A 115,343-nucleotide genomic window follows, 5' to 3' on the forward strand; every position below is an offset into this window, starting at 1 on the left:
CCCGGTCTTCCGCCAATTGCATCGAACAGGCGGGCAAAGCGGCCGTCGCTGTCGATCGCCAGGAAATCGGGCGCCTCGATCAGGCCTTCCAGCCCGGCATGCCTTTGCCCGAGCCGATCTGCCAGAGCCGCCCAGCGGGCGCGTCCTGCCTTGGGTGCCGGGCCGATCGCCTGAACCAGATATTCGGGAATGCTGCGCGCGATCGAGATGTAGCGGCTGAGGTCGCCCTTGTCGGTCGACAAGGCCGCCATGATCGTCGCGCGGTCATATCCATTGTCTTCGAGACGGCGGGCGAATTGCGCTTTCTCGATATAGGAAAGATCCTGCCGATCGAGATTTTCCTTGCCCTGCGCGATCACCAGCTCATTGTCCGTCAGCGACTGGACAATGGCCCGCACCGTTCTTCCAAGCAGCACAGCCGCCCGCAGTCGTCTGCGGCCATAGGCGACCTGGAACCGGCCGGGCAGAACTGCCTGCGGGCGCACCAGGATCGGCACCTGCTGGCCGTTGTCGCGCATGCTTGCAACCAGCGCATCAAAGCCCGGATCGACCGCGATGGAAATCCGGTCGCTGACCGAGGACTGGTCGATCAGCGACGGATCGAGATCGACGACGGTCGAGCCGCTTGCCAGTTGCTCCTGCAGCCTTGCCGCGCTGCGCGCGCCTTCGGTCATTTCCTGAAGGGATGCGCCCATCGCGGAAATGGCACCGGTGCGTACGCGCTCGCTGCTTTTCTCGATACCAGCAGCCGGCGCCGAGCCTTCCGGCTTGCGCATGAACAGCGTGTTGACGGTTTCCTTCCGGCTCATGGCTGGTCACCTCGCCCGGAAGAGCAGGTCGCAATCCGGCCGTCAGCAGGAGCGACATCGCGCCGGCTTTCTGCCGGGGCCCGCGGGCCGGAACGGAATGTTGGGAGCTCCCAACGCTGCGGGATGGCGTGGACGATCATCGCGGAGCCCGCCCCCATGCCTGCCGAACGAGGGATTCGATCTCGCCATTGACCGCATCGAGCGCTTCCATCGCCCTGTCATAGGTAGAGCGCGTCAGGTTTTCGCGACCGATTTCATAGAGCGTCTGCTTGGTCAGGCCCGCATCCGAAACGGCAGCCGACTTGACCATCGGATTGGTCAGGACGTGATCGTCGAAAAGGTTGCGCAGAAGAGCGGCGACCTTGGTCTGCGGCGCATCCTGCGGCTCGTAGCGCGTCAGCAGATAGCGCACGAAATCATATTTCAGCTCGCCACCGGCCTCGCGCACCACAGCCAGAAGATCGTGGGTCATCAGCAGGAACTGGCTCATCGACGCCACATCGAGCATCTGCGGATGCACGGTCACGACCATCGACGTCGCCGCGCAAAGGCCGCTTAGGGTGAGATAGCCGAGCTGCGGCGGGCAGTCGATGACGACGACGTCATAATCGTCGGCGACCTCGTCGAGCGCGCGCGCCACCCGGGTGAAAAATATCCCATCCGCGTCCCGCGCACCGCTCGTCAGGGCGCGCGGCGTCGTGTGCTCGAATTCCATCAGTTCGAGATTGCCGGGAACGAGATCCAGGCCCTCGAAATAGCTTTTACGGATGACCTCACTCAGCGGGCGCCTCTCCTCGTCGTAGCGGATGGCGGCGTAGAGGGTCTCGTTCGATTTGACGTCGGTTTCCGGCAGCACGCCGAGCAGCGCCGAGAGGCTCGCCTGCGGATCGAGATCGACGGCGAGAACACGATAGCCCTGCAATGCGAGATACTGGGCGAGATGGACGGACGTGGTCGTCTTGCCCGAGCCACCCTTGAAATTGGTGACGGCAATGACCTGGAGATGATCCTCCGCGCCACGGCGCGGAACGAAATCATGAATCTCGCGGCCTCGTGCCGTCTGGGCCAGCTTTTCGCGCAATTCGTTGATCTGGCCGAGCGTGTAGAGACGTCGGCCGTTCGTGCCCACATCCGGCTGCGGCCCCTCGCCGGCAAGGGTCATTTTCCGCAAGGTCGAATCCGAAACGCCGATCAGACGCGCCGCTTCACCGGATGTGAAGCGGCGAAGCGTCTTGTTGGCGGCTGGCGGGAAGACGGCTTCGCTGATGGCGTGGAGCTGCGCGCTGATGATCGCAGCGTGATCTCCAATCGTCTCGTCGACCGTCTTGCGGTCAAACTTGTGCGCCCGAACAGCGTTGTTCACGTTCAAAAACTTTCGTCACGGTAAAATAGCCAGAACGGCAATATATCCGTGACGATTGCCCAACGCTACGATTCGCGCAAGACGTTATTGTTAAACAGGCACTTGCTCGCGACCCTTGAGAAAATGAGTCTGCAACTGCAGCCTTGCCATTTCCATTGTGAATCCAAATCCTTCCCATCATGCAAATCTTCAGGCGAGGCGATACCCGCCTTGAAAGGATTCATGCATACCACACGGCTGGCCGCCGGGCACCGCGACCGAAAAGCATCTTTGGCAGTGTTTTGGCTGCGAATCGGATATTAAATGAACAAGGCTGCCCTGCCTCGAGATTATGACAAGCGCCGTCGCCGGAACAAATAGGGCTTCCGCCAGTTGAGGCGTCTGGTCGATTCTGCCGGCACCAACCACCGTCTTCCAACGATGCGAGGATCTACAGATGAGCAACCCCCTTCCTGAACTCTACGAGGGACATGCGCCAATCACGCTGCATCAGCTGTTTCGCGAGGCACTGGAAGCCTACGACGACTGGATCGACGGGACGGACGTCCCCAGAGCCTATCATCAAGGCAACCCGGTTTCGATCAACGCGGTTTTCGAGCATATGCGCGGCTGCACCGACATCCTGCCGCACAATATGGTCAGCGCCATCACCGAGCGCCTGAACAAACCCTGGTCCAGCGACAATCCGCTGGACGAAATGAGCTTCTCGACCGCCGCCCGTATCATGTGCCTGTTGGTGCGCAAGCGGCAGGCTCGCCGGGCAGATGACATCGGCGTTTTCATGCATCGTCTCGAGAGGCTGCGCCCCGGGCACACGGAGCGCTGAGAACTCACTCAACGAACGCATAACAAGATCGCGCTTGATGCTTTCGTTCTTCCGGATTAAGATCACAAATTACATAGACTATACCGCATATTGAGAACTGGCATTTGCGTGACAGTGGTTCAACGATCCGGCCGCGTGACGCGGGGAGGAAAGATATGACGGTTCACGGTTTTTCATCACCGCGGTCGAGGGCGGACCCGCTCCTGCAGATCGCCGTCGTCGGACGCGGCTTTTCCGGCCTCATGATGGCTATCGCCCTTTTGAAATCGGTGCGTCGGCCCTTTCGGTTGCGCCTGTTCGACCCGCAACCGATCGTCAATGGTGGGCAAGCGCTGGCCACGCTCCGCTCCACCGAAATCCTCAACAGCCGCGCCCGCGATCTCTCCGTTTCCCTGGGGGAACCGAAGGATTTCTCCCGCTGGCTGCAGGCCAATGCCTCCTTCCGCGCCGCCGTTAGCGCTGCAATCCCGGGCTTCGGGCAGATTTTCGTGCCGAAATCCACCTTCAGCGATTATATCTATCAGCGATTTTCCGAAGCCTTGGCGCATCGTACCGATACCAGCGTGCAGATGTCGAGCGATGCAATCCTCACCGTCCGCCGCGCGGATGATGCAGGCTTTACCCTTAGAATGGCCGGCGGCGGCGAAGTGACCGCCGACATCGTCATTCTCGCGACCGGCTATGGGTTGAAGCCGCCGCTGGAAACGACGGAAATCCGGCCTGCGGCAAGTTTGGACGAAGAGACGAGAACACCCGGCCATATCGTGGTCATGGGCAGTGGCCTACGGGCTGTCGACCAGGTCCTGCAATTGCGGGATGGCGGCTTTTCAGGACCGATTACCCTCCTGTCGCGGCGCGGTTTCCTGCCGCAGCCGCATACGCGCATGCCGGCGGATGCCGTTTTTCCGACGCAACCCATGCCATCGCAACTGCGCGAGATCGTGCGCTTCGTGCGCAAGGCCTGCGAGCAGGCCGAGGAGAATGGCTGGAGCTGGCAGGCGGCGATCAACGGCTTGCGCAAACGGGCGCGCACGCTGTGGTCCTCGCTTCCGGCCGCCGAAAAACGCCGGTTCAACCGGCATCTGCGCTCGCTCTATGACAGCCATCGCAATCGGTTGCCGGCCGATGTCCATGCGCGACTGGAGCGCGAACTGGCAAGTGGCGCCACGGTGTTGAAGCGCGGCACCGCCGTCAAGAGAACGCCGACGGGCCTTCTTGTCCGCTGGACCGGAACGACGGAACTCACGCATCTGGCAGCTGACAAAGTGTTTGATTGCCGTTGCCTTTCGCCCGACCTGAAAAACCCCGTCGTCGCCGACCTTCTTCATACGGGCCTCGTCGCCACCGACGAACTCGACCTGGGACTGGCGGTCAATTCGGCAGGCGAACTTGTGACGCCGGCGGGGCGGACGGCCGGGCTCTTCGCCATCGGTCCGCTCGGGCTCGGCTCGCTGCCTGATATCGATCTCGTTCCCGAAATCGTCGCCCAGGCCTATGATGCCGCAGCCCTCATCGAGGCGCGGGCGCGGCCACAACGGCAGGCAAGCTGAACCGGACCATCTTCATGCGCGGCGGCCCGGTCTTTCCCGATCATCAGCCAAGCAGCGTGCGCGTCAGCGCATGATCGGCATCGGCAAGCCCGTCAATGACGCTGAAATGATGGCGGTCGGACTCGACCACCGCATTGGTGGTAGCGCCAAGGCCGGTCCAGATATTGGCGAGAAGCGCGTTCTGGCGCAAGAATTCGCCGCGCTCGCCGCCACCGACCCAGCAGGTGATGCGGGCATTAGCCATCGGCCGCAGCAGCGCCGGGCTCTCGCTCAGCGCCTCTGCCTCATCAAGCTTGAGCGTGCCGTTCATATCGGTCGCCATCAGCGGACGCAGATCGTGGATGCCGGAGATCGACACGACATTGCGGATACGCGCCTGCAGCGACGGCGCAAGCGGCGTGGTCGTCGAAACCATCCGGCTTGCCAGATGGCCGCCGGCCGAATGCCCGGTCAGCATCACCGGTCCCTCCACAAGTTCCGAAGCCCTGGTGACGGCGGCACCGATCTCGCCGACGATCTCGGCGATGCGGACCTCGGGGCAGAGCGAATAGGACGGCATGGCAACCGCATAGCCATTATCGACCGCACCTGCGGCCAGATGCGACCAGAAACTCTTGTCGAGCGCCATCCAGTAGCCACCGTGGATGAAGACGACGAGCCCCTTCGGCGTTGTGGCCGGCAAAAAGAGATCGAGGCCGTTGCGCGGTTTCGCGCCATAGGCGATGTCGAGCCGCGCCCGGCCGATCGAGGAAAGCCTCTCGCGATAGGAAAGCGCCGGCTTTACCCAGGCACCGGGAAAGCGATCGCCGCCGGCGATATTGGCGCCATTGGTATAGGCATCGTTCCAATCTGTGATGTGACGTTCGAGCACCGCGCCCTCCCCGGCATTGGATTTCAGGTCGTTGTTTCCGCATGCCGGCATCGCAAAACGCCTATGCGGCTTTTGCGCGACATGCTCTAGCAATGGCCAGAACGCCCGATTTCGTCAATGGTCGCGCATAAAAACTTTATGCTTGAAATAATTTTGATCCGGTGCAATTCTGATTGCATCAGTCGAGAAGGTGGGAGGTCTCGCTGTGCCGGGTACGGATTGCTCCGCCGGCCTTGACGCCAGCGCACACCTCCCCACACGCAACGCACAAAAGACATGTTGGCCATCGTTCGTGACGATGAGCAGGTAGGGGACAGCCGCAGAATGCTTGGACCGTCAGCGCATACCGACACTTTCACGCGCGACAATCTTCCGCCGCAGGACCAGTGGCCGGACTTCCTGCTCGACGGCTTTGACTATCCAGATCATGTCAATGCCGGCGTGGAACTGACCGACAGGCTGGTCGAAAAGGGTTTTGGCGACCATACCGCGCTGATCGGCAACGGGCGGCGCCGCACCTACAAGGAATTGTCCGACTGGACCAACCGGCTCGCCCATGCACTGGTCGAGAATTACGGCGTCAAGCCGGGCAACCGGATACTGATCCGCTCCGCCAACAATCCGGCCATGGTCGCCTGCTGGCTCGCGGCCACCAAGGCGGGTGCCGTGGTCATCAACACCATGCCGATGCTGCGCGCCGGCGAACTTGCCAAGATCGTCGACAAGGCGGAGATTTCGCTGGCGCTTTGCGATACAAGGCTGATGGACGAAATGGTCGCCTGCGCCAAGGACAGTCCCTTCCTGAAAAAGGTGGTCGGCTTCGACGGCACCGCCAATCACGACGCCGAGCTTGACCGGATCGCACTCGACAAACCGGTCCTCTTCAATGCCGTTCAGACCGGCCGCGACGATGTCGCCCTGCTCGGCTTTACCTCGGGCACGACGGGCGTACCGAAGGCGACGATGCACTTTCACCGCGACCTGCTGCTGATCGCCGATACCTATGCAAAAGAGGTTTTGGCGGTCACGCCCGACGATGTCTTCGTCGGTTCGCCGCCGCTCGCCTTCACCTTCGGGCTTGGCGGGCTTGCCATCTTCCCCTTGCGGTTCGGCGCTGCCGCCACCTTGCTGGAACAGGCGACGCCGCCGAACATGATCAAGATCATCGAGACCTACAAGGCGACGATCTCGTTTACCGCGCCCACCGCCTATCGCGCCATGATGAAGGCCGTGGACGAGGGCGCCGACCTGTCGTCGCTGCGCATCGCCGTCTCGGCCGGCGAAACCCTGCCCGGCCCGGTCTTCGAGGAATGGATCGAAAAGACCGGCAAGCCGATCCTCGACGGCATCGGCGCCACCGAGATGCTGCACATCTTCATTTCGAACCGCTTGACGGACATGAAGCCGGCATCGACCGGCAAGCCCGTCGGCGGTTACGAGGCACGCATCGTCGATCAGGAGATGAACGAGGCGCCGCGCGGAACGGTCGGCCGGCTGGCGGTGCGCGGCCCGACGGGCTGCCGCTACATGGCCGACGACCGGCAGCGCGAATATGTCCGCGACGGCTGGAACCTGACCGGCGATTCCTTCTACCAGGACGAGGACGGCTTCTTCCATTTCGCCGCCCGCTCGGACGACATGATCGTCAGCGCCGGCTACAATATTGCCGGCCCCGAAGTGGAAGCCGCCCTTCTTTCCCATTGCGAGGTTGCCGAATGCGCGGTGATCGGCGCCGATGACCGGGAGCGCGGGCAGATCGTCGAGGCGCATATCGTCCTTGTCGAGGGTATTGCGGCGGACGCTGCGACCGCCAAGCGCCTGCAGGATCATGTCAAGGCGGTGATCGCGCCCTATAAATATCCGCGTTCGGTGAAATTCACCGATGCCCTGCCCAAGACCCAGACCGGCAAGATCCAGCGGTTCCGGCTGCGCGCGGAGATCGTGAAGTGAGCAAGCCCTACGATCCCTCGGCGGAAGGCGCGCAGATGTCGTTTCAGGACCGCATGTCCTACAGCGATTACCTGCATCTCGAAAAAGTGCTTGAGGCGCAATCTCCGCTGTCGAGCGCGCATGACGAAATGCTGTTCATCATCCAGCACCAGACCTCGGAACTGTGGATGAAGCTGGCGCTGCACGAGATCGGCGCCGCGATCGCCTCGATCCGCGCCGACCGGCTGGAGCCGAGCTTCAAGATGCTGACGCGAGTGGCCCGCATCTTCGAGCAGCTCAACAATGCCTGGGACGTGCTGAGGACGATGACACCAAGCGAATATACCGAATTCCGGGGGTCGCTCGGCCAGTCCTCGGGCTTCCAGTCCTGGCAATATCGCGCCATCGAATTCACGGCCGGCAACCGCAATCTCGCCATGCTGCGTCCGCATGCGCATCAGCCGGAACTGTCCGGCAGGCTCGAAGCCATTCTCTCGCAACCCTCGCTCTATGACGAAGCCATCCTCCTTCTGTCACGCAACGGCTTCGATGTCGGCCCGGATGCGCTTCGGACCGACTGGCGCGAGACGCGCGTCGAGAGCGAGGAGGTGCTTGCCGCCTGGCAGGCGATCTATCTTGATCCGCAGCGCTACTGGATGTTCTACGAACTGGCGGAGAAGCTGGTCGATTTCGAGGATTACTTCCGCCGCTGGCGCTTCAACCATGTCACCACCGTCGAGCGCATCATCGGCATGAAGCGCGGCACCGGCGGCACGTCCGGGGCGTCCTATCTCAGGAAGATGCTGGAGGTTGAACTTTTCCCGGAACTCTGGAAAGTTCGCACCCGACTCTAAAAATACCAATTGATAAAAACGGGAACACAAAGGGAGAACAGCATGAAGAAGACGATCGCGGCCGGCATTTTCGGCCTGACGCTGGCGACGGCCGGACTGGCCAATGCCGAACCGGTGAAGATCGGCGTCATCACTACGCTTTCCGGCGGCGGCGCCGGGCTGGGCACCGACATGCGCGACGCATTCGTGCTGGCCATGAAGCAGTCCGGCAACAAGGATGTCGAACTCGTCATCGAGGATGATGCGCAAAAGCCCGAAATCGCCGTTCAGATCGCCGAAAAGATGATCCAGAGCGACAAGGTCGACCTGATGACCGGCATCATCTGGTCGAACCTTGCGATGGCCGTCGTTCCGAATGCCGTCTCGCAGGACATCATCTACCTGTCGCCGAATGCCGGCCCCTCGGCGCTTGCCGGCGCCAAGTGCAGCCCGAACTATTTCAACGTCGCCTACCAGAACGACAATTTCCACGAGGCGATGGGGCAATACGCCAACAAGGACTACAAGAAGACCTTCATTCTCGCCCCCAACTATCCGGCCGGCAAGGATTCGCTGACCGGCTTCAAGCGCTATTACAAGGGCGAACTGGCGGGCGAAATCTATACCCAGGTCGGACAGACCGACTATGCGGCGGAAATCGCCCAGATCCGTGATTCCGGCGCCGATTCCGTGTTCTTCTTCCTGCCCGGCGGCATGGGCATCGCCTTCATGAAGCAATATGCCCAGTCGGGCGTCAATATTCCGGTGATGGGACCAAGCTTCTCCTTCAGCCAGGACATCCTGCCGGCAGTGGGCGACGCGGCCCTTGGCGTCAAGAACTCGGCAAGCTGGGCAAAGGACCTCGACAACGAGGCCAACAAGGCATTCGTCGAGGCTTTCCAGGCCGAATATAACCGCCTGCCCTCCGTCTATGCAGCCCAGAGCTGGGACACGGCGAACCTGATCCTGTCGGCGATGGCCAAGGCCAGCGTCAAGGACAAGGACGCCTTCCGTGCAGCCCTCAAGGCCGCCGATTTCAAGTCGGTGCGCGGCGACTTTTCCTTCAATACCAATAATCACCCGATCCAGAACATCTATGTTCGCGAGGTGATCAAGGAAGGCGACGTGCTGACCAACAAGATCATCGGCACCGCCTTCGAAAAGCACGGTGATGCCTACGCCGAACAGTGCAAGATGTAGGCTCCGGCCATTGCTCCATCGACGCGCCGCCGACTTCGGCCGGCGCGTCGATGGCCTCTACTCTTGCGTCCATGCCGTGCCGTTCGGTGCAGCCTGTGAAGTATTTCTGGAACCGAGCCTCGGATCGCCCCTTTGTCCATTGCATTGCTCATCGAACAACTCCTCAACGGGCTGCAGCTCGGGGTGATGCTGTTCCTCATGGCCGCCGGCCTGACGTTGATCTTCGGCGTCATGGGATTGATCAACCTTGCCCATGGGTCGCTCTACATGGTCGGCGCCTTTGCCTGCGCCGCCGTGGCGGCGGCAACCGGCTCCTTCTGGATCGGGCTGGTGGCGAGCCTGATCGCCTCGGCGGCGGCAGGTGCGATCACAGAGATCGTCGTCATCCGCAGGCTCTATGACCGCGACCATCTCGACCAGGTTCTGGCAACCTTCGCGCTCATCCTGATGTTCTCGGAAGGCATGCGCTGGCTGTTCGGCTCCTTTCCGCTCTATCTCGACATTCCGCCGCTCTTGCAGGGCGCCGTGCCCCTGCCCGGTGTCGGCCAGTACCAGCTCTATCGCCTCGCCATCATCGGCGTCGGCATCGTGGTCGCCATAGGCCTCTACTTCCTGATCGCGCGCACCCGACTCGGCATGCGTATCCGCGCCGGCGAATCCGATCGCGAGATGATCGGCGCGCTCGGCGTCGATATCAGGACGCTCTATACGGTGGTCTTTGCGCTGGGCGCAGCACTCGCGGGGCTCGCCGGTGCCATGGTCGGCGCGCTGCAATCGGTGCAGGTCGGCATGGGCGAGCCGGTGCTGATCCTTGCCTTCGTCGTCATCGTCATCGGCGGCATCGGCTCGATCAAGGGCGCGCTGTTCGGCGCCATACTGGTCGGCGTGGTCGATACGATGGGCCGCTTCCTCTTGCCCAAAATCTTTGCCCTGGTGCTGCCCGCCGCCCAGGCCGGCCTCATAGGCGCGGCCCTTGCCTCCATGCTGATCTATATCGTCATGGCCTTCATTCTCGCTTTCAGGCCAAGCGGCCTGTTTGCGGCGCAGTCGTGAGGCCGGCCATGCCCCCCAAGCCCCGCCTCTCCCGCGAAACCGTCGTCAATATCCTCCTGGCGCTGATGCTTCTCGCCTTCCCTCTTGGCGCTTCGGCGATGGGCGAGACCTTCTACATCACCCTTGCCACCCGCATCGTCGTCCTGGCACTGGCTGCCGTCGGGCTCAATATCGCGCTTGGCCTCGGCGGCCTCGTCTCCTTCGGGCACGCCGCCTTTTTCGGCCTCGGTGGCTATGTCGCCGGCATTCTCTCCACCCATGCCTTCAACGCCGAGCCATTGCTGTTCGGCATCGAAGGTACGACGTCCATGCCGGTGATCTGGCTGGTGGCAGTGATGATCTGCGGCATCATCGCCCTGCCGATCGGCGCGATCAGCCTGCGCACCACCGGCGTCTATTTCATCATGATAACGCTCGCCTTTGCACAGATGATCTATTTCTTCGCCGTTTCCTGGCCGGCCTATGGTGGCGAGGATGGTCTGTCCATCTATGTCCGCAACGAATTTCCGGGCGTCAATACTGCCCAGCCGCTCTCCTTCTTCCTCATCTGCTACGTGCTGTTGATGCTGGCGCTCGGCCTGTTCTGGCTCCTGCGTGGCGCCCGCTTCGGCGCGGCGCTTGAGGCGGGACGGCAGAATGCGACGCGGCTTGCCGCCGTCGGCATCGCACCCTTCAATATTCGGCTGGTCGCCTTTGTCGTCTCGGCGATGATGACCGGCATTGCCGGCGCGCTCTTTGCCGATCTCAACAAATTCGTCAGCCCTTCCATGCTGTCATGGCACATGTCGGGAGAGTTGATCGTGCTGATCATCCTCGGCGGCAAGGCCCGGCTGTTCGGACCGGTGGCCGGCGCCATGCTCTATGTGCTGATCGAATATGCGCTCGGCGGCATCACCGAACATTGGCAGTTCTTCCTCGGTTTGATCCTGCTCTGCGTCGTGCTTTTCGCGCGCGGCGGGCTGCTCGGTCTTCTTGCCGGAAAGGCGCGTCATGGCTGAACCGGTCCTTGAAATCCGCGAGTTGCGCAAGAATTTCGGCGCGTTGGCAGCAACGGATGGCGTCAGCCTTGACCTGCGGCCCGGAGAAATCCATGCGTTGATCGGCCCCAACGGCGCCGGAAAGAGCACGCTCATCCACCAGATTTCAGGGTCCATTCGCTCCGACAGCGGCACGATCCGCTTTCTAGGCCAGGATATGGCCGGCCTCGACATGGCTGCCCGCGCAAGGCTGGGGCTCGGACGCAGCTTTCAGATCTCGTCGCTCGCACCGGAATTTTCGTCACTTCGCAATGTCATGCTCGCCGTCCAGGCAAAGCAGGGATCGAGCCTGCGCTTCTTCCGCCCGGTGATGGGCGACCGCAGCCTGACCGATCCGGCCATGGCGATGCTGGAGCGCGTCGGCCTTGCCGAGCGGGCGCATCTGCCAGCGGCGGAGCTTTCGCATGGCGAGCGGCGTCAGCTGGAAATCGCCATCGCGCTCGCGCTCGGCTCGAAAGCCTTCCTGTTCGACGAACCGATGGCCGGCATGGGGCCGGAAGGCTCGAAATCGCTGACCACTTTTCTCGACGGGCTGCGCCACGAAGCGCCGATCCTGCTTGTCGAACACGACATGGACGCGGTCTTTGCGCTCGCCGATCGGATTTCGGTACTGGTTTACGGCCGCGTCATCGCCACCGGCACGGTCGATGAAATCCGCAACGACCCCGAAGTCCGGCGCGCCTATCTGGGGGAAACCGCGTGAGCCTGCTCGACATCAAGAGCCTTGAAACCTTCTACGGCGCATCGCAGGCGCTGTTCGGCGTTTCGCTGGATGTGGGCGAGGGCGAGGTCGTGGCGCTGATGGGCCGCAACGGCATGGGCAAGACGACGACGATCAACTCGATCCTCGGCCTGGTGCGGCCGCGCTCGGGCGCTATCGATTTCGCCGGCCGCAAGGTCGCGGGTCTGCGGCCATACCGCATCGCCCGCCTCGGCGTCGGGCTTGTGCCGGAGGGACGGCGCTGCTTTCCCAATCTTACCGTGCACGAAAACCTCATCGCCGCTGCCCGCGGCGGCGAATGGACGCTGTCGCGGGTCATCGACCTGTTTCCGCGGCTCGGCGAACGGCGCGACCAATATGCCAACACGCTGTCCGGCGGTGAGCAACAGATGCTGGCCATCGGACGAGCGTTGATGACCAATCCGCGCCTGCTGATCCTCGACGAGGCGACGGAAGGCCTGGCACCGGTCATCCGGCAGGACATCTGGGCGGCGATCCGCACGCTCAAGGCCGCCGGCCAGTCGATCCTCGTCGTCGACAAGACGCTGTCGGAACTCCTGCCCGTCGCCGATCGTTGTTTCGTTCTGGAAAAAGGCGCAACCGTGTTTCAGGGTGCGCCGGGCGAGCTGACGGCGGAGCTTCAGGACCGCTATCTCGGCGTGTGAGGTCCCGCCGGACCTACGCGGGCGATGAAGGATCCGGCACATCCGCAGCTTCGCGGCCCCCTCATCCGGCCCTTCGGGCCACCTTCTCCCCGAGGGGAGAAGAGAAGAGCGCTTTCGTCAGCCGCTCAGGTCACCGCGGACTTGACCGCGAAGCGCGCGTCTTTCCAGGCGCCGGTGCGCAGGATGTCTTCGAGAATCTCGACGGCCTGCCAGACATCCCGGAAACGCGTATAAAGCGGCGTGAAGCCGAAGCGGATGGTGGCCGGGGCGCGAAAATCGCCGATGACGCCGCGCTCGATCAGGGCCTGCATGACGGCATAGGCATTTTCATGCTCGAACGAGACCTGACTACCGCGCCTGCTGCTGTCACGGGGGCTCTCAAGCGTCAGGCCGTGGCCGCCGCAGCGGCTCTCGACCAGGAGGATGAACAGGTCGGTGAGCGCGATGCTCTTTTGGCGCAGAACCGCCATTTCGACCTGGTCCCAGATATCGAGCGCGCCCTTCAGCGCCCGCATCGACAGGATCCCCTGGGTGCCGCACTGGAAGCGCCGGATGCCGGCGTCGGCCGCAAAACCCTGCTCGAAGGCGAAGGGGCGGGCATGGGCCCACCAGCCGCTGAGCGGCTGCTGCGCGTCGGCAAGGTGACGCTTCGCGACATAGATGAAGGCCGGCGCACCGGGGCCACCATTCAGATATTTATAGCTGCAGCCAACGGCGAAATCGACATTCGATCCGTCCAGATCGACCGGCAGCGCGCCTGCCGTATGGCAGAGATCCCAGACGACGAGCGCCCCGGCGGCCTGCGCCTTTTCGGTCAGCACCGCCATGTCGCGCAGTTCGCCCGACTTGTAGTTGACATGATTGACGAGCACGACCGCGACTTCCTCGTCTATCAGGTCCTCGATAGTGGGAGCATCGACGCCTTCCAGCCGCAGGACAGTCCCCGGCCGGGTCGAGGCCACGCCTTCGGCCATGTAGAGGTCGGTCGGAAAGCTGCCGCCCTCGGCGACGATGACATTGCGCCCCGGCCTCAGGCCCATGGCGGCGTGCAGTGCCTTGTAGATATTGATCGAGGTCGTGTCCGCCACCACGGTCTGGCCGGGTGCCGCGCCGATCAGGCGGCCAATCCGGTCGCCGAGTTCCACCGGCATGTCGAACCAGCCGGCGGTGTTCCAGCTGCGGATGAGGCCTTGACCCCATTCCTCGCGCGCCGCCTTCTCGATCTCGCCATAGGCCGCCTTCGAGGCCACCCCCAGCGAATTGCCGTCGAGATAGATGAGATCGTCCGGCAGGTCGAAACGGTCACGCATCGTGCGCAGGGGATCGGCGGCGTCCATCGCCTCGATCGCGGCGAGATCGGGAATTCCGGTCATGTCAGGCAATCCTCATTATTCGCGGATGGTTTCGCGCGCCTGTGCGGGCCCGCGGCTGCGGCGCAGGCTCGGAAGAGCGAGCATGGCGAGAACGAACAGGCCGGTCGCAAGCTTCAGGTCCGGCGGCGGCATGCCGGCGGCCAGGCAGAACGAGACGAGCTGGTAGTAGATCACGGCACCGACGAAGGGCGCCGCAAGCTGGCGCACCACGGTCTGCTTGCCGACGATCGCCTCGCCGATCATCAGGGCCGCCAGGCCGTTGATCAGGATGCCGAGACCCATATTGACGTCGGCAAAGCCTTGTGACTGCACCATCAGCGCGCCGCCGGTTGCCGAAAACGCACTGGCGAGGCCGACGCCGCCGATCGTGGCGACCCAGACATTGATCCCTTGCGCCTCGGCCATGTCCGGATTGGCGCCGACGGCGCGGATCGCGGTGCCCTTCTCGGTCTTGAAGAACAGGTCGAGCAGGAGAAAGACGACGAGGCCGATGATCCCTGCGACGACGATCTTGCTGGCCGGGAAGCCCGGCTGCGTGAAGGGCGCCCAATCGAACACCGTTGGCGCACCGAACACCGACAGGTTGGATTTGCCCATGATGCGCAGATTGATGCTGTAGAGCATCGTCATCATCAGGATACCGGCCAGCAGCGTATGGATGCGGAAGCGCAGATGGATGAAGGCGGTGCAGCAGCCGGCAAGGAAGCCGGCGACAAGTGCCACACCGATCGCCGTCAACGGCGAGGCCCCGCCGGCCAGGAGAACACCGCAGACGCAGCCGCCGAGCGGAAACGCGCCCTCGCTGGTGAGGTCGGGAAAGTTCAGGGTGCGGAACGGTATCATGATGCCGAGCACGACGAAGGCCAAGATCAGGCTCTGCGCCAGCGTGACCGGGATAAGCGAGACGAAGCTCGAGGAAATCGTCTGGATAAGGTCCATCATATCAGCTCGCCAGCATCATGCGGTCGGTCTTCACGGCGAAATGGCCGATCAGGTCGGGAACGGTGATCGTAGTTTTCTCCTCGCCGGAGATTTCCAGCCTGAGTTTGCCGGCGTCGAGCATGATGACGCTGTGGCCGAAATCGACGGCATGCTGCATGTTGTGGGTCACCATCAGCGTGGTCAGCTTCAGCGCATCCACCGCGCGCACCGTCGCCTGCATGACGATATCGGCGGTGCGCGGATCGAGCGCGGCGGTATGTTCGTCGAGCAGCAGCAGTTCAGGATCGCCACCGACCGCCATGATCAGCGACAGGGACTGGCGCTGGCCGCCGGACAGCAGTTCCACCCGCGTATCCAGGCGGTTTTCAAGCCCGAGGCCGAGCAGCGAAAGCCGCTCCCTGTATTGCTCCAGGCGCTTGGCGTTCAGCCCGCGACGGAGCCTGCGCCTCGTGCTGCGCAGATCGGCAAGCAGCATGTTCTCGGCAACCGTCATCGAGGCAGCGGTGCCCTTCATCGGATCCTGGAACACCCGCGCGAGGCGGGCGGCGCGCTTGTGCACCGGCATGTCGGTGACATCGTCGCCATTGATGAGAACCTTGCCGACATCGAGCGGCAGGGCGCCAGAGATGGCGTTCAGCATGCTGCTCTTGCCGGCGCCGTTGGAGCCGATGACCACCGCGAATTCGCCGGTGGCAAGCTTGAGACTGAGACCGTCGAGGGCAATCTTCTCGTCGGCCTGGCCCTTGTAGAAAACCTTGCGTGCAGACTGGATTTCAAGCATCCGTCTCTCCCGAAAAAGGCAATGGCGCAAGGCGCCATCACCTGCTCTAGATGAAGTCGAAATCAGTCGACGATGCAGCCGCAATCGGCCAGCGACGCCGGGATCTCGATGCCGAAGGCGGCCATGGCCTTCTTGGAGATCGTCGGGGCATGATCCTCATAGGCCGGACGCGACGGAGCGATCGTCTTTGGGTCCTTGCCCTTGAGGATTTCGGCGGCGATCTTGCCGGCGTTCATGCCGACCTGGGTATAGTTCACCGCAAAGCTTGCCGGCACGACACCGTCACGCACGGCGCCGTCGTCGGAATTGACGATCGGGATGCCAGCCTGGCGGGCGGCGGCCGAGACGGCGGCGATCGCCGGCTGCAGGAGGTTGGAAGCCGGCGTGTAGATCACGTCCGCCTTGCCGGCGAGCGAGGCCACGCGCTGCTGGATATCGTTGATATTGTCGACACCGACCTCGACCACTTCGAAACCGGCGGCCGGGGCCACTTCCTTGATCTTTTCGAGCAGCGCCACGTCATTGGCCTCGCCCGGATTATAGGGCACGCCGAACCGCTTGGCGTCCGGCAGCAGCTTCTTGGTGAAGGCCATCACGGCGGCCATGTCCTGCAGGTCGGTGGCGCCGGTCATGCCCTCGTCTCCGGCCTCCCAGGAGGGAACCAGCTTGGCCGCCACCGGATCCGTCACTGCCGAAAAGACGACATTGATGCCGGTACCGGCCAGCGCCTTCTTGGCAATCTGCGAAACGGGCGTGGTGATCGTATAGATCAGCTTCGGCTGCTCGGCCTGGAGCTTGGCGATCATCTGCGGAACCAGCGAAGCATCAAAATTCGTGTGGCTTTCGCTGTAGACCACATCCTTGCCCTCGACATAGCCGTTTTCGCCAAGCGCCGTCTTGAAGCCGGCGATGGCGGCATTCAACTGCGGGTGCTCGCCGAAATTGGCAATGCCGATCTTGATCGGATCGGCATGGGCGACACCAAGCCCGGCGGCCAGCGCACCGGCGACGACGAGACCCGACAGAAAGCGCGATTTCACATTCTTCATTATCTTCTCCTCCCAGATCGATAAGGCTGCCATGTAAGACAGCTTGACGAGGATCATGACGAGCGCGCCCATCACTGTCAATATTATATATAATTCTTGCCACGGCCGCCGATGATATATAATTTTGCATTGCACCTGACGGATGAATGATGAGCACCGACGAAACATTCACGAAGACCGAAGCCGCCTATCGACTACTGCGGCGTGATATCCTGACGACGCGGCTCATGCCCGGCGCGCCGCTCAAGCTCAGTGCATTGCGCACCAACTATGGTGTCGGCTGGACACCGCTGCGCGAGGCACTGTCGCGGCTCGAGGCTGAGCGGCTGGTCACGGCCATCAGCAATCGCGGCTTTGCGGTTGCCCCCGTCTCGCGTGATGAGCTCGAGGATCTGGCGCGCAGCCGCATGGTCGTCGAGCTTCCGCTTCTGCGGGAATCGATGGAAAAGGGCGGCAGCGACTGGGAGGCCGCCGTCGTCACCGCGCATTATCGCCTGTCGCGCTGCAAGATCGCTGCCGACGACCCGTCCGACGAGGCGGTCGATGCCTGGGACGAGATGCACGAGGCCTTTCATGACGCGCTTCTCAGCGCCTCGACCTCGCGCTGGCTTCTGCGCTTTCGTTCGACGATCTCGGACCAGCTTCGCCGCCATCACCGCTTCCTCGGTCTCGCGCCGACATTGCGCGCCGCAGCCGGTATGACGGATGGCTATGAGGAGGCCGTGGCGGCGCTGCGCGAGGCCATGGCGCTGGAGCATCATACGGCACTGATGGAAGCCGCGCTCGATCGCGACATGGAACGGGCAGAAGCACTGATGACCGCCCATATCGGCTATACGCTGCATGTCTATGTCCACAGCAAGGATTATGGTGAAAAGCGCCGGACCGCCCGTACCGGCAGTCTCAAGGCAAGGCCTGCCGCCGAATGATCCTGCCGTTTCGCCCATCGCTGGAAGAGATCGAGGCCGCGGGCGAACGATTGTCAGGATATATGGGCCGCACACCGCTCATCCGCCTCGATCTTGGCCTTCCCGACCGGCAGATATTCCTAAAACTGGAAACCCTGTCGCCGATCGGTGCCTTCAAGCTCCGGCCGGCCTTGAACGCGCTGCTTTCGCGAAACCCAGAAGCACTGGAAAACGGCGTCGCCACGATCAGTTCCGGCAACATGGCCTATGGCATGGCCTGGGCGGCCAACAGGCTCGGCATTCCGATGGCGGCCTATATGTACGAGGGCGCGCCGCAGACCAAGATCGACGGTGTCCGCCGTCTCGGCGGCGAGGTGCGGTTCATCTCGATGGAAACCTGGTGGCAGTACATTATCGGCGCCGCCCGGCCGCAGGCACCCGAACTGCTGATCAACCCGGTCACCGACCAGGCCGTGCTTTGCGGAAATGGCACTATCGGCCTGGAGATCGTCGAGGATTTGCCCGAGATCGATGTTCTCTTCACCCCCTATGGCGGCGGCGGCATGACCTGCGGGGTGGCCAGCGCCGTCAAATCCTTGCGACCCAATGCAAAAGTCTTCGCGGTCGAGGACGAGAATGCCGCCCCGGTCACGGCCGCGCTGGCAGCCGGCCGCATCGTCGAAATCGAGACGCGCCCGTCCTTCATCAAGAGCATCGGCGGCCCGTCGCTGGTGCCGCAATTATGGCCTGTGGTGCGCGAACTGATCGATGGAGCCGTCACCCTCAGCCTGGAACAGGTGACCGAGGCGATGCGGCTTCTGTTTGCCAAGGGGAAGATCGTCGCCGAAGGAGCCGGGGCGGCCTCGTTTGCCGCCGCTCTTGCCAGCGAGCATGCCACCGGCAATGTGGTCTGCGTCATATCCGGTGGCAATATCGACGCTGCAGCCTATGCCCAGGTGCTGGCCGGGCAGATTCCGAAACCCTGAACGGCCGCCCGCGGGGTCTTGTCCAAGCCGGCGGAAGGGCACTACAACACGCGGGGCGACCCGGCGCGTGTCCGGGCCTGCCGCCAGCGAGGAAGAGTGACAGATGACGGGCGACGAGGACGACAGGAAGGGCATTGCGGCCGAATGGGTGGACGGCGAGACCAAGGTGCTCGAAGCCCCCGGCGATCACGGCGCCGAACTGCGCCTATGGCTGCGCCTGTTGACCTGCACGACGCTGGTGGAAACCGAAGTGCGGCGCCGGCTGCGCGAGGAGTTCGACAGCACCCTGCCCCGCTTCGACCTGATGGCCCAGTTGGAGCGTGCCAGGGACGGCATGGTTCTCGGCGAAGTTTCCAAGCGCATGATGGTTTCTCCCGGAAATATCAGCGTTCTCGTCGAGCGCCTTGCCGAAAGCGGCCATATAAGCCGCACCACTTCGCCGACCGACCGGCGCGTGCAGATCATCGCACTGACGCCCTTCGGCCGCGCCGAGTTCGAAAAGATGGCCGCCGCGCATGCCGACTGGATCGCCGATCTGTTCGGTCGCCTCGAGGCTGCCGATAGCACCGTCCTGATGGACGAGCTTGCCAGACTCAAGGGCTCGATCGTGGCCTCGCTTGCCCGGGGCGGCTGACATCGTCAATTTCTCGCTTCATTGCTGAAATTCTCCTCCGTAGGGGAGTTCCACGAGCGGAAGGGCCTGCGCATCCCAAAATAACTTTAAGCTTGAAGTTTTTTGGAAACGGGTTCATGTTGCCCTCCAGCTCAGGATCGGGCGCTACCGATCTCACGCAATTGCGGAGGAAACGGCATGCGGATTGTCTGTATCGGTGGCGGGCCGGCCGGTCTCTATTTTGCGCTCTTGATGAAGAAGCAGCATCCCGGGCATCACGTCACCGTGGTCGAGCGCAACCGCCCCTTCGATACATTCGGCTGGGGTGTGGTCTTTTCCGACGCCACCATGCAGGCGATGCGCCAATGGGATCCGGCCACGGCCGCGACGATCGAAGACGCCTTCAACCATTGGGACGATATCGAACTTGTTTTCAAGGGCCGCAAGATCCGCACCTCAGGACATGGTTTCGTCGGTATCGGCCGCAAGAAGATGCTCAATATCCTGCAGGACCGCTGTATCGAGCTTGGCGTCGAGATGGTCTTCGAGCGCGAGGTCACCGGCGACGAGGAATTTCCGGACGCCGATCTCATCATCTCCGCCGATGGCGTCAATTCGCGCATCCGCCAGAAATATGCCGATGTGTTCAAACCCGACATGGTGATGCGGCCGAACCGCTTCATCTGGCTCGGCACAGACAAGCGTTTCGACGCCTTCACCTTCGATTTCCAGAAGACCGAGCATGGCTGGTTCCAGGCCCATATCTACCGCTTCGACGACAATACCTCGACCTTCATCGTCGAGACCACCGACGACGTCTTCAAGGCGCACGGCATCGGCGAGATGGACCAGGACCAGTCCATCGCCTTCTGCGAAAAACTGTTTGCCGGGACGCTTGATGGCCATAGGCTGATGACCAATGCTCGCCATCTGCGCGGCTCCGCTTGGTTGAATTTCGGCCGGCTGATCTGCGAAAAATGGAGCCATTTCAACGGCCGCAGCCATGTCGTCCTGATGGGCGACAGCGCCCATACCGCCCATTTCGCCATCGGCTCCGGCACCAAGCTCGCCATCGACGACGCGATCGAGCTGACCCGCCAGTTCGATCTGATCGGCCACGACAAGGAAAACATCCCGGCCGTGCTCGATGCCTATGAAGAGGTGCGCCGCGTCGATGTCGCCCGCATCCAGAATGCGGCGCGCAACGCCATGGAATGGTTCGAGGTTGTCGGTACGCGCTATGCCGATACGCTGGAACCCGAACAGTTTATGTATTCGATGCTGACCCGCTCGCAGCGCATCAGCCACGAGAATCTGCGCCTGCGCGACAAGACCTGGCTGGAAGGTTACGAGCGCTGGTTCGCCGAGCGCGCCGGCGTCGATCCGTCGCCGAACGGCTCGGTGCCGCCACCCATGTTCACGCCGTTCACGATCCGCAGCCTGACCCTGAAGAATCGCATGGTCGTTTCGCCGATGGCGATGTATTCGGCCACCGACGGCGTGCCCGACGATTTCCACCTCGTCCATCTCGGCGCCCGCGCCATGGGTGGCGCAGCCCTTGTCTTCCCGGAAATGACCTGCGTCTCGCCCGATGCCCGCATCACGCTCGGATGCCTTGGACTGTGGAACGACGAGCAGGCTTCCGCCTTCAAGCGCATCGTCGATTTCGTGCATCGGCAGACCCCGGCGAAAATCGGCATCCAGCTCGGCCATGCCGGCCGCAAGGGCGCCACGAAACTGGCCTGGGAGGGCATAGACCAGCCTTTGACCGAAGGTGCCTGGCCACTGATTTCGGCCTCCGCCCTGCCCTATCTCAAGCATTCCGACACGCCGCGCGCCATGACACGCGAGGACATGGACGGGGTGCTTGCCGATTTCGTCAGCGCCACCAAACGCGCCCGTGACCTCGGCTTCGATATTCTGGAACTGCACGCCGCTCACGGCTATCTTCTGTCGAGCTTCCTGTCGCCGCTGACCAACCGGCGCGACGACGAGTATGGCGGCAGCCATGAGAACCGCGCCCGCTATCCGCTCGAAGTGTTCCGCGCCATCCGCGCCGTCTGGCCCGAAGACAAGCCGATCTCGGTGCGCCTGTCGACCCATGACTGGCATGAGGGCGGCAATACGCCGGAAGATGCGGCGATCTTCGCCAGGATGTTCAAGGAGGCCGGGGCAGATCTGATCGATTGCTCGTCGGGCCAGGTGGTGAAGGAAGAGCAGCCGGTCTATGGCCGCCTGTTCCAGACGCCCTTCTCCGACAAGATCCGCAACGAGATCCAGGTGCCCACAATCGCCGTCGGCGCGATTTCGGAGGCCGACCACGCCAATTCTATCATCGCCGCCGGCCGCGCCGATCTCTGCGCCGTTGCCCGTCCGCATCTGGCCGACCCCTCCTTCGTCATGCATGAGGCGGCAAGGATCGGCTACGACGAGCAGGAATGGCCGAAACAGTACCACTCGGCCAGGGCGCAATATGTGAACAATCTCGTACGCGCCGCGGCGGCCGGCAACCCGACGAGCAAGCCATGACGATGCGCCACGCCCTCGTGACTGGCGCCGGCAGCGGTATCGGCAGGGCCATTGCCCTTGCGCTGGCATCGTCCGGCCTGTCCGTCAGCCTCTGCGGCCGGCGCGCCGCTCCGCTCGACGCGGTCAAGGCCGAGATCGTGGCCGCGGGCGGCACGGCATTCGTGCTGTCGGGATTCGACGTCACCGATGTGCAATCGATCGAGACCGGTATCGCCAAGGCCGTGTCCGAGGCTGGCGATATCACCGTGCTGGTCAATTGCGCCGGCGAGGCACCGTCAGCGACGTTCGAGAAAACCGATCTTGCCCTGTGGAACCGGGTGATCGGCATCAACCTCACCGGCACATTCCTCGTCACCCAGGCTGCCCTTCCATCGGTCAGGCGCGCCGGCAAGGGCCGGATCGTCAATATCGCCAGCACGGCGGGCCTCACCGGCTATCCCTATGTGTCGGCCTATTGCGCCTCCAAGCACGGCGTGATCGGCCTGACCCGGGCGCTGGCGCTGGAACTTGCCCGCAGCGACGTGACCGTGAACGCCGTCTGCCCGGGCTTCACAGACACGCCGCTGATCGACGGCGCGGTCGAGACCATCAGCGGCAAGACCGGCCGTTCGCCGGAGGAGGCGCGCGCTAGTCTCGCCCGCGCCAATCCGCAAGGGCGGCTGGTCACCCCGCAGGAAGTGGCCGACACCGTGCTCTGGCTCGCGTCGAAAAAGGCAACGGCGATCACCGGCCAGGCGATCCCGGTCGCCGGCGGCGAAGTTTTGGGAGGATGACGATGACCAACCCGATGCAGGACAAGAAGCGTCCGTTCAAGGATCACCGGCCGAAACATTTCCTGTTCGAAACCGATGCCGTCGGCCGCGTCGCCACGATCACGCTGAACCGGCCTGAGAAGAAGAATCCGCTGACCTTCGAAAGCTATGAAGAGCTCACCGATCTCTTCCGTTCGCTTCACCGCGCCAGCGATGTCCGCGCCGTGGTGCTCACCGGCGCGGAGCATAATTTCTCTTCCGGTGGCGACGTGTTCGAGATCATCGAGCCGCTGACGCGGATGGCGATGCCCGACCTCATCGACTTCACCCGCATGACCGGCGACCTGGTGCGCCAGATACGGGCCTGCCCGCAGCCGATCATCGCCGCCGTCGATGGTATCTGCGCCGGCGCCGGCGCCATCCTTGCCATGTCGGCGGATTATCGCATCGCGACGCCCGAGGCCCGTACGGCGTTCCTGTTCAATCGCGTCGGCCTTGCCGGCGCCGACATGGGCGCCTGCGGCATTCTTCCGCGCATCATCGGTCAGGGCCGCGCCGCCGAGCTTCTCTTTACCGGCCGCGTCATGACTGCACATGAAGGCCATGCCTGGGGCTTCTACAATGCCCTGCACGAGCGTCCGGCGCTGCTCGAAGCTGCCCAAAAATTCGCTGGCGATATCGCCGACGGCCCATGGTTCGCCCATGCGATGACCAAGAAGATGCTCGACCAGGAATGGGCGATGGGCATCGACCAGTTGATCGAATCGGAAGCGCAGGCCCAGGCGATCTGCATGGCGACCGGCGATTTCCGTCGAGCCTTCGAAGCCTTTGCCGCCAAGACCAGGCCGGTCTTCAAGGGGGATTGAGCCATGGCTTCCCATTCGACGCCGGCGGGCACTCCAAGCCGCGACCATCTCGACTGGCCGTTCTTCGCCGACAGCCACCGGGCGCTCGCCGTCGAGCTCGACGCTTTTGTCGCCGCTGGCAGTCTTGACGGGATCGATCATGCCGATACCGACGCGGCCTGCCGGGCACTGGTGCGAATGCTCGGCACTGCCGGCATCCTGCGCCATTGCGTTCCGGCGGAATTCGGCGGCGCGGCTGAGGACATCGACAGCCGCTCGCTCTGTCTCATCCGCGAAACACTGGCCTATGCGGACGGCCTCGCGGACTTTGCCTTCGCCATGCAGGGCCTCGGCACCGGCGCCGTCAGCCTTTCGGGCTCGGCCGACCTCAAGCACCGCATCCTGCCGGCAGTTGCCAGGGGCGAGCTGATTTCCGCCTTCGCGCTCACCGAACCGGAGGCCGGATCGGATGTCGCTGCCATGGCATGCTCGGCCCGCCGCGACGGCGACGACTATGTGCTCGACGGCGAAAAGACCTTCATTTCCAATGGCGGCATTGCCGATGTCTACACGCTCTTTGCCCGCACCGGCGAGGCCCCCGGCACGCGCGGCATCTCCGCCTTCGTCGTCTTTGCCGATACGCCCGGCTTCTCGGTCGTCGAGCGCATCGAGACCATCGCGCCGCATCCGCTCGCCCGCATCCGCTTCGATGCCTGCCGCATTCCGGCGTCGCAGCTCCTTGGTTCGCCGGGCGAAGGTTTTAAGATCGCCATGCGCACGCTCGACATCTTCCGCCCTTCCGTGGCAGCCGCGGCACTCGGCTTCGCGCGCCGGGCGCTGGACGAGGCCGTCGCTCACGCCAGATCGCGAAACATGTTCGGCGCAACGCTTGCCGACCTGCCGACCGCGCAAGGCACGCTCGGCGAGATGGCGACGGCAATCGATGCCGCAGCACTTTTGACAGCCCGGACGGCCTGGCGGCGCGACGTGCAGAAACTGCCGACCACGCGCGAAGCCGCGATGGCGAAGATGACGGCGACGGAAAATGCCCAATGGGTGATTGACCAGGCGCTGCAGCTTTTTGGCGGTCGCGGCGTGCGCGTCGGCGAAATCACCGAGCGGCTCTATCGCGAGATCCGGGCGCTGCGCATCTATGAGGGCGCCACCGAGGTGCAGAAGCTCATCATCGGCCGCGAACTGATGAAAGCCGCCAAAGAAAGGGCGTCGTCATGAGTTTCCGCACCAGCCGGCCGCTGCGCTTTGGGGATTGCGATCCCTCCGGCATCGCCTATTTCCCGTCCTATGTGAACACCCTCGTCGGCGTGCTGGAGGAATTTTTTGCCGAGATCGGCGCGCCTTGGAAGATGTTGAATACCGACCGACGGATCGGCACCCCGACGGTGCGGCTCGACCTGACCTTCGTCCGTCCCGGCTTTCATGGCGACCAGTTGGACTTTGCGCTCAGCGTGCGCGGCGTCGGCCGGTCTTCGCTCGATCTCGAACACGAGGTCTCGGCCGCCGGACAATTGCTGTGGACTGCCCGCCACCGGGTCGTTGCGACCTCGCTTGAAACCCATACATCGCTCGCCTGGCCGGACGATCTCCGCGCCGCGCTCGAAACCCGTCTGGAGACTGCCAATGCATGAAATCCTGCAACCCGAGGGCTGGGTAAAGCCGCTCGGCTATGCCAACGGTGTTGCGGCGAGCGGCCGCACGATCTTTATCGGCGGGCAGATCGGCTGGAACGGCAACTGCCAGTTCGAAACCGACGACTTCGTCGCCCAGGTGCGCCAGACGCTGGAAAACGTGGTTGCGGTTTTGAGGAGCGGCGGCGGCGAGCCTCAGCACATCACCTCGATGACCTGGTATTTCACCGACAGGAAGGAATATACCGAAAACCTGCGCGGCATCGGCCAGGCCTATCGCGACATTATCGGCCGGCACTTTCCGGCCATGGCCGCCATGCAGGTCGTGGCCCTGGTCGAGGAGCGCGCCAAGATCGAGATCCAGGCCACAGCGGTCATCCCGGAACAAGCCTAGATGGATGCGCTGGCATTTTCCACGAGCGTATCGGGCAAGATTGAAGACGACGTTCTCCTCGTCAGCATCGACAATCCGCCGGTCAACGCCCTCTCGGCCCATGTCCGACAGGGCCTGACTGAAGCGCTCGACCATGCCGCCACGCTTGAGGCCATAACCGGCGTCGTCATCACCGGAGCAGGACGCATCTTCATCGGCGGCGCCGATATCACCGAATTCGGCAAGCCGCCGGTGGAACCCTCGCTGCCCGAAATTATCGAGCGCATCGAGAATTTCGCAAAGCCCGTGGTCGCCGCTGTGAATGGCGCCGCCTTGGGAGGCGGGTGCGAGATCGCGCTTGCCTGCCATGGCCGGATCGCCGGCGAAAAAGCGGGCTTCGGCCTGCCGGAGGTCAAGCTCGGCATCGTTCCAGGCGCCGGCGGCACTCAGCGCCTGCCGCGCCTGATAGGCCTGCCCCAAGCGATCGACCTGATCGGCAGCGGCCGCACTGTCAAACCCGCCGAAGCGCTTGAACTCGGCTTGGCCGACGACATGGCTGCCGATCCCCTCGACGCTGCCTTGCCCCTCGTCCGCACCATGGCCGGACAGCCGCTGCGCCGCACCGGCATGCTCCCGGTCCCGGTAGCGGAACAGGCGGCGGTCGATACCGCAACCAGGAAAATCCTGTCGAAAGCGCGGGGCCAGGCAGCGCCGGCCGAGGCCGTTCGCCTTATCACTGCTGCCGCGCATAACAATCTGGAAACGGGGTTAACCGACGAGCGCGCCACCTTCCTGCGTCTTCGAGATTCGGAAGAATCGGCGGCGCTTCGCCACGTCTTCTTCGCGGAACGCTCAGCCGGCAAGGTCGAAAAGCTGGACGGCGTCACGCCGCGCAAAATCGAGACCGTGGGGATCGTCGGCACCGGCCTCATGGGCGCTGGCATTGCCGTTGCCGCGCTGACCACCGGCTACCGCGTCATCGGCGTCGAACAGACGAACGAAGCTGCCGAGCAGGGCCGTGAACGGATTGCCGGCATCCTCGAAAAATCGGTGCAATCGAAGCGCCTGGCACCCGCGATGCGCGACGATTGCCTGGCGCGACTGACCGTGACCGCCGATACCAGCGAACTTGCAGCCGCCGATCTCGTCATCGAAGCCGTATTCGACGATCTCGACGTCAAGACCGGCCTGTTTCAAAAGCTGGACGGCATTGTCCGCAAGGACGCAATCCTCGCCACCAATACCAGCTATCTCGATCCCGATCTGATCGCCGCCCGGACGGCCCGTCCCGAACGCGTCGTCGGCCTGCATTTCTTCTCGCCCGCCCATATCATGCGGCTGGTCGAGGTGGTCGATTGCAAGGCGACGGAACCACAGGTTCTTGCAGGCGCGCTCGCCTTCGCCAAGCGCCTCGGCAAGCTGCCGATCGTCTGCGGCGTTACCGAAGGTTTTATCGGCAACCGCATCTTTTCGGCCTATCGCCGCGAGGCGGAGTTCATGGTCGAGGATGGCGCCGCGCCGGAACAGGTGGACGCCGCCCTTGAGGCCTATGGCTTCCCGATGGGCATTTTCGCCGTCAACGACATGGCGGGACTGGAAATCGCCTGGGCAAGGCGCAAGCGGCAGGCAGCGTCCCGCGATCCCGATGCGCGCTATATCGAGACCGCCGACCGTTTGTGCGAGGCCGGGCGCCTGGGACGCAAGGCGGGACGTGGCTGGTACGATTATTCCAGCGGCGAGCGCGCCGTCGATCCGCAGGTCACGGCGCTGATCGAGGCGGCGCGAGCTGCCAAGAATATTGTACCGCGCGCTTTTACCGACGAAGAGATCGTCACCCGCCTGCTAAAGGCAATGGCGGACGAAGGCGCCGCGCTTCTCGCCGAGGGCATCGCTATTCGCTCCAGCGATATCGACCTGGTGATGATCAACGGCTACGGCTTTCCGGCCCACAAGGGCGGTCCGATGTTTTCGGCCAGCCGGTAATCCACGGAGCTCAGGCGCGCTCCAGCGCGATAGCGATGCCCTGGCCGACGCCGATGCACATGGTGGCGAGCGCGCGCTTCTTGCCGGTGAGCTTCAGTTCGAGCGCCGCCGAACCGGTGATGCGGGCGCCGGACATGCCGAGCGGATGGCCGAGCGCGATGGCGCCGCCATTGACGTTGACATGGGCCGCATCGTCGGCGATGCCGAGATCGCGCAGCGTCGCCAAGGCCTGCGATGCAAAGGCCTCGTTGAGCTCGATGACATCGAAATCCGACGGCGTCAGGCCGAGGCGAGTACAGAGCTTCTTCGTCGCCGGTGCCGGGCCGAAGCCCATGATGCGCGGCGCGATGCCGGTCGCAGCACCGCCGAGAATGCGGGCGATCGGCGTCAGCCCGTATTTCTTCACCGCCGCTTCGGAAGCGACGATCAGCGCCGCGGCCCCATCATTGACGCCGGAGGCATTGCCGGCGGTCACCGTGCCGCCTTCCTTCCTGAAGGGCGTGCCGAGCTTGGCAAGCGCTTCCAGCGTCGTTGCGCGCGGATGCTCGTCCTTCTCGACGATCACCGGCTCGCCCTTGCGCTGGGGGATGAACACTGGCACGATCTCCTGCGCCAGCCTCCCATTCTCCTGCGCTGCCGCTGCCCTTGCCTGGCTTCGGACAGCAAAGCGGTCCTGGTCCTCGCGGGATATGTCGAAGTCTGCCGCAACGTTTTCGCCGGTCTCCGGCATGGAATCCACGCCATATTGCTTTTTCATCACCGGGTTGACGAAGCGCCAGCCGATGGTGCTGTCGTAGATCTCGGCATTTCGCGAAAAGGCGGTCTCGGCCTTGGGCATGACGAAGGGGGCGCGGCTCATGCTCTCGACGCCACCGGCCATCATCAATTCCGCTTCGCCCGCCTTGATAGCGCGGGCAGCCATGATGACCGCGTCCATGCCGGAGCCGCAGAGGCGGTTGACAGTCGTGCCGGAGACCGACACGGGCAGGCCGGACAGCAGCGACGACATGCGCGCCACGTTGCGATTGTCCTCGCCCGCCTGGTTGGCGCAGCCGAAGATCACGTCATCCACGGCTTCCCAGTCGATGGAGCCATTGCGCGCCATCAGCGCTTTCAACGGCACCGCGCCAAGATCATCGGTGCGCACCAGAGAAAGAGCGCCGCCGAACCGGCCGATCGGAGTGCGGATATAATCGCAGATAAACGCTTCGGTCATGTCAGGCAGCCTCTTTGCCGTCGCCCGAATGGGCTTTCCTGGTGCGGGCGTTGATGTCGCGCAGCACCGTCAGTTCGCTTTCGGTGGGAACCGGGGTTCCCACGATTTCCGCGGCGAAGCGGATCGGCCAGCCGCAATTCTCGACGATCTGGTCGCGGGTGACGCCGCTGTGGATCGAGGTGACCGTCAGTTCCTTCGTCTCCGGGTCCGGCTCCAGGATGCACAGGTCGGTGACGACCCGCGTGGGGCCGGCCGTCTTCATGCCCAACCGTTCGCGGTGATTGCCGCCTTCGCCATGGCCCATTGACGTGATGAAGGGCAGCTTGTCAACGAATCCGCGCTTCGAAAGCGCCATGGTGATGAAGATGCGGCCGCAGCTGGAGGCGATCTCCGGCGCGCCGCCGCCCCCCGGAAGCCGCACTTTCGGATTGTCATAGGGGCCGACGACGGTGGTGTTGAGATTGGCGAACCTGTCGATCTGGGCGCCGCCAAGGAAGCCGGTGGTGATGCGGCCGCCCTGCAGCCAGTAGCGGAACATTTCCGGCACCGGGACGGTAAACAGCGCGGTGTCGCAGAGTTCGCCGTCGCCGATCGACAGCGGCAGCACGTCGGGCCGCGTGCCGATCGTGCCGCTTTCGTAGATCAGGGTGATATCCGGTGCATGCGTCAGCCGCGCGACATTGCAGGCGGCCGATGGTGCGCCGATGCCCACGAAGCAGACATCGTCATTGATCAGCGCCCGCGCGGCGGCGATGATCATCATTTCGGTCGGCGTGAAATCCTGGCTCATGCTCATCTCCTCACGCAATCTTCGCCGGCGTCTTCGCATATTTGGCGAAGTCCTCCGGCGTCGCGTTCATCACATTGTCCCTGATCCAGTCGTTGAAACGATCGCGGTCGCGGGCGATCTCGTCCCAGGCGATATAGAAGGCATTGGAACGCGGATAATAGCCGTGCGCGTAGGACGGAAAGGCGCCACCCGGGACATGGCAGACGGCGCTGATGGCCCAGCCCGGCAGGACGACGGAATTCGGCGAGGGCGGATTGAGCTCGTCGACGATCTCCTCGACGGTGACGATCGATCGCTTGGCCGCAAGCACCGCCTCCTTCTGCACGCCGACGATCCCTTCCAGCAGCACATTGCCCTTGCGGTCGGCACGCAACGCGTGGATCACCGAGACATCGGGCCGGATCGCGGGCACGGCTGCCAACACTTCGCCAGTAAAGGGACAAGTGACCGATCTGATATTCGGGTTCACCTTCGGCAGGTCGGCGCCGATATAGCCGCGCAGCATGGCGAAAGGCAGATTGGCGGCGCCCGCCTCATAGGCATTGGCCATGGCGGCATGGGAATGCTCCTCGATGTCCAGCGGTCGCGGCCACTGGTTCTCGACGGCATCGCGGAACCGGTGTAGCGAGCCGACGCCGGGATTGCCGCCCCAGGAAAACTTCATGCCACGCGCCGCGCCGACACCGATGAGCTGATCATAGATGAGGTCCGGCGTCATGCGGATGAGGAAAAGATCCTTCCGCCCCTGCCGGATGATCTCGTGCGCGGCGGCATAGGGAATGAGATGGGTGAACCCCTCCATGGCGAGCGTATCGCCGTCCCTCAGATTGTCTGCGATGGCCTCCGCAAGCGAAATGATCCTGGCTGCCATGACGGCCCTCCTGTCGTGGTGCTGTTCATATAAGGCAAGTCAGCCGCACCTTGATGCGAGTAAGCGGCAGGCGCGCAGGTTCGTCAAACAATTTGTGCGATAATTGACATTTGTTCAATTATCGCACAAAATCTCTCCAGCATCAGGATGGAGAAATGCGGGAAACGGATTTCATCGGCGGATTCGCCAAGGGGCTGAAGGTGATAGAAGCCTTCGGGGAAGCACATCCGCGACTGACGATCACCGATATTGCCGCGATCACCGGGCTCGACCGCGCCACCGCGCGGCGCTGCCTGCTGACGCTCCATGAACTCGACTATGCGGACTATGACGGAAAATTCTTCCAATTGACGCCGCGTATCCTGCGGCTTGGCCATGCCTATCTCTCGGCGACACCGCTGCCGCGCCTCATCCAACCCAGTCTCGACGCCCTGTCGGAGAAAGTCGGGCAGAGCGCTTCGGCGTCCGTGCTCGATGGCGCCGAGATCGTCTATGTCGCCCGCGCCGCGCAACGCCGCGTCATGTCGATCAACCTCATGGCCGGCTCGCGCCTGCCGGCCTACTGCGCCTCGATGGGCAGGGTCCTTTTAGCGGCCTTGCCGGATGCCGAGGCGCGTGACCTCATCGACGCCTCGGAACTGAAGGCCAATACCATCAACACCATCACCGATCCGGACAGACTGATGGCCGTGCTCGCCCGCGTGCGAACGGATGGTTATGCCGTGATCGACCAAGAACTGGAGATCGGCCTCTGCTCGATCGCCGTACCGCTGGAAAATGCCCGCGGCCGCGTCGTGGCGGCGCTCAATATCGGCGCGCCGGCTGCGCTGGTGCCCGCCGCGGATATGCCCGAACGCTATCTGCCGGCGTTGCGCGAGGTACAGGCGGCACTGCGCAAAGTGCTGGTGTGATCCATCCGATTTCTTGACAGCACAGGCAGCGGGGGCGTCTAATCCGCTGCAATGCAGCAAGGAACAGGGCAGCAAGGAGACAGAGATGAGCAGCGCCGACGAGACACCGGAAACCAAGCTGACCCTGTCGAAGCGCCGCTGGGCGGAACAGGGCAAGTTCCTGACCGGCAAGACGGCGCGCCCCGAAGCCGACCGTCTTCCGCCCGGCCAGCATCTGGTGAAGAACTGGCCGGTGCTCGACCTTGGCCAGCAACCCGTCATTTCGCTGGACGCCTGGCGGCTCGATATCCGCGCCGGCGTCGAAAACCCGGTGACGCTCACCTGGAAAACCTTCAACGACCTGCCACAGGCCGAAAAACTGTCGGATATCCACTGCGTAACCACCTGGTCGCGCTACGACAACAGATGGCAGGGCGTTTCGACCCGGGACCTGCTCGACCATGTCATGCCGAGGCAGGAGGCGCGGTTCGTCATGCTGACGAGTTCCGACGGCTATACGACCAACCTGCCGCTGTCCGATTTCGCCGCCGAGGATGCGCTTCTTGCAACTCACTGGGATGGTGCGCCGATTACAACCGAACATGGCGGCCCGGTCCGCCTCGTCGTGCCGCATCTCTATTTCTGGAAAAGTGCCAAATGGATCAGCCGCATCGAATTCATGCCGGGTGATGCCGCCGGCTTCTGGGAGCGCAACGGCTACCATATGCGCGGCGATCCCTGGACCGAAGAGCGCTATTCGGACGACTGAGCCTGGCGGACAGTCTTTTCCCGCTCGGCCGCCCGCCAGGCCTTCGGTGTCATGCCGGTCCGGCGGGCGAAGACACGGGTGAAATAGGCCGCATCGGAAAATCCGAGACGGTATGCGATGTCCTTTATGGTCGCCGTCGTCAGCGCGAGTTCACGCCGCGCCTCCTCCATCAGCTTGCGGGCGATGAAGTCATGGGCGCCCTGTCCGGTGACGGCGCGAACAATCCGGTTCAGATGCGTCGGTGACAGGCCAAGTTCGGCGGCATAGAAGGCGGCCGGCCTGTGCGAGCGGAAATGCTGGTGGACCAACGCATTCAACCGCTCGACGCGCCGCTCGTTTGCGCCACCGATCCGCTCCTCATCCCCGTAGCCACCCCAAAGCCGTGCCGTCAGCGTCAGCGCGGTCGTGAGATAGGCCTCCATCAGATCGGTGCGACCGCTCTGGCGCGACAGCCATTCGGCACCGAGCCGTTTCAGGGTTTCGTCGACATGGCGCGCATCGGCGTCGTCGGGATCAAGAACCGTCACGCGCGGTGCGGCAAGAAAGATGCCGAGACGGCTGCGCCCGCCGGGCACGACGCGCAGATGCGATGAAAGGAGGGTGATGACGAAGCCATCAATATCCTGCGAAAAGCGAAAGCCGTGGCCAAAGCCAGGCGGCACCGTGACCACCGAGCCGGGACGGATCGCAAGGATCTCCCTGCCGAAGACGGCATCTCCGGAGCCGTCCGAAATGTACAAAAGTTGAAAGAAGCTTTCGTGCCGGTGTAGGCCGATTTCCCAATGATGCAGGCTGCTGCGCGAGGGAATGGTTTCGCAATGCAGCCAGAAATTCGGGCTGCTGGCACTTCTCTCGCCATAGAGATCATAGGTCGGGACGTCGTTCTGCACCATCCGCTCCGGAATGCTGATGTTCGATTTGTGCAATTTTTTGGCCGATCTGTCCATTGCCGCAGCTCGCGCCGCCGCACAGAATTGCCGAAACGCAATTGTCCGGAGTGTTCATGCGCACCCAAATCGCCATCATCGGATCTGGCCCCTCCGGCCTGCTGCTTGGACAATTACTCAGCAATGCCGGGATCGACAATGTCATCCTCGACCGGTCGAGCAAGGATCATATTCTTGGCCGCGTCCGCGCCGGCGTGCTGGAGGAAGGCACCGTCGGCTTGATGGATCGGGCCGGGGTCGGCGCGCGCATGCACGCCGAGGGCCTGCCGCATGACGGATTTTCACTGGCTTTCGACGGCCGCGATCATCGCATCGATCTAACCGATCTCACAGGCGGCAAGCGCGTCATGGTCTATGGCCAGACCGAGCTGACGCGCGACCTGATGGAACGGCGCGCCGCGGATGGCACACCGGCGGTCTACGAGGCGGCAAATGTCATGCCGCAGGGATTTGATGGCGCGACACCCTTCATCACCTTTGAAAAGGATGGCGCGACACACCACCTGGATTGCGACTTCATCGCCGGCTGCGACGGATTTCACGGGGCCAGCCGCAAGGCAGTTCCAACGGGCGCTATCCGGACTTTCGAGCGCATCTATCCCTTCGGCTGGCTCGGTATTCTGGCCGAGGTGCCGCCGGTGAGCGACGAACTGGTCTATGCCAATCATCCGCGCGGTTTTGCGCTCTGTTCCATGCGCTCGAAAACCCGCAGCCGCTATTATGTCCAATGTGCGCTCGACGAAAAAATCGAGGCATGGTCCGACGAGCGATTCTGGGACGAGTTGCGCCGCCGGCTTCCCGCCCACCATGCCGAGGCCATGGTGACCGGGCCGTCCTTCGAAAAATCCATCGCGCCGCTTCGCTCCTTCGTTGCCGAGCCGATGCGGTTCGGCCGGCTTTTCCTTGTCGGTGACGCAGCCCATATCGTGCCGCCCACCGGCGCCAAGGGCCTGAATCTCGCGGCAAGCGACGTCCACTACCTGTATTCGGGCCTTGCCGAATATTATCACGATCGCTCGAATGCCGGTATCGACGCCTATTCGGAGCGGGCGCTGTCTCGCGTCTGGAAAGCCGTCCGCTTCTCGTGGTGGATGACCACGATGCTGCACCGCTTTCCCGATAGCGGCGATTTCGACCAGAAGATCCAGGAAGCGGAGCTGGACTACCTCACCCATTCCCGCGCGGCGGAAACGGTACTCGCGGAAAACTATGTCGGCCTGCCCTATTAACCCCCCGGGCCAAGCAACATCATTGTGAAATCGTCTATAGTCCGACGAATTGCTGGCAGATGGAGGGTCGCATGGTTGCTGTCTCGGTCGAATTGCGCAATGTCGAAGGAACGGAAGCGGCGATGGGTTGGGCTGGCGGCCACACCATCGTCATCGATCGGCCCGAGGGCAAAGCCGGGGGCGCCGGCCTCGGCTTCAATGGCGCCCAACTTCTCGGACTGGCGCTCGGCGGCTGCTTCTGCAACGATCTTCGCTATGTATCGCACGAAATCGGCGTACCGCTCGGACGCATCGCGATTACCGTGACCGTTGAGCTCGGCGGCACCCCGCTTGTCGCGACCGCAGCTTCGATGCGCGTGGAATGTGACACGCTCGACGGCTCGGATCCGCGGCATGTGATCGAGAAAGCGCAGGCGGTCTGCACGGTCGCGAACTCGTTGCGCGCGGGTCTGGCCGTTTCCATCCACTGCTGATCAGGTATGCTGCGGCACCTTTCCGGCCGCTTCACGGATCGTTTGCATCAGGATCGACAGCGGCATCGAAGGCACGGCGTCGGTTCGCATGGTGAGACCGACCGGTCCGCTCGTCCCGCTGGTGTCGATCGGCAGCGTCACGAGCATGCCATCGGCAATGTCGCTTGCCACAACGCCGGCCGAAATGATCCAGATCGCATCGCTTGCGCGCACGAAGGCGCGGCCGAAGGCATCCGAAACCGTCTCGATCTGGATGGGCAGGCGGGCAATCCCGTTGGCGATGAGGAAGCTTTCGACGAAAGGACGGATGATCGAGGCGCGGGTCGGCATCAGCACCGGATAGGCACCAAGATTGGAGAAATCCGCCGCCTTGCCGGCGAGCAGTGGATGGCCTGCGCGCACGCAGAAGACCACCTGCTCGGAATAGAGATGCTCGAAGGAGAAACCGGTCATCTTCTCGGGCGCGGCCAGCCGGCCGACGACCAGGTCGAGATCGCCGACGCGCAACTGTTCCAGCAGAACGGCATTCTCGCCGGTGACGATCTTGATGCGCGCGCCGGTATCCTCCTTGAGGAACAGGCTCATCGCATGGGGCATGATGCGGGTGGACACCGTCGGCAGCGCCCCGATGCGGATCGGCAAGCCGTCGCCATGGCGCTCCTGCGAGACCGAATCGAAACCCTGCCGGAGTGCCGTCAGCGCCGCGCCCGCATGTTTCAGAAACACGTCTCCATAGCGGGTGATCCTGATGCCGCGTCCGTCACGCTCGAAGACGGCGACGCCCAGCACCTCCTCCAGTTCGCGGATCGTCTTGGTGACGGCCGGCTGGCTGACATGCAGCAGCTCGGCCGCCTTCATCACGCTCTTCTGGCGCGCGACCTCGACAAAGGTCTGTAGATGACGAAACTTGATGCGATTGTCGATCACGAAACACATAACCCCGAAGTTAAGGAAATGGCATGAAATATCATTTTACCTAACCGGATCAAAGTATAATCTGCCGCTTCAACAGGAGGGCTCCCGTGCAGTTTGCCCGCGTCAACGACATCGCATTGCATCACCAGGTCATCGGCGGGCCGGCAGACAGGCCGGTGCTGGTCTTTTCCAATTCGCTCGGAACGGATTTCCGCATCTGGCGCGACGTCATCGTTCGCCTTGCCGGAGATTTTCCGATCCTGGCCTATGACAAGCGCGGCCACGGTCTTTCGGATGTCGGCCACATGCCCCACACGATCGACGACCATGTGAGCGATCTCGCCGCGCTGATGGACAGCTATGCGATCAAACAGGCCGTTATCGTCGGCCTTTCCGTGGGTGGATTGATCGCGCAGGGGCTTTATGCAGCGCGACCGGATCTGGTGCGGGCTCTTGCGCTCTGTGACACCGCCCACAGGATCGGCACAGTTGAATCATGGAATGCGCGCATCGCGGCCGTCGAAGAGGACGGGCTCGAGACCATGGCCGACACGGTGATGGAACGCTGGTTCACGCCGGCCTTCCGCCGGCCGGAGAACACCGCCTACCAGGGCTATCGCAATATGTTGGTGCGCCAGCCGGCCGCAGGCTATGCCGCGACCTGCGCCGCCATCCGCGATGCGGATTTTACCGAGGCTGCCAAGAGGATCGCGGTGCCGGCGCTCTGCATCGTCGGCGACCAGGACGGCTCGACGCCGCCCGATCTGGTGCTGTCCATGGCAAGGCTCATTCCCGGCGCCGGCTACGAGATCATCCGCGATGCGGGACATATTCCCTGCATCGAGCAGCCGGAGGCGTTGGCCGAACTGCTGCGGGCTTTCATCCAACCGCTCTTGCATGAGGAACGACAGATTGGCTGATACAGACGATTTTTCCGCTCTTTATGAGCGCGGCATGGCAACGCGCCGCACCGTGCTCGGCGACAGCCATGTGGACAGGGTACAATCCGCCATCACCGATTTCGATTTTCCGTTTCAGGAGTTGATCACCGAGGCTGCCTGGGGCACGGTCTGGTCGCGCCCTGGCTGGTCGAAGCGCGAGCGCTCGATGGTGACGATCGCGCTTCTGGCGGCACTCGGCCATGACGAGGAAGTGGCGATGCATGTCCGGGCGACCGCAAACACCGGCGCGAGCCGCGAGGATATCGCCGAAGCGCTCCTGCATGTGGCGATCTATGCCGGCGTACCGGCAGCCAACCGGGCGATCAAGATCGCCAAGCAGGTTTTTGACGAGACGGGCGCAGGGAAGATGGGTTGAGACGGGAATGAGCGATATGTCCAACAGGAAGCCCGAGACGGGCGCCTTCTTTCCCCGCGACCGCAGTTGGCATCCGCCGGCCTATACGCCGGGCTACAAGACCTCGGTCCTGCGCTCGCCGCAAAAAGCGCTGCTGTCGCTCGACGGCACGCTCTCGGAAATCACCGGCCCGGTCTTCGGCCATTCGATCCTCGGCGAGCTCGACAACGATCTCATCCACAATTTCGCCCGCGCCGGCGAAAGCGCGATCGGCGAGCGGATCATCGTGCATGGCCGGGTGCTGGACGAGCGCGCACGCCCCGTTCCAGGCGCATTGCTGGAATTCTGGCAGGCCAATGCCGGCGGGCGTTACCGCCACAAGAAGGAAAGCTATCTGGCGCCGCTTGACCCTAATTTCGGCGGTTGCGGCCGTGCGATCACCGGCGAGGACGGCACTTATGCGTTCCGCACGGTCAAGCCCGGCCCCTATCCCTGGCCGAACGGGGTCAATGACTGGCGCCCGGCCCATATCCACTTCTCCGTCTTCGGCCATGGCTTTGCCCAGCGCCTGATCACCCAGATGTATTTCGAGGGCGACCCGATGATCTGGAAATGCCCGATCATCGCCACCATTCCCGACCGCGCGGCAATCGAGCAGTTGATCGCGCCGCTCGACTGGGGCAATACGATCCCGATGGATGCGCGCGCCTACAAGTTCGACATTGTGCTGCGCGGTCGCCGCTCGACGCTGTTTGAAAACCGGCTGGAGGGCAATTGATGGTGCAATCACTCGACACCCTCAAGGAAACGCCGTCGCAGACCGCCGGCCCCTATGTGCATATCGGCCTGACCCCGAATTTCTGCGATATCGCCGGCGTTTATCAGAACGACCTTGGCACGGCGATGGTCAACGATAATACGCTCGGGCAGCGCATCACCGTCACCGGGCAGGTCTTTGATGGCACCGGCACGCCGATGAAGGATGTGCTGATCGAAATCTGGCAGGCGGATGCTGCGGGGCTCTACAATAGCCCGTCCGAAATGCGCGGCTCGGCCGATCCGAATTTCACGGGCTGGGGGCGCTCGGCCGCCGATGGCACGACGGGAGACTATCGTTTCGAGACGATCAAGCCCGGCCGCGTCCCCTTCAGGGACGGTCGCAAAATGGCGCCGCATATCTCGTTCTGGATCGTCGCGCGCGGAATCAATCTTGGCCTCAATACCCGGATGTATTTCGCAGACGAGACGGCCGCCAATGCGGAGGATCCGGTGCTGGCGCGCATCGAACATCGTATCCGCGTGCCGACACTGATTGCCGAGGGCGACGGAAAGACCTACCGTTTCGACATCCATCTTCAGGGCGAGAAGGAAACGGTGTTCTTCGATATTTGAGGTCGTCGATTCCGCCTTGTCTTGGCCTTTGAAGATGCGGCATGAGTGCTGGCATCCGATACCCGGATTGAAATGAGGACCCGTGACCGTATCTCCCTTCGATCATCCCTATCTCGTCGGTCTTCTCGGCGATGAGGAAACCGCAGCGCAATTTTCCGCCGCGGCCGAGATCGAAGCCATGCTGCGTTTCGAGGTCGCCCTGGCACGGGCCGAGTGCGATGAAGGGGTTGTTCCTGTTGCGGCGGCCGAGCGGATCGCCTGGGCAGTCCTGCATTTCGCGCCCGACATGGCGGCGCTCCGGCAGGCGGTCGGCCGGGACGGCGTCGTCGTGCCGGAACTGGTGCGGCAATTGCGCGAAGCCGTGGGACCGGAGCACGGACAATATGTGCATTTCGCAGCCACCAGCCAGGATGTGATCGATACCGGCCTGATGCTGCGGCTGAAAACAGTGGCGGCAGGTTTCGATCGCCGGATCGAGGCGCTTGAAGAGGGCTTGAACGAACTTTCCCGAACATTCGGCGCAAACCCGCTTACGGGGCGCACCCGCATGCAGGCGGCGATCGGGATCACGGTTTCGGACCGCATCTCTTCCTGGGCCACCCCCTTGAAACGCAACCGTGCCCGCCTTCAATCCTTTATCGGAGACGGTCTTGCGGTCCAGTTCGGCGGAGCCGCCGGAACCCTGGACAAGCTTGGTGAAAAAGGCCCGGCGGTGCGCGCACGGCTTGCGGCGGAGCTCAGCCTTGCCGACCGCCCGCAATGGCACAGCCAGCGCGACGGGATCGCGGAGTTTGCAGGCCTGCTCTCGCTCATCACCGGCAATCTCGGCAAACTTGGCCAGGACGTCGCGCTGATGGCGCAGGAGGGCACCGAGATTGCTCTGGTCGGTGGCGGCACGTCATCGGCGATGGCACACAAGCAAAACCCCGTCGCGGCCGAAACGCTGGTGACGCTGGCGCGCTTCAACGCGGTGCAACTCTCCGCCATGCACCACGCCCTGGTCCACGAACAGGAGCGCTCCGGCAGCGCCTGGACGCTCGAATGGATGGTATTGCCGCAAATGACGGTGGCGACGGGAGCGGCATTGCGGCTGGCCGGGCAGTTGCTCGCTTCCATCCGCTCGCTCGGCACGTCATAGGGAAAGCGATACATAAGCAGAGAGTTATGCAATATGGCACATATTTCATTTTACATCACCGTTTCATCTGGCACTCTGACAAAGGCCAGGCTGGCCTGAGACCGGCCGACAAGGGAGGGAAACTATGAGGAAATTTGCGGTTGCGGCCTTTGCCGCCATGCTGATGGGCGGCGTCGCGCATGCCGATACGATCAAGGTGGGCGTCGTTGGTCCCTTTTCGGGTCCGTTCGCCCTGCAGGGCAAGAATTTCAAGGCCGGCATCGATGCCTATATGGCGCTGAACGGTTCGACGGTCGGCGACGATACGATCGAGATCATCTACCGCGACGTGCCGACGGCCGACCCGGCCCAGTCCAAAGCACTCTCCCAGGAACTCGTCGTCAAGGAAGGCGTGCAATATCTCGCCGGATTCTATTTTACCCCGGATGCCATGGCCGCGACACCGCTGCTCGAGCAGGCGAATGTGCCGATGGTGATCATGAACGCCGCCACCTCGGCGATCGTCACCAAGAGCCCCTATGTGGTGCGCACATCCTTCACCACCTGGCAGACCTCGACACCGATCGCCAAAGTCGCCTTCGACGAGGGCGTCAAGAAGGTGATTTCGGTGGTCAGCGATTACGGTCCGGGCGTCGATGCCGAAAATGCCTTCAAGGCCGGCTTCACGGCTGCGGGCGGCGAAGTGGTGGAGACCATCCGCATGCCGCTCCAGACCAATGATTTCTCGCCGATCATGCAGCGGATCAAGGATTCCGGCGCGGAAGGCGTTTTTGCCTTCCTGCCCTCCGGCCCGACGACGCTCGGCTTCGTCAAGTCGTTCAACGAGAACGGATTGAAGGATGCGGGCGTCAAATTCTTCGCGCCCGGCGATCTGACCCAGGAATCCGACCTGCCGGCGCTGGGCGAAGCGGCACTCGGCCTCAAGACCACCTTCCACTACGCCGTCTCGCATGACTCCGCGGAAAACAAGACATTCGTCGAAGCCGCTTCCAAGGCGATCGGCAATCCGGCCGAGCTTTCCTTCCCGGCTGTCGGCGCCTATGACGGCATGCATGTCATCTACAAGATGATCGAGGCTACCGGCGGCGAGCAGGATGCGGCCAAGGCGGTCGAGGCCGTCAAGGGTCTCTCCTGGGAAAGCCCGCGCGGCCCGGTGACGATCGATGCCGAAAGCCGCCACATCACGCAGAATATCTATCTGCGCGAAGTCGCCAAGGCGGAAGACGGCACCTATTACAACAAGGAAATCCAGACTTTCGAGAAGCAGGGCGACCCGGGGCTGGAAGCGGCGAAGTAAGGGCACCGTGAAGGCGGGCGAATATGGGAGGGGATCCTCGGGTCAAGCCCGAGGATGACGACGGCGGGTGTGTGACGGGATGTTCGACACGCTGTGACAGGAGGAACCTTCGCGGCAGGCAGTCCCTTGTCGTCCTGCACTCCCCATACTCTCCGACGTCGTCTATTCTCCGCCATCCTTTATTCGCCGTCATCCTTTACCCTCCGTCATCCTCGGGCTTGACCCGAGGATTCAGGACCGGGCACCGTAAGGCAGTCACCGCAAAGGGGCTGCGGGCAAAACCCTCGCGGCGCAACAGCAGGACAGTTCATGCAGACGATCCTCAGCATAGCCATCGACGCGCTCGCCTATGGCATGGTGCTGTTCGTCATCTCCATCGGCCTTTCGGTGACCATGGGGCTGATGCGGGTCGTCAACCTGGCGCATGGCGCATTTGCGATGATCGGCGGCTATATCGCCTCCTATGCGGCGCGTGACCTCGGCCTTGCCTATGGCTTCGCGGTCATCATCGCTGTTGTCGGAACCATCCTGATCGCGATCCCGATCGAGCGCCTGCTCTACCGCCGCATCTATGGCGCGCCCGAATTGACGCAGGTGCTGATGACCATCGGCATCACCTTTTGCGTCATCGGCATTGCCAATTATGTTTTCGGCCCGACCTTGAAGACGATCCCGGTGCCCGCCGAGTTGCAGCAATCGGTCAGCCTCGGCTTTCGCACGATCGCCGCCCACCGTCTTTTCGCGATCGCCTGCGGCCTGGCGGTCGCCCTTGGCCTCTGGTTCCTGATCGAGCGCACCGCCTTCGGCGTGAAATTGCGCGCGACCGTCGACAATGCGGCGATGGCGGCGGCGCTCGGGGTCAAGACGAAGATCGTCTATGCCGCAAGCTTTGCCGTGGCGGTCGGGCTCGCGGCCTTCGGTGGCGTGGTCGGCGCGGAATTGCTGCCGGTCGAGCCCTATTATGCGCTGCGCTACATGGTCACCTTCCTCGTCGTCGTCTCGGTTGGTGGCGCGGGCTCCATTCCGGGCGCTCTCGCCGCCTGCCTGCTGCTCGGTGGCATCGACACGACCGGGCGTTACCTCATGCCGGAATTCGGTGAATTCTTCTTCTATCTGGCCGTCATCGCCATCGTCTGCCTGTTTCCGCGCGGCCTTGCCGGCAGGGCCAAGTAGATGACGGTTCCCACAAGCAAGGACAGCGCAAGCAGCGCCACTTCCGATCGCCGTGTCCGACTGCGGCCCGACGTCATCGGCGTCCTCGTCATCGCCGCCGCCGCCATTGCCGGCTATCTGCTGTTTCCGAACAATCTCGCGCTGCTGACCCGCATCACGGCGATCGCGCTGCTCGTCCTGTCGCTCGATCTGGTGACCGGCTATTGCGGCGTGGCGACGCTTGGCCATGCGGCATTGTTCGGCGCAGGTGCCTATGGCGCTGGCATTGTCGCGGTGCATTTCGGTATGACCGATCCCTTTGCCATGCTCGGCTTCGGCATCATCGCCGGCGCCCTTGCCGGCCTTGTTTCCGGCGTCGTCGTCCTTCGGGCCCATGGTCTGCCGCAGCTCGTCCTGTCGATCGCCATTGTCCACCTCGCGCATGAAGTCGCCAACAAGGCCTCCGGCTGGACCGGCGGCAGCGACGGGCTTGCCGGCATCACCCCGGATGCCGTCTTCGGCCTTTATCAGTTCGATCTCTGGGGCCGCACGGCCTATGTCTTCGGCATCGTGCTGCTCATTCTCGTCTTCGTCGTTCTGCGCCAGATCGTCCGCTCGCCGTTCGGCATGCTGTGCCGGGGTATCCGGCAGGATCCGCTGCGCGTGCAGGCGCTCGGCGCCTCGGTCAACGGCACGCTGGTCAAGATGTATGTGATTTCCGGTGCTGTCGCAGGCGCCGGCGGCGCGCTGAACGCAATCTCCACCCAGGTGGTCGGTCTCGACAGCCTGAGTTTCACCCTTTCGGCCGAAGCGCTGGTGATGCTGGTGCTCGGCGGAACGGGATCGCTCTATGGCGCGCTGATCGGCACCCTCACCTTCATGTGGTTCGAGGATGTGGTTTCCGCCGCCAATCCGTTCCACTGGCTCACCATCGTCGGCGCGCTGCTGATTGCCGTCGTGCTCTTTGCGCCCAAGGGGCTTTACGGAACGATTGCCGCTTGGTTTGCCGGCCGCAAGAGGAGATCGGCATGAGCGCGGTGTTCGAGGTCCGCAACCTGAAGCGCAGTTTCGGCGGTCTTGCGGTGACCAATGACGTTTCGATTTCCATGGCGCCGGGCGACCGCGTGGCGCTGATCGGCCCGAACGGCGCCGGCAAGACGACCTTCGTCAACCTGGTGACCGGCAATCTCAAGCCGAGCGCCGGCCAGGTCCTGCTCGGCGGCGAGGATGTGACCGGACTGAATTCCACGCAACGGGTCCGCCGCGGCCTCGTCCGGTCTTTCCAGGTCACCCGCCTGTTTCCCGAAATGACGCCGGAAGAACACGTGGCGCTTGCCATCCTGCAGCGGGAAGGGCGCAGCGGCCGCATGTTCGGCAGCCATCGCGCCATGGCCGATGTCGGCGAGGAAACCGCCGCCATCCTTTCGACACTGGGCCTGTCATCCCTGGCGGACAACAGGGTCCGCGAGATCGCCTATGGCCAGCAGCGCCTCCTTGAACTGGCCTTGGCACTGGCGCTGAAACCGAAGGTCCTGTTGCTGGACGAACCCGCAGCCGGCGTTCCGCAGAGCGATACGGGCCTCATCGAGAAGGCCCTGGCCGACTTGCCCGCCGATCTCGCCGTCCTGATGATCGAGCACGACATGGATCTCGTCTTTCGCTTTGCCCGGCGCGTCATCGTGCTTGCCGCCGGCGAGATCATCTTCGACGGACTGCCATCCGACGCCACGCGGGACACGCGCGTCCGCCAAGCCTATCTCGGGAGCTATGCCGATGCCCGCAGCCTCGCTTGACATCGTCAATCTATCGGCCGGCTACGGCCCGACCCGTGTGCTGGAGGAGATTTCCTTCTCCGCGCCCGCCGGGTCGCGCCTGGCGGTTCTCGGCCGCAACGGCATGGGCAAGTCCACACTGCTTGCGACACTGGCCGGCCAGACCCGGCGCTATGGCGGAGAAATCCGCCTCGGAGGAGAGCCAGTCGAGACAATCGACAGTTCCTCCCGGGCGCTGAAGGGCCTCGGCTACGTGCCGCAGTCGCGCGATGTCTTTCCGACGCTGACCGTAGAGGAAAACCTTTTCGTCGGCCTCAAGGCGCGTCCGAAAGCAGCGATCGAGGAGGCCTATGAGATGTTTCCGCGCCTGAAGGAACGCCGGCGCAATCTCGGCTCCCAGCTTTCCGGCGGCGAGCAGCAGATGCTGACGACCGCGCGCACCATTCTTGGCCAGCCGTCCGTTCTCCTGCTGGACGAGCCGCTGGAAGGGCTGGCGCCGGTAATCTGCGAGGAGTTGATGGCGGCGTTCGGCAAGCTGGCCGCCTCCGGCGAAATGACGATCCTGCTGGTCGAGCAACGCATTCAGAGCGCACTCGATTTTGCCGAGCAGGTCATCATTCTCGAACGCGGACGGATCGCCTGGAAGGGCGCGCCGGAAGCGCTTTCGGCTGATCCTGACACGGTCGAAACCCTTCTCGGGGTCGGTGGACTGCATTGACCTGCAAGGATGGGTGAGAAGGAGATTTATCTTTTCTCAACAGCCGATTTTAATCAATCCGCGCTGATCGGTCCTAAGGCGCAGCCACCATGAGAGGCGGCATGTGCAGGTAGCGCGCGACCTTGCGCTTGGCGGCGATATCGCTCCAGACCGCTTCTACCTGGCTGGCCGAAAGGCCGACTGCGGGCCCGACATCTACGGCAGCGACACCGTTTCCCAGCCCGTAGAGGCAGAGGTCCATCTTGGCGTAGGGGAGCGCGAAGTAGAATTCCTCCTGCGTTTGCGCCAGCGAATAGGTGTCGGTGGTCGGCGGCCTCGCCCTTATCTCCGCGGGTACGCCGAGATATTCGGCAAGCCGGTAGACCTGCGACTTGTAGAGATGGGCGATCGGCTTGATATCGGCGGCTCCGTCGCCGTTCTTGACGAAGAAGCCCTGGTCGTATTCCAGCCGGTTCGGCGTCCCGATCACCGCGAAGTTCAGCCGGTCGGCGTGATAATATTCCAGTTGCTTGCGGGTCCGCTGCTTCATGTTGGTTGCGGCGACGATGCCGAGATAGGCAGGCGCCGGCAGCCGCACCTTGCTGGTCTCGCCCGATGGCGCGCGGACCACCAGCGAGGAAATATTGTAGCCGCCGGTCGTCAGCGCATTGTCGAAGACGATCTTGGAGGCCCAGCCCGGGCCGTAATCCGGCACCACCTGACGGATGAAGCCGTCGCGCCGCTCGTAGCACCCCATGGCGGCGAGCGAAGGGCCGATATCCTCGGTGACGCTCTCCATGCCAAAGGTCGTGGCCACGCTCTGCCCGAGCCTCAGGCTTTGCGGATCGGAATCGTTTTCCGGCATGAACAGCCCAAAGACGTTCTTCGCACCAATCGCCCGCACAGCAAGAGCCGCGCAGACGCTCGAATCGATCCCTCCGGAAATGCCGAGCACAAGACCGCGCTTGCGCAGGTCGTCGCGCAACGCCGCGCGGATCATCGCAGTGATGCGGTCGGTCTCGGCTGCCGGATCGATATCGAGTGCGGCGGCGGAAAAGGCACGGGATTCAGGCTTTGTCATCACGATCGTCCTGTCTGATCTGGAATTGCCGCCGCAAGCCGGCGGCTCACCTTGCCGGTATCGGTCACGGGGAGAAAGGTACGGAATTCGACGGATTTGGGAACCATGTAATCCTCGAGATGCCGCGCGCAGTGGCGGATCACGTCGCGCTCGCAAAGCTGCGGATCGGAGGCGACGACCAGGGCGCGGATTGCCTGGCCGAGAACCGGATCGGCAACGCCGATGACCAGCGCCTGCGACACGCCACCCAGCGCATGCAGCACTGCCTCGACTTCCTTTGGGGCGACTTTCTCCCCGCGCGACTTGATGATGTCGTCCTTGCGGGCGACGAAGGTCAGGAAGCCCTGCGCATCAATGGTGAAGAGATCGCCGGTGTGGAGGCGCAGGTCACCGCCTGCCGGGTCCGGCCTCAAGGCTCGTTGTGTCGCTTGCGGATTTTCCCAATAGCCGCGCATCAGATGCGGCCCGGAGACGACGAGTTCGCCGACCGTGCCGGCCGCCACCTCATGCCCCGCCTCATCGACGACCGTGGCCTGCGTTCCCGGAATGGCGAGGCCAACTGAGCCGGGCCGCCTGTCGAGCTCGGCCGGCGGCAGCCATGCGGCGCGGGTACATTCCGTCTGGCCGTACATGGAGAAGAGCCGCACATGCGGGAAAAATGCGCGCAGGCGTTCAATATGGGCGATCGGCAGCGGCGCGGCGGCGCTGGTCATATAACGCAGGCTTGCGAACAGGCCGGGATCGAGACCTTCCATCTGCGCTATCATCGCCGCCATGGTCGGTACCAGCGGAAAGCCGGTGACGCGCTCCTCGCGGATCCGCTCGAAAATGGCGTAAGGGAAGGCAAAGGACTTTTCGAGGATCAGGGTCGCGCCGAGCCGCACGCTCATCAGCAATTGGTAGAGGCCATAGCCGAACGCCATCGGCAGGACATTGAGAATGATGTCGTCAGCGGTTTTTTCGAGATAGGAAATGATCGAGCCCGCCGCTGCGTCCATGGCCGCATGCCCCATCATCACGCCCTTCGGCTCGCCGGTCGAGCCGGATGTATAGATGATCATGGCCAGGTCATCGTCGGAAAGCCCGGCCAGGGCCGGCAGGGGCGCAACCACAAGACAGGCCGCAAAATCACGGGCCTTCTCGAGTGCAGCGGACGGCGAGGTCAGAATGATCTCCGCCACAGGTACAGCGGCCGTGGCCTCGACGACGATGCCAGCCAGCTTTCCCTGCGCGATGATCGCCGCCGGTTTGCAGTTTCCGATGATGAAGGCAAGCCGCCCGGCCTTGGTCGAAGGATTGATCGGGCAGAGAACAGCGCCGGCCTTCCAGACCGCGAAGATCGAGACGGCCGCTTCCCATCTGTTTTCCATGAAGACGAGAACGCGGTCTCCCTTCGTCACGCCCCCGGCAAGAAGCGATACTGCAAGACCATCGGAAAGGCTGGACAGTTCGGCATAGCTCAGGCGGCGCCCGCCAACCACCAGTGCCGTCTTGCCGGCAACCCGCTCCGTGCTCCTTCGAAGATAGTCCTCGATGCGCATCGCGCTCGGTCCTCCTGCGGTCAGTGGACCCGCTTGCGGTCGATGAAGGCGACGATCTTGCCGATCGTGTCTAGATTGGCCGGCACAATATCGGCGTCCTCGATCTTCACCTCGAAATGCTCCTCGATAAAGCTGACCAGTTCGAGAATACCGGTGGAATCGACCAGGTCGTTGTCGATCAGCGACAGGTCGTCCGGCAGCGGCTGGCTTTCGTCGCCGAACAGGAAATTGTCGATGATGAAGGTGCGAATATCGGTCCTGGTCGCCTCGGACATGCTGTCAATCCTCTTTGGTTTTTTGGCTTTCGGCGCCCTTCGGCGGGAAAGCCGCCTGTAATAATTGCGTCGAGAGAATACCTATGAAAGCCGCATTATCGCGGAAGCTCGTTGCCTGTTGGTGAAGGACCTTGCTTTTTAGCTTCTCAACGGCGGGCGCATTGAAAAGCCCGCCTTTTGCCAAGGCCTGCGACGACAGCATCTCATCGAGATAGCCGGGGTTTTCGGTGAAAGCGGCGCTTTCCGGCGCCCTGTAGGGCTGTTTGGGCCGGTCGATGATCGCGTCCGGCACCAGCCCCCTGGCGGCTTCCTTCAGGACATGCTTCTCGCAGAGCCCGCGCAGCTTCACGTCGGGTGAGAGCCTTGACGCGAAGGCGACGACGCGGTGATCGAGAAAGGGAAACCGCCCCTCGACGCCATTCGCCATCATCACCCTGTCACCCTGGCTGGAGAGAATATAGCCCGGCAGCAGAAAGGCCGTTTCCAGATATTGGGCCTGGTGGAGCGGGTGCCAGCGGGCGAAATCCGCGGGCAATTGCGCGGCGAGATCGGCAGCCGCGTCATAACCGGCCAGCCGATCCTTCAATTCCGGGGAAAAGAACAGTTTTGCCGCCGCCGTCGAGCGGAAGCGCGGCCGGTGCGAAAACAGCGGATCATCGACCGCATCGGCGCCGGCACCGAAGAAGCGGGCAAGATATTCCGGCGACTGTTGCTGGAGGCCGGGCAGATAGGGATAAAGCCGCCGGAAGAGCAGCGGACGCCGTGTGGAGTTCGGTTGCCGGCCACAGAAGCGGCGGATCTTTGCCTCGCGAAAGAGATCGTAGCCTGCAAAAATTTCGTCGGCGCCCTCCCCCGTCAGCACGACCTTCATGCCGTCCTCGCGCACCAACTGCGACAGCATATGCAGCGGCGCCGGCGCCGTGCGCAGCACCGGGCGCTCCATATGGTGGACGATCTTGGGAAAGATCGCGGCAATATCGCCGGCGCCGCACCGGACGGTGGCATGGGTAACGCCGAGCGCCTCCGCCATCAAAGCCTGCCAGGCGCTTTCATCATGCTCCTTGCTGTCGAAGGCGACGGAGAATGTGTGAAGGCGCCCCGGCACAGCACGGGCGGCCAGCGCCGAGATCAGCGACGAATCCAGACCTCCCGACAGATAGGCGCCGACCGGTACATCGGCACGCAGGCGAATGCGGGTGGCGTCGTCGAGAAGTGCGGCCAGTTCCTCCGCCGGCACATCGGCGGCGCCGGCCTCGGTCCGATCCGGAAATTCCAGTTTCCACCATTGGTTCACACTGCGGTGGTCCGCATCGATGAGCATCATATGGCCGGGCGGTAGTTCGAAAATATTGGAAAAGGCCGTCCTTGGCGGGATCGGCGCCCAAAGGGTGAAGATCTGGTCGAGCGCCACAGGGTCCATGGCGGCATCGATCCCGGGCACCGCCAGAAGCGCCTTGATCTCGGAGGCGAAGAACAATGTTCCTTCATGCTCGGCATAGAACAGCGGCCGCACGCCCATGCGATCGCGGGCGAGCATCAGTCTTTGCTGCCGCTCATCCCACAGGGCAAAGGCAAAGTCGCCGTTGAGGTCCTCGAGAAACTGCGGCCCTTTCTCCTCATAAAGATGGAGAATGACTTCGGTATCGGAATGGGTCCTGAAACGATGGCCACGGGCGGTCAGTTCGTCGCGCAGTTCGACATAGTTGAAGATTTCGCCATTGTAGCAGAGGACGCTCGCACCATCCGCGCTGCGCATCGGCTGCTGGCCATCGGCAAGCCCGACGATCGAAAGCCGGGTATGTGCAAGGCCGACGGGGCCATCCGCATGGATGCCGTCCGCGTCGGGACCGCGATGCGACAGGGCCGCGCCCATTTGCCGAAGCAGGGCATTCGCGCCGTCCGGCGGCACACCCCGACCGAAATATCCGGCTATCCCGCACATTGCGCCACCTCCGCCATCAATCGAACCGATCGCCGATAAGGCGTGTCCAGCCCTCACCTGCCAGACCGTTGAAAAAGCCATGGCCGGCGGCGACCGTCTTCAAAAGCTCCGGGCGCCGTGAGTGGAGGACGGTTGAGGACGCATGCACGAAAGCGAATTTCCGGCCGAGCATGGCATCGAGAAGCGCGGGCTGCACCCGTCCGCGCAAGGCCGCCATGTCGCGTTCGTAGGCATTCTTCAGCAAGCGGTCGATGACGATTCCTTCAAGGCCCGGAAGCGCCATGATCTGCACCACGCGCCCGACCCGCCCCCTGTCGCCATAATAGAGGAAGGCGCCGACCGCCTTGCCGGTCCGGGCCCGGACGATGCGCAGCACGCGTTCGCCATGGAGCGCCTTGCGGCGCGAATGGACCAGCATCTCCTCGAGCTGCACCGACGACCAGCGCGGCCGCAACTCAAACGGGGCGAGGAGCTCCGGCACGAGGGCGATAAACTCCGCCTCGCTGGCATCCGTATCGGAAAAGCCGTCGGCCTTGTCGGCAGTCGGGCGGTAGCGCGACCAGGACTGCCCCTCGCCGCGCCGGCCCGACAGAGCATCCACGGAAATAGCCAAAGGTCGCAGCACTCTCAGCGCCCCGAGACGGCCGGCTGCCATTTCAAGGCCGAATGCCGCCGGGCGGAGGACGCGCAGCCATTCAAGACAATAGGATGGCGGCGCGATGGCGCGCATCTTGCGCCACATCCCGGTGGAGATATCGTTGGAGGTCTCGCTGAAAGACAGGTCCTGCGGGCCTGACAGCACGTCGCGCAGCAGGCGCGCGCCGGCAAAGGGATCGTCATCATGGCCATCGACCATGAATGTGCCGCAGACCGCGGCGCGCAGCGGCTCCCCGTTGAATTCCATCGGCATAGGCAGGACGCCGAGAAAGCCGGAGACGCGCCCGTCGGCACGCACATGGACCTTGGAGGCGATCGGGTCATCCGCCTCGCGCCGATCGAGGAAGATGGTCTTCAGGTAGGCCTGCAGCGACGGGCTGGCGGGCGCCTTCTGCTTGCGCAGGCGACGCTGGAACAGGCCGGCCACTGCCGGGAGATCGCCTTCGTCAAACAGCCGGATTTCAGACATGGTGAAGCTATTCGTTGCCCTATAGATAAGTGCCGAACGCTGCCCCTCAGCAGGCGGCCGCACCTTCTCTACCAGACAGAGCTAAAGAAAACGTCACGATGCAGAAATGCGGTTTCGACCCCGCGCGGTCATCACCAAACGGCGGACTATACTCTGCCTATGAAAGGGGATTGGGGAATGAGCGTCGCGCATAGAGGAGACGGGGCCGCGTGACCAAAGGGAGATGGATCGGCAAAGTTCCGTTCGGCAGCAAGCCTCGGCGGGCGACGCGACAATACGTGCCCGCCTGAAGGTGTTCGGTTAAGCGCCGGCTATCAGATTTTCGCTGTCTCGCCAGCTTCCTTCAGGGAGGCAAACTTCATCGTCACGCTCCTCAAATTCTCGTCCAGCCACTTGGCCATCGCCTTTTCCTCTTCGAGATTGGCCTTGAGGGCGGAGGTGGCATTGGCAAATCCGCCGAGTTCGGCGATCGTCAGCAGCGACTTATAGGCAGCGATCTCGAAATTCTCGAAGGCGAAATTGGCAAAGGAGTTCTTGAGAATCTCGTCGCCGGCCATCGTGTGGCCCATGGCGGCCATGGCACCGGTGAAGGAGAGCGCCATGTCCTTCAGGGAGGAGGAATCCTCGTTCAGATCGGCCAACAGACCATCGATGCGGGTGATCTGGCCTTCCGTTTCGCGAATATGCTGGTCGAGCTTTGCCGCGACTTCGGGATAGTTTTCGATGCGGCTGAGTTGCGGCTTCATGATCGACAGAGCCTGGTTTTCCATGGCATGGGCGTTTTTCAGCCCCGTGACGAAGATGGAACGTGTTTCGGTTTCATAGGTCATTGGTTTCTCCCGTTTGATGACTGGCAGCATCCCGAACCATCGGGCGCGCAGATCTGAAACTCGGCCTTGAACGACCGGCGTCCTGCGGCGGGCGATACTCGCCCACCGCAATGCACCGGCTAACAGCCAGTCCAGCCAAAAGTTCCATCTGCGACGTGGGGACGGGATTACATTTGAGGGTGCGAGAACAGCCTATCTGCGATCGGCAATATCCGGGTTTGCCATCACAGCCAGATGAATCGGCGGCTCAGCCGGCCAGGTTTCGCCAGGCCATATAGAGTGCCACCAGCAGGATCAGGGCGGCGAAGACCGTGTTCAGCGTGGATTTTCGAGCGGCCAATGATTGCGCTGCGCGGGTTCCGGCAAAACCGCCGATAGATCCCGCCGCCACGAAGACCAGTGCAAGCGGCCAGTCTACCAGACCGGAAACGGAGTAGCTGAGAGCGGTGACCAGCCCGAAGGCGGTTACCGAGACGAGCGACGAGCCGATCGCGTTCAGCGTCGGCATGCCGGTGGAAAGGACAAGACCCGGCACGATCAGAAACCCGCCACCGATCCCGAAGAAGCCGGCGCAAAGGCCCGTTCCTGCGCCGATACCCAGAACCTTCGGCGCATTGTTGCGGTTGCATTGCGCGAGCGGATCGCCTTCGCTCGAGCGGCGACGGAACATCAGGATGCCGACGACCATCATCAGGAAGGAAAACAGGAGCAGCAGTCGCTGGCCGTCCATCGCCTTGCCAAGGCTGGCACCGATAAAGGCACCCACCGAGCCCGTCGCCATGAAGATCGTCGCGCACCGCCATTTCACCGTTCCGCAACGGGCATGGCTGACAAGCCCGGTGGCGGCATTGAAGGCGACGGAAAAGGCACTGGTCCCGATTGCCATATGCGCATTGGGAACACCAACGAAATAGACCATCAACGGCACCGCCAGGATGGAGCCACCGCCACCGAACATGCCAAGGCTGAAGCCGACCAGACCGCCGGACAGGGCACCCGCCACATATTGGTATATGTCCAGCGACATCTCGGCTCCGTTCGTTCGCCCGGTGTGCAAATCGCAATGTTAAAAACGGTCAATTCGGCGGATGATCCACCGCCATTCTCCCGTTCCGGAAATCGAAGTCCTGCCTCACGGCCCGGACGGATCGCCGTCGAAAAGGCCAAGCGGAATTTTCAGGTAGCGCCGGCCATTGGCTTCGGGTTCCGGCAGGCGGCCGCCATTGATATTGACCTGCAGCGCATGCAGGATCAGTTTCGGCATGCTGAGCGTCCTGTCGCGCGCCTGGCGCGCCGCGACGAAGTCTGTCTGGTTGCGATAGCGCGCCATGTGGATATTGTCGGCCTTCTGCTCGGCCACCGTGCTTTCCCAACGGGGTTCCCGGCCGTTCGGCTGATAGTCGTGACCGGTGAAGAGACGCGTATCCTGCGGCAGCGCCAGGATGGCCTCTATCGAATTCCACAGGTCGGGGCCGCTGCCACCCGGGAAATCCACTCGCGCCGTGCCGCCGTCCGGCATGAACAAAGTGTCATGGACAAAGGCCGCATCGCCGATGACATAGGTGACCGAAGCCAGGGTATGGCCCGGCGAAAACAGAACCCTGCACGGGATGTTGCCGATTTCAAATATCTCCCCTTCGGCGAAAAGCCTGTCCCATTGGGAGCCGTCGGTCGGAAAGTCGGGAAAATTGTAGAAGGCTTTCCAGAGCTTCTGCACGCCGACGATCTTCTCTCCGATCGCAGTCGGTGCACCGGTCCGCTCCTTCAGGTGACGGGCGGCGGACAGATGATCGGCGTGGGGATGGGTGTCCAGTATCCAGTCGATCGCATATCCGCGGTCCTTGATGAAGGCCAGGATGCGCTCCGCATTGAACGAGGCGATCGTGCCGGATTTCTCGTCGAAATCCAGCACCGGATCGATGATCACGCAGCGGGCCGTTTCGGGATCGGCAACGACATACTGGATGGAAAAGGTGTTCGGATCATAGAAGCCGGTGACTTCGGGCTTGCTCCCCAGGCCTTCGCTCATGTCAGGCTTGTCCCCATTCGGCGGACGAGGCCGGCTGGAAAAGCGTGGGCGCCTCTCTCGAGCCTTTCGGAACCGGCTTGAAACGTGCCGTCGAAGGATCGACCGTATAGGCGTCGGCGGCCGGATAGGGTTCGCGCGCCAGACGGTCCACCGCGTCTATGATCCTGTCGACCTTTGCGTCATCGAGCAGATAGCTGAAATTCAGGCGTACCCAGCCAGGCTTCTGCAATTCGTCGCCTGCCTGGAGGGCAGCCCGCAGATTATCGGAAGCGGCGCGGTCGATACCGAGCAGGCTGTGCGCATAGGGGCCGGCGCAGGCGCAGCCACCGCGTGCCTGGATGCCGTGATAGTCGCTGAGCATCCGCGTGAACAACTGATGGTGCAGGAGCCCGCCCCTGGGATCGCGCACCCGAAACGAGAAGATCGGCAGGCGCTGCTTCTTGTCCGTCCCGAGAAGCACAAGGTTTGGATTGGCGCTCCAGACCGCCAGGGCGCGCCGGTTCAGTTCCTCGTGCCGGCGATCGATGAAGGCCTGGCCGACGGCATCCTTGACGAGAAAGGCGAGCGCGACGCGGATATCGCCGATGACGTTCGGCGTCCCCGCTTCCTCGCGCGCGGCGAGATCATCGACATAATCGTGCCCCCAGGGCGAAACGAAGGTAACGGTGCCGCCGCCCGGCTGGGTCGGGCAGGTGCGGGCGACGGCCGCCTTGCGTACGACAAGCAGGCCGGATGCGCCGGGGCCACCGGGAAATTTGTGCGTCGAAACGACGATGGCATCCTTCTCCAGCCCTTTGGCCGGCGCCATGTCCATCGGCAGGTATGGGCCACCGCCGGCATAATCCCAAACGGACAACGCACCGTATTTCTTGAGGAGGGCCGTGACCCTGTCGATATCCGTGACGATGCCGGTGACATTGGACGCGGCGGAAAAGGCGCCGATGCGAAGCGGGCGATCCGCCGTCTCCTGCAGGGCCTTCTCAAGCACCGCCAGATCCGGGCCGCCACCGTCGCATTCGTCGATCTGGATGATCTCGGCGCCGCTTTCGCGCCAGGGCAGGATATTGGAGTGATGCTCATAGGGGCCGATGAAGACGACGGGCCTTTCGCCGCGCCTCACCGCCTCCGTCACGCCCAGGGCCTGGACCAGCTTGTTCAGGCCGGCGGTCGCGCCGGCGCCGGCAAAGATCACCGCATAGTCCGGCCCCGCGTTGATGCAGCGCGCAACGACGGCCCGTGCCTCGCGGCGCATCCACGTCACATAGGAACCACAGAAGGACGCTTCCGTATGGCTATTGGCATAGAAGGGGAGCACCGCATTCATGACGAAGTCCTCGACGATCCGCAAGGCGCGGCCGGAGGCGACATAATCGGCATAGAGCAGGGGCACATCGCCGAACGGCCCCGGGATGGATACACCCTCGCCGATCACGTCGGCGCGCAACCTTTCCACCACATCCGGCCGCGCCAGACTTTGGCGGAAAGCGGCAAGCGCCCAACCGGTCTCCGGCACTTGTGCAATCGAAGAATCTGCCATCGGAAACTGCTCCTCACCCATCGGCTACACACGCAAGGCCGATATCCCTGTATCAGCAGTCAGTTTCTCTCAATATTTACGCTATTTCTATCCTCCCCAGTTCTCGATTTACGTCGAATTTCCTAATATCACTTCATCATTTCGCATAACGACGATATATTTTCTCAATCCTAGTCTCTTTAAGGAAATCTCGATATGGACAGCCTCGACCGCAAAATTCTCGATCTGCTACAGGCCGACGCCACTTTGCCGGTGTCCGAACTGGCGGAGCGGATCGGCCTCAGCAACGGCCCGTGCTGGCGCCGCGTCAAGAAACTGGAGGACGAGGGCTATATTTCGCGCCGTGTCGCTCTTCTCGATCGCACCAAGGCCAATGTCTCCACAACCGTCTTCGTGATGATACGAACCTCGCGCCATACGGTCGAATGGCTGGAACTGTTTCGCGGGGCGATCGAGAAAATCCCGGAGATCATCGGCGCCTGGCGGCTGACCGGCCAGGACGACTATCTTCTTCACATCGTGGTGCCGGACGTGGCCATGTATGACAGCGTCTACAAGCGGATGATCACCCAGCTCGAATTTTCCAATATCAGCGCCTCGATCTCGATGGAGGAAATCAAGTCCACCACCGCCGTGCCGACAAATTATATCAAATAGGGCAAGGTCTTGCAGCGCGCCGGCGATGCTCAGACGGCGGTGGAATGGCCGGAACCGGCCCCGTCGCGGGTGCAAAGCGGCAGGCGAACGACAAATTCCGCTCCGCCGGCCTTGCTGTCGAAGATGCAAAGCTCGCCGCCGAAGCGTTCGGCGATCTGCCGGCTGATCGCCAAACCCAGCCCCACGCCGCCCTGCTGCGCCTTTGCGCCGCGGACAAACTTCCTGAAGATGCTTTCCCGGTCCATCGGCGCCACGCCCGGGCCATTGTCCGCCACTTTCGCCTCATAGGTCACGTTTGCCCGGATGCTGCTGGAAACGACCACTTCCGGATTGGCGTTGGGATTGTGCTTGATGGCATTCGAGATCAGGTTGATGAACACCTGGGCCAGGCGATCCTGGCTCCCCAACACCAGCGCGTGACGGGCGCGCCGGCCGCGCCTGATCCTGACACCGGCGGCGCGCGCCAGGGGCTCGCAAGTCGCGATGGCATGCTCGACCGCGACTTCGGGATCGAACACCGTCATGTCCCAGGCCTGCTCTCCCGGCTCTGTGACGTTCAGGTCGAGAATACCGTCGAGAAGGCGGGTCAGGCGAAAGCTCTCGGACTGGATGATGCCGAGGAAATGTAGTTTTCGGGCCTCATCGAGATCCCGGTTCGTCAGAAGGATTTCGCTGAAGGAACGGATCGCGGTCATCGGGGTGCGAACCTCATGGCTGACCTGGCTGAGGAATTCGTCCTTTTGAACGTCGATCTCCCGCAGCCTTTCATTCGCTGCCGCGAGTTCCGCCGCCGTCGCCTCGACCTGGCGCGATTTGCGTTCCAGTTCCGCCGAATAGGCGCGGATCTGCTCAGCCTCGCCTGCAAGGCGCTTCAGTTCCTCGACGCTGATCGTCTCGCTGGTGACGACCTGCGACACCAGCGTACGCGCCGTCGCGGCGCCGACATGGGCCGCCAGCCGCGTTTCAACAAGCGAAAGAAGTTCGTCGCTGGCAATGACGGCCCGCTCGCCGACCCCATCCAGGTAGAACAGGCGGACCGTCTCTTCCGGTCCCAGGATACGGCCGGCAATCTGGCGCAGGTCCGCCACCCGCGCGGTGCGGCGGATCACGCCCCGTTCGCGCTCGGTCTGCCGCCGGAAGACGTCGATGAACAATGTCGCCTGAAATCGCGTGAGGGGCGTCGGCTCGCGCCACAGCGAAACCGCGACCAGAAGAACGATGTTCACGGTCATGCTCCACAGCAGCGCATGAACCAGCGGATCGTAGGCATCCTGCCCGAACAGGGCATAGGGCTTGAGCCAAGTCAGTCCGAAAGGTCCGTTCTCGATGACATCCGCCGACATCAGGAAGGCGCCCTCGAAGCTCGGCAGGAATAGCGTATAGCCCCAAACCAGAAAGCCGGCGGCAAGTCCCGCCAGCGCGCCGCGGTGGGTCGCGCGTTGCCAGTAGAGCCCGGCGACCAGGCTCGGCAGCGGCTGGATCAGCCCGCAAAAGGAGATCAATCCGATCGATGCGAGCGCGTCGGACGTGCCGCTGACCCAGAAATAGATGAAGCCAAGGAAGATGATGAAGACGATGCTCATGCGTCGCGCGGTCAGGATGAAGTTGCGCGCGCTCTGCCCGCTGCCGGTCGGAACCAGCGAAAACCGCATGGCCACCGGCATGACGATGTGATTGGAGATCATCGTCGAGAGGGCGATCGACGAGACGATCACCATCGAGGTTGCCGACGAAAAGCCGCCGATAAAGGCAAGCAGGCCGATCGTCTCCTGCCCGTTGGTCATCGGCAGGGTCAGCACGAAGAGGTCAGGATCGGACCCTGCGGGAAGGTAGTTCAGGCCGGCCATCGCGATCGGGATCACGAACAGGTTCATCAGGAAGAGATAGAACGGAAACATCCACGAGGCGGTACGGATCTGCTCGTCGCTGGAATTCTCCACGACGGTGACCTGGAACTGCCGCGGCAGGCAGATGACGGCCGCCCCGGCAAGGAAGCAAAGCGCGACCCAGCGCGACCCGAAGCCCTGCTCCGGATTGAGCAGGCTTACCGGCGCGTTGCGGAACATGACATCGGGCGCATTCGAAAGCGTGGCAAAGACCCAGATGCCGACAGCCAGGAAAGCGACAAGCTTGACCAGGGCCTCGACGGCGATCGCCGCGATGACGCCGTGATGGCGCTCGTTGACATCGATATTGCGCACGCCGAACATGATGGAGAAGAGGCAGAGACCCGCCGCCAGCCAGAATGCGACGACGAAATCGGGTTCGAGCCTCTGCGAGGCGGCCACAAGGGCGCCGGCCGGATAGGTCGTCACTTGGAAACTCGCGGTAATCGCCTTCAATTGAAGCGCGATATAGGGCGTGATCGCGACCAGGGTCAGGATAGTGATCAGCGCACCGAGCGCCGGGCTCTTGCCGAACCGCGCCGAGATGAAGTCGGCAATGGACGTGGTGTGGTGGATGCGCCCGATCGTGACCAGTTTGCGCAGAAAAATCCACCAGCCGACGAAGACGATGGTCGGACCGAGATAAATGGTGAGGAATTCCAGTCCGTTCTTCGCAGCCGAGCCGACCGAGCCGAAAAAGGTCCAGGAACTGCAGTAGATCGAGATCGACAGCGTGTAGACGAGCGGTGAAGACAGCCAGCCTGTGGGATCCTTGCGCGCCCGCCTGTCGCCTGCGAAGGCGACGCCAAACAGGATGGCGACATAGGCGAGACAGACGAGGACGACGAGGTTTACGGGAAGCATGGCGCTAGGTGCCGCCGGGTCCGGGCGTATCCTCCGGATCGTCGGTGGCGTCGCCGACACGGCGGGCGACGAACAGCGCGACAAGGATGATGGCGGCCCAGACGGCAAATATATAGAGAACGATCGGCGGAACCGCGCCGGGGATCGAGGGGGTTGCGAATATCCGGACTAGCGGTGGCATCAGCAGCAGGGCGGCGGCAAAGGGTAGGATCGCCGCGGCATCGCGAAAGCCCTGACGGTTGGATCGCCGGGCCATCCGGTCAGTTCCCCGTCAACTGGCGCACCTGCGCGACCACATCCGCGTTCGAGAAGGGCTTGGTGATGAAGGCCGTGGCGCCGATGTCCTCCGCAGCCTTGCGGTCGGCCGCCTGCCCCTTGGCGGTCAATACGATCACCGGCAGGGTTTCCAGCGCCTTCTCGGCCCGCACGGTGCGCAGCACATCGAAACCGCTGATCCCCGGCAGCATGAGATCGAGAATGAGGGCCGAATAGACCTGCCTGCGCAACCGCTGCAGCGCTTCCGTTCCATCGACCGCGATCTCGGTGTCGAAACCGGCTTGCCGCAGGATGAAGCTCAGTGATTCCACTATGCTCGGCTCGTCCTCCACGATGAGCACTCGCGTTTTCGTCAATACCTGGCGACCTCCCCTTCGTCAGCGATTTTCATGCACCCTATACGGGTCGCGCCCGGTCGGGAATACGCCTTTATGATGATAGCGCATCGGGGAAGAGCGCGGCCTCCTGGCGATGATTGCAATGCGCGCGTGGACAAAGGCGGCAGGTCGTGCCGACAGGCACCATGGTCCTTGGGTCGCTCCGGTCGATCCCGTCGCCATAGACGACACGCCCGGCCTCGGAAGCCGGACAGGCGAGCATGATGGACAGAAGGTGACGGGGGAAAGTAACCGATGGCGGGCTCTTTTCGATCGCCCGGGCAAAGAACAGAAAGGAATCGCCCGCCGGCAGAGCCCCGAAGGACCGGACGGTCGCGCCCGGGCGCTGGAAGGCCGCGTAGATCACCCACAAGGGACAGGCATTACTGTAGCGCGGCAGCGGCAGGCGTGGCAGCGGCAGGCGTTTTGTCACATAGCCGGAGGGATCGGACCGCATAAAGGCGAAGCGCACCCCTTCGGCGCCCGGCCGGCGCAGGGTCGCGAGGCGATGGGCCGCCTGCTCGTAGGAAACATCGAACAGCCGCGAGAGACGATCGAGATCATAGCGCGACCTTTCGGCAGCAGCGAGGAAGGGCTCGTAGGGCATCAGGATCGCCGCTGCGGTGTAGGAATGGAGCGCCGAGGCAGCAAAAAGGCGTGCCTCGTCGGAGGCGAGCACCGGTCGGTCGGCGATCAACGCCGACACGGCACCGCGTGCCATCGGCGCCGAAAGTTCCCTCACCCGGCGGAAGCGGCGCGATTGTGCGCTCCCGGTAACCACATCCGTTCCGGCCGGGCTATCGCCATTTTGCCAAACCGGCCCTGCCCCGTCGTGTAGCGTCTCGGCGTGTTCGCGCAGGACGCCTGCCGCGACCTCCTCCAGTTCCGGGAAATAATTGCCGGACTCGAACATGAAGGCATCGACCTGCTCCATGGAAGAACCCGATGCCGCCCGCATGTCCGGATTGTCGAAGAACTGAGCCAGAGACCGTGCGGCATCGGACAATTTCTCGCTGTCGGTCGCGATAATGTTCAGGAACCGCCCCCGATCCGCTGCGCCGAGCCCTTCATAATTCCCGAGAATCTCCGAAGCGGCGCGGATCGCTGTCACGCCAGTCAGAATCCGGTGGACGTTCTCGCCAAGGAACGGATCGCGGTTGAGCCTGTCGGCCAGCGCCATCACCGCCTCGTTGCGATCGATGAAGGCGCGATAGACCTTCAGCAAAAGATGCGCCCAGTCCGGATGCCGGCTGACGAATTCGGCCGCGGCACGGGGATGGTCGGCACTGCCGGCAAAGGCGGGATCGACGGAGAGTTCGTCCAGGCTGTCGATGGCCCGTCGTTCCGGCGTGTCGTCGAATTCGGCGCGGTCGACGCCGAGTCCCGCCGCGATCCGGTCGATGAGCGCACCGGCGATGGTACGTTTGTTCAGTTCGATGAGATTGAGATAGGAGGCGGAAATCCCGGCCCGGCGCGCCAGTTCGCCCTGGGTCAGGCCGGCGCGCTTGCGCTGCGTCCTTATCTTCAGTCCGGCCAGGTTTCGGGTCATGGGCACCTCGCAATTTCGGTGGTTTGTAAATTACTGACAAATGCTGCGATGCGCAAACGTGAAATTTTACAAAAATCGCATATTAAACCAAAGACTTATTGTCCCGATGACAAAAGGCGCGGACAATAATGACAGGGCGACAACGCTCAGTGGCGACGGCCGGGAGCCGACGCGACATCCATGGGAGGGATCAATGAAATTCGAGAACGTGAACCGCCGTTTCATTCTCAAGACCGGCGCGGCGCTGGGCGTGAGCCTTGCCGCGCCGATGCATTTCATCCGCGGCGCTTATGCCGAAGACATGTCCTGCAACATGCCGAAGGGCGATACCATCACCTTCGGCTGGAACGTGCCGCTGACGGGCGCCTACGCCGATGAAGGCGCCGACGAGCTCAAGGCGTTCCAGCTCGCCGTCAAGCACCTCAATGGCGAGGGCGATGGCGGCATGATCAATACGATGAAGCCGACCGTGCTCAAGGGCAACGGCATCCTCGGCAAGAAGGTCGCCTATGTGCAAAGCGATTCGCAGACCAAGTCGGATGCGGCCCGCGACGGTGCAAAGCGCATGATCGAACGCGACGGCGCCATCATGATTTCCGGCGGCTCTTCGTCGGGCGTTGCCGTTGCCGTGCAGGGCCTTTGCCAGGAACTCGGCATCATCTTCATGGCCGGCCTTACCCACTCCAATGACACGACGGGCAAGGACAAGAAGCGCTACGGTTTCCGCCACTTCTTCAACGCCTACCAGTCGGGCGTGGCGCTGGCGCCCGTGATCGGCGAAGCCTATGGCAAGGATCGCAAGGCCTATCACCTGACGGCCGATTATACCTGGGGCTGGACCCAGGAAGAATCGATCAAGAACGCAACCGAGGCGCTCGGCTGGGAAACGGTTAAGGCCGTACGCACGCCGCTCGGCGCCGCCGACTTCTCGCAATATATCACGCCGGTCCTCAATTCGGGCGCCGACGTGCTGATCCTCAACCATTACGGCAAGGATATGGTCAATTCGCTGACCCAGGCCGTGCAGTTCGGCTTGCGCGACAAGGAGGTCAACGGCAAGAAGTTCGAGATCGTTGTGCCGCTGTTTTCCGAACTCATGGCGCAGGGCGCCGGCGATGCCGTCAAGGGCATCTACGGCACTGCCAACTGGGACTGGAAGCTGGAGGATGAGGCGACCAAGGCCTTTACCAAGTCCTTCGGCACCGAATACGGCTCTCCGCCCTCGCAGGCGGCTCACACCTGCTACGTCCAGGCGCTTCTCTATGCGGATGCCTGCGAGCGCGCCGGCACCTTCTATGCACCCGCGGTGATCAAGGCGCTGGAAGGCTTCGAGTTCGACGGCATGGGCAATGGCAAGACGCTGTACCGCGCCGACGACCATCAGTGCATGAAATCCTGCGTCGTGGTGCAGGGCAAGGAGAACCCGAAGGACAAATACGACCTCATGGAAGTCATCAAGGTCGTTCCGCGCGAAGAACTGACCTACGATCCGGCGATCTTCGGCGGCGAACTCGGCCCGTCGGATCCCAAGCAATGCTGATCTGAAAAACCGGACGTCGGCCGCCGTCTGGCGGCCGGCTCATTTCCACTGGCGTGGACAGACACTATGGGCGGACGGGAATGGATGCAATACTGCTGCAAATACTGAACGGGCTGGACAAGGGCGGCGCCTATGCGCTGATCGCGCTTGGCCTGACCCTGGTTTTCGGAACGCTTGGCGTGGTGAATTTCGCCCATGGCGCGCTGTTCATGCTGGGCGCCTTCTGCGCCGTCACCTTCAACAAGCTTCTCAATCTGGAAAGCGTCGTCATCGACCCGGCACAGACGACGGCCTGGGGAAGTCCACTGGAGGTTCGCACACCCTATGTCGAAGCCTGGCTGGGCGATTTCGGCGTGTTTCTCAACGATTATTCGGTACCGGCGTCGATCCTGCTCGCCATTCCCGTGATGCTCGCCTTCGGGATCATCATGGAGCGCGGCCTGATCCGTCACTTCTACAAGCGCGCCCATGCCGACCAGATCCTGGTGACATTCGGCCTGGCGATCGTCATCCAGGAGATCATGCGGCAGGTGTTCGGGGCAAATCCGATCCCGCAACCCGCGCCGGATGCGTTCAGCGGAACCGTCTATGTCGGGACGCTGCTCGGCATGGGTCAGACACTCGCCTATCCCTTGTGGCGCATCGTCTATCTGTTCTTCTCGGTGGCGGTGATCGGCGCGGTCTTCGCATTCCTGCAATTCACCACCTACGGCATGGTGGTGCGCGCCGGCATGCATGACCGCCAGACCGTCGGTTTCCTCGGAATCGATATCCAGCGGCGTTTCACGGTGGTCTTCGGACTTGCCTCGGTCGTGGCAGGGGTCGCCGGCGTCATGTACACGCCGATCCTGCCGCCGGACTATCATATGGGAATGGAATTTTTGGTGCTGTCCTTCGTCGTCGTCGTCGTCGGCGGCATGGGCTCGCTCGGTGGAGCTGTGGCGGCGGGCTTCCTGCTCGGCATCCTTCAATCTTTTGCTTCAATGAATGAAATCAAGGCCATCGTGCCGGGAATCGACCATGTCATCATCTATCTGGTCGCCGTCGTCATTTTGCTGACCTTGCCGCGTGGCCTCCTTGGCCGCCGGGGCGTGATGGAGGACTAGGACATGTTCAAAAACCCCGGCCGCAACGACATGCTGCTGTTTCTCGGCTTCTCCGTCGTCGTTCTCTGCCTGCCGATCATTCTCGATCCGATCGGCGCGGCCTATCCGGCGCTGATGCAGAAATTCTGTATTTTCGGCATCTTCGCCATCGGCTTCAACATTCTCTTCGGCTTGACGGGCTATCTTTCCTTCGGCCATGCCGCGTTTCTCGGCGTCGGCTCCTATGCCGCGGTCTGGTCGTTCAAGCTGTTCACCATGAACGCCATCCCCGCCGTCGTCATGGCCGTCGTCTTTGCCGCCCTGTTCGCACTGGTCATCGGCTATGTCAGCCTGCGGCGATCGGGCATCTATTTCTCGATCCTGACGCTTGCCTTCGCCCAGATGAGCTACAATCTGGCCTATTCGGTCCTGACACCGCTGACGAACGGCGAAACCGGGCTTCAACTGTCGCTGCGCGATCCGCGCGTCATCGACAACCTGTTCTTCGAGCCGGCGGCCGGGTTGCCGAGAGTCAATCTCTTCTCGCTCAATATCAGCGGCGGCGGTTATGCCGGGTTTTATCTCTGCGCGATCGTCCTGATCATCTGCTTCTTCATTGCGCTGCGAATCTTCCGTTCGCCCTTCGGCATGATGCTGCGGGCGATCAAATCCAACCAGACCCGGATGCGCTATACCGGTTTCAATACCCGTCCCTATCTGCTTGCTGCCTTCGTCATCTCCGGCATGTATGCGGGCCTGGCGGGCGGGCTGATGGCGGTGACCGATCCCTTGGTCGGGGCGGAGCGGATGCAGTGGACGGCATCAGGCGAAGTCGTACTGATGACCATTCTCGGCGGCGTCGGCACACTGGTCGGCCCGGTCCTGGGCGCCGCGGTGATCAAATATTTCGAGAACATCTTCTCATCCTTCGGCGAGGGTACATTGCATGGCGTCTTCGGCTTCCTGCCCGACGCGATCGAAGACCCGGTCGTCAGTTTCCTGTCGTTCTTCGTCGGCGACGGCTGGAATCTGACGCTTGGCGTGGTGTTCATGCTCATCGTCATCTTCCTGCCGGGTGGAATCATGGAGGGGCTGCGTCGCATCGCCGCCCTGTTTAACAGGCCTCCCAGGGACGGCGTGAAGATCTCAACAGCCCAGTCGCAGCCGGCGGAGTAGAAAAATGTCAAAATCCAACGTCGTTCTGCATGTGGCGGATGTCCACAAAAGCTTCGGCGGGCTGCACGCCCTCTCCGATGTCGATCTTCAGGTCGAGGAAGGCACCATCCACGCCATCATCGGGCCGAACGGGGCCGGCAAATCCACCCTCCTCAACGTTTGTATCGGGCGCCTCGCGCCCGATCGGGGTGCGGTCGTCTTCGACGGTCAGGTGATCACCGGCAAGCAGGCGCATGAAATCAACCAGATGGGCGTCGTCCGGGTCTTCCAGACCCCGGAAATCTTTCCGGATCTGACGCTGCTGCAGAACGTCATGGTTCCCGCCTTCGCCAAGCGCGACGGGTCGTTTCGGCTGAATGCCCTGCAGCCGGTGTCGAAGCGGACCGATATCCGCGACGAGGCCCTGCATTGGCTGGAGGATGTCGGTCTTGCGGGCCAGAGCAATGCCGTTGCCGGGAGCCTGTCTCGCGGCGACAAGCGCCGCCTTGAGCTCGCCATGGGGCTGGTTCAGAGCCCGCGACTGCTTCTGCTCGACGAGCCGACGGCCGGCATGTCGCGCCACGACACCAATTCGACGATCGATCTCCTGAAAAAATTCAAGGGACGCGGCATGACCAAGGTCATCATCGAGCACGACATGCATGTCGTGTTCTCGCTTGCGGACCGCATCACCGTGCTGGCCCAGGGCAGAATTATCGCCGACGGCCCCCCCGAACAGGTCAGGGGCGATCCGAAAGTACAGGAAGCCTATCTCGGAGGAGCGCATCTATGAACGCGATGACAATGCCCGATGCAGGCGCCGCGACGGCGCAGCCGGCCTATTTCAGCGTGCGCGACATTCACGCCTATTACGGCGAAAGCTATATCGTCCAAGGGGTCAGCTTCGATGTCTCGGAAGGCGATGTCATCGCCCTGCTTGGCCGCAACGGCGCCGGCAAGACCTCGACGCTGCGCACGCTGGCACGGGCCGGCGATCCGGAGCTGAAATCCGGCGAAATATGGCTGAACGGGCATGCGCTCCACACGCTCCGGGATTTCCAGGCCGCACAGCTCGGCGTCCAACTGGTCCAGGAGGACCGGCGCATCATTCCCGGCCTGACGGTCGAGGAAAACCTGCAGCTGGCGCAGATCGCCGAGCCGAAAGGCTGGTCGCTCGACGAGATCTATTCGCATTTCCCCCGGCTGGCGGAGCGGCGCAAGCAGGAAGGCGTGACCCTTTCGGGTGGCGAACAGCAGATGCTGGCCGTTGCCCGGGCGCTCGCACGCGATATCAAGCTGCTTCTGCTGGACGAGCCCTATGAGGGTCTCGCTCCGGTCATCGTCAAGGAAATCGAGCGCATCGTCCACGACATCAAGCAGCGCGGCATCACCACAATCATCGTCGAACAGAACGCGGTGGCAGCACTCGAGCTGGCAAACCGGGCTCTCATCCTCGACATGGGCCAGATCGTCTTCGACGGTACCGCGCGCGAAGTTCTCGACGATACGGACCTGCGCAACAAATATCTGGCGCTCTGAACGAACGCCGTTCGATCTCCCGCCATCATTTAATGGCGCGCCTGTGGAACCCAACCGCGCATTACTTTCCTTGCGGCGGGCGGGCGCGCAGATAGGGACGGCGCTCGGATTCGGAGGAGGCCGATGCACTCCTCAGATGCAGAAGGTCCTTGCGCGCGATCAGGCCGACCAGACGGCCGGATGCGCGCTCCACGATCGGGATACGACCGGTATCTCCGGCCAGCATCAGATCGGCGATGAAGCCTACAGTGTCGTCGGGGTGGCCGACAGGCATCGATCCATCGGAAACCTCCTCGGCCAGCGATTGGCTTGCGAGGTCGCGGTCGCTCTGCCAGCGCAACGCATCCGCTCGGGAGACGATGCCGGCGAAGGTGCCATCGTCCCGCACGACCGGATAGATGCGGTGCGTCTTTGCCTGCGACGCAAAGAATTCGCAGGCCTCTCCCACCGTCATATTCGCGGGCAAGGTATCGACCTTCCGGATCATGATCTCGGCCGCGCGCGTGAGTTCGAACGGATCAATCCCGTATTCCCGCGTAATATGTTGGCCGCGGCGGGCGATCTTTTCGGTAAGGATCGAGCGGCGAAGGAGAAGGACGGTTACGGCATAGGCAGCGACCGTGGCGACGAGCAATGGCGCAAGCGTGCTCATGTCGCCGGTGATCTCGACGGCGAAGAAAGTGCCGGTCAACGGCGCCCGCATCGTGCCTCCCATCATCGCCGCCATGCCGAGAAGCGCCCAGAACCCAGGCTCGCCGGGAAAGGCAAGGCCGATGAGCCAGCCGAGCGCGCCGCCAAGAATCAGAAGCGGCGCAAGGACGCCGCCCGAGGTTCCCGAAGACAGCGCGACCAGCCAGATTCCCGATTTGACCAGCAGGATCGCAAGCACCGACTGGACGGCGATGTTGCTGTTGAGCAGATCGGAAATGATATCATATCCAACGCCAAGGGCCCGCGGCTCGACAAGTCCGCCAAGGCCGACAACGAGGCCTCCAAGCGCCGGCCACCACATCCAGTGGATCGGAAGCCGTTCGAAGGCATCCTCGATCCTGTAGAGAAGCATTGTCAGCAAGCCGGATTGAAGACCCGACACGATCCCGATCGCGCCACAGAGGAATATGCTCCACCACGGAAAGGGGAACTGGAAATCCGTTGGAAACAGCGGGCCGTGTTCAAAAAAGAAGGGCCGGAGGCAGATGGAAACGGAGACGGCCACGGCGACCGGAATGAAGCTGCGCGGCTTCCATTCGAACAATAGCAGCTCGACGGCAAGCATCAGCGCCGCGATCGGCGAGCCGAAAACCGCCGTCATGCCCGCGGCGGCACCGGCGACCAGCAGGGTCTTTCGCTCTGCGGCGCTCATATGGAAGAATTGTGCAAAGAGCGAGCCGATTGCGCCACCCGTCATGATGATCGGGCCTTCCGCCCCGAACGGCCCGCCGGTTCCAATCGAGATCGCGGATGACAGCGGCTTCAAAAGGGCAACCTTGGGCGACATCCGGCTGCCACCGATGAGGATCGCCTCGATCGCTTCGGGAATGCCGTGGCCGCGGATCTTCTCCGAGCCGTACCGCGCCATCAGGCCGATGACCAGGCCGCCGAGAACCGGCGCCGCGACCATCCAAGGCGAGCGAACCGCGTTGGCGAGCGAGGTGGCTTCGAAACTGAAATTCCCGAACCAGACGAGATTGGTCACCAGCGAGATCAGATCGACCAATATCCATGCCGCGAGCACGCCCCCGGTGCCGATGATGACGGCCATGCCGATCAGAAGCAGGACGCGCCTGTCGGTGGTAAAATCGCCGGCCTCGCGGCGTGCCAGCCCGCCGGTGAAATCGTGGGGGCGATATTGATGTTTGGTTTCAGCCTCTGCCAATGCATTCTCTCCGGCGCGCGCAGGCCAGGCGGCATGCGCTTCTAGAATCTGCGCTCCCTCTATATCGTGATACGATATAAATCAATCGGACATGGAAGGTGCTACCGAAAGAGATCGAAAAATCGCATCGAAGCGGATACGGTCGCTCCCAATCCTGCAAGATCATCGTAAGTTGAAGCGGATTGCGAAGGGCGCCGCCGATTCTGTCGATCGAGGTCCGTAGAACGGTGAAAATGTGAAAACCCAGAATGAGATTTTAAGCGAAACCGATTACGAGGGGCTCGCAAACCTGCGTTACACGCTGCGGCGTTTCATGGATTTCAGCGCCTCGGCGGCAGTGGCGGAAGGGCTTCCAAGCCAGCAACATCAGGCACTGCTGGTGATAAAGGGCCATGCCGGCGATGGGCCGATGACCATCGGAACGCTGGCAAACCGGCTGATGATCGCGCCGCACTCGGCAACGGAACTGGTCGGCAGGCTGAATTCCTCCGGACTGGTGGACCAGCACTCAGACCCGCAGGACAAGCGCCGGCAGACATTGACACTGACCGAAAAGGCGGAACGGATCCTGCTGCGGTTGAGTGCCGTCCATCTCAGGGAAATCCGCGATCTGGCGCCGGAGCTCATCACGATCCTCCAGCGCCTGCAAGAGACCTATGCCCATGGTTCCGCCGGCGGCGAGGATTGAGTTTGACGATAACGGCGGATGGGCAAACCCGACCCACCGACAATCGAAAGCGCTGTCATGACGGACTTCATCTTCAACACGACGAAATCGATTGTCTGCGAGGCCGGCGCCAGCACCAGAATGGCGGAGATCGCCGGGCCGGTGCTCGGCGAGCGTATCGTGCTTGTTACCGATAAGGGCGTTCGCGCGCTCGGGCTTGCCGACCGGCCGCTGGCGTCGCTTGAGACTGCCGGCATCGAGGTGGCGATTTTCGATGAGGTCGCGGCCGATCCGCCGGAAAGCAATATCCTGGCGCTGGTCGATGTCGTCCTCAGGCATCGCGCCACCGGAATCCTCGCGATCGGCGGCGGGTCGCCGATGGATGTCGCCAAGGTCGCGGCGCTGCTTTCGCGCAGCGGTGAAAACCTCTCCGACGTTTATGGCGTCAATCTCGCCAAGGGGCCTCGTCTGCCGCTGGTTCTGGTGCCGACGACGGCCGGCACCGGGTCGGAGGTCACGCCCATCGCCATCGTGACGACGGGCAGCGCGGAAAAGAAGGGTGTCGTCACGCCGCTCCTTTTGCCGGATATCGCAGTTCTCGACGCCGATCTTACGCTCGGCCTGCCGCCGGCGGTGACGGCCGCGACCGGTATCGACGCCATGGTGCATGCGATCGAATCCTACGCCTCGGCGTCGGCCAACAATAATCCGATTTCACGCGGGCTGGCGAAACAGGCGCTTTGCCTGATCGGCGCCAATATCCGCGAAGCGGTGTTCAACGGTCGGAACAGGGAGGCGCGCGGCGCGATGCTGCTTGGCTCCTTGCTCGCCGGGCAGGCCTTCGCCAATTCGCCGGTCGCCGCCGTCCATGCACTCGCCTATCCGATCGGCGGGCATTTTCACGTGCCGCATGGGCTTTCGAACGCGCTGGTTCTGGCGCATGTGCTGCGGTTCAACCTGCCGGACGGCGCCGCCGCCTACGCCGAAATCGCCGCCGATGCATTTCCGGACCTTACCGCCATTCCGGCGGAATCCCGCGCGGAAGCTTTCGTCGAAGCCCTGGCCGGCCTTGGACGGGAACTTGGTCTGCCGCAGCGGCTGCGGGACGTGGATATCCCGCAAGAGGCGCTCGCCATGATGGCGAAGGACGCAATGAAGCAGGGGCGCCTTCTCGTCAACAATCCGCGGCCGATGACCGAGGCGGATGCATTGGCAATCTATCAGGCCGCCTATTGAGCAGGCGGCGATCAGGCTACCGGAAATCCCCGCAGGAAGTTCGGCTGCTATGCCTTCAGCCAATCCGCCAGCGAGTGGCGGAGCTCGCCGCCGCGGCCAATGAATTCCGCTGTGGACAGCAGGGAATTGAGAACCGCTTCCTCGGTCGCCTCGGCGCTGGCTCGGAACAGGAGATCCATCCGATTTTCGTTGAGCAGGCTCTGGCTGACGAGATCGGACGCCTGATCGTGGTCGATCGTGTTTGCCGTGGTGAAGGCGATCGAGATATCGCCGCTGCCATGGCCCCAGAACGAACCCAGCCTTGCAAGACCGGCGGCCGCCCGGCGCGCCATTCGCTTCAATTGACGGGATTCCAACGGTATATCCGTTGCCAGAATGATGATGACGGAGCCTTTTTCAGGTGTTTCCGGCCGGGCAACCCCTCCTTCGGGGTGGGGACGGCGGCCGTCCGGAAGGACGAGATCGCCCGCATTGCCGAAATTCGTGAGGACGAGCGCGCCGGCATGATAGAGGCTTCCATCGAGAGTGAGCTGGCGCGAGGCGCTGCCGATCCCGCCCTTGAAGCCAAAGCAGGTCATGCCGGTGCCGGCGCCCACGCTGCCCTGCTCGACCTTTCCCGGCCGCGCCGCGAGCAAGGCCGCCTTCGCGTGGTCCTCGGTGATGGCCATCGCCTGGATATCGTTCAGCGGCCCGTCATTGCACTCGCATACCAAGGCATTCACGGTCGAAGTGCTGCGGCCGATATCCGGATTTTGCGCGATCGCCTCCCTGATCAGCCTGCTCGTGCAGGCGGGCACCGACAGCGTATTCGTCAGCAGGATCGGTGTTTCGATCGTTCCAAGCTCCTCGACCTGAACGAGGCCGACGCTCTTTCCGAAGCCGTTGATGACATCGCTGGCGGCAACGACCTTCTTTCGAAACAGGTTTCCGCTATGCGGCAGGATCGCGGTGACGCCGGTATTGATGTCGCCGGTGCGAAGGGTGACATGACCCACTTGAACGCCGGCTATGTCGGTGATGGCATTCAGGCGTCCCTGCGGCAGCACTCCGCAGGTCAATCCGAAATCTCTTGCGGTCTTGGTCACGTCATACTCCAGGAAACTTCAAACAACCGCTTCTATTGGACCGAGGTCTCGGCAGGAAGAGCAAGCTCCAGATAGATTTGCTGAATGCGGCGGGTAACGGGTCCCGGACGTCCCTCGCCGATCGTGTGGCCGTCGATTTCGACGACCGGCGTGACGAGGCTGGAAGCACTGGTGAGAAAGGCCTCCCCGGCGGTTCGCGCTTCGTCGACGGTAAAAGGCCTCTCCTCCATCTCCAGACCAAGTTCCCGGGCGGCCTGGAGAACGGCCTGGCGTGTGCAGCCGGGAAGAATGGCGTGGGAATTGGGCCGGGTCACGAGGCAGCCGGCGCGGGTCAGGATGAAGGCCGAGGATGACGCGCCTTCGGTGATCGTTCCATCCTGCACCAACCATGCCTCGGCGCAACCGGCCGCCTTGGCAAGCCGCTTTGCCTGGACCTGCGCCAGAAGCATGGTGGTCTTGATGTCCCGGCGGCCCCAGCGAAGATCATCGACGACGGCGACCCTGATTCCATCCCGGAGCGACGGCGTGTCTCGTATTTTCCGGCTTTGCGTGAAGCCGATCAGACTGGGTTTCAGGTCGTCGCTATAGTCGAAGCCCCGATCTTCGCTTCCCCGGCTGACCTGAAGATAGACGACGCCTTCATCCAGCCTGTTGCGGGCGATGAGCTCCTGCTGAACCTCGACGAGGTCCTCCCTCGAAAGCGGCATCGGCATGTCGAGTTCGCCGAGCGAGCGCTCGAGGCGGGCGATATGAAGGTGATTGTCGATCATGCGGCCGCCGATGACCGCACTCACCTCGTATATGCCGTCGCCGAACAGGAAAGCACGGTCGAAGACCGAGATCAGCGCTTCCGACTCCGGCTTGTATTCACCGTTCACGTAGATTGTTCTTTGCAACGGACACCCCCCTTGAAGACGAAAGGAAGGTTATCGGCGGGGCCGCGGCATGGCCAATGCCATGTTCCTTTGACGAAATGCAATTTTTGCATGGGGCGGATCGCGCGGCACTCCGCAACGCGGCGGCTGCCCGCCGCAGCGCCGGCGCCAGCCTGGGTCACACCGTTATGAAGCGGAGCGTTCTCAACACTTCAAAATAATCCCGGGAGACAAAACGAAGCGTGCAGGCCTCGACATGCTCGATGCCGGGATAGAAACTGGATCGATAGGCGTCGCTTGCATTGTTGAATTTCAGCACGACCTCGAAGTTCTCGGGAAGTGCGACGAGGTTGGCGCCGAGGTCGGACGAAAGCGCCTCCTCGACACCTTCCCTTATCATCCGGATCGCCTTTGCCGGCGCGATCGAGATCGACGCCCTGCCGAAACCTTCACTGACGGCCAGGGTTTTCACGCCCGGCACCAGTTTCCCGGCTGCGGCGCAAATCTGCCGGTCGCCGGAAAGAAACGCGATCGGAACCGTGTTCAGCGCCGCCGTATAGCAATTCACGGTGAATTCCGATGCCAGCTCCCCATTGATCGAAAGGCTGGCGATGCGATCGTTCATGGTGTGGGCGAGTGGATTGCCGTCCGAGCCGGCCGCATCGTGATAACCGATGAAAACCGAGGCATGGAAACTCGGGTCGAGGCCGAACATCATCACATGCGGGTGCCCGCTCCATGCGCGGACGATCCGGGCATAATCGGGCAGGCGCGAGACGATCAGGTTGCATCCGCTCTCATGCGCATCCTTGATCAGGACATCTGTTGCGCCGGCGGCGCGGGCACCTTCGCAGGCCGCGACGACCTCGGCGGTCATCTGCTCACGAAACTCCTGATACCCTTCCCCGCCCTTCCTGACTTCATCCCAGCTTGTTATCGCAGCGCAGCCTTCGATATCGGCGCTGATAAAGATCTTCATTTTCAATCCCCGGACATGGTTGTCGCCGCCAGTCCATATGCCGGCCCGCGTGCAAGCCCAAGAATGCACGCGGGAAGGTTTCGCGCAACAGCCATGCAAGGTCAGGCCGAACTGCGCGGTGGCACAATCCTAGTTGGGCGGCGCGCCCAGCGCGTGGAGGATGCCGCGAAGCTCGGCAAGGCCTCTCAGGCGGCCGATCGCCGGATAGCCGGGCGTCACGGTCTTTTCCAGGTCGTCGAGCATGCGGTGGCCGTGGTCGGACCGGAAGACGATGGAATTTTCAGGCGAGCGGCGGCGATCTTCGGCAGTGATTTCCTTCAGCACCGCCACCATGTCCACATCGCCCTCCAGATGGGCGCTCTCGTGGAAACTGCGGCCGTCTCCCTCGCGGGTCGTGGCGCGCAGATGGGTAAAGTGAATGCGGGACGAAAAGCGCCTGGCGATGGCGGGAAGGTCGTTGTCGGCCCTCACGCCAAGACTGCCGGTGCAAAAGCACATGCCGTTGGCCGGTGACGGCACCGCATCGAACAGCGCGGCGTAATCCTCGCCTGTGGATGCGATGCGCGGCAGGCCGAAGAGCGGGCGCGGCGGATCGTCGGGATGGAGCGTCAGCTTGACGCCCCGGGCTTCGGCCGCAGGCGTTACCGCCTCGAGAAACTCGACCAGGTGCCGGCGCAGGCGTTTGGCATCGATACCGTCATAGGCCGCAAGCCGCTCCCGAAAGCCCGGAACCGTCATCGGCTCGGTGGTCGAGCCCGGCAGCGCCGACGTGATGATACGGGTGATTTCCGCCATCTCGGCTTCGGGCATGGCCTCGAAGACGGCCTTGGCACGGACCTTGTCTTCGTCGGAATATTCCTTTTCGGCACCCGGACGCTGCAGCACGAAAAGATCGAAGGCGGCGAATCGCTCCTGGTCGAACCGCATCGCGGTGGCGCCCGTCGGCGTGACGTAGTCAAGCTCGGTGCGGGTCCAGTCGACGACCGGCATGAAATTGTAGCAGATGATGCCGATGTCGCAGGCCGCGACCGCTTCGAGGCTGGCGATCCAGGCCTCGATCTCGGCCTTGGCTTCGCCACCCCTGCGCTTCACGGCATCGGGGATCGGAATGCTCTCGACCACGGACCACGTCAGTTGCGAGCGGCCTGGCGGCGTCGTTTCGATCAGCGACTTGCGCTCCTCAACCTCCGCTTTCGTCCACGCGCGGCCGATCGGCACTTGATGCAGCGCCGAAACAATATTGGTCGCACCCGTCTGGCGAACATCGTCCAGCGTGACCGGCGCATCCGGCCCGAACCATCTCCATCCCTGCCGCATGGCCGAGTTCCTTCCTTATCGTTGTTTAATCGTTCAGCTGAAATAGTCCGGATGCTGCAACTGCAATTCGGCGACGTCGGGAATGACGGCGCTCAAATGATGCATCATCGCATTGCGCGCGCCCTCGACATCATGCGCGGCAATGGCATCGCGGATCGTCACATGTTCCTCGATCACATTGTCCATGCGGCCGAGCGCAGGCAGGGTCAGCCGGCGGGCACGGTCGATCTGTATCTTCACGGTTTTCAAAATCGTCCAGATGCCGGGATAGCCGGCAATGCCGGCGATGGTCTCATGGAAGGCCTCGTCCTGTTCGTGAAAGGCCGATGTCTCGTTGTGCAAGGCATCGGCCCGCTGGCGCGCGATGATGGCGTCCAGCCGGGCGATATCGGCGCGCGTGGCGATCAGAGCGGTCTTCTCCACCGTCGTGCCTTCCAGCGCCTTGCGGATGACCACCGCTTCGGGAATGGCGGCAACGGGAACCAGGGAGACGAATGTCCCCGATTGCGGGAAGATATCGACCAGCCCCGCTTCCGCCAGCCGCAGCAAGGCTTCTCGGACCGGCGTCCGGCTGACACCGAACTCCTCGGCAATGCGCTTTTCCTGCAGCGGCATGCCGGGCGGCATCTGCAGGGAGACGATGGCCGAATACAGGCGATCATAGATCGCAGAGCCAGCGGTGATCCGCCGCAGCTTGATGCCTGCCGGCTCTCTCATCGGCGGCACGGCCGCCTTGGGAGGTGAAGTTGAGGACATGACGATTCTCAAAGCGTTGACAGCGTTGCGGATACTAGTATATCAGTTGTGACACGTTGCCAAGACGGAACGCGGGAGGAGCGAAGAAGAATGGCATTGCATCCCGACAGGCTCTTCCCTGCCGATCCAGCCACCCGTTCGATTGCACGTCGGCTTTACGAAGCGGTGGCCGGCCTGCCGATCCTGTCGCCGCACGGCCATACGGACCCCTCCTGGTATGCGCGCGACGGCGCATTTCCCGATCCGGCGGCCCTGTTCATCACCCCGGATCATTATGCGACGCGCATGCTCTATTCGCAGGGCGTGAAGCTTCAGGATCTGGGTGTCGCCCGCCGTGACGGCGCGCCCGTGGAAACCGATCCGCGAAAAATCTGGCGTCTCTTCGCGAAGCATTTTCATCTCTTTGCGGGAACGCCGACCCGCCTGTGGTTCGAGCATTCGCTGGAAGCCATCTTCGGCATCACCGACCGTCTTACCGCAAAAAATGCCGATGAGATGTTCGACCGGATCGAGACGGCAATCGCCACCCCGGCCTTGCGGCCACGTGCCCTGTTCGACCGCTTCAATCTGGAAGTAATCGCTACCACCGACAGCGCGCTGGACGATCTTGCCCATCACGACGCGGTTCGCGCGTCCGGATGGCATGGCCGCGTCGTGCCGACCTATCGGCCGGACGCGGTGGTCGATCCGCAGGCTTATGGATTTGCCAAAAACGTCGCGCAATTTCTGGAGGTGACCGGCGAGCCCGCCACCTGGGCCGGATATCTGAAGGCGCATCGGGCAAGGCGGGCCTTCTTCAAGGAGCGCGGCGCGACGGCGACGGATCACGGCCATGCGACGGCCCGGACGGAAAATCTGAGCGCCGGCGATGCTGCAGCGCTATTCGACACGGTCCTTGCCGGCCGGGCCGATGCGGCGCAGGCGGATGCCTTCCGCGGCCAGATGCTGATGGAAATGGCCTGCATGAGCCAGGACGACGGGCTGGTAATGCAGCTTCACCCCGGCTCCTACCGCAACCACAATCCCTCGCTTTTTGCGGATTTCGGGCCCGACAAGGGTGCCGATATCCCCAAGGCCACAGATTATGTGCATGCGCTCAAGCCACTGCTCGATGCTGTCGGCAACGATGCGGGCCTGGCGATCATTCTATTCACGCTCGACGAAACGGCCTATTCGCGCGAACTGGCGCCGCTTGCCGGGCATTATCCGGCTCTGAAGCTCGGACCGGCCTGGTGGTTTTTCGACAGCCCGGAGGGCATGCGCCGTTTTCGCGAGACGACCACGGAGACAGCCGGCTTCTACAATACGGTGGGCTTCAACGACGACACGCGTGCCTATCTGTCGATCCCGGCCCGCCACGACATGGCACGCCGGGTGGACTGCGCCTATCTGGCGCGGCTGGTCGCGGATCATCGGCTCGACGAGGAAGAGGCCTTCGATCTGGCCGGCGAACTCGCCTACGGGCTTGCGAAGAAAGCCTATCGATTGTGACGACATCCGGCAGACGGGCGGCACAGGAGGCGCTCGCTGCGATAACCGAGGAGGAAACGACATGAAAATCACACGCAGGACATTCGTCGGCGGCGTCGCCGGCATGACGGGACTGGGATTGTTGCCCGGCCGTCTTTTCGCCCAGGCCAAGGCGCCGGCAAGCCCGGTCACCATCACCATCGTCGATGTGGCAGGCAATCTCGCCCTAACCCAGGGCATGTTCGAAAACTATGCGGCGGCCAAGCCGGAATGGGTGTCGAGCTTTGCCTTCACCAAGGCGCCGGCACCCGAATTGCCGGCGAAGATTCAGGCGCAGCAGGCTGCCGGCAAGGTCGATATCGATCTGGTGCTGACCGGCACCGACGCCCTTGCCGCCGGCCTCGACCAGGGGCTGTGGATCGATCTTGCCCAGCACAAGTCCAGCTTGCCCGATCTTGAAAACATTCTTCTGCCGCAAGCCTTCAAGATGCAGGGGCTCGCCAAGGACCAGGGCGTCGTCGTCACCTATTACCCCTCCGGGCCGCTGATCGAATACATGCCCGAGCGCGTGCCGACGCCGCCGAAGACGGCCGCCGAGCTTCTGGAATGGGCCAAGGCCAATCCCAACAAGTTCATGTATGCCCGTCCCGCCAATTCAGGCCCAGGCCGGACGTTCCTGATGGGACTTCCCTATCTTCTCGGCGACAGCGATCCGCTCGATCCGGTCAATGGCTGGGCGAAGACCTGGGAATATCTCAAGGCGATCGGCGAGCATATCGAATATTACGGCACCGGCACCACCCAGACGATGAAGGAACTCGGCGAAGGCACCCGTGACATCGTCGTTTCGACCACCGGCTGGGATATCAATCCGCGTGCGCTCGGCATCGTTCCCACTGAAGCCAAGGTCGGCAAGCTCGAAGGCTTCCATTGGGTAACCGATGCCCATTATGCGGTCATTCCGAAGGGCGTCTCGGACGAGAAGGTCGCGGTGCTCTTGGATGTCATCAACTTCATCCTGCAGCCGAAACAGCAGGCGATTGCCTATGACCAGGGATATTTCTATCCGGGCCCGGCGGTGAAGGATGTGACGCTGGACATGGCGCCGCAGGAAAGCCAGGACGCGATCAACGAATTCGGCCGGCCGGAATATGCCGACTGGATCGCCAACAATCCGCTGGAAGTGCCGCTCGAGCCGGCGCGCATCGTCGATGCATTCCGCATCTGGGACGAGCAGGTCGGCGCATCCAAGACCTGAACCAACACAGAAGCGGAACGGCGGCAATCCAGCCGCCGTTCCGCACGCCTATCGAACTGGAGGACACGATATTGACTTTGCCGGCACAGGACGGAGCGAAAACGCAGGTTCCGAAACAGACTGCCCGTCTTGAACTGGATGGCTTGCGCCGCTCGTTCGGCAGCTACAACGCGCTCGACGGCATCGACCTCACCATCGAACCGGGCGAGTTCATCGCGCTTCTGGGACCTTCGGGGTGCGGCAAGTCGACGGCGCTGAATTGCGTCGCCGGTCTTCTAGGGCTTTCGGGCGGCGAAATCCGGCTTGGCGGCAATCGCATCGATGAGTTGGAGCCGGAAAAGCGCGGCTTCGGCATGGTCTTCCAGAGTTATGCGCTGTTTCCGCATATGAGCGTGCGCCGCAATGTCGGATTCGGCCTCACCATGCAGGGCATTCGCGGCGCCGAAGCCGATCGGCGGATCGAGGAGGCGCTGGCGCTCGTCAGGCTGGAAAGCCAGATCGACAAGCTGCCGGGACAATTGTCGGGTGGCCAGCAGCAGCGCGTGGCGATCGCCCGCGCCATCGTCATCCGTCCGCCGATTGTCCTGATGGACGAGCCGCTCTCCAATCTCGACGCCAAGCTGCGTCTTGAAATGCGCGCCGAAATCCGCGGCATCCATGACCAGATCGGCTCGACAACCATTTATGTCACCCATGACCAGGACGAGGCGCTGTCGCTGGCCGACCGGATCGTCGTCATGAGCCAGGGGCGGATCATGCAGATCGGTTCGCCGCAGGATCTCTATCAGCGTCCCGTTCATATCGAGGTCGCGGATTTCATGGGCTTCCGCACCCGCATTGCCGGCCCGATCGTCGGCGTTTCGGGCGAGGAAGCGGCCATCGACGTTGCCGGCGCGCGATTGACGGGTACGATGCGCGAACCGCTGCGTATCGGCGATGCGGCGGTCCTGTCGGTGCGGCCGGAGGATCTGGTTGCGGTCGATGACGGCAACGGCATGCCGGCCACCGTGGTCAGCATGGAATATCGCGGCAGGGCCTTTTTCGGCATGGCACGCGCAGGCGACGACAGCGTTCTCTACTTCCGCGCCGACCGCGCCCTGCCGCGCGGCGCATCCGTGACGCTACAGCCCGCAAGCGGCCAGGCGCTGCTTTTCAAGGAGGCTGGCGCATGAGAGCGCCGTCGCTTCGCACAAGGCTTGCCTCCCGCGGCTTCGACGGCACGACGCTTCTGGTCCTGCCGGGGCTCGCGGTCATGCTCGGGCTGTTCATCTATCCGTTCTTCTATGGCCTCGCAGATTCGCTGATGCCGAAGGAAGGCGTCTGGTATGCGAATTACGCGAATTTCTTCAGCGATCCTTTTCAATATCGCACCATTGCGGCCACGCTCTGGCTTGCGATCCCGGTGACCATCGTCAATCTCGCCTTTGCCGTGCCGATTGCCTTTCGCGTGCGGCTGATGACCCGGCAGCGGTTGTTGACCACCATTCTCGTCCTGCCGATCACGCTCGGCACCGTCTTCGTCGCCGATGGGCTCCTGACCTTTCTCGGACCGCAGGGCTGGTTCAACCGGGTGATGATCCTCGTTGGCCTCTTCGACGGGCCGGTAAAACTCACCAACAATTACTGGGGCGTCTTCGCCTCGCTGGTGATTACCGGCTTTCCCTTCGCCTTCCTTCTGACCTTGTCCTATGTGACCGGCATCGATCCCGCCATCGAGCAGGCGGCGGCCACGCTAGGCGCCAGTCCACGGCAGCGCTTCATGCGGGTTTTCCTGCCGCTGCTGGTGCCGGGCCTTGCCGTCACCTTCTGCCTCGCCTTTGTGCAGGCCTTCGCCGTCTTCCCATCGGCCGTCCTGCTCGGTTCTCCGGCGGGATCGACGCGGGTCATTTCGATCGCAGCCTATCAGGCGGCCTTCGAACAATATGATCATTCGCTGGGATCGGCGATCGCGATGATCATGGGCGCGGTCGAGCTTGTCATCGTCCTTCTCGTGCTGGGCAGCCGTTCGCTGTTCTATCGCGGCCCGACCGGCGGAACGAAGGGATGACTGCGATGACGGACCTTCCCTCACATGCCACTATTTTTCGGAGGACGCCGCAATGATCCGTGACCAGGGCCTCCTGTCCAAAATCTGGCGCTTCGCGGTCTGGGCCGTTGCCGGGCTGTTCATTCTCAACCTGCTTGGCGTCATAGCCGCGGTGATCGTCAACTCGTTTGCCACGCGCTGGCTGGGGACCTGGCTGCCGCTCGGCCTGACGACGAAATGGTATTTCAGCGCCTGGAAGGAATTCCAGCTGTCGAGCGTCGTGCTGGTGACCTTCCAGGTCGTGTTCGCCGTGGTGATCATCTCGGGGCTTCTCGGGGTGACGACGGCCTATGCGCTGGCACGGCGCGACTTTCCCGGAAAACGCATCGTCGTGCTGCTCTTCCTGCTGCCGCTGCTCATCCCGCCGCTGACCTACGGCATTCCGCTGGCAACGGTGCTTTACCAGCTCGGACTGGGCGGTTCGTTCTGGGGCGTGGTGCTGATCAATCTCGTGCCGTCGCTGCCCTTCGTCGTCCTGGTGATGATCCCCTTCATCGAGCAGATCGATCCGCGCATCGAGGCAGCCGCGCGCGTCTTCGGGGCGGGAACGGGCAGCCTGTTCCTGCGCATCCTTTTGCCGCTGCTTCTGCCCGGCATGCTGGCCGCCCTCCTCCTGGTGCTGGTGCGCACCATCGCCATGTTCGAACTGACCTTCCTCGTCGCGGGACCGACCAGCCAGACACTCGTCGTCTCGCTCTATTACGCGGTCTTTGCCTCCGGCGTGCGCGCGGGGCAATCGATCGACGCCATGGCGGTGATCTATATGGTCACCACATTGTTCTGGCTCGTTCTCGCGCTCCAGTTCGTCAACCCGTCGCAGATCGTTGCCCGGGCCAAACAGCAGCCAGCATCATGATGAGATTGTCGAGTTCCTCCCTGCCGCAACTGCCCGATAGGGTCGAGCAACCCGCCTACGACCGGGACAAGGTCACGATCGGCCTTGTCCACCTCGGCATCGGCGCCTTTCACCGGGCGCACCAGGCGGTCTATACGGACAAGATCTTGGCAGACGACCCTTCCTGGGGGATCTGCGGCGTTTCCCTGCGCAGCGCCGATACGCGCGATGCGCTGGCACCGCAGGACGGGCTTTACACGCTGAAGGTTCAGGACGGACAGGGCGAGCGGCTCAGCGTCATCGGCAGCATCGTCGAGATCCTCGTCGCACCTGAAAATCCCGAGGCGGTTCTGTCGCGGATGGCGGACGCAGCCACGCGGATCGTTTCGCTGACCGTCACCGAAAAAGGCTATTGCCACAATCCGGCGACCGGGACGCTGGATGAAAACCATCCCGATATTCTTCACGATCTGCAGAACCCGTCGAAGCCGAAATCAGCAATCGGGTTCATCGTCGAGGCCTTGGCGCGCAGGAAAGCGGCGGGGGCGCCCGCCTTCACCCTGCTCACCTGCGACAATCTTCCTTCAAACGGCCATGTGCTGAAGCGCGTCGTCACCCGTTTCGCCGAGTTGCGCGATCCGGAGCTTGCCGCCTTCGTCGCCGATGTCGCGTCGCCCTCGACGATGGTCGACCGGATCGTTCCGGCAACGACGGATGCCGATCGGGCCGCCATTACCGCTGCACTTGGGTTCAGCGACGCTTGGCCGGTGATGACGGAACCGTTCCGGCAATGGGTGGTGGAAGATGATTTTCCGCTTGGCCGCCCCGCCTGGGAAACGGCGGGCGTAGTCTTCGTCGAGGATGTGTCGGCCTTCGAGACGATGAAACTGCGGCTTCTCAACGGCAGCCATTCGACCCTTGCCTATCTCGGCTATCTCGCCGGCGCCGAGACGGTGGCGGACGCGATGGCCCTGCCCGGCATGGAGGACCTTGTGGAGGCACTGATGCGGGACGAGGTCTCCCCGACACTGCCTCCGCTGGCCGGCTTCGATCTTCCTGCCTATCGGCGGGCATTGGTCGAGCGTTTCAACAACCCGGCCCTGCGCCATCGGACATGGCAGATTGCCATGGATGGATCGCAGAAATTGCCGCAACGGCTGCTCGGCACGATCCGCGATCGTATACAGGCCGGGGCGCCCTATGATCGCCTCGCACTCGGCGTCGCCGCCTGGATGCGTTATGCGCGCGGCATCGACGAGGCCGGAAAGGCCATCGACGTCCGCGACCCGCTCTCCGCCCGTATCGCGGAACTGGCTCAGGGATCGGACGATCCCGAAGAGATCGCCAAGGCACTGCTCGGCATGAAGGAAATCTTCGGCGACGATCTCGGAGCGGATCCGGATTTTCGTGCGCAGATCGTCCGAGCACTCTCCCGGCTGTTCTCCGAGGGCTCGGCGGCGGTCCTGCAATCTTTCAAGAAGGGCTGATGGGCCTTTCGAAACTGGCCGGCGCTCGATGCCGTTTCCGCCGACCGGCACTCATGATCCGCCGAATTCCTCTATGAGGAAATCGAGAAACGCGCGGATTTTCGGAGCAAGATGTTGCCGGGACGGATAGACGGCATAGAGCGTGGTCTCCATCATGCTCCAGTCTTCCAGCGCGGCATGAAGGCGCCCTTCCTGCAAATCCTTCTCGACATAGGGATAGGGCATGAGGCTGAGGCCGAAGCCCTCGCGGAGCGCATCGCGGACGGCGAGGCTTGAGGTGACGGAGTATCGGGCATTGACGGCGACCCGCTCCACATGTCCATCCTTGCGAAACTCCCATATATCGGCATGTCCGGAGAGGCTGAAGCGGACGCAGCTATGCGCGCCGAGATCGGACGGCGTCTTCGGCTTGCCATGGGCCGCGAAATAGCCGGGCGATGCGCAAAGCACATGCGGCATGACCGTGAGTTTTCGAGCCACCAGGCTGGAATCCTCCAGATTGTCGCTGCCGCGGATGACGAGATCATATCCTTCCCCGATGAGATCGATCCTTCTGTCGTCGAGATGGAGATCCAGAACCAGGTCCGGATAGCGCGACAGGAAATGGGGAATGGCCGCCGACAGCCGTGTCAGGGTGACGGTCATGGGCGCGCTCACCCTCAAAGTGCCGCTCGGCCCGGTCTTGATCGGACACAGGGCCCGATCCGCCTCGGAAAAAGCATCGAGGCCGCGCACGACATGATCCAGATAGAGCCTGCCCTCCTCCGTCAGCGCCATCCGCCGCGTTGTCCGATTGATCAGCCGCGCGCCGACATGCGCTTCCAACTGGGCAATATTCTTGCTGATCGCCGCCGGTGACAGGCCGAGCCGCCGCCCCGCCTCAGCGAAACTGTTCAGTTCCGCCACATGGCGGAAGACCTGCAAAGCGGTAAAGCGGTCCAACATTATTCTCCAAAAGCAGATAATCTCTTTCTATTCTAGCCTATTATCTCCCTATGGTGAATTGCCTATTGTACGCCAGACACCTCACAGTTTGGATTGCATCATGACCAACCCGACCATTACGCTTATCGAACGACGCATATCGGCCAACCGGTTCGATGCCGGTCATCGATTGACGGGTGCCGAGATCGAGGACTTGGCGCGGCTCGCCACGCGGGCGCCAAGCGCCTACAATCTCCAGAACTGGCGCTTCATTGCGCTACGCACGGCGCAAGCCAAGATGCGTTTGCAGCGGCTCGCCCATGGACAGGCGAAAATATCAGAAGCGGCCGTCACCTTCATCATCTGCGGGCTCCTTCCCAATCACGCCGACATCGAAAGGAGGCTGCTTCCTTTCATCAAGGCCGGTCACATGTCGGCGGAGGCGGCGGCAGGCTGGCAGGAAGGCGCACGGGCACAATATGCCGATCCGCAGATGGCCCGCGACGAAGCGGTGCGCTCGGCCACGCTTGGCGCCGCGACGCTGATCCATGCAGCCGAAGCAATGGGCCTCGCCTCCGCGCCGATGATCGGTTTCGATGCGCAGGGCGTGATCCGCGAATTCGGCCTTCTACGCCATGAAGTGCCTGTCATGCTTGTCGCAGTCGGGCGCGCGGCACCCGGGAACTGGCCGCAGAAGCCCCGGCGACCGCTGACGGAGGTCCTGGAAATCGCATGAGAACGAATGTTTCCGACCTTCTGGTAACGGCGATCGCACCTGCCGTCTGGGGCAGCACCTATATCGTCACCACGGAATTCCTGCCGAATTTCTCTCCCATGACGGTGGCAATGCTCCGCGCCTTGCCGGCGGGGCTGCTCCTGCTGCTGTTCGCGCGGCAATTGCCGCGCGGCATCTGGTGGGCGCGCATCCTCCTGCTCGGTGCCCTCAACATCTCGTTCTTCCTGAGCATGCTGTTCATCTCGGCCTATCGGCTGCCCGGCGGCGTCGCCGCCACGGTCGCATCGACACAGCCGCTGATGGTGGTTTTCCTCGCCTATGCGATCCTCGCCAGCCCGATCCGCATGGTCTCCGTCCTGGCCGCCCTCGTGGGCGCCGCCGGCGTCGCACTCCTGGTCCTCACCCCCAGTGCGGCGCTCGATGCGACCGGCATCATCGCCGGCCTTGCCGGCGCGGCCGCCATGGCCTGCGGAACGGTGCTGAGCCGGAAATGGCAGCCGCCGGTATCACTGCTCGCCTTCACCGCATGGCAATTGACCGCCGGCGGCCTGTTGCTGGTCCCAGTGGTTCTCGTTTTCGAGCCCGCCATTCCGGTTCCCACGATGAGCAATCTTCTAGGCCTGACATGGCTCGGCCTGGTCGGAGCCGCCTTGACCTATGTCCTCTGGTTTCGCGGCATCACGCGCCTTGCCCCTTCCGTCGTCTCAACGCTCCTGCTGCTCAGCCCCGTGACCGCCGTGCTGCTCGGATGGCTGCTGCTCGGCCAGATGCTGACCGCGCTCCAGATTGCCGGCGTCCTGTTCGTCATAGGCAGTATCTGGCTCGGTCAACGCACCAATCCCCATCTTGACCGCCAGAAGGGCAAATGCGCTTGAGACAACCGCGCCTCGATCATTCCTCCGCCGGGCCGTAAAGGCCGAGTTCCTCCATCAGCACCCGTTGGCGGTTGGCATTTTCGACCAATGACGCCGTATATCGGTCGACGATGCGGTCGCGGTGATCCCTATCGGCCACGGCGGAAAGCGCGCCAAAGATCGCGGCGGCTTTTTCGGAGGCCTGGCGAAGTTCGGCCAAAAGTTCAGCCTTGTCGGCAAGGCTCCTAACCGCCTCTTTCGTCACCCGGCCGACCCCGGCCGGAATGCGATTGCCGGCGGAGACATAGTTTTCCGGCAGGTCTCCTTTGAGATTCGTGACCGTTTTGAAGCGGATGACATCGAAGATCTGGTCGACTGCCTGTTTCGCACCGGCGACCCGCGAGGGATGATCGGTATCGGCGGCGGCATGCGGCAGGAGTTCAAGCTTGCCCGCGTGGCGCGTTTCAAGCGGCAGATAGGGCAGCATCGGCCCGCTGAGCCCGCCGGTTGCCGCGTCCTTGAAGAGGTCCGCGTCGATTGCCGCATGACGGAGTTTGCCCGACGCCAGCGCGGCATCCAGCGCGGCGACATCGACCACCTCGCCGCGATCGTAATTGACCAGCACCGATCCCGTGTTCATCACCGACAAAATGCCATCATCGACAAAACCGGCATTCGCATAGGAACCGGTCGCCGCCTCCTGGCGCCCGAGACCGATATGGACAGAGAGAACATCCGCATGGCGCGCCGCTTCGACCGGCGTTGCGGCATGTTCGAAACCTTCCGCCTCGATCCAGCGCCTGTGATTGGTGCGCGCATGGATCGCCACCTTCATGCCGAAGGCCTTGGCGAGCTTGGCGACTTCGCGGCCGATATTGCCGTATCCGAGGATAGCGATCTTCTGGCCTTCGAGCTTGGCGGTTGGGAAGTCCTTGAGCTGTCGGCCGGTATCGAAATCACCGTCGGCAACCATGCGGTGCAACCTGTCCACCGGCAGGTCGGGCCTGGTTTTCAGGATCGCCTTCATCACCATCTGCGCGGTGGCACGGCTGTTGATGCCCGGCGTGTTCATCAGCGGCGCCTCCCCGCCCTCGCCCTGGCCGCCGCCCCAGGATTGCGACCCCATATTGCCGGTTCCGGCACCGATGCGCACGCCGCCGAGCGGGAAGACGGAAGCTTTCGGGACAAACGTCGCCGCCGCGATCAGCGCGTCGTATTGGCCCTTGTCCGTCTGCGGCAGGATTTCCGCCTCGGTGCTGAGATCGGGCTGGTAGAAGAAATGAATGCGGCCTTTTTCGAGCGCCGCCCTGTCGCCAAGCCGCCCTACGTGAAAGACGCCGCCCTTTTCCTCGATATAGGCCTTGATCTCGCCATGGTCCGGCTTGCCGTCCAAGCCGATACGCAGGCCGACCAGGTCGGCGATCAGCACCGTATAGGCGCGCTCGGGATCGTCCTTGCGGGTGCGGCCGGCCGCCGCCGCCGGCACTTCAAACGCAATGCCGCCCTTCGCCAGCTCCTCTTCGAGAACGACGATTTTTGCGCGCAGATAGGCATAATGCAGATTGTCGAGCAGGGCGACGATGTCCTCCGGCTCGCGGATGCCGCCGACCCAGGCCCGGTAATCGCCCGGCGTGCCGGGGAAGGCATTGACGTAACGGGCAGCGTCGAGACCCCGCTCATAGTCGCCGTTCGGATGGGTGATGCCCTCGTAACCGAGGATCTGCTTGGAGCGGGCAATGATGCGGGCGTGGATTTCGGGATCGGCGATATCGCCATCCTCGATTTTCAGCAGCGTCACCGCCGCCCCGCGCCGGTCGGCATCCGTCGCCACCAGCGAAAACAGCGGATGCGATGCCACCCATGTGTCGATCACCCCGCGATTTGCCGCCGAGCGCCGGTTCAGTTCGGTGAGCGGCCCGATCCGGGCCTCGGACTGCAACAGGCCGAACGTGGTTTCGGCAAAGGCGAGCACGCTATAGGTATTGATCACGCCACCGAGCATGCGGTCTTCGACCGCATCGTAGAATGGCCCCACATCCACCGAGCGCCTGGCCGAAAGCGGCTGCTTCGCATCCACAGGCGGGGCGATCTTCAATTGCCTGGGGATCGCCCAGGCCGGATCGCGCTGGTTCTTCTCGATCAGCGCCAAAGCCTGTGGCGTGAAGGAGGCGACGAAATAACCCGAGACCCCGCCGATCGCCTTCTGGAACGGCATGAACAGGCAGCATTTGGCGGTGACGGCGCGCACCAGTTCCGGCTCCCAGGGCATGGCGCCGAGCATCGAGGTGGCATCGAAGACCGCGTGGCGGTTGACCGGGTCGGCGTCGAGCCATTTCAGCAATTCACGGATATCGCCGCTGCTATAGGCGTTGGCACCGGTCGTCTCGTGGCCGACGCCGACGAAGATCGTTACGCCGAGCGCCTCCAGTTCGGCAGCTTTGGGGATCACGCCTTCCGAGGAAGCGAAATGGATACGGCTCTCGCAGCCCTTTTCGGCAAAGCGCTGCATCTCGATCAACTGCGTCGCCCAGGACTGGCGGAAGAAGCCGGCCGTCTTCGACGGATCGCTTTCGGGACGCGGCGTATCGACATAGAGGCGCTGCGCGGCATCATTGGCATTGACCAGATGCAGCATGCAGACCGTATATCCGCTGTGACCGCCGCCAAGCCCGACCGCCATGCGGTTCGCCTTGGGAAACTCGAAATAGCGGTGAATCGTCCGCATCATGTCGGTGAGGATTTTGTCCGCCGGATAGCCGCGATGCATGCTGCGGGAAAGCTCGGCGGTCGTGAAACCGCCGATATCATTGCCCCTGTCGTCAAACTTGCGATAGGTCTTTTCGATCCAGGCATCGAAGGCGAAACGCCGCAGGCGGCTGTCAACCTCGTCGGCCGCCGCGTCGGTGATCGGACCGACGCCGAAGAACGGGTTGGACGGCAATCCCGGCGGCCCAGATCGCGTCAGTTCGAGAGCGTTCAGCCGCTGTTCCTGCATCTGCGCGAGTGTCGTCATGATCCGCCTATTAGCTCGAGCCTGTTCACGCGGCGCATCTTGCGCCAGTCCGGGCGGGAAGAAAGTTCTCTTTGCGCCGTAGACGGAAACGGTCGCGTCGAGTCTAAGGCTGAAGTTCAGATCCGGCTTGAGCGTCATCCTCCGCAGGGCGATGACGCCGTCATCATTTTCCGTCCTTCGATGAAGTCGCACCGTAGCGCAGGCCGTCGACAAGCAGGGCAACCATGCGCCGCGCATGGTCCGGCTTGTCATCGTTGGCGGACATGCAAAGCCTTGCGACCGCACTCAAGAGATCGTCTGCGTCGATATCGCCGCGGGCCGCTCCGACCGCCGCCGCTCCATCGATGAGCGTGCGGAGAGCAGGGTGAAGCCGCTGCTGGAAATAGGCGGGCAGACTGTCGAAGGTCGGATCGCCGGAGTGCAATGCCGAAGCCAGCCCGCGCTTGGTGGCTATGAAATCCGCATAGCGTTGCATCCAGCGCGCCAGCGCTTCGCCGGGCTCATGCTCGGCTGCGAGGACCGCGGCGGCTTGCGCGCAGGCATCGACCTCCTGGCGGAAGACGGCGGCGACGAGATCGGAGCGTTGCGGAAAGTGCCGGTAGACGGTGCCGATGCCGACGCCCGCCTTCTCCGCGATCTCCCGCACCGGGGCATCGACGCCTGAGGTCGCAAAGACCGCCTTGGCTGCATCGAGCAGCGCATCGACGCTGCGTTGCGCATCGGCACGAACGCGCCGGTCGGTACGCCCAGCCGGCTCCGGACTGCTCTCCTGATGCTTCGATTCCTCGTTCACAACTCACCCACTTGCAAAACGGAACAATGTTCCATATAAAACGGAATGTCGTTCCGCTTTACCAAAATAACACGGAACGACGACATTCGCCACATGTCGGCAGGCTATAGGAGAATATCATGCAGAACAAACCCGTCGCCCTCGTCACTGGAGCCAACAAGGGAATTGGTCTCCAGATCGCCAAGGACCTCACCGCGCAGGGCTTCACCGTCCTTGTCGGATCGCGCAATCTCGACCAGGGGACGACAGCCGCAAGGAGCGTCGGACCGGATGCCCGCGCACTGCAGCTCGACGTTACCAGCAAGGCCTCGATCGCCGCTGCCGAGGGGCGCATCCGCGAAGAATTCGGCCGCCTCGATGTACTGGTGAACAATGCCGGCATCTCGCATGCGGGAAAGCCAGGCAGGTCGCTCCATGAGGTCGTGGCATCCGGCCGGCCGAGCATCGCTTCCATCGAGGAGGTACGGGCGGTGTTCGAGACAAATGTGTTCGGTGTTTTCGTCGTTACGCAGACCATGCTGCCGCTGCTTCGGGAAGCACCGGCCGCGCGCATCGTCAATGTCTCCAGCGCCGTCGGCTCGCTGACCATGAACTCGGATCCGTCCAACCCCTATCGCTCGGTTTTCGGCGCCGTCTACAGCCCGTCGAAGACGGCCCTCAACGCCATTACGCTGGCCTTCGCGCTGGAACTGGAAACGACCAATATCAAGGTTAACGCCGTCTGCCCGGGCTTCACCGCAACGGACCTCAATAATTTCGAGGGTACGCAGACGGTCGAAGAGGCTGCCCGTGAACCCGTGCGTCTCGCGCTGCTTGGCGCAAACGCTCCGACAGGCGGATTTTCGGGCGCGAGCGGCCCGCTTCCCTGGTGATCCGGCCCTGAGCTTTGGCTGGAGAACTCACTCGAAAGGCCGGCGCGATATCCCCGTGCCGGCCTTTGCTTAGTGGACCACAAGACTCTCTGGGAGACTGACGAAACCTAGCCTCAGCGCGCACCCCAGGTGTCCGTCAGCCGGTAGCCTTCCGGCCAGGGATCCGAGGGGTCGAGCATGTGCTGATGGGTGCCGGTGATCCAGGCCCGGCCGGAAATTTCCGGCAGGATCGCCGGCTGGCCGCCCACCGTGGTCGTACCAAGGATACGGCCCGTGAAAGTGGAGCCGATCAGCGAGACCGCTGTCAGGCTATCCTCCAATCCCATCTGCCCGCGGGCATGCAGGACCGCCATGCGCGCCGACAGCGCCGTGCCGGTGGGCGAGCGATCGACCTTGCCGGGCTGGATTGCCACCGCAGCACCAGCACGCAGGCCCTCTTCGGTACGCTCCACCGGACCGGCGAAGAGGCAGAAGGAGAAATGCCGCCAATCGGGGTTTTCCGGGTGATGGAAGCCGAGCGCGGCATTCGCCGCATTGGTGATCCGGACGCCGAGGCGGGCAATGTCGTGCGCTTCGTCAGGCTTCAGGCTGAAACCCATCTTTTCGGCATCGACGATGACGAAACTGTCGCCGCCATAGGCGGTATCCACGGTGAGCGTGCCCACCCCCTCGACCTCGAGCGTGACATCCAGGCGTTCGACAAAGCTCGGCAGGTTCTGCACGAAGATGCGCTCGGCCTTGCCATTGCGGCATTCCGCTCGCACGCGCACGAGCCCGCCCGGAGCTTCGAGGATGATTTCGGTCACCGGCTCGGTCATCGGCAGGATGCCGCTGTCGAGCAGCACCGTCGACACGCAGATGGAATTCGAGCCGGACATGGGCGGCGTGTCTTCCGGTTCCATGATGATGAAGGCGGCATCGGCGTCCGGGTGTTTCGGCGGCACCAGCAGATTGACATGGCGAAAGACGCCGCCGCGCGGCTCGTTCAGCACGAAATTGCGCAGCACATTGTCCTTGGCGATCCAGCGGCTCTGTTCCCAGATCGTATCGCCGGGCGGCGGCGTCACGCCGCCGACGATCACGTCGCCGACCTCACCCTCGGCATGGGCGGAAATCACATGGATGGTCTTCGTGCTGCGCATTTTGGAACTCCTCAGGAAAGCCACTCCGGCCGTCGCGGCGGAACGCGCCCGGTCAGCGCTGCCTCGACGCAATCGGCAAGATTGCCGAAGCGGACGGCCCGGCCGGAAAGTCCCGGGCCGTAATGGGCATATTTGCCGGAATTGGTCATCAGTGCCCGAGTCCGCGTCGGGAAGACCGGCTCGGAGATCGAGCACCAGCAGAGGTCAGGCAGCACCTGCACGCCGCTCGCTTCCAGCCGGGCAAGCGTCCCCTCGTCCCGCGCTTCGGAAATAACCTGATGGCCGGCCGTGACGATCACCGCGACATCCGCGTGGCGCTTGCGGTCGGCAAGCGCATCGGCCAGCACGCGACATTCGGACAGCGAGGCATGCGGACTGCCGATGGCGACGAGTTCGACCTCTTCCGGTCCGTCATTCAGGTGCCTCCAGGCCGCGATCATGTCGGCGCGGGAGATGGCGGATTGATCGGCATCTTCGGCGGCAGCACCATCGGCCTCGAGCGTCACGCCCTCGATATGCAGCATCGGCGCGGCCGATGTGGTGCCGAAGGCGGCACAAAGCGCCTTCAGGTCGTCACGCGAGGGTTTTGCCGTGGCGAGCCCGCGCAACAACGGAATACGGTCTGGCGCCACGCGACCGGCAAGATAGCCGATCAGCGGCCAGAACGCATCGTCAACCGCTTCGGGCAATTCCACGTCGATGATGCGCCGGGCCTTGCGATGGATGTCGAGATAGACGCCCGAGAGAGGTGCACGGCCGGTCAGCGCAATACAGAGATCGAGGAAATCCGGATGTTTCGCCGTGCGGGCGCCAAGCACGGTATTGGCGAAGATCACCGCATTGGATTCCGCCCAGGCAATGGTTTCGCCGGCTTGCGGCGCCGTGTCGAGCAGATAGGGCGAGCAGGTGAAGGTGGGGCGACAGCCCATCCGCACATAGGCGTCGGCCAGCCGCGCAGCAGGATCGCCGAAGGGGAACGGAACACCCTGCGCCTGCCAGTTGGAGCGATCGACCGAGATGGCGTTCATCGTCGCCGGCACGCGGATCTTGGCACCCATTTCCACCATCTTCTCGGCGAAGGTCAGGTTGGCGGGGCTCGCATAGATGCAGCCGTCGATATGAACCTGGGTAACATCGACAAGGCTTTTCGCGCCCTGCTGCACCGCCATGGCGCAGATGATCCGCATGGCCTGCTGCACCGCGATACCGTCACGTCCGTCAAGCATGGCATGATCGGCCTTAGTGAGGTCGAGAGCCGCAATTGCGGGCGGGGCGACAGGAAGAGACAGACCGTCGGCTTCGATCGCCGTAGCGGTGATGCGGGCGGTGTTAGCGCGCGACAGTGCCGCAAAGGCCTCCGGTGCAAGGCGCAGCACGGGCAGCGGCTTGCCGAACATTTCAGACGCGATCAACGCGCCGAGCGTCAGAACGTCCTCGGCCTCAGAAAACACCAGCGCTGCCGGCGCGCGGCCGGTGAGAACGAGATCGAGCAGAACGCCCGAGCCGGTGCAGGAGCCGCGGCTCGACGGCATGACGAGGATGCCGCCGGTAAGACAGGTGCCGTGCAACGGATGGTGCACGTCGATCACGCTCCCGGTGGCGGGATCGACCCCGCCCCAGAAGCTCAGTGCCTCCCCGGTGGCGATGACAGGGCCATCGGCCGAGCCACCGAGAATGCTGCGAGCCGCCGCCAAGTCGCTCATTTCACGACGAAGCCATGGGCGAAGGGATCGCGGTCATCGATGAAGATCGTATTGATGCCGGTCATCCGCGCCCAGCCGGCAATGGAGGGGATGATCGCATCCCGGCCCGCGACCTTCGCCGCCGCCTCGACGCGGCCCTTGAACAGCGACCCGATGATCGATTCATGCACGAATTCATCACCGACCTTCAGCTTGCCCTTGGCCGCAAGCTGCGCCATGCGCGCCGAAGTTCCGGTGCCGCAGGGCGAACGGTCGATGGCTTTTTCGCCGTAGAACACGGCGTTTCTGGCATGGGCACCTTCGACGGTCGGCTGGCCGGTCCATTCGATATGGCTGAGACCGCGGATTTCCGGATGTTCCGGGTGGACGAATTCGTATTTGGCGTTGAGCGCGGCACGCAGCTTCGGGCTCCAGCCCACCAGTTCGCCGGCGGTGTGGTCGGCCATGTCGCGGAAATTCTTCTGCGGCTCGACGATGGCGTAGAAATTGCCGCCATAGGCGACATCCACGACGATCTCGCCCAGGCCCTCGACCTCGGCCGTCAGGCCTTCCGCATAGAGGAAGCCGGGAACATTGGTCAGGCGCACTTCCTCGACGAAGCGGCCCTCCTGGCGGTAGGTGATATCAACCTTGCCGGCCGGCGCGTCAATCGACAGCCTGCCCGGCTCGCGCGGGGTGATCAGGCCGTTCTCTATGCCCATGGTGATCGTGCCGATGGTGCCGTGGCCGCACATGGGCAGGCAGCCGGAGGTCTCGATGAACAGCACCGCCACGTCGCAATCGGGTCGCGTCGGCGGATAGAGGATCGAGCCGGACATCATGTCGTGGCCGCGCGGCTCGAACATCAGCCCGGTGCGAATCCAGTCGAATTCGCGCAGGAAATGGGCGCGCTTTTCCAGCATGTTGGCGCCCTCAAGGCGCGGACCGCCGCCCGAAACGAGGCGGACCGGATTGCCGCAGGTATGTCCGTCGATGCAGGAGAATGTATGGGTGGCCATGGGTGAACCTCTGTCAGAAGCGTTGAGGCGAGAAGGAAGCGATGTCGATGGCGGGCGCCTGCGCCGTCAGCAGGTCGGTAACCAGCCGGGCGGTGCCCGCCGATTGGGTGAGGCCGAGATGGCCGTGGCCGAAAGCATAGACCACACGAGGCGTGGCGCGGGCGCGGCCGATCGCCGGCAGGCTGTCGGGCAGCGACGGACGGAAACCCATCCATTGCACCCCGCCCTCAGATTTCAGTCCGGGCAGGAAGGACTGCGCCTTTTTCAGCATGGCCTCGGAGCGTCGGAAATTCGCCGGCAGGTCGAGCCCGCCCAATTCGACGGCGCCGCCGACGCGGATGCCTGTCGAAAGCCGCGTGACGACGAATCCGTGTCCGCCGAACGTCACCTGGGTGCGCACGTCGAAGGCATCGGAGGGAAGCGTGGTATTGTAGCCACGTTCGGTTTCCAGCGGAATGTTCTCGCCGATGGTTCGCGCGATCCTGTGCGAGAAGGCGCCGGCCGAGACCACCACCTGCGCCGCCCGCCGCGTACTGCCGTCCGCGCCCAAGATCTCGACCCCGCCCTCGACAGGCTTCAGCCCCTTGACCTCGGCGCGCTCGATGACGCCGCCCTTGGAGCGGAAACGATCAGCCAGCGCAAGTGTGTAAAGCTTCGGATCGGCGATCGAGTACCAGCCGGGGGTAAAGGTGCCATGGGTGAAGCGCGGCGCGAGGCCCGGCTGGATCTCGGCCATGCCGCCGGCATCGAGGTGCCGGAATTCGATCCCGTGCTTTTCCCGCACTGTCCAGCCGGGAAGCGAGGCGTCAAGCTCCGCCTTGCTCTCATAGACCTGGAGGTTTCCCTCCTTGCGCAGCATGTGCAGCGTGCCGGTCTGATCGAGGAAAGGTTCAAGCTCTGCCTTCGAGAGATCCATCAGCGCCGTCTGCGCCGCCGTCGAATGGGCCACATGCCTTGGCGAACAGGCGCGCCAGAAGCGGAACATCCAGGGCGCGATCTTCAGCGCATAGGCCGGCGGCACGCTCAGCGGCCCCAGCGGATCGAGCAGCCATTTCGGCGCCTTCTTAAGGATGCCGGGCGAAGCGAGCGGCAGGATATCGGTAAAGGCAAAAGCCCCGGCATTGCCGGCAGAGGCGCCGGCGGCCGGACCTTCCCGGTCCAGTACCGTCACCGAAAGGCCCCGCAACTGAAGCGCCAATGCCGTGGAAAGTCCCACGACGCCGGCACCGATGACGATCACATCGGGCTGACCCTGGTTTTTCATCATGCCCTCAATGCGTCGCAGCAAGGAATTTCTGGGTCTCGACGTGCTGCGGCGCGTCGAACAGCTGTTCCGGCGAGGCGATTTCGGCCATGACGCCCTGGTGGAAGAACGCCACGCGGTCGGAGACTTCGCGCGCGAACTTCATTTCATGGGTCACGCAGATCATCGTCATCCCCTCCGAAGCGAGCATGCGCAGCGTGTCGAGCACCTCGCCCACCAGCATCGGGTCGAGTGCGGAGGTCACCTCGTCGAACAGCATATATTCCGGCGACATGGCGAGCGCCCGGGCGATTGCCATGCGCTGCTGCTGGCCGCCAGACATGCGGTTCGGATAGACCGAGAGCTTCTCGGCCAGGCCGACATGGGTCAATTGCTTGACCGCGATCTCCTCGGCCCGATCCTTCGCCAGGCCAAGCACCTTGCGCGGCGCCAGCATGACGTTTTCGAGCACGGTCAGATGCGGGAAGGCATTCCACTGCTGGAACACGATCCCGACCTTGCTGCGCAGCTTGTTGAGGTCCGTGCCCTTGGCGTGGACATCGGTGCCGTCGAGCGTGATCCGGCCGGAATCGATAGGTTCCAGACCGTTGATGCAAGTGAGTAGCGTCGATTTTCCTGAGCCCGAGCCGCCGATGACCGTGACCACTTCGCCCTTGCTGACGGTGAGATCGATACCCTTGAGGACCTCCAGCGCGCCGAAGGATTTGCGGACATTTTCAATCTCAATCATTGGGAGACCACCGTTTTTCGAGATATCCGCCGAGCCGGGCGACGGGGAAGCTGAGGATGAAATAGATGGCGCCGCATATCATCAGGATGAACAGCGGTTCCTGCAGGCGGGTGACGAGAATCTGCGAGGCGCGCAGAAGCTCGATCAGGCCGAGCCAGAGCACGAGGGCGGAATCCTTCATCACGCCGAGCGTCAGTCCGATCCAGGACGGAAGCGAGACACGCGTGGCGAGCGGCGCCACGATATAGCGCATGTCCTGCCACCAGGTCATGCCGAGCGAGCGGGCCGCGCGTCGCGTCGTCACCGGCACGGAGGAAATGCCGCCGCGCACGATTTCCGTGCAATAGGCCGCCGTATAGAGCGACAGGATCACGCAGGAGGTGGTGAAAGGAGGCCAGCCGAGCCTGGCGATGGACTGAAAGGCATTGCCGAGGACCAGCTGGATGAGCAGCGGCACCGAACGGAACACATCAAGCACGAAGGTCAGCGGTATCGACCAGTAAGGGCCGACCTGGAAGCGGATAACCCCGAAAATAACGCCGAGCACGGTGCCTGCGGTGACGGAGACGGCGGTGACCAGAAGCGTCATCCCCGCGCCCTGCGCAAGGAAGGCGAGATCACTCCAGGTGAGGGCGGTTTCGAACATCTCTCTCACCCCTCAGTAACGGAACATGCGCGAGGCGAAGGCCCGGGCTGCCAGCGTAACGGCCTTGGCGATCACATAGTAGATCACCGCGGCCAGCGCGAAAAATTCAAAGGTGCGGAAGGAGCGGGCATTCAGCTCCTGGGTGATGCCGGCAAGATCCGTATTCATGCCGACGGTGACGCCGAGCGAGGTCATCAGGATCGCCCAGACCATCTGGTTGGTGGCGGGCAGGAAGGCGATGCGCAGCATCTGCGGCATGACGATATACCGGAAAGCCTGCAGCGAGGACATGCCGAGCGAACGGCCGGCGCGCGCCTGGGTATCGGGAATGGCCTTCAGCGCACCACGGAAATTCTCCGCCAGATAGCCCGCATTGTTGAAGGCGATGCCGGCGAGCAGTGCCGCATAGGGACTGAGATGAATACCAAAATTGCCGAGGCCGAAATGGGCCATGTAGATCTGGAACAGCGCCGGCGTATTGCGCGCGACCTCGACCCAGACTGCTGCAAAACCGCTGAGGACGCGATTGCCGGACAGGCGGAACAGGGTCAGGACCATTGCGCAGGCCAGGCCGATGGCCATCGACAGAAGCGCGATCTCCAGCGTCACCAGAGCGCCGTCGAGCATCTGCGGCAAGGCCCGCAGCGCCTGGTTCCAGTGGAAGGTGTAGTTGAACATGCCGTCTTACCTCTCGGAAAGGACGAACGGCACGGGGCATTTGCCCCGCGCCGCAGAGAAGCGGTCAGATTAGCGGTAAACGCCCTTGACCGACAGGTCCGGCAGTTCGCCGCCGACCCATTTTTCGTAAAGCTCGGCATAACGGCCGGTACGAACCTGCTGGTTGACGAACAGGTTGAGGTAGTTGATCAGGCCGTATTCCTCACGGTTGGTGAAGAGAGCCACATAGTCGACATCGAACGGCGCCTTGCCGACGACCGCGATCCCGGGAAACTTGCCGGTCTTGACATTGGCCTGCGCCACGGTCGATGTGGAGACGGTGGCGTCGAGCTGACCCTGGCTCAGCGCAAGGAACACGTCCGCCTGCGTCTGGTAGGGACGGAACTCGCCCTCGCCCCAGGCCTTGACCTGCGCTTCGAGCGCGATGGCCTCGAAGGTACCGGCGGTGGCGCCGACAACCTTGCCCTTCATCTCGTCGAAGGACTTGATGCCCGACTTTTCATTGGCGGTGACCGCCATTTCAAAGGCGAAATAGGGGATCGACATGCCGACGGTCTTGGCGCGCTCCAGCGTGTCGGAGGTCGAAGCGACACCCACATCCACGCGGCCCGACATCAGTGCCGGAATCCGCTCCGGGAACGGGGTTTCGACGATTTCGGCAGTAACGCCGAGCGCCTTGGCCAGATCGTTGCAATAATCGACGTCGAAGCCGATCGGATTGTTACTGTCGTCGCGCGAACCCATTGGCGGGAAGTCGAGCACAACGGCGCAGCGCAGCGTGCCTGACGAGATGATGTCATCCAGCTTGTCGGCCTGGGCCGGGCTGGTCAGTGCGGTGGCGGCCAGGAGGCCGAATGCGAGGACCGGAATTCTCATTTAACTCTCTCCCTGAGTTGGTCTGTCGATGACAGTTCTATCCCTATTCCTCACCGCAAGCAGAAATCAAGCTAAAAATACAAAATGTATACAGATGTCGAAGAAATCGGAATTCGACATTCTCCGGGAGGCCAGTCTAACCGGAAGGCCTCCCGGTGCCTCATGATCAGGCGCGCAGATCGTCAGGCAGCAGTTCTTCCGGCAGGTTCTGGTAGGAAACGGGCCGCAGGAAGCGCCTTATCGACAGGGTGCCGACGCTGGTTGCGCCGAAATTGGTGGAGGCCGGATAGGGGCCTCCATGCACCATGGAATCGACCACCTCAACGCCAGTCGGGAAGCCGTTCACCAGAACCCGGCCCGCCTTGCGTTCCAGCACCGGCAGCAGCTGCCGCGCAGCCTGCAGATCGGCCGTGTCCATATGAATGGTCATGGTCAACTGGCCCTCGAAGCCGCGCGCCAGATGTTCCATCTCGTCCACCGAACCTACGCGAACCACGAGGCCAAGCGGTCCGAAGACCTCTTCACCCAGCGCATGGTCGGACAGGAACTTCTCGCCCGTCGTCTCGAACAGATTGGGCGATGCGGCGCGGCCCGCGGATTCAGTCACGACCAACGGCTTGACGGTGTTGCGGGTGGCAAAGCGTGCCTGCCCGTCCTGATAAGCTTTCGCGATCCCGTCCGTCAGCATGGTCTGCGGCGCCACCTTGCCGAGCGCCTCGGCAGCGGTTGCCGTGAAGCGGTCTGCGTCGGCACCTTCGACCACAACGGCAATGCCGGGATTGGTGCAGAATTGCCCGGCGCCCATGGTGAGCGAGCCCGCCCAACCCTGGCCGAGCCCTTCGGCCCGCGCCTTCAGCGCCTCGGGCAGCAGGAACATCGGGTTGACCGAGCCGAGTTCGCCGAAGAAGGGAATAGGCTCGGGCCGCGCGGCGCAGAGATCGAACAGCGCACGCCCACCGGCCAGCGAGCCGGTGAAGCCGACGGCCTTGATGAGCGGATGCTGTACCAGCGCGTGACCAACCTCGCGGTTGCCGCCCTGGATCAGCGAGAAGACGCCTGGATGGACGCCGGTCTTGCGGATGGCGGCTTCGATCGCCTCCGCGATGATCTCGCCGGTGCCGGGATGGGCCGAATGCCCCTTGACCACGACCGGGCAACCGGCAGCCAAGGCCGCTGCCGTATCGCCGCCGGCCGTCGAGAAGGCGAGCGGGAAGTTCGAGGCGCCGAAGACGGCGACCGGGCCGATCGGCCGCTGGACGAGCCGGATTTCCGGGCGTGCTGCCGGCTGGCGGTCGGGCAATGCCGCATCGACGCGGCGGTCGAGATAGGCGCCGCTCTCGATATGATCGGCGAAGAGCCGCAGCTGGCCGGTCGTGCGGCCCCGCTCGCCCTGCAGCCGCGCCTCCGGCAGGCCGGTTTCCTGGCTGCCGATCTCGGTGATCGCCTCGGCACGGGCCTCGATCTCGTCGGCAATGGCGCGCAGGAAGGCGGCACGCTCGGCGCGCGAGGAATAACCATAGCTCCAGAAAGCCTCCTCGGCCGCCTCGCAGGCGCGGTTCACCAGGTCCACGGTGCCGACGGCAAAGGCGTGGACCGGACCCTTCGCCGGCGTGGAGGCGAAAGTTCCAGCCCCGTCGAGCCATTCGCCCGCGACGAGGTGTTTTCCCTTGGGATTGAAGACCATCTGACGTTCCTTTCTTGAGAACCCGGCGTGCACTTCGACAAGAATCGGTCCATAGCGAATTGCACTTGCCGCATGAAGCCCTGTATACTCTATGTATGCACAACATCAACCACCCTGCCCGTCCCGGTCAGGCCAAGCCAGGAGACGCATGATGAGCGAGACCACCACCCTGACGATCGCCGCACTTCAGGAGCGCGTCGATACCATCTTCCGCAAGGCCGGGCTCAACGCCATCCAGGCCGGCGCCCTTGCCCGGGTGATCGTGGCCGGGGAGCGAGATGCCTGCAAATCGCACGGCATCTTCCGGATCGAGGGCGCCCTGCGCACGGTGAAGGCCGGCAAGGTAAAGCCGGATGCGGTACCGGAACTGGACTTGAACGAGGGTTCCGCCATTGTCAAGGTAAACGCCAGCGGCGGCTTCGCCAATCCGGCCTTCGAGCTCGGCCTGCCGGCCCTTGCCGAACGCGCCCGCAAGCTGGGCATCGCCGCCCTCGTCATCAACGACTGCACCCATTTTTCGGCGCTCTGGCCGGAGGTGGAAGCCGTGACCAACGAGGGCCTGGCAGGCCTCGTCATGTGCCCGAGCTATGCGACCGTGGCCCCGACCGGCGGCAACAGGCCGCTGCTCGGCACTAATCCCTTCGCCTTCGGCTGGCCGCGCCCGAACCAGTCGCCTTATGTTTTCGACTTCGCGACCTCCGTTGCCGCCCGCGGCGAGATCGAACTGCACCGCCGTGCCGGAAAGCCTTTGCCGGAAGGCTGGGCGATCGACGCTGGAGGCAATCCGACCACCGACCCGGATGCCGCTCTTGCCGGCGCCATGCTGCCCTTCGGCGGCCACAAGGGCTCGGCGATCGGCACGATGATCGAACTGCTCGCCGGCATCATGATCGGCGACCTGACGAGCCCGGAAGTGCTCGACTATCTCGGCACGACGACGCTGGCCCCGTTCCACGGCGAACTCATCATCGCCATGTCGCCGGAAGCGTTTGCCGCCGGCCGGCCCGGCGATCCCTTCGCCCGCGCCGAACTCCTGTTCGACGCCATTGTCGGCCAGGGTGCCCGCCTGCCCTCGCAGCGCCGGTTCATGGCTCGCAAGACCTCGCAAACGGAGGGCGTCACGCTAACGGCCGCCGAGATGGAACAGCTCGCCCGCCTGCTGGAGATGGGGCTCGACGCGATCGCCTGATCGCGGCCTGCGTGTCCACCGCGCGCTCTGCTCTCTCTTCTGTCATACTCGGGCTCGACCCGAGTATCCATGCTCCGACCACGCTGGTGGATCCTCGGCTCAAGGCCGAGGATGACGTCGAGAGTGGGCAAGCCAATCGGTCATGGCCAAACAAAAAAGGCCCTCCACAGGGGAGAGCCTTTCGCTTGGGAATACTAAGGCTTATGCCTTGTATGTCTGGACGGCGCCGGGGAGCTTACTCCATTCGGCATACCAGGTGTTGAACAGCTTGAACTGCGCCTCGACATAGCCGCGCTGGCTCTCGGTCAGGGCGTCGGTTTCGTTGAAATGCAGTTCATATTGCTTGTCACCCTTCAGGACCAGCATGTGCTTGAAGTAGAGAACGAGGTCCGGGCCTTCGTCGAAGGACGACAGCACGGCCAGCGCCTGTTCCAGTTCCAGCGCACGCTGCCGGGCGTCAACATCGCCGGCCGCGGCCGCCTGTGCGAGATTGCACATATGGATGACTTCCTTCGGCAGGACGCAGCCGATGCCGGTGATCGCGCCGGTCGCGCCGCAATTCACGAAGCCCTGGAACACGCAGGTATCGACGCCGATCATCAGCGAAACGCCGTCATCGCGGCTGGTGATGTTCTCGGCCGCATAGCGCATGTCGGCGGCACCGCCGAATTCCTTGAAGCCGACCAGGTTGGAATGTTCGGCGCGCAGCGCGAAGAACAGGTCCGCGCGGGTGGCAAAACCGTAATAGGGGCTGTTGTAGATCACCGCCGGAAGGTCAGGTGCGGCGGCCAAGATGGCCTTGAAATGCGCCTTCTGCGCGACCACCGACGATCCACGCGACAGGACGCGCGGGATCACCATCAGGCCCTGCGCGCCGACTTTCTGCGCATGCGCCGCATGGGCGACTGCCAAGGCGGTATTGACAGCGCCGGTGCCGACGATAACCGGTACGCCGGCCTTCACCAGGCGCTCCACGCCTTCCATGCGCTGTGCGTCGGTCAGAAGCGGCCAGTCACCCATCGAACCGCAATAGACGACGGCCGACATGCCTTCGCCGATCAGTTCCTTCGCCTTGCGGACGAGCGCATCGAAATCGGGGCTGCGGTCTTCCTTGCAAGGGGTCATCAGCGCCGGGATCACGCCGGAAAAAATCTGGGCCTTCATGTCGAACTCCTCTTAGCCTGCCTTTGCCAGCAGGGCGCCACGTCTCGCCGGCGCTCGATTCTGCGCCTTCGAAAACCATAATACCATTTGCATTTTATTTGTCGACAAGAATTCGACAGTGAATCACAATGCGATATCCAGACGCTCTTCCCGGACGAAAAGCTTGCGAATCTGCTCGACGATCTGCTCTGCATGGGCGCGCGCCAGCCGATCTGCCGCCTCGACATCGCGCTCGGCGATGACGGCGATCAATTCCTCATGCTCATCGACGAAACGCTGAGGCAGCCGGTCCTCATAGGACTGGTAGTATAGCCGCAGGATTCGCCGTCCTTCATCGAGAAGCCGGTTGAAGAGCCCGATGAAATAGGGATTGCGGCCCGCCTCGGCGATGGCCGAATGGAAAGCCGCATTGGTGGCGATCATCGCCAGCGCATCCTGCGCCTGCACGGCGGCGGCGAATTCGGCCTGGTGGGCGCGGATCGCCCGCAGATCCTCGGCGCGATGATATTGCGCCGCCAGCCGGGTGGTGACGCGATACATCAGAACGAGCGCATCGAAGAAGGTATGCATGTTGAGGAAATCGATATTCGACACCATGGTGGAACGGTTTGGCAGCGTGTCGATCAGCCCCTCACCCGAAAGCCGCACCAGCGCCTCGCGGATAGGCGTGCGCGACATCTTGAAACGCTCCGCCAGTTGCACTTCGTCGATCGGGCTTCCGGGCGGCAGCACCAGATCAAGGATTTCGTCGCGCAGAAGGTCATAGACCATCTTCACGCCGGAGCCTCGCTTGCGTTCGGGAATGACGATCGCGTCGATATTGGTCATGTGGGCGAAATCCTCCGTGAACGATTGAGATACGTTCCGCCGACGGACGGATCAACTGTTTCCGAAATTTCCGCAATAAAAGATGAGGAAGACCCACCGGATCATGGATGGTCGGCTCGCGAGCGGATGGCGGCGGACAGGTCAGACAATCCGCTTTCCCTCGCTGTCCAGAACCTTCTCTCCGTCTTCCTTTGCAAAGGCGCCCCTATGCGTCTCGGGAAGGATTTCCAGAACCAATTCGGACGGCCGCGCAAGGCGTGTTCCAAGCGGCGTGACCACGAACGGCCGGTTGATCAGGATCGGGTTCTGGATCATCGCATCGAGCAACTGGTCGTCGCTGCATTCCGGATCGTCCAGCCCGAGTTCCGCATAGGGCGTGCCCTTGGCGCGGATCGCCCCGCGCACGGTGAGGCCGGCATCGGCGATCATCTTCATAAGCTGGTCGCGGGATGGCGGGTTTTCCCGATATTCGATCACATGAGGCTCGATCCCGGCATGGCGGATCATGGCCAATGCGTTGCGAGACGTGCCGCATTCGGGATTGTGATAAATAGTGGCGTCCATGGTCAGGCTCTTTCGTTCAATGCGGCGTGGGAGGAAGACTGCCGTCATCGCTCAGATCTATAGCGCGTACGCCGCGCCCGGAACCGTCTGACCATTGGAACGCGGCGCCGAATTCCAGGCGGTGCACCGGTCTTTATTGCGGGTCTTTGGCGACTTGGGCGATGATCGAGGCCAGTTCGTCCTGGCTGAATGGCTTGGCCAGGCGAGGCAGGCTGCGATCCGAGCCTTCTGGCAGTTCGGCATAGCCCGTGGCCAGCACGATCCGCATATCCGGTTGCTGCTCGTGGATTTTCGCTGCCAATTGCGACCCCGACATGCGCGGCATGGCGTGATCGGTGATGACAAGGCCAATCTCGGGATCGGATTTGAGTATCCGCAAGGCATCCTCCCCGGACGTGGCCTCGACCGGAATATGCCCCAGATCCTCCAGCATGAGCACCGTGTTCATCAGCACGAGAGGATCGTCATCGACGGCCAGAATCCTGAGCGGCCGTACCGCGACCATATCGGCTGCCTCGCCGGCAAGATCAGCAGGCATATCGCCTTCTTCCGCCTGCGGCAGCCAGAGGACCGCCGTCGTTCCTTTGCCGATCGCCGATTCCAGAACCAGCTTACCGCCGGATTGACCCATGACACCCGCCACCATGGAAAGTCCCAGCCCCGTTCCTTTGCCGATGCCCTTCGTCGTGAAGAAAGGTGCCGTCGCCTTTTCAAGCGTCTCGGCGTCCATTCCCTCCCCTTCGTCCGTGACCGAGAGACAGATATACCGGCCCGGCTTCAGGTCGGCGATATCGCCGGCTGCAACCGTGCGGGCCTTCGCCGCAATCATCAGCGCGCCGCCATCCGGCATTGCATCGCGCGCATTGACCGCGAGATTGAGCAAGGCGCTTTCAAGCTGGTTGGCGTCGGAAAGCGCCTTGGGCAAGACAAGCGGAAAGCTTGTCTGAACGGCGATCGAGGGGCCGATCGCGCGTTGCAGCAAATCCGTCATGCCGCGCACCAGGTCGTAAATATCGGTCGGCTGAAGTTTCAATTCCTGTTTGCGGGAAAATGCGAGCATCCTCTGGGTAAGCCCGGCGCCGCGTTGGGCGCCCTGGATCGCGTTGTCGATCAGCGGAATGATGTTCCGGCCCTGCAGGGCCCGCTTGCGCGCGATTTCGAGACTGCCGAGCACCGCCATCAGCAGATTGTTGAAATCATGGGCCATTCCGCCCGTCAATTGGCCGACCGCTTCCATCTTCTGGGCCTGGAACAGCTCCTGGCGCGTCTGTTCAAGCGCGCGCTGTGCCTCCCTTTTTTCGGTGATGTCGCGCGTGATCTTGGCAAAGCCCAAAAGCGTGCCGTCGTGATCACGGATGGCGTCGATGATGACATTCGCCCAAAACCGCGTGCCGTCCTTGCGAACCCGCCATCCTTCCTTTTCGAACCTTCCCTCTTTCGCCGCCATCTCAAGAGCCTGTTTGGGCATATGGCTGAGGCGATCCTCGTCGATATAGAAGGTGGAGAAATGCTGGCCGATGATCTCCTCGGGCCGGTAGCCCTTGATCCGCTGCGCCCCGAGATTCCAGCTTGCCACCGTTCCTTCGGGATCGAGCATGTAGATCGCATAATCCGTGACGCTCTGGACGAGAAGCCGAAATTGCTCCTCGCTCCGTTGCAGATCGGCTTGCGCCAGCTTCCGCTCGGAAAGATCCCGGGTGATCTTGGCATATCCGAGCAGCTGCCCGGAGGGGTCTCGAATGGCATCGATGATGACATGCGCCCAGAAATGCGAGCCGTCCTTGCGAATCCGCCAGCCTTCGCTTTCGAAGCGGCCCTCCGAGGCCGCGGTCGCCAGGGCCCGTTCCGGCAGACCCGCAGCCCGATCCTCGGGAAGGTAGAAGCGGGAGAAATGCTCGCCGAGAATCTCCTCCCGCGAATACCCTTTCGAGCGCTGCGCTCCTGAATTCCAGCTGCTGACAGTGCCGTCCGGGTCGAGCATGAAGATAGCATAGTCGATGATGGCGTCCACCAGCAGTCGATAGCGCCCCTCGATTCCAGGAGTTTGCAAGGTTGAAACAGCAGTCATGGCACCCTCATTCATTGGCAGTAATGTGGACAGGAGCAGATGAAAGACAAGGGGAGACAGCGAGCCAGTGCTTTGTTTTCCGGCTTTTTCAACGAACCTTTCGAGAGGACGCTCGCCATCGCGATCGCCTGTTGTCCCAGGAAGCGAAAGGCTTGATATTGGCTTGGAATAGAATGCTATCCTGTGCTTCGCCAGCGGCGGACCTCTGGAACCCGCAAACCCTGCTACGAACAGAACCGGATCTGCGATGACCGACGACACCAAACCGCGCGAAGATGCGGACCATGGACGGTATGCGCAAAGTCCTTCGCAACTCCCCGCCCGTGGCCTCCGGGACGTGCTTTGGCGGGTCTATTCGGAAGTCCTTGCCGATCGGGTCACGCTGGTTGCGGCCGGGGCGACCTATTTTATCCTTCTGTCCCTGTTCCCGGGCATGGGCCTGCTGGTTTCCATCTACGGCTTCATATCCGATCCCGCCGACCTGGCGCTCCAGATGGGTTTTCTGGGCGATATCCTGCCGCCGGGCACGTTCGGACTGATCCTGCCGCAGCTCGAGGCTCTGGTCAGCAAAGGCAAGTCGGAGCTGAGTTTTGCCTTCGGCCTCAGCCTTATGCTCGCCTTCTGGAGCGCGACCAGCGGCGTCAAGGCGCTTTTCGATGCGATGAACATTGCCTATGGCGAGACGGAGAAGCGCAGTTTCATGCGGCTCAATCTGCTGGCATTCGGGTTCACGCTCGCAGCTATCCTGGTGATCATGCTGCTGACCGCGATCATCGGCATTCTCCCGCTGGTGCTTGAGGCTCTCTATCTCGACCAGTGGACCGAATTCCTCGCAAAGATCGCCCGCTGGCCGTTCGTTCTTCTCCTGACCGGCGGCGCGACCATCGTCATCTACCGATATGGCCCCAGCCGCGAGAAGGCCAAGCTTCGCTGGCTGACCTGGGGTGCCGCCTTCAGCACGCTTACCTGGGCGATCACGACGATCGGTTTTTCGATCTATCTGCTGAACTTCGCATCCTACAACGCCACCTATGGAGCCCTTGGCGCCTTCGTCGGCTTCATGGTGTGGACCTGGCTTTCGATCACCATCCTCATCGTCGGAGCCGAGCTGAATGCCGAGTTGGAACACCAGACCACTTGCGATTCAACGACGGGGGCGCCCGTTCCGATGGGGGAGCGCGGAGCGGTGATGGCCGACACGGTGGGAGAAGCCGCAAGGTGACATGCAGGAAAGCGGCGCTATAGCGCGCGGCTGTCATAGGCCCATTGCAGAAGCGCCTGCCTTTGCTTCGGACGGCAATACCAGTCGGACGGATGGCAGTGATTGCGGACCTGCGCGACATGGCGGCTCATCGCCTTCCAGCGCCTCACCTGCCGTTCGTCCTCGTCTTCAATCCGCCTGCCCATGAAATAGCGGCAATACCACTGGAACCAGCCGCGCGGATCGTCTGGATAGATCCAGCCCTTGGCCTGCCAGACGCTGAGCGGCTGGCTTGCCGCGACCTTGAAAAAATTGAGCCTGGGATCGCGCCGGGAAGAAAGCCTGGCGTTTTCGAACCATTCATCCGGAAATTCCTCCCGGCAATCGGTCATGTATTTTCCGCCGAAAATGCCCAGTTCCAGCATTTCGGAAGGCGTCAGGTCCGGCTTGAAGTCGGCATGGAAATCTGCTCCGACCGGCGCGATGCGTGCATATCGATAACCGTGCTGCATCCGGTCGTTCACCTCCACCCATTGATCAACCATGGTCGAGCCTTTGCTTCACGTGTTTCATTGCTCGTCGTCGAACGACGAAATACCAGGGCGTCTCCGGTGCCATATATGAAGGATCGGCAAATCTGCCACGTCTCGCGTTCGCGGGCAGTTATATGGATCTTTAATCGAGGAAAACCCTGACGCTTGCGGCACGTCCGGCTGCATCGATCACCGTCAGCGTCGAATAGCCGGCGCCGTCCGGGCGCCATTGGCTGACGCGGCGGCGCGAGGTCTCAGGCAGCGGCCTGCCATTGGCAAGCCAGCGGAACGGCGCCCTTCCCCCCTGTAGTTTCAGGACCAGCGGCATCGGCGTGCCGGACATATCGGCGCCGAGTTCGACGCGTGCGCCCTCCGGCGGATAGACGATCTGCGGGGCCGCTTCCCGGATAGTCGCGGAAACGAGGCCGCTTGCGGTGAGCGTGAAGCGCCGCTGGCTGATCGGCAATTGCGACTGGGCAATGCGCACGGCGCCGGGTGGCGCGCGCGGCAGCGGCGTGACGGCAAGCCCTGATTTGGCAAATCCCTCGAACAGAATGGGTGCCGCCGACGCGTAGCCGGTCAGGCCCGGAACCGCGCCATTGTCGGGCCGGCCCACCCAGACGCCGAGCACGTGGCGGCCGTCATAGCCGACCGACCAGGCATCGCGGTAGCCGTAGCTCGTTCCGGTCTTGTAGGCGATGCCGCGCTTGACGGCACCGGCGGGCGGCAATACGCCGGACAGAATATCGGCGACCTGCCAGGTGGCCGGCGGATCGAGCAGCGGCTCGCCCTCGATCACGCCCGGCTCGGCATGGATCCCGTCGCCAAGCCGCACCGGCTTGCCGCGATTGGCAAGCGCCGCATAGAGTTGCACCAGGTCCTTGAGATCGATGCCCAGCCCGCCGAGCCCGATGGCAAGGCCGGGCGTTTCGTTCGGCGGCAGGAGCGGCCGGACCTCGGCGCGCCGGAAGCGCATCATCAGCCGGCTCGGGCCAACGCTGTCGAGCAACCGCACGGCCGGGACATTGAGCGACAATTGCAGTGCCTGGCGGATGCTGACGTCACCCTGATAGGTCATGTCGAAATTGCGCGGACGATAGCCGAAGAAATCGGCGGGACGGTCCTCGATGATGGTTTCCTGGGAGACCAGTCCCTCCTCGAAGGCAAGACCGTAGATAAAGGGTTTCAACGTCGAACCGGGCGAGCGCGGGGTCCGGGTCATGTCGATCCAGCCGGAGCGGCTGGCATCGAAATAGTCGGCGGATCCCAGCTCGGCGATGATCTCGCCGGTCTTCGCATCGGCCATGACCATGGCGATCGATACTTTCGGGCCGAGACGGGCAGCCGCATCCCTGGCCACCTGTTCCAGCCCGCTCTGGACCGTCCGGCGCAAGGTCGTGTGGTGCTGGACGGCCTTCGGCGCCTTGCGCAGTGCTGCTTCGGCGAGATGGGCAGCGAAGGCGGGCATCTGCAGGCGCCGGGCGGGGACGGCAACCGCCCCGGCGCGCTCCGCCTCCCCTTCCCCGATGACGGCGGCGACGGCCATGCGTTCGAGGACGCGCTGACGCGCGGTTTCCGCCGCTTTCCGGTGACGGTCGGGACGGCGCCTCTCTGGCAATTGCGGCAGCGCCACCAGAAGCGCCGCCTCCGATACGCTCAGCCGCCGTGGCTCCCTGCCGAAATAGGCAAGGCTTGCGGCGCGCACGCCCTCCAGATTGCCGCCATAGGGCGCATGCGTCAGGTAGAGATCGAGGATTTCCGCCTTGTCCAGCCGCCGCTCGATCTGCACGGCGCGCGCCAGCTGGCGCAGCTTGGCGGCAAGCGAGCGCTCCTCGCGAGGCTCGATCAGGCGCGCCACCTGCATCGAAAGCGTCGAGGCGCCCGAGACGATGCGGCCATGACTGGCGAACTGCCAGGCAGCTCGCATCAATGCCCATGGATCGACCCCGCCATGCTGCCAGAAGCGCTGGTCCTCATAGGCGACGAGCATGTGGATAAATTGCGGATCGACGTCCTTGGCCGCTGTTTGCAGCCGCCAGCGGCCTTCCGGCGTGGAAAAGGCGCGCAGAAGCTCGCCGTCCGCATCGAGCACTTCGACAGAGACTGTGCGCGCCTGATCGAGCGGCGGCGGATAGGCGCGATCGGCGGCATCGAGACCGGCCAGCGCCGCCATGCACAACAGCGTGGAGCCAATCCATGCGGCGCAGATTTCTCGCCAGAACGACATTATTCGACCGCCTGGACCTCCATGCGCCCCATGGCGGAGCGCGCGGAGAATTGCGGCCGGTACATGTCCTCTACACTGGCGGCCGGATGATCATAAGTGCCGGGCGTAACGGCGCGAACGACATAAGCAACCGTGATCGATCGGTTGTCGCCGGCCGATCTGTCGAAGGCGGCAACGAAGCGGTCACTGCGGAACTCCGTATGTGCCGCCTCGACCTCGCCGATCCATTCGAAATTGGACAATTTCGCGCTATCGACAAGGCTCGGATTGTCGATCTCGAAACCTGCCGGCAAAAGGTCGGTGATCAGCACCCGCGACGGCCAGTCATTGCTTTCGGTGGCATTGATGACCACGACATAGCGCTCGTTCTGCCGGGCCTCGGTGACATTCGCCGCTTCGCCATCGAGCGTGTAGTAGCTGCGCTCGATGGTGAAGCCGTTGCCGCCGGCCGGCAGCGGATAGGCCGGCGCCGCCACCGTCGTCACCATCGCCGTCACAGGGTCGTTCGACCTGTTGGTGACCGTGACCGGTTGGTCGAGAATGTCGTCGCCGGTCATGCGGGCGGCATAGCCGCCGCTCTGCGGCGCGCCGTTGATCTCGAGCATCAGATCCCGGTCGCCACCCTGGATGGCGCGCGCCGCCAGCAGGGTCCACATCTGCTCCTGGGTGCTCGTATAGGATTGCCGCTCCCATTCGCGCGCGACGATCTTTGCCATTTGCGGAATGATCGTCGGCACCGGCCGGCTTTCGGCGGCCAGCGTCAGGACGGCGGCATCGTCGCGCAAGGGCGAGCCGTAGTCGGAGCGGGCAAGGCTGATGGAGGCTGCCGTCGAAGACATCTCAAGCGCTTCCCTGAAGATGCTTTCCGACCGCTGGGCATCGCCATAAAGCGCAAGCGCTGCCGCCAGATGACCCTTGGAAAGGGGCGTCGGAAATTCGGCAAGCTTCGTATCGGCATAATAGCGGAGATCGCTGATCGAGGCTTTGCGGTTTCGTGCCAGGACATAGAGGGAGTAGGCGATCTCATTGCCCTGGCTCTTCATGTCGACATCGTAGCTAAGCGCATTCTGCAGATTGTCGAGCGCCTGCACCATGGCCTGGTCCGGCACCTGGTACTTCTGTTCGCGCGCCCGCGTCAGGAAATCGGTGACATAGGCGTCGAGCCAGAGATCGCCCGAACCGGGGCTCCAGAGCCCGAAGCTGCCGGTGGACGACTGATTGGACAGTACCCGATAGATTGCTTCCTGAACCCGGCCCTTCACGGCATCATCCTCCGGCAGGCTGGATTTTTCCGAAAGCTCGCTGAGATAAAGGAGCGGCAGGGCCCGGCTGGTGGTCTGTTCGGTGCAGCCATAAGGATAGCGGTCGAGCGAGGTGAGCAATGCCGGAATATCAAAGGCGGCCGAGCGCGTCACATTGATGCTGACGGCCGAACCCTGCAACATGCTTTCGGCCAGCAGTTCGCCGTCCACCGTGAGGCTTGCATTCGGACTGAGGGTAACGGGATGACGCGTCGTCACCGGCAGGGCGGCGGGACGCACCGGAACCGACACCGATTGCGTCAGCGACAGCCCGTCGGCACTCGAAAGCTCGATCGAAATATCGCCGTCACCGGGATGAACGGCCGAGAGTGGCAATGTCACATCGAATTTCCCGCCCGGCTGAACGCTGAAGGTCTGCTCGGCCTTGGCCGTGTCGATCACGACCGCGGGGCTGCTGGTCAAGCGGAGTGTCAGGTCGCCGGCCGGATGATCGGTATTGGCGATATCGAGCCGCAGTTCCGCCTTGTCCCCAGGCGCCAGGAATTTCGGCAGGCTCGCCGTGACGACGACGGGATCACGAATGATGACATCGGCACTGGCATGGCCGACGCCGGTCTTCGACCAGGCGACCGCCATGACCCGGGCAGTGCCGTTGAACTGCGGAATGTCGAAGCTGACGATGGCCTTGCCATCCGCGTCAAGCTCGACCGGGCCGGAGAAGAAAGCCACGAGTTTTTCCTTGGGCGGATTGCCCTGGAGCGGCAGTTGCCCGCCGTCGCCGCCGGTGCGCAGACGCCCGGTCGTGCCGAGCGAACCGTCGATCAGCCGTCCGTAGAGGTCTCGGATTTCCAGGCCGAGACGGCGCTGGCCGAAATACCAGCCGTCCGGATCGGGGACTTCATAGCGCGTGAGGTTGAGAATGCCGACATCGACGGCGGCGATCGTTACATAGGCTTCCTCGCCCACCCCTGCCCCGGCCACTTCGACCGGGATATTCAACGTCTGCCGCGGCAGCGTCTTTTCCGGCAGGTCGAGCGTAATGGAAAGCTTGCGTTCGGCGGGATCGACGGGCAGCCATTTGATGCCGATGGCGCGCATCGGCATGCGGCTTTCCTGCGCATCGCCGGGCCGATAGAGGGTGGCCGAGACATAGGCGCCGGCGCCAAAATCCTCCGTTACAGGAATGTCGATTTCACCGCCTTCGGCAGGGATCGTCGCCGTCTTCGTCGCGACCAGCTTTTCCGAGCCGATGGTAACGAGAACCTCGCCGGCGAAGCGCGGCGAAATGCGCAATTTGGCGGTATCGCCGATAGCATAGTTTTCCTTGTCCAGGGCGATCTCGAGACCGTCTGGCGTTTCGGTCGAACTGGCGGCGACATACCAGCCGGAATCGAACTCCACGCTTGAGGCCGGCCCGTCGGCTTCCGGGCTTTCCACTTCCAGCCGGTAGCGGCCCCAGCCGGCGGAGAGGGAAATCTCGCCGCCATCCTCGGTGAGATCGAGCTTGCCGGTGGAAACCTGCTTGGTGGAGAGCACCGGCTCGTATTTCCAGGTCGTGCCGTCACGGTACCACTGGTAATCCTGCTCGACCCGCAGCAGCTTCCAGTTCAGGCCGGTTTTCGCCTGCTTGCGGCCGTCCGCGTCGATGCTGATGACATGGAACTTGCCAACGGCATTTTCCGCCAGCTCGCCCGAGAATTCCGGCTTGATGCCGATCATCGCGCCGTCCGCCTTGACCGGCAGCACGAGAGATCGTTCGACCGCCCGGCCCCCGGCCTCCTGGACCCGCACCGTGATCGTCGCATTTAGCATCTGGGTGGTGGACGGCGTTTCCGTCAGATCGACCTCGAAGCTCGCCTTTCCGTCCTCGTCAAGCGGCACCAGGCCCTCGAGCGGCGTGCGGCTGTCTTCCGTCGCCTCCTCGTCGGCGAGGCCGAAGACATAGCCGTTGAAATCGGCATTTTCGCGGGTCGGCTTCAGGGCCAGTTCGCCTTCCAATTCAAGGCCGGCCGCCGGGGCGCCGTAGAGGTAGCGACCGTCGATGGTGATCGGCGTCGGCGTGCCGATCTCGATCGCCTCGGCCGTGCTTTTCATGTCGAACTCGACGCGGTCGGGCACGAAATCGTCGACCTGGAACTGCTTCTCGCTGATCGCCGTGCCCTTCGGATCGGTGAACAGCCGGACGGTCCAGGTACCGCGCATCGCATTCGGCTGCAGCGCAAGATCCAGCGAATAACCGCCCGCCTGGCCGCCATCGCTGACGATGCGGCGGTCTTCGACGCCGTCGGGGCGCGTGAAGATGAAGGTGAGCGGCAGTTTCTCGATGGCGACCGAGGCACTGTCGCGCGCAAGGGCGGACACATGCACGGTTTCGCCAGCACGATAGATGCCACGCTCGGTCCAGGTCATGACGTCGATGGCGCCGGGTGCTGCCCGCCCGGTGACGCCGCGATCCGACAGATCGAAGCCGGCGCGGGTGAGATCGAGAAACACATAGTCGCCGGTGCTGCTTTTGGCGGTGATGACGGCCGGGGACATCGCGGCCGTACCGCGCAGCAGGCCGGCATCGAATGTCGCGCGGCCATCGTCGTCGGTGGTGGCGGTGCCGAGGACTTCGTTGTTCTTGGCAAGCAGGGTGAGTTCAAGCCCCGGCAATTGCCTGGCACTGGCGAGCGAGCGGGTAAAGACCGAAAGTCCGTCCGTGCCGGAATAGGTGGACAGGCCGATATCGGAGACGACGAACCATTGCGTCGCCTGGCTGTCCCATTCGTTCCTTGAGCCCGTCGCCGAGACGGCGGTCAGGACATAGACGCCGGGCTTGCGCTCAGGCAGCGCCTCGTCGACGGGAAAGCTCGTGACAACGTCACGGTTCAGGTCGGTGGCGATGTCGATCGCCCCCTGCCAGACCATTTCGCCGTTTTCCTCCTCGATCCGCCGGGCGCTGTAGCCGTCGAGTTGGGTCAGGAACTGCGAATTGGCGAGAAGCGAAGCGATGTTGCGATCGCCGACGCGGTAGAGCTTGAGATTGGCGCTCGTCGTATTGACCGAGACGATCGGTATGCCACGCCGCGCCGTTCCCGGCAGGACGAAGCTGTCACCGGTAAAGCGCACCATCGCGGCGCGATCGGGGATATAGAGATCGAGATTGACCTGCGCGGCCAGCGGCTCGTCGGCGATGGAGGACGGCAGGCCTTGCCGTAGTGCCAGCTTGTAGCGCTGGCCATGACTGAGGCCTTCGACGCAGATTTCGCTGCCCTTGGCTTCGAGCGCCCGGGGGGCGGCGCCATCGAGGATGACGAAGGGCGCGTAATCGACGCCGCTCTTGACCAGTGGCTCGGAGAACTGCACGCAGACCCGTGGGCTGGCACTGTCGGAATCGATCTTGTGCTCGGTCACGCGAAAACCCTGCCGGGCCTTCAGATCCTCGTAGGAAGAACGCACGGTCTGCGCCTCGACCAGTTCGAGGCTCGCCTTGTAGGCGCCGAGCGATGCGCGAAAATTCTCCGAATTCTGCAGCGCGGTCGCAAGCACGGCGAGCGCGTCGGCGCGCATCGAGGTGGTCCGTGTCAGCTGGTAGCCATTGAGCGCGGCGATTGCCGCCTGGGCCGCAAAGCCGGTATTGCCGTAGACACGGTTGGCGGCACGGGCCGCCTCGATCCACAGATCACCGTCTTCCGGCGTGATCGCCAGGGCGCCCTGGAACGCCTTCAGCGCCGGGGCAATATTGCCGGCGGCCAGCTCGCGGTAGGCGGCCGCCTTCAGTCCGGCGATCCCCTGACCCTCCTGATCCGCTTCCAGCGCCAGTTTGGCCTTGGTTACACGGGCGTCCTCGACAAGCTGTTCGGTCACGAAGGAGAGCGCCGGCGGCGCGCCGATATCGGGGCCGGCGGAGCTCACTTCAACGATCTTTCCTGCCACCGCGCCGGCAAAGCTGTTCAGCGTGTTGTAGTCGGATTTCAGGAAGCACCATTTCACCTTGGGATTATAGGTGAAAGCGCGGCAGGAGGCGTCCGCTATGCAGGCGTTCTCGCATTCGGGCAAGGAAATATCCTGCTCCGTCCTGAGGTCGAAACCGAAATAATCGCCATCCTGCGTAAGAACGACCTGCCGGTCCGCCGCCTGAGCCGCGGGCAGGAACATCATGGCGCCAAGAATGATCGCTGAAAGCCGGATAAGCGCGCGCATAGACAAAAGTCCTCCCCAACGCTGCCGTTTGACCGGTTTCACTCTTTCGTCTTGCCCGTAACTTGTCAACCGAACACAGGACCTGCCCATCCAGTGAAGGGGAGACACCACCGTCGCCGTCATGAGTTTTCGAGGCTTCGGCGGGCGGCAAGGAACGGACAACCGAACATTGACCTTGGGGCCGTCCGCGATACTTACCGCGCCACGGCCGAACGATATCCCGTTTGGCATCGCCTATCGCCGACAAAGGATATTGGTGCGAGTGTTTGAACGTCTTAAGCGCTACGGTTCCGCGTCCCTTGCCCAACAATTCCTGCTGGCAGGCGGAGCCGTATCGCTGGTTGCCGCCATCATCGTCGGCGCCTTCGTGACGCATCTGATCGAAGTTGCCGTAACGCGCAATTCGGCCGCCGCGACGGCACTCTATGTCGATAGCGTCATCGCGCCGCTGCTTCCGGACATGCAGACGAGCGAAGTGCTTGGCGACACGATCTCCAGGGCGCTCGACGAAACATTGGGACAGGGTGCGCTGGGTCGCCGGCTGATGTCGTTCAGGCTGTGGCGGGCGGATGGAACGATCCTCTATTCCAACCACAAGGAACTGGTCGGCAAGCGGTTCGAGCCGAGCGAAGATCTGAAGACGGCGTTTTCCGGCAAGATGGTCGCAGAGTTCAACCGGGCCGACGATACCGGCAGCGAGATGGAAAAGGCCAGCGGCCAGCCGCTGCTGGAAATCTACAATCCGATCCTGCAACCCTGGTCGGGCGAGGTCGTGGCGGTATCGGAATTCTATGAAATCGCCGATGATTTCCAGCACAGTCTGATCCAGGCGCGGCTTCGAAGCTGGCTGGCGGTATCGTTCTTCACCCTCTCGTTCTTCCTGATCTTGTCGGCCCTCGTCTTCCGTGGAAGCCGGACGATCGACCGACAGCGGCAAGCCCTGAAACGGCGGGTCGATGAATTGTCCCATCTCGTTACGCAGAACAATCTCCTGCATCTGCGGGTACAGCGCGCTTCGCAGCGAACGGCTGCACTCAATGAACGCTATCTGCGACGCATAGGGGCCGATCTTCACGACGGGCCGGCGCAGCTCGTGGCACTGGCGGCATTGCGGATCGACGGTGAAATCCTCAGCAACCCCTCGTCCCCGGGGTCGGCGCGAGACAGGGAAATCGCCTCCATCAAGGCCTGCCTCGATGACGCGCTGCGCGAAATCCGCGATATCTGCGGCGGGCTTGTCCTGCCGCAGATCGAGGAAGCCGACCTTGGCGAAATCCTCGATCGGGCCGTGCAGGCACACCGCCGGCGTACCGACGTCAAGGTCGAAGCTTCATTTTCCGACACGCCGCCCAAGGTTCCGCTGGCCGCGAAAATCTGCATATATCGGTTCGTGCAGGAGGCGCTCTACAACGGGTTTCGCCACGGCGGCGGCATCGGGCAGACGGTTACCCAGACATTCGAGGACGGGCGCATCACCATTGTCGTCGCAGACAGCGGGCCCGGCTTCGATCC

Annotated in this window: 103 protein-coding genes (2 of these 103 only partly in view); 53 read left to right on the forward strand and 50 right to left on the reverse strand. The window is 63.0% G+C overall.

The features are described 5' to 3' along the window. Positions 1 to 809, reverse strand: partial view of a plasmid partitioning protein RepB gene (gene repB / locus ASD31_RS17355; RefSeq protein WP_056336526.1) — the 5' portion only. It extends 196 nt beyond the left edge of the window; only the first 809 of its 1,005 coding nucleotides appear in the window; the start codon lies at positions 807 to 809; its stop codon lies beyond the left edge, outside the window. Positions 810 to 945: 136 nt separating this feature from the next. After that, positions 946 to 2,172, reverse strand: coding sequence for a plasmid partitioning protein RepA (gene repA, locus ASD31_RS17360; RefSeq protein ID WP_056337214.1), 1,227 nt, complete (start codon positions 2,170 to 2,172; stop codon positions 946 to 948). Between the two features lie 436 nt (positions 2,173 to 2,608). On the opposite strand from repA, the gene ASD31_RS17365 reads away from it, so the two are divergent. Both ASD31_RS17365 and ASD31_RS17370 read left to right on the forward strand, forming a co-directional pair. Continuing rightward, positions 2,609 to 2,998, forward strand: a complete 390-nt coding sequence (locus ASD31_RS17365) for a hypothetical protein (protein WP_056336528.1) — start codon at positions 2,609 to 2,611, stop codon at positions 2,996 to 2,998. Between the two features lie 155 nt (positions 2,999 to 3,153). Further along, positions 3,154 to 4,548, forward strand: a complete 1,395-nt coding sequence (locus ASD31_RS17370) for an FAD/NAD(P)-binding protein (RefSeq protein WP_056336531.1) — start codon at positions 3,154 to 3,156, stop codon at positions 4,546 to 4,548. A 43-nt stretch (positions 4,549 to 4,591) separates the two neighbouring features. Here the strand turns inward: ASD31_RS17370 and ASD31_RS17375 are convergent, their stop codons facing one another. Continuing rightward, a complete protein-coding gene (locus ASD31_RS17375; protein ID WP_413813819.1) occupies positions 4,592 to 5,470 on the reverse strand; it encodes an alpha/beta hydrolase in 879 nt (292 codons plus the stop codon). A gap of 273 nt (positions 5,471 to 5,743) precedes the next feature. Between ASD31_RS17375 and ASD31_RS17380 the strand changes: the two genes are divergently transcribed. From ASD31_RS17380 to ASD31_RS17410, 7 genes are all read left to right on the forward strand, one after another. Beyond that, positions 5,744 to 7,369: an AMP-binding protein gene (locus tag ASD31_RS17380; protein ID WP_056336534.1), complete on the forward strand. Its 1,626-nt coding sequence runs from the start codon at positions 5,744 to 5,746 to the stop codon at positions 7,367 to 7,369. Further along, positions 7,366 to 8,202, forward strand: a complete 837-nt coding sequence (gene kynA / locus ASD31_RS17385; RefSeq protein WP_082520606.1) for a tryptophan 2,3-dioxygenase — start codon at positions 7,366 to 7,368, stop codon at positions 8,200 to 8,202. Before ASD31_RS17380 ends, kynA begins: the two co-directional genes overlap by 4 nt. 42 nt (positions 8,203 to 8,244) lie before the next feature. After that, positions 8,245 to 9,381, forward strand: coding sequence for an ABC transporter substrate-binding protein (locus ASD31_RS17390; protein ID WP_056336537.1), 1,137 nt, complete (start codon positions 8,245 to 8,247; stop codon positions 9,379 to 9,381). Positions 9,382 to 9,513: 132 nt separating this feature from the next. Next, positions 9,514 to 10,434: a branched-chain amino acid ABC transporter permease gene (locus ASD31_RS17395; RefSeq protein WP_056336540.1), complete on the forward strand. Its 921-nt coding sequence runs from the start codon at positions 9,514 to 9,516 to the stop codon at positions 10,432 to 10,434. A gap of 8 nt (positions 10,435 to 10,442) precedes the next feature. After that, positions 10,443 to 11,432 carry a branched-chain amino acid ABC transporter permease gene (locus ASD31_RS17400; RefSeq protein ID WP_056336543.1) on the forward strand — a complete coding sequence of 330 codons (990 nt, stop codon included), beginning with the start codon at positions 10,443 to 10,445 and terminating at the stop codon, positions 11,430 to 11,432. Next, the gene (locus ASD31_RS17405) at positions 11,425 to 12,174 is read left to right on the forward strand and encodes an ABC transporter ATP-binding protein (protein ID WP_056336547.1); all 750 of its coding nucleotides are present in this window, start codon (positions 11,425 to 11,427) and stop codon (positions 12,172 to 12,174) included. The genes ASD31_RS17400 and ASD31_RS17405 overlap by 8 nt, the downstream gene beginning before the upstream one ends. Beyond that, entirely contained in the window at positions 12,171 to 12,857 is a 687-nt protein-coding gene (locus ASD31_RS17410; protein WP_056336551.1) for an ABC transporter ATP-binding protein, read from the forward strand. Before ASD31_RS17405 ends, ASD31_RS17410 begins: the two co-directional genes overlap by 4 nt. Before the next feature lie 125 nt (positions 12,858 to 12,982). Here ASD31_RS17410 and kynU read toward each other — a convergent pair whose 3' ends face one another. From kynU to ASD31_RS17430, 4 genes are all read right to left on the reverse strand, one after another. Beyond that, positions 12,983 to 14,230 carry a kynureninase gene (gene kynU / locus ASD31_RS17415; RefSeq protein ID WP_056336553.1) on the reverse strand — a complete coding sequence of 416 codons (1,248 nt, stop codon included), beginning with the start codon at positions 14,228 to 14,230 and terminating at the stop codon, positions 12,983 to 12,985. A gap of 15 nt (positions 14,231 to 14,245) precedes the next feature. Further along, positions 14,246 to 15,169, reverse strand: coding sequence for an ABC transporter permease (locus ASD31_RS17420; protein ID WP_056337223.1), 924 nt, complete (start codon positions 15,167 to 15,169; stop codon positions 14,246 to 14,248). Between the two features lie 4 nt (positions 15,170 to 15,173). Further along, a complete protein-coding gene (locus tag ASD31_RS17425; protein WP_056336556.1) occupies positions 15,174 to 15,953 on the reverse strand; it encodes an ABC transporter ATP-binding protein in 780 nt (259 codons plus the stop codon). Positions 15,954 to 16,015: 62 nt separating this feature from the next. Continuing rightward, on the reverse strand, positions 16,016 to 17,002 hold the full coding sequence (locus ASD31_RS17430) for an ABC transporter substrate-binding protein (RefSeq protein WP_056337225.1): 987 nt from the start codon (positions 17,000 to 17,002) through the stop codon (positions 16,016 to 16,018). Positions 17,003 to 17,151: 149 nt separating this feature from the next. On the opposite strand from ASD31_RS17430, the gene ASD31_RS17435 reads away from it, so the two are divergent. The 10 genes from ASD31_RS17435 to ASD31_RS17480 all read left to right on the forward strand — a co-directional run bounded on the left by ASD31_RS17435 (position 17,152) and on the right by ASD31_RS17480 (position 27,637). Beyond that, positions 17,152 to 17,931 (forward strand): GntR family transcriptional regulator, encoded by a 780-nt coding sequence (locus tag ASD31_RS17435; protein ID WP_056337229.1) that lies wholly within the window; start codon positions 17,152 to 17,154, stop codon positions 17,929 to 17,931. Further along, positions 17,928 to 18,896 (forward strand): pyridoxal-phosphate dependent enzyme, encoded by a 969-nt coding sequence (locus tag ASD31_RS17440; RefSeq protein ID WP_056336559.1) that lies wholly within the window; start codon positions 17,928 to 17,930, stop codon positions 18,894 to 18,896. Before ASD31_RS17435 ends, ASD31_RS17440 begins: the two co-directional genes overlap by 4 nt. A gap of 103 nt (positions 18,897 to 18,999) precedes the next feature. Then, positions 19,000 to 19,530: a MarR family winged helix-turn-helix transcriptional regulator gene (locus ASD31_RS17445; RefSeq protein WP_056336562.1), complete on the forward strand. Its 531-nt coding sequence runs from the start codon at positions 19,000 to 19,002 to the stop codon at positions 19,528 to 19,530. Between the two features lie 177 nt (positions 19,531 to 19,707). After that, on the forward strand, positions 19,708 to 22,038 hold the full coding sequence (locus ASD31_RS17450; RefSeq protein WP_056336566.1) for a bifunctional salicylyl-CoA 5-hydroxylase/oxidoreductase: 2,331 nt from the start codon (positions 19,708 to 19,710) through the stop codon (positions 22,036 to 22,038). Continuing rightward, positions 22,035 to 22,811 carry an SDR family NAD(P)-dependent oxidoreductase gene (locus tag ASD31_RS17455; protein WP_056336569.1) on the forward strand — a complete coding sequence of 259 codons (777 nt, stop codon included), beginning with the start codon at positions 22,035 to 22,037 and terminating at the stop codon, positions 22,809 to 22,811. The genes ASD31_RS17450 and ASD31_RS17455 overlap by 4 nt, the downstream gene beginning before the upstream one ends. Next, entirely contained in the window at positions 22,808 to 23,656 is an 849-nt protein-coding gene (locus ASD31_RS17460) for an enoyl-CoA hydratase family protein (protein ID WP_056336572.1), read from the forward strand. The genes ASD31_RS17455 and ASD31_RS17460 overlap by 4 nt, the downstream gene beginning before the upstream one ends. Before the next feature lie 3 nt (positions 23,657 to 23,659). Then, positions 23,660 to 24,868, forward strand: a complete 1,209-nt coding sequence (locus ASD31_RS17465; RefSeq protein WP_056336575.1) for an acyl-CoA dehydrogenase family protein — start codon at positions 23,660 to 23,662, stop codon at positions 24,866 to 24,868. Then, entirely contained in the window at positions 24,865 to 25,281 is a 417-nt protein-coding gene (locus ASD31_RS17470) for an acyl-CoA thioesterase (protein WP_056336578.1), read from the forward strand. The genes ASD31_RS17465 and ASD31_RS17470 overlap by 4 nt, the downstream gene beginning before the upstream one ends. Continuing rightward, positions 25,274 to 25,675, forward strand: coding sequence for a RidA family protein (locus tag ASD31_RS17475; RefSeq protein WP_056336581.1), 402 nt, complete (start codon positions 25,274 to 25,276; stop codon positions 25,673 to 25,675). The genes ASD31_RS17470 and ASD31_RS17475 overlap by 8 nt, the downstream gene beginning before the upstream one ends. Further along, on the forward strand, positions 25,676 to 27,637 hold the full coding sequence (locus ASD31_RS17480) for a 3-hydroxyacyl-CoA dehydrogenase NAD-binding domain-containing protein (RefSeq protein ID WP_056336585.1): 1,962 nt from the start codon (positions 25,676 to 25,678) through the stop codon (positions 27,635 to 27,637). A 10-nt stretch (positions 27,638 to 27,647) separates the two neighbouring features. Here the strand turns inward: ASD31_RS17480 and pcaF are convergent, their stop codons facing one another. Genes pcaF through ASD31_RS17495 form a run of 3 tightly spaced genes read right to left on the reverse strand, consistent with a single transcriptional unit; the run spans position 27,648 to position 30,514 of the window. After that, positions 27,648 to 28,853, reverse strand: coding sequence for a 3-oxoadipyl-CoA thiolase (gene pcaF / locus ASD31_RS17485; protein ID WP_056336589.1), 1,206 nt, complete (start codon positions 28,851 to 28,853; stop codon positions 27,648 to 27,650). A gap of 1 nt (position 28,854) precedes the next feature. Next, entirely contained in the window at positions 28,855 to 29,643 is a 789-nt protein-coding gene (locus tag ASD31_RS17490; protein ID WP_056336592.1) for a CoA-transferase subunit beta, read from the reverse strand. Between the two features lie 10 nt (positions 29,644 to 29,653). Then, a complete protein-coding gene (locus ASD31_RS17495) occupies positions 29,654 to 30,514 on the reverse strand; it encodes a CoA transferase subunit A (RefSeq protein ID WP_056336595.1) in 861 nt (286 codons plus the stop codon). Between the two features lie 155 nt (positions 30,515 to 30,669). On the opposite strand from ASD31_RS17495, the gene ASD31_RS17500 reads away from it, so the two are divergent. Next, positions 30,670 to 31,425, forward strand: a complete 756-nt coding sequence (locus tag ASD31_RS17500; RefSeq protein WP_056336599.1) for an IclR family transcriptional regulator — start codon at positions 30,670 to 30,672, stop codon at positions 31,423 to 31,425. A gap of 85 nt (positions 31,426 to 31,510) precedes the next feature. Next, the gene (locus ASD31_RS17505; RefSeq protein WP_056336602.1) at positions 31,511 to 32,173 is read left to right on the forward strand and encodes a sulfite oxidase-like oxidoreductase; all 663 of its coding nucleotides are present in this window, start codon (positions 31,511 to 31,513) and stop codon (positions 32,171 to 32,173) included. Here ASD31_RS17505 and ASD31_RS17510 read toward each other — a convergent pair. Next, a complete protein-coding gene (locus tag ASD31_RS17510; protein WP_156392699.1) occupies positions 32,158 to 33,063 on the reverse strand; it encodes a helix-turn-helix domain-containing protein in 906 nt (301 codons plus the stop codon). The genes ASD31_RS17505 and ASD31_RS17510 overlap by 16 nt on opposite strands. A 113-nt stretch (positions 33,064 to 33,176) precedes the next feature. On the opposite strand from ASD31_RS17510, the gene pobA reads away from it, so the two are divergent. Both pobA and ASD31_RS17520 read left to right on the forward strand, forming a co-directional pair. Continuing rightward, positions 33,177 to 34,349 (forward strand): 4-hydroxybenzoate 3-monooxygenase, encoded by a 1,173-nt coding sequence (gene pobA / locus ASD31_RS17515; RefSeq protein WP_056336605.1) that lies wholly within the window; start codon positions 33,177 to 33,179, stop codon positions 34,347 to 34,349. A 71-nt stretch (positions 34,350 to 34,420) separates the two neighbouring features. Beyond that, positions 34,421 to 34,822, forward strand: coding sequence for an OsmC family protein (locus ASD31_RS17520; protein ID WP_056336607.1), 402 nt, complete (start codon positions 34,421 to 34,423; stop codon positions 34,820 to 34,822). On the opposite strand, the gene pcaQ is transcribed toward ASD31_RS17520, so the two are convergent. Further along, positions 34,823 to 35,749, reverse strand: a complete 927-nt coding sequence (gene pcaQ / locus ASD31_RS17525; protein ID WP_056337236.1) for a pca operon transcription factor PcaQ — start codon at positions 35,747 to 35,749, stop codon at positions 34,823 to 34,825. A gap of 95 nt (positions 35,750 to 35,844) precedes the next feature. On the opposite strand from pcaQ, the gene pcaD reads away from it, so the two are divergent. From pcaD to ASD31_RS17575, 10 genes are all read left to right on the forward strand, one after another. Then, positions 35,845 to 36,657, forward strand: a complete 813-nt coding sequence (gene pcaD / locus ASD31_RS17530) for a 3-oxoadipate enol-lactonase (RefSeq protein ID WP_056336610.1) — start codon at positions 35,845 to 35,847, stop codon at positions 36,655 to 36,657. Continuing rightward, on the forward strand, positions 36,635 to 37,054 hold the full coding sequence (pcaC, locus tag ASD31_RS17535; protein ID WP_156392700.1) for a 4-carboxymuconolactone decarboxylase: 420 nt from the start codon (positions 36,635 to 36,637) through the stop codon (positions 37,052 to 37,054). Before pcaD ends, pcaC begins: the two co-directional genes overlap by 23 nt. A gap of 7 nt (positions 37,055 to 37,061) precedes the next feature. Next, positions 37,062 to 37,811 carry a protocatechuate 3,4-dioxygenase subunit beta gene (gene pcaH / locus ASD31_RS17540; protein WP_056336615.1) on the forward strand — a complete coding sequence of 250 codons (750 nt, stop codon included), beginning with the start codon at positions 37,062 to 37,064 and terminating at the stop codon, positions 37,809 to 37,811. Next, positions 37,811 to 38,425: a protocatechuate 3,4-dioxygenase subunit alpha gene (gene pcaG / locus ASD31_RS17545; protein WP_056336618.1), complete on the forward strand. Its 615-nt coding sequence runs from the start codon at positions 37,811 to 37,813 to the stop codon at positions 38,423 to 38,425. Before pcaH ends, pcaG begins: the two co-directional genes overlap by 1 nt. Before the next feature lie 82 nt (positions 38,426 to 38,507). Beyond that, a complete protein-coding gene (locus ASD31_RS17550; RefSeq protein WP_056336623.1) occupies positions 38,508 to 39,563 on the forward strand; it encodes a 3-carboxy-cis,cis-muconate cycloisomerase in 1,056 nt (351 codons plus the stop codon). 124 nt (positions 39,564 to 39,687) lie between these two features. Next, positions 39,688 to 40,860, forward strand: a complete 1,173-nt coding sequence (locus tag ASD31_RS17555; protein ID WP_056336626.1) for an ABC transporter substrate-binding protein — start codon at positions 39,688 to 39,690, stop codon at positions 40,858 to 40,860. Positions 40,861 to 41,169: 309 nt separating this feature from the next. Further along, complete coding sequence (locus tag ASD31_RS17560) at positions 41,170 to 42,033, forward strand: branched-chain amino acid ABC transporter permease (RefSeq protein WP_056336629.1); 864 nt, start codon at positions 41,170 to 41,172, stop codon at positions 42,031 to 42,033. Then, positions 42,034 to 43,044 (forward strand): branched-chain amino acid ABC transporter permease, encoded by a 1,011-nt coding sequence (locus ASD31_RS17565; protein WP_056336631.1) that lies wholly within the window; start codon positions 42,034 to 42,036, stop codon positions 43,042 to 43,044. Further along, positions 43,041 to 43,805: an ABC transporter ATP-binding protein gene (locus ASD31_RS17570; RefSeq protein WP_056336634.1), complete on the forward strand. Its 765-nt coding sequence runs from the start codon at positions 43,041 to 43,043 to the stop codon at positions 43,803 to 43,805. Before ASD31_RS17565 ends, ASD31_RS17570 begins: the two co-directional genes overlap by 4 nt. Continuing rightward, entirely contained in the window at positions 43,786 to 44,502 is a 717-nt protein-coding gene (locus tag ASD31_RS17575) for an ABC transporter ATP-binding protein (RefSeq protein ID WP_056337239.1), read from the forward strand. Before ASD31_RS17570 ends, ASD31_RS17575 begins: the two co-directional genes overlap by 20 nt. Before the next feature lie 73 nt (positions 44,503 to 44,575). Here ASD31_RS17575 and nadE read toward each other — a convergent pair whose 3' ends face one another. The 9 genes from nadE to ASD31_RS17620 form a co-directional block, all read right to left on the reverse strand. Further along, positions 44,576 to 45,562, reverse strand: coding sequence for an NAD(+) synthase (gene nadE / locus ASD31_RS17580; RefSeq protein WP_056336638.1), 987 nt, complete (start codon positions 45,560 to 45,562; stop codon positions 44,576 to 44,578). Continuing rightward, entirely contained in the window at positions 45,562 to 47,103 is a 1,542-nt protein-coding gene (locus tag ASD31_RS17585) for a class I adenylate-forming enzyme family protein (RefSeq protein WP_056336641.1), read from the reverse strand. Before ASD31_RS17585 ends, nadE begins: the two co-directional genes overlap by 1 nt. A gap of 20 nt (positions 47,104 to 47,123) precedes the next feature. Beyond that, entirely contained in the window at positions 47,124 to 47,378 is a 255-nt protein-coding gene (locus tag ASD31_RS17590) for an acyl carrier protein (RefSeq protein ID WP_056336645.1), read from the reverse strand. A 4-nt stretch (positions 47,379 to 47,382) separates the two neighbouring features. Next, positions 47,383 to 49,320, reverse strand: coding sequence for an asparagine synthase (glutamine-hydrolyzing) (gene asnB, locus ASD31_RS17595; protein WP_056336648.1), 1,938 nt, complete (start codon positions 49,318 to 49,320; stop codon positions 47,383 to 47,385). A gap of 16 nt (positions 49,321 to 49,336) precedes the next feature. Then, positions 49,337 to 50,446 carry a hypothetical protein gene (locus tag ASD31_RS17600; RefSeq protein ID WP_056336652.1) on the reverse strand — a complete coding sequence of 370 codons (1,110 nt, stop codon included), beginning with the start codon at positions 50,444 to 50,446 and terminating at the stop codon, positions 49,337 to 49,339. Between the two features lie 314 nt (positions 50,447 to 50,760). Beyond that, positions 50,761 to 51,276, reverse strand: a complete 516-nt coding sequence (locus ASD31_RS17605; protein ID WP_056336654.1) for a ferritin-like domain-containing protein — start codon at positions 51,274 to 51,276, stop codon at positions 50,761 to 50,763. 247 nt (positions 51,277 to 51,523) lie between these two features. Next, positions 51,524 to 52,303 (reverse strand): sulfite exporter TauE/SafE family protein, encoded by a 780-nt coding sequence (locus tag ASD31_RS17610; RefSeq protein WP_056336657.1) that lies wholly within the window; start codon positions 52,301 to 52,303, stop codon positions 51,524 to 51,526. 105 nt (positions 52,304 to 52,408) lie between these two features. Further along, entirely contained in the window at positions 52,409 to 53,305 is an 897-nt protein-coding gene (locus ASD31_RS17615; RefSeq protein ID WP_056336660.1) for an MBL fold metallo-hydrolase, read from the reverse strand. Position 53,306: 1 nt separating this feature from the next. Further along, positions 53,307 to 54,842: an aminotransferase class V-fold PLP-dependent enzyme gene (locus tag ASD31_RS17620; protein WP_082520607.1), complete on the reverse strand. Its 1,536-nt coding sequence runs from the start codon at positions 54,840 to 54,842 to the stop codon at positions 53,307 to 53,309. A gap of 195 nt (positions 54,843 to 55,037) precedes the next feature. Between ASD31_RS17620 and ASD31_RS17625 the strand changes: the two genes are divergently transcribed. Beyond that, positions 55,038 to 55,499, forward strand: a complete 462-nt coding sequence (locus tag ASD31_RS17625; RefSeq protein WP_056336663.1) for an Lrp/AsnC family transcriptional regulator — start codon at positions 55,038 to 55,040, stop codon at positions 55,497 to 55,499. A gap of 29 nt (positions 55,500 to 55,528) precedes the next feature. Here ASD31_RS17625 and ASD31_RS17630 read toward each other — a convergent pair whose 3' ends face one another. From ASD31_RS17630 to ASD31_RS17645, 4 genes are all read right to left on the reverse strand, one after another. Continuing rightward, positions 55,529 to 58,249: a sensor histidine kinase gene (locus ASD31_RS17630; RefSeq protein ID WP_056336666.1), complete on the reverse strand. Its 2,721-nt coding sequence runs from the start codon at positions 58,247 to 58,249 to the stop codon at positions 55,529 to 55,531. A gap of 4 nt (positions 58,250 to 58,253) precedes the next feature. Beyond that, the gene (locus ASD31_RS17635; protein ID WP_056336669.1) at positions 58,254 to 58,505 is read right to left on the reverse strand and encodes a hypothetical protein; all 252 of its coding nucleotides are present in this window, start codon (positions 58,503 to 58,505) and stop codon (positions 58,254 to 58,256) included. A 4-nt stretch (positions 58,506 to 58,509) separates the two neighbouring features. After that, the gene (locus ASD31_RS17640; RefSeq protein ID WP_056336671.1) at positions 58,510 to 58,881 is read right to left on the reverse strand and encodes a response regulator transcription factor; all 372 of its coding nucleotides are present in this window, start codon (positions 58,879 to 58,881) and stop codon (positions 58,510 to 58,512) included. A gap of 73 nt (positions 58,882 to 58,954) precedes the next feature. After that, positions 58,955 to 60,451 carry a helix-turn-helix transcriptional regulator gene (locus ASD31_RS17645; protein ID WP_056336675.1) on the reverse strand — a complete coding sequence of 499 codons (1,497 nt, stop codon included), beginning with the start codon at positions 60,449 to 60,451 and terminating at the stop codon, positions 58,955 to 58,957. Between the two features lie 193 nt (positions 60,452 to 60,644). Between ASD31_RS17645 and ASD31_RS17650 the strand changes: the two genes are divergently transcribed. The 5 genes from ASD31_RS17650 (at position 60,645) to ASD31_RS17670 (ending at position 65,770) form a co-directional block, all read left to right on the forward strand. Then, positions 60,645 to 61,991, forward strand: coding sequence for a substrate-binding protein (locus ASD31_RS17650; RefSeq protein WP_056336678.1), 1,347 nt, complete (start codon positions 60,645 to 60,647; stop codon positions 61,989 to 61,991). 80 nt (positions 61,992 to 62,071) lie between these two features. Continuing rightward, positions 62,072 to 63,097, forward strand: a complete 1,026-nt coding sequence (locus ASD31_RS17655) for a branched-chain amino acid ABC transporter permease (RefSeq protein ID WP_056336682.1) — start codon at positions 62,072 to 62,074, stop codon at positions 63,095 to 63,097. A gap of 3 nt (positions 63,098 to 63,100) precedes the next feature. Further along, complete coding sequence (locus tag ASD31_RS17660) at positions 63,101 to 64,252, forward strand: branched-chain amino acid ABC transporter permease (RefSeq protein WP_056336684.1); 1,152 nt, start codon at positions 63,101 to 63,103, stop codon at positions 64,250 to 64,252. Between the two features lie 4 nt (positions 64,253 to 64,256). Continuing rightward, positions 64,257 to 65,024: an ABC transporter ATP-binding protein gene (locus tag ASD31_RS17665; RefSeq protein WP_056336687.1), complete on the forward strand. Its 768-nt coding sequence runs from the start codon at positions 64,257 to 64,259 to the stop codon at positions 65,022 to 65,024. Continuing rightward, the gene (locus ASD31_RS17670) at positions 65,021 to 65,770 is read left to right on the forward strand and encodes an ABC transporter ATP-binding protein (protein ID WP_056336690.1); all 750 of its coding nucleotides are present in this window, start codon (positions 65,021 to 65,023) and stop codon (positions 65,768 to 65,770) included. The genes ASD31_RS17665 and ASD31_RS17670 overlap by 4 nt, the downstream gene beginning before the upstream one ends. Before the next feature lie 61 nt (positions 65,771 to 65,831). On the opposite strand, the gene ASD31_RS17675 is transcribed toward ASD31_RS17670, so the two are convergent. Next, the gene (locus tag ASD31_RS17675; protein WP_056336693.1) at positions 65,832 to 67,646 is read right to left on the reverse strand and encodes a chloride channel protein; all 1,815 of its coding nucleotides are present in this window, start codon (positions 67,644 to 67,646) and stop codon (positions 65,832 to 65,834) included. A 235-nt stretch (positions 67,647 to 67,881) separates the two neighbouring features. On the opposite strand from ASD31_RS17675, the gene ASD31_RS17680 reads away from it, so the two are divergent. Beyond that, positions 67,882 to 68,334, forward strand: coding sequence for a MarR family winged helix-turn-helix transcriptional regulator (locus tag ASD31_RS17680; RefSeq protein WP_056336697.1), 453 nt, complete (start codon positions 67,882 to 67,884; stop codon positions 68,332 to 68,334). Between the two features lie 57 nt (positions 68,335 to 68,391). After that, complete coding sequence (locus tag ASD31_RS17685) at positions 68,392 to 69,549, forward strand: iron-containing alcohol dehydrogenase (protein WP_056337245.1); 1,158 nt, start codon at positions 68,392 to 68,394, stop codon at positions 69,547 to 69,549. A gap of 47 nt (positions 69,550 to 69,596) precedes the next feature. On the opposite strand, the gene ASD31_RS17690 is transcribed toward ASD31_RS17685, so the two are convergent. From ASD31_RS17690 to ASD31_RS17710, 5 genes are all read right to left on the reverse strand, one after another. Further along, complete coding sequence (locus tag ASD31_RS17690; protein WP_056336700.1) at positions 69,597 to 70,634, reverse strand: P1 family peptidase; 1,038 nt, start codon at positions 70,632 to 70,634, stop codon at positions 69,597 to 69,599. Positions 70,635 to 70,666: 32 nt separating this feature from the next. Next, complete coding sequence (locus tag ASD31_RS17695; protein ID WP_056336703.1) at positions 70,667 to 71,530, reverse strand: D-amino-acid transaminase; 864 nt, start codon at positions 71,528 to 71,530, stop codon at positions 70,667 to 70,669. A 157-nt stretch (positions 71,531 to 71,687) separates the two neighbouring features. Continuing rightward, complete coding sequence (locus ASD31_RS17700; RefSeq protein WP_056336706.1) at positions 71,688 to 72,488, reverse strand: M55 family metallopeptidase; 801 nt, start codon at positions 72,486 to 72,488, stop codon at positions 71,688 to 71,690. Between the two features lie 129 nt (positions 72,489 to 72,617). Continuing rightward, entirely contained in the window at positions 72,618 to 73,805 is a 1,188-nt protein-coding gene (uxuA, locus tag ASD31_RS17705) for a mannonate dehydratase (protein ID WP_056336708.1), read from the reverse strand. Between the two features lie 33 nt (positions 73,806 to 73,838). Continuing rightward, positions 73,839 to 74,561 carry a GntR family transcriptional regulator gene (locus tag ASD31_RS17710; RefSeq protein ID WP_056336711.1) on the reverse strand — a complete coding sequence of 241 codons (723 nt, stop codon included), beginning with the start codon at positions 74,559 to 74,561 and terminating at the stop codon, positions 73,839 to 73,841. 90 nt (positions 74,562 to 74,651) lie between these two features. Between ASD31_RS17710 and uxaC the strand changes: the two genes are divergently transcribed. From uxaC to ASD31_RS17740, 6 genes are all read left to right on the forward strand, one after another. Continuing rightward, complete coding sequence (uxaC, locus tag ASD31_RS17715) at positions 74,652 to 76,052, forward strand: glucuronate isomerase (protein WP_056336713.1); 1,401 nt, start codon at positions 74,652 to 74,654, stop codon at positions 76,050 to 76,052. A gap of 61 nt (positions 76,053 to 76,113) precedes the next feature. Then, complete coding sequence (locus ASD31_RS17720) at positions 76,114 to 77,289, forward strand: ABC transporter substrate-binding protein (RefSeq protein WP_056336717.1); 1,176 nt, start codon at positions 76,114 to 76,116, stop codon at positions 77,287 to 77,289. Positions 77,290 to 77,360: 71 nt separating this feature from the next. Further along, complete coding sequence (locus tag ASD31_RS17725) at positions 77,361 to 78,461, forward strand: ABC transporter ATP-binding protein (RefSeq protein ID WP_056336719.1); 1,101 nt, start codon at positions 77,361 to 77,363, stop codon at positions 78,459 to 78,461. Further along, positions 78,458 to 79,336 (forward strand): ABC transporter permease, encoded by an 879-nt coding sequence (locus tag ASD31_RS17730; RefSeq protein ID WP_056336721.1) that lies wholly within the window; start codon positions 78,458 to 78,460, stop codon positions 79,334 to 79,336. Before ASD31_RS17725 ends, ASD31_RS17730 begins: the two co-directional genes overlap by 4 nt. 52 nt (positions 79,337 to 79,388) lie before the next feature. Beyond that, the gene (locus ASD31_RS17735; RefSeq protein ID WP_056336724.1) at positions 79,389 to 80,231 is read left to right on the forward strand and encodes an ABC transporter permease; all 843 of its coding nucleotides are present in this window, start codon (positions 79,389 to 79,391) and stop codon (positions 80,229 to 80,231) included. Then, positions 80,231 to 81,697: a mannitol dehydrogenase family protein gene (locus ASD31_RS17740; protein ID WP_056337248.1), complete on the forward strand. Its 1,467-nt coding sequence runs from the start codon at positions 80,231 to 80,233 to the stop codon at positions 81,695 to 81,697. The genes ASD31_RS17735 and ASD31_RS17740 overlap by 1 nt, the downstream gene beginning before the upstream one ends. Before the next feature lie 51 nt (positions 81,698 to 81,748). Here ASD31_RS17740 and ASD31_RS17745 read toward each other — a convergent pair whose 3' ends face one another. Further along, on the reverse strand, positions 81,749 to 82,642 hold the full coding sequence (locus ASD31_RS17745) for a LysR family transcriptional regulator (RefSeq protein WP_413813820.1): 894 nt from the start codon (positions 82,640 to 82,642) through the stop codon (positions 81,749 to 81,751). 100 nt (positions 82,643 to 82,742) lie between these two features. Between ASD31_RS17745 and ASD31_RS17750 the strand changes: the two genes are divergently transcribed. Both ASD31_RS17750 and ASD31_RS17755 read left to right on the forward strand, forming a co-directional pair. Further along, positions 82,743 to 83,357 (forward strand): nitroreductase family protein, encoded by a 615-nt coding sequence (locus tag ASD31_RS17750; RefSeq protein WP_056336726.1) that lies wholly within the window; start codon positions 82,743 to 82,745, stop codon positions 83,355 to 83,357. Beyond that, the gene (locus ASD31_RS17755) at positions 83,354 to 84,232 is read left to right on the forward strand and encodes an EamA family transporter (RefSeq protein ID WP_056336729.1); all 879 of its coding nucleotides are present in this window, start codon (positions 83,354 to 83,356) and stop codon (positions 84,230 to 84,232) included. Before ASD31_RS17750 ends, ASD31_RS17755 begins: the two co-directional genes overlap by 4 nt. A gap of 16 nt (positions 84,233 to 84,248) precedes the next feature. On the opposite strand, the gene ASD31_RS17760 is transcribed toward ASD31_RS17755, so the two are convergent. After that, positions 84,249 to 87,224: an NAD(P)-dependent oxidoreductase gene (locus tag ASD31_RS17760; RefSeq protein WP_056337253.1), complete on the reverse strand. Its 2,976-nt coding sequence runs from the start codon at positions 87,222 to 87,224 to the stop codon at positions 84,249 to 84,251. A gap of 163 nt (positions 87,225 to 87,387) precedes the next feature. Then, positions 87,388 to 88,017, reverse strand: a complete 630-nt coding sequence (locus ASD31_RS17765; protein ID WP_056336731.1) for a TetR/AcrR family transcriptional regulator — start codon at positions 88,015 to 88,017, stop codon at positions 87,388 to 87,390. A 119-nt stretch (positions 88,018 to 88,136) separates the two neighbouring features. Between ASD31_RS17765 and ASD31_RS17770 the strand changes: the two genes are divergently transcribed. Then, positions 88,137 to 88,889, forward strand: a complete 753-nt coding sequence (locus tag ASD31_RS17770) for an SDR family oxidoreductase (protein WP_056336735.1) — start codon at positions 88,137 to 88,139, stop codon at positions 88,887 to 88,889. Between the two features lie 113 nt (positions 88,890 to 89,002). On the opposite strand, the gene ASD31_RS17775 is transcribed toward ASD31_RS17770, so the two are convergent. The 9 genes from ASD31_RS17775 to ASD31_RS17815 all read right to left on the reverse strand — a co-directional run bounded on the left by ASD31_RS17775 (position 89,003) and on the right by ASD31_RS17815 (position 98,610). Then, entirely contained in the window at positions 89,003 to 90,031 is a 1,029-nt protein-coding gene (locus ASD31_RS17775) for a trans-3-hydroxy-L-proline dehydratase (RefSeq protein WP_056336738.1), read from the reverse strand. A gap of 11 nt (positions 90,032 to 90,042) precedes the next feature. Further along, the gene (locus tag ASD31_RS17780; protein WP_056336741.1) at positions 90,043 to 91,734 is read right to left on the reverse strand and encodes an aconitase X; all 1,692 of its coding nucleotides are present in this window, start codon (positions 91,732 to 91,734) and stop codon (positions 90,043 to 90,045) included. Then, entirely contained in the window at positions 91,731 to 92,732 is a 1,002-nt protein-coding gene (locus tag ASD31_RS17785; RefSeq protein ID WP_056336744.1) for a 4-hydroxyproline epimerase, read from the reverse strand. Before ASD31_RS17785 ends, ASD31_RS17780 begins: the two co-directional genes overlap by 4 nt. Positions 92,733 to 92,745: 13 nt before the next feature. Beyond that, positions 92,746 to 93,996 carry an NAD(P)/FAD-dependent oxidoreductase gene (locus ASD31_RS17790; RefSeq protein WP_056336748.1) on the reverse strand — a complete coding sequence of 417 codons (1,251 nt, stop codon included), beginning with the start codon at positions 93,994 to 93,996 and terminating at the stop codon, positions 92,746 to 92,748. A gap of 7 nt (positions 93,997 to 94,003) precedes the next feature. Next, positions 94,004 to 94,726, reverse strand: coding sequence for an amino acid ABC transporter ATP-binding protein (locus ASD31_RS17795; protein WP_056336752.1), 723 nt, complete (start codon positions 94,724 to 94,726; stop codon positions 94,004 to 94,006). Continuing rightward, positions 94,719 to 95,372 (reverse strand): amino acid ABC transporter permease, encoded by a 654-nt coding sequence (locus ASD31_RS17800; protein WP_056336754.1) that lies wholly within the window; start codon positions 95,370 to 95,372, stop codon positions 94,719 to 94,721. The genes ASD31_RS17795 and ASD31_RS17800 overlap by 8 nt, the downstream gene beginning before the upstream one ends. 12 nt (positions 95,373 to 95,384) lie before the next feature. Then, positions 95,385 to 96,050 (reverse strand): amino acid ABC transporter permease, encoded by a 666-nt coding sequence (locus ASD31_RS17805; RefSeq protein WP_056336757.1) that lies wholly within the window; start codon positions 96,048 to 96,050, stop codon positions 95,385 to 95,387. A gap of 69 nt (positions 96,051 to 96,119) precedes the next feature. Next, a complete protein-coding gene (locus ASD31_RS17810) occupies positions 96,120 to 96,926 on the reverse strand; it encodes a transporter substrate-binding domain-containing protein (RefSeq protein WP_056336760.1) in 807 nt (268 codons plus the stop codon). A 166-nt stretch (positions 96,927 to 97,092) separates the two neighbouring features. Continuing rightward, on the reverse strand, positions 97,093 to 98,610 hold the full coding sequence (locus ASD31_RS17815) for an aldehyde dehydrogenase (NADP(+)) (RefSeq protein WP_056336763.1): 1,518 nt from the start codon (positions 98,608 to 98,610) through the stop codon (positions 97,093 to 97,095). A gap of 151 nt (positions 98,611 to 98,761) precedes the next feature. Between ASD31_RS17815 and ASD31_RS17820 the strand changes: the two genes are divergently transcribed. Next, entirely contained in the window at positions 98,762 to 99,799 is a 1,038-nt protein-coding gene (locus ASD31_RS17820; protein WP_056336765.1) for an Ldh family oxidoreductase, read from the forward strand. Positions 99,800 to 100,000: 201 nt separating this feature from the next. Here the strand turns inward: ASD31_RS17820 and ASD31_RS17825 are convergent, their stop codons facing one another. The 4 genes from ASD31_RS17825 to ASD31_RS17840 all read right to left on the reverse strand — a co-directional run bounded on the left by ASD31_RS17825 (position 100,001) and on the right by ASD31_RS17840 (position 104,423). After that, positions 100,001 to 100,963 carry a dihydrodipicolinate synthase family protein gene (locus tag ASD31_RS17825; RefSeq protein WP_056336769.1) on the reverse strand — a complete coding sequence of 321 codons (963 nt, stop codon included), beginning with the start codon at positions 100,961 to 100,963 and terminating at the stop codon, positions 100,001 to 100,003. A gap of 123 nt (positions 100,964 to 101,086) precedes the next feature. Next, complete coding sequence (locus ASD31_RS17830) at positions 101,087 to 101,791, reverse strand: GntR family transcriptional regulator (protein WP_056336772.1); 705 nt, start codon at positions 101,789 to 101,791, stop codon at positions 101,087 to 101,089. Between the two features lie 141 nt (positions 101,792 to 101,932). Continuing rightward, positions 101,933 to 102,355: an arsenate reductase (glutaredoxin) gene (arsC, locus tag ASD31_RS17835; RefSeq protein ID WP_056336775.1), complete on the reverse strand. Its 423-nt coding sequence runs from the start codon at positions 102,353 to 102,355 to the stop codon at positions 101,933 to 101,935. A 133-nt stretch (positions 102,356 to 102,488) separates the two neighbouring features. Beyond that, entirely contained in the window at positions 102,489 to 104,423 is a 1,935-nt protein-coding gene (locus ASD31_RS17840; RefSeq protein WP_056336778.1) for a PAS domain-containing sensor histidine kinase, read from the reverse strand. 247 nt (positions 104,424 to 104,670) lie between these two features. Between ASD31_RS17840 and ASD31_RS17845 the strand changes: the two genes are divergently transcribed. Further along, positions 104,671 to 105,645, forward strand: coding sequence for a YihY/virulence factor BrkB family protein (locus ASD31_RS17845; RefSeq protein WP_056336782.1), 975 nt, complete (start codon positions 104,671 to 104,673; stop codon positions 105,643 to 105,645). Positions 105,646 to 105,662: 17 nt separating this feature from the next. Here ASD31_RS17845 and ASD31_RS17850 read toward each other — a convergent pair whose 3' ends face one another. The 3 genes from ASD31_RS17850 to ASD31_RS17860 form a co-directional block, all read right to left on the reverse strand. Continuing rightward, entirely contained in the window at positions 105,663 to 106,169 is a 507-nt protein-coding gene (locus ASD31_RS17850) for a hypothetical protein (protein WP_056336785.1), read from the reverse strand. Positions 106,170 to 106,299: 130 nt separating this feature from the next. After that, positions 106,300 to 108,384: a penicillin-binding protein 1C gene (pbpC, locus tag ASD31_RS17855; protein ID WP_056336788.1), complete on the reverse strand. Its 2,085-nt coding sequence runs from the start codon at positions 108,382 to 108,384 to the stop codon at positions 106,300 to 106,302. After that, positions 108,384 to 113,831 (reverse strand): alpha-2-macroglobulin family protein, encoded by a 5,448-nt coding sequence (locus tag ASD31_RS17860; RefSeq protein WP_056336790.1) that lies wholly within the window; start codon positions 113,829 to 113,831, stop codon positions 108,384 to 108,386. Before ASD31_RS17860 ends, pbpC begins: the two co-directional genes overlap by 1 nt. Positions 113,832 to 114,087: 256 nt before the next feature. On the opposite strand from ASD31_RS17860, the gene ASD31_RS17865 reads away from it, so the two are divergent. Continuing rightward, positions 114,088 to 115,343, forward strand: the 5' portion of a protein-coding gene (locus ASD31_RS17865; protein WP_156392701.1) for a sensor histidine kinase. 145 nt of this gene lie beyond the right edge of the window; the window shows 1,256 of its 1,401 coding nt (coding positions 1-1,256); the start codon lies at positions 114,088 to 114,090; the stop codon falls past the right edge of the window.

Source organism: Rhizobium sp. Root482 (assembly GCF_001426565.1).
Classification (GTDB): Bacteria; Pseudomonadota; Alphaproteobacteria; order Rhizobiales; family Rhizobiaceae; genus Pararhizobium.

Bases quoted from the DNA above. Each gene is read 5' to 3' on its own strand.
- ASD31_RS17365 (WP_056336528.1), top strand. From the start codon at position 2,609: ATGAGCAACCCCCTTCCTGAACTCTACGAGGGACATGCGCCAATCACG.
- ASD31_RS17370 (WP_056336531.1), top strand. From the start codon at position 3,154: ATGACGGTTCACGGTTTTTCATCACCGCGGTCGAGGGCGGACCCGCTC.
- ASD31_RS17375 (WP_413813819.1), bottom strand. From the start codon at position 5,470: ATGCCGGCATGCGGAAACAACGACCTGAAATCCAATGCCGGGGAGGGC.
- ASD31_RS17380 (WP_056336534.1), top strand. From the start codon at position 5,744: ATGCTTGGACCGTCAGCGCATACCGACACTTTCACGCGCGACAATCTT.
- ASD31_RS17390 (WP_056336537.1), top strand. From the start codon at position 8,245: ATGAAGAAGACGATCGCGGCCGGCATTTTCGGCCTGACGCTGGCGACG.
- ASD31_RS17400 (WP_056336543.1), top strand. From the start codon at position 10,443: ATGCCCCCCAAGCCCCGCCTCTCCCGCGAAACCGTCGTCAATATCCTC.
- ASD31_RS17405 (WP_056336547.1), top strand. From the start codon at position 11,425: ATGGCTGAACCGGTCCTTGAAATCCGCGAGTTGCGCAAGAATTTCGGC.
- kynU (WP_056336553.1), bottom strand. From the start codon at position 14,230: ATGACCGGAATTCCCGATCTCGCCGCGATCGAGGCGATGGACGCCGCC.
- ASD31_RS17420 (WP_056337223.1), bottom strand. From the start codon at position 15,169: ATGGACCTTATCCAGACGATTTCCTCGAGCTTCGTCTCGCTTATCCCG.
- ASD31_RS17425 (WP_056336556.1), bottom strand. From the start codon at position 15,953: ATGCTTGAAATCCAGTCTGCACGCAAGGTTTTCTACAAGGGCCAGGCC.
- ASD31_RS17430 (WP_056337225.1), bottom strand. From the start codon at position 17,002: ATGAAGAATGTGAAATCGCGCTTTCTGTCGGGTCTCGTCGTCGCCGGT.
- ASD31_RS17435 (WP_056337229.1), top strand. From the start codon at position 17,152: ATGAGCACCGACGAAACATTCACGAAGACCGAAGCCGCCTATCGACTA.
- ASD31_RS17440 (WP_056336559.1), top strand. From the start codon at position 17,928: ATGATCCTGCCGTTTCGCCCATCGCTGGAAGAGATCGAGGCCGCGGGC.
- ASD31_RS17445 (WP_056336562.1), top strand. From the start codon at position 19,000: ATGACGGGCGACGAGGACGACAGGAAGGGCATTGCGGCCGAATGGGTG.
- ASD31_RS17450 (WP_056336566.1), top strand. From the start codon at position 19,708: ATGCGGATTGTCTGTATCGGTGGCGGGCCGGCCGGTCTCTATTTTGCG.
- ASD31_RS17455 (WP_056336569.1), top strand. From the start codon at position 22,035: ATGACGATGCGCCACGCCCTCGTGACTGGCGCCGGCAGCGGTATCGGC.
- ASD31_RS17460 (WP_056336572.1), top strand. From the start codon at position 22,808: ATGACGATGACCAACCCGATGCAGGACAAGAAGCGTCCGTTCAAGGAT.
- ASD31_RS17465 (WP_056336575.1), top strand. From the start codon at position 23,660: ATGGCTTCCCATTCGACGCCGGCGGGCACTCCAAGCCGCGACCATCTC.
- ASD31_RS17470 (WP_056336578.1), top strand. From the start codon at position 24,865: ATGAGTTTCCGCACCAGCCGGCCGCTGCGCTTTGGGGATTGCGATCCC.
- ASD31_RS17475 (WP_056336581.1), top strand. From the start codon at position 25,274: ATGCATGAAATCCTGCAACCCGAGGGCTGGGTAAAGCCGCTCGGCTAT.
- ASD31_RS17480 (WP_056336585.1), top strand. From the start codon at position 25,676: ATGGATGCGCTGGCATTTTCCACGAGCGTATCGGGCAAGATTGAAGAC.
- pcaF (WP_056336589.1), bottom strand. From the start codon at position 28,853: ATGACCGAAGCGTTTATCTGCGATTATATCCGCACTCCGATCGGCCGG.
- ASD31_RS17490 (WP_056336592.1), bottom strand. From the start codon at position 29,643: ATGAGCCAGGATTTCACGCCGACCGAAATGATGATCATCGCCGCCGCG.
- ASD31_RS17495 (WP_056336595.1), bottom strand. From the start codon at position 30,514: ATGGCAGCCAGGATCATTTCGCTTGCGGAGGCCATCGCAGACAATCTG.
- ASD31_RS17500 (WP_056336599.1), top strand. From the start codon at position 30,670: ATGCGGGAAACGGATTTCATCGGCGGATTCGCCAAGGGGCTGAAGGTG.
- ASD31_RS17505 (WP_056336602.1), top strand. From the start codon at position 31,511: ATGAGCAGCGCCGACGAGACACCGGAAACCAAGCTGACCCTGTCGAAG.
- pobA (WP_056336605.1), top strand. From the start codon at position 33,177: ATGCGCACCCAAATCGCCATCATCGGATCTGGCCCCTCCGGCCTGCTG.
- ASD31_RS17520 (WP_056336607.1), top strand. From the start codon at position 34,421: ATGGTTGCTGTCTCGGTCGAATTGCGCAATGTCGAAGGAACGGAAGCG.
- pcaC (WP_156392700.1), top strand. From the start codon at position 36,635: ATGAGGAACGACAGATTGGCTGATACAGACGATTTTTCCGCTCTTTAT.
- pcaH (WP_056336615.1), top strand. From the start codon at position 37,062: ATGAGCGATATGTCCAACAGGAAGCCCGAGACGGGCGCCTTCTTTCCC.
- pcaG (WP_056336618.1), top strand. From the start codon at position 37,811: ATGGTGCAATCACTCGACACCCTCAAGGAAACGCCGTCGCAGACCGCC.
- ASD31_RS17555 (WP_056336626.1), top strand. From the start codon at position 39,688: ATGAGGAAATTTGCGGTTGCGGCCTTTGCCGCCATGCTGATGGGCGGC.
- ASD31_RS17560 (WP_056336629.1), top strand. From the start codon at position 41,170: ATGCAGACGATCCTCAGCATAGCCATCGACGCGCTCGCCTATGGCATG.
- ASD31_RS17565 (WP_056336631.1), top strand. From the start codon at position 42,034: ATGACGGTTCCCACAAGCAAGGACAGCGCAAGCAGCGCCACTTCCGAT.
- ASD31_RS17570 (WP_056336634.1), top strand. From the start codon at position 43,041: ATGAGCGCGGTGTTCGAGGTCCGCAACCTGAAGCGCAGTTTCGGCGGT.
- ASD31_RS17575 (WP_056337239.1), top strand. From the start codon at position 43,786: ATGCCCGCAGCCTCGCTTGACATCGTCAATCTATCGGCCGGCTACGGC.
- nadE (WP_056336638.1), bottom strand. From the start codon at position 45,562: ATGACAAAGCCTGAATCCCGTGCCTTTTCCGCCGCCGCACTCGATATC.
- ASD31_RS17585 (WP_056336641.1), bottom strand. From the start codon at position 47,103: ATGCGCATCGAGGACTATCTTCGAAGGAGCACGGAGCGGGTTGCCGGC.
- ASD31_RS17590 (WP_056336645.1), bottom strand. From the start codon at position 47,378: ATGTCCGAGGCGACCAGGACCGATATTCGCACCTTCATCATCGACAAT.
- asnB (WP_056336648.1), bottom strand. From the start codon at position 49,320: ATGTGCGGGATAGCCGGATATTTCGGTCGGGGTGTGCCGCCGGACGGC.
- ASD31_RS17600 (WP_056336652.1), bottom strand. From the start codon at position 50,446: ATGTCTGAAATCCGGCTGTTTGACGAAGGCGATCTCCCGGCAGTGGCC.
- ASD31_RS17605 (WP_056336654.1), bottom strand. From the start codon at position 51,276: ATGACCTATGAAACCGAAACACGTTCCATCTTCGTCACGGGGCTGAAA.
- ASD31_RS17610 (WP_056336657.1), bottom strand. From the start codon at position 52,303: ATGTCGCTGGACATATACCAATATGTGGCGGGTGCCCTGTCCGGCGGT.
- ASD31_RS17615 (WP_056336660.1), bottom strand. From the start codon at position 53,305: ATGAGCGAAGGCCTGGGGAGCAAGCCCGAAGTCACCGGCTTCTATGAT.
- ASD31_RS17620 (WP_082520607.1), bottom strand. From the start codon at position 54,842: ATGGCAGATTCTTCGATTGCACAAGTGCCGGAGACCGGTTGGGCGCTT.
- ASD31_RS17625 (WP_056336663.1), top strand. From the start codon at position 55,038: ATGGACAGCCTCGACCGCAAAATTCTCGATCTGCTACAGGCCGACGCC.
- ASD31_RS17630 (WP_056336666.1), bottom strand. From the start codon at position 58,249: ATGCTTCCCGTAAACCTCGTCGTCCTCGTCTGTCTCGCCTATGTCGCC.
- ASD31_RS17635 (WP_056336669.1), bottom strand. From the start codon at position 58,505: ATGGCCCGGCGATCCAACCGTCAGGGCTTTCGCGATGCCGCGGCGATC.
- ASD31_RS17645 (WP_056336675.1), bottom strand. From the start codon at position 60,451: ATGACCCGAAACCTGGCCGGACTGAAGATAAGGACGCAGCGCAAGCGC.
- ASD31_RS17650 (WP_056336678.1), top strand. From the start codon at position 60,645: ATGAAATTCGAGAACGTGAACCGCCGTTTCATTCTCAAGACCGGCGCG.
- ASD31_RS17655 (WP_056336682.1), top strand. From the start codon at position 62,072: ATGGATGCAATACTGCTGCAAATACTGAACGGGCTGGACAAGGGCGGC.
- ASD31_RS17660 (WP_056336684.1), top strand. From the start codon at position 63,101: ATGTTCAAAAACCCCGGCCGCAACGACATGCTGCTGTTTCTCGGCTTC.
- ASD31_RS17665 (WP_056336687.1), top strand. From the start codon at position 64,257: ATGTCAAAATCCAACGTCGTTCTGCATGTGGCGGATGTCCACAAAAGC.
- ASD31_RS17670 (WP_056336690.1), top strand. From the start codon at position 65,021: ATGAACGCGATGACAATGCCCGATGCAGGCGCCGCGACGGCGCAGCCG.
- ASD31_RS17685 (WP_056337245.1), top strand. From the start codon at position 68,392: ATGACGGACTTCATCTTCAACACGACGAAATCGATTGTCTGCGAGGCC.
- ASD31_RS17700 (WP_056336706.1), bottom strand. From the start codon at position 72,488: ATGAAGATCTTTATCAGCGCCGATATCGAAGGCTGCGCTGCGATAACA.
- uxuA (WP_056336708.1), bottom strand. From the start codon at position 73,805: ATGCGGCAGGGATGGAGATGGTTCGGGCCGGATGCGCCGGTCACGCTG.
- ASD31_RS17710 (WP_056336711.1), bottom strand. From the start codon at position 74,561: ATGTCCTCAACTTCACCTCCCAAGGCGGCCGTGCCGCCGATGAGAGAG.
- uxaC (WP_056336713.1), top strand. From the start codon at position 74,652: ATGGCATTGCATCCCGACAGGCTCTTCCCTGCCGATCCAGCCACCCGT.
- ASD31_RS17720 (WP_056336717.1), top strand. From the start codon at position 76,114: ATGAAAATCACACGCAGGACATTCGTCGGCGGCGTCGCCGGCATGACG.
- ASD31_RS17730 (WP_056336721.1), top strand. From the start codon at position 78,458: ATGAGAGCGCCGTCGCTTCGCACAAGGCTTGCCTCCCGCGGCTTCGAC.
- ASD31_RS17735 (WP_056336724.1), top strand. From the start codon at position 79,389: ATGATCCGTGACCAGGGCCTCCTGTCCAAAATCTGGCGCTTCGCGGTC.
- ASD31_RS17740 (WP_056337248.1), top strand. From the start codon at position 80,231: ATGAGATTGTCGAGTTCCTCCCTGCCGCAACTGCCCGATAGGGTCGAG.
- ASD31_RS17745 (WP_413813820.1), bottom strand. From the start codon at position 82,642: ATGTTGGACCGCTTTACCGCTTTGCAGGTCTTCCGCCATGTGGCGGAA.
- ASD31_RS17750 (WP_056336726.1), top strand. From the start codon at position 82,743: ATGACCAACCCGACCATTACGCTTATCGAACGACGCATATCGGCCAAC.
- ASD31_RS17755 (WP_056336729.1), top strand. From the start codon at position 83,354: ATGAGAACGAATGTTTCCGACCTTCTGGTAACGGCGATCGCACCTGCC.
- ASD31_RS17760 (WP_056337253.1), bottom strand. From the start codon at position 87,224: ATGACGACACTCGCGCAGATGCAGGAACAGCGGCTGAACGCTCTCGAA.
- ASD31_RS17770 (WP_056336735.1), top strand. From the start codon at position 88,137: ATGCAGAACAAACCCGTCGCCCTCGTCACTGGAGCCAACAAGGGAATT.
- ASD31_RS17775 (WP_056336738.1), bottom strand. From the start codon at position 90,031: ATGCGCAGCACGAAGACCATCCATGTGATTTCCGCCCATGCCGAGGGT.
- ASD31_RS17780 (WP_056336741.1), bottom strand. From the start codon at position 91,734: ATGAGCGACTTGGCGGCGGCTCGCAGCATTCTCGGTGGCTCGGCCGAT.
- ASD31_RS17785 (WP_056336744.1), bottom strand. From the start codon at position 92,732: ATGGCCACCCATACATTCTCCTGCATCGACGGACATACCTGCGGCAAT.
- ASD31_RS17790 (WP_056336748.1), bottom strand. From the start codon at position 93,996: ATGAAAAACCAGGGTCAGCCCGATGTGATCGTCATCGGTGCCGGCGTC.
- ASD31_RS17795 (WP_056336752.1), bottom strand. From the start codon at position 94,726: ATGATTGAGATTGAAAATGTCCGCAAATCCTTCGGCGCGCTGGAGGTC.
- ASD31_RS17800 (WP_056336754.1), bottom strand. From the start codon at position 95,372: ATGTTCGAAACCGCCCTCACCTGGAGTGATCTCGCCTTCCTTGCGCAG.
- ASD31_RS17805 (WP_056336757.1), bottom strand. From the start codon at position 96,050: ATGTTCAACTACACCTTCCACTGGAACCAGGCGCTGCGGGCCTTGCCG.
- ASD31_RS17810 (WP_056336760.1), bottom strand. From the start codon at position 96,926: ATGAGAATTCCGGTCCTCGCATTCGGCCTCCTGGCCGCCACCGCACTG.
- ASD31_RS17815 (WP_056336763.1), bottom strand. From the start codon at position 98,610: ATGGTCTTCAATCCCAAGGGAAAACACCTCGTCGCGGGCGAATGGCTC.
- ASD31_RS17820 (WP_056336765.1), top strand. From the start codon at position 98,762: ATGAGCGAGACCACCACCCTGACGATCGCCGCACTTCAGGAGCGCGTC.
- ASD31_RS17825 (WP_056336769.1), bottom strand. From the start codon at position 100,963: ATGAAGGCCCAGATTTTTTCCGGCGTGATCCCGGCGCTGATGACCCCT.
- ASD31_RS17830 (WP_056336772.1), bottom strand. From the start codon at position 101,791: ATGACCAATATCGACGCGATCGTCATTCCCGAACGCAAGCGAGGCTCC.
- arsC (WP_056336775.1), bottom strand. From the start codon at position 102,355: ATGGACGCCACTATTTATCACAATCCCGAATGCGGCACGTCTCGCAAC.
- ASD31_RS17840 (WP_056336778.1), bottom strand. From the start codon at position 104,423: ATGACTGCTGTTTCAACCTTGCAAACTCCTGGAATCGAGGGGCGCTAT.
- ASD31_RS17845 (WP_056336782.1), top strand. From the start codon at position 104,671: ATGACCGACGACACCAAACCGCGCGAAGATGCGGACCATGGACGGTAT.
- ASD31_RS17850 (WP_056336785.1), bottom strand. From the start codon at position 106,169: ATGGTTGATCAATGGGTGGAGGTGAACGACCGGATGCAGCACGGTTAT.
- pbpC (WP_056336788.1), bottom strand. From the start codon at position 108,384: ATGTCGTTCTGGCGAGAAATCTGCGCCGCATGGATTGGCTCCACGCTG.
- ASD31_RS17860 (WP_056336790.1), bottom strand. From the start codon at position 113,831: ATGCGCGCGCTTATCCGGCTTTCAGCGATCATTCTTGGCGCCATGATG.